Raw genomic sequence first — 114,079 nt, forward strand, 5'->3', positions numbered from 1 at the left:
CCGCGACGGGGATCACGGTCACCGGCCTGTCCGACCAGCACACGTGGCTGCGCACCGAGCCCGGTGCCCGACTGGAGGTCGGCGACTGGGTCGGCATGGGGCTCTCGCACCCGTGCACCAGCTTCGACAAGTGGCAGCTGATCCCGCTGGTCGAGGCGGACGGCACGGTCACCGACTACATCCGCACCTTCTTCTGATCCCCGATGCATCCTGATCTCCCATCAGTTCCGATCTCGACCATCAGTTCCGACCTCGATCAGCAACTCTGGTCTCGATCAGCAGCTCCGATCTCGATCAGTCATTTGATCCACAGACAGGCGATCCCATGGACCTGGTCATCCGCGACGCGTACGTCCTCGACGGCACCGGCGCCCCCGGACGCCGCGCCGACGTGGCCGTCTCCGGGGGCCGGATCGCCGCGGTCCATCCCGAGCGCGCGCCCGGACCACGCCCCTCCGGCCGTCGCGTCCTCGACGCCGAGGGGCTCGCCCTCTCCCCCGGCTTCATCGACATGCACGCGCACAGCGATCTGGCGCTGCTGCGCGACCCCGATCACAGCGCCAAGGCGGCGCAGGGCGTCACGCTCGAAGTCCTCGGCCAGGACGGCCTGTCGTACGCCCCGGCCGACGACCGGACGCTCGCCGAGGTGCGCCGCGCCATCGCCGGCTGGAACGGGGGCGGGCCCGAGGACGAGGGCGTCGACTTCGACTGGCGCACGGTCGGCGAGTACCTGGACCGCCTGGACCGCGGCTTCGACGGCCGGGGCATCGCCGTCAACGCCGCCTACCTGATCCCGCAGGGCACGGTCCGGATGTACGCGATGGGCTGGGAGGACCGCCCGCCCACCGGCGCCGAACTGGACCGGATGCGGGAACTCGTCGCCCGGGGCATGGCGGACGGTGCGGTCGGCATGTCCTCCGGCCTGACCTACACCCCCGGCATGTACGCCGACGACGCCGAACTCACCGAACTGTGCCGGGTGGTGGCCCGGTACGGCGGCTACTACTGCCCCCACCACCGCTCGTACGGCGCGGGCGCGCTGGCCGCGTACGAGGAAATGGTGCGGCTCACCCGGAACGCGGGCTGCGCCCTCCATCTCGCCCACGCCACCATGAACTTCGGCGTGAACGAGGGCCGGGCCCCGGAGCTGCTGGCCCTGCTGGACGAGGCGCTGGACGCGGGCGCCGACATCTCCCTCGACAGCTACCCGTACACCCCCGGCAGCACCACCCTCGTCGCGATGCTGCCGAGCTGGGCGAGCGAGGGCGGACCCGATGCGGTGCTGGCCCGCCTCGGGGACGGCGCGACCTCCGACCGGATGCGGCACGCCATGGAGGTGGTGGGCTCGGACGGATGCCACGGCGTGCCGATCGAGTGGGACACGATCGAGATCTCGGGCGTCACCGCACCCGCCCTCGCCGGATACGTCGGGCGCACGGTGGCCGAGGCGGCCCGGCTGCGCGGCGAGGCCCCCTGGGCGACCGCCCGTCGGCTGCTCGTCGAGGACCGGCTCGGCACCACGATCCTCCAGCACGTGGGCCACGAGGAGAACGTCCGGCGGATCATGCGGCACCGGGTGCACACCGGAGGCAGCGACGGCATCCTCCAAGGCGACAAGCCGCACCCCCGCGCCTATGGCACGTTTCCGCATTATCTCGGCCGCTATGTAAGGGAGTTGGGGATCCTCTCGCTGGAGGAGTGCGTCGCCCACCTCACTTCCCGCCCCGCGCGGCGGCTGCGCCTGGCCGACCGGGGGTACGTCCGCGAGGGCTATCGCGCCGACCTGGTCCTGTTCGATCCGGCGACGGTGGCGGCCGGTTCGACGTTCGAGGCGCCGCGCACGCTGCCGACCGGCATCCCGCACGTACTGATCGACGGCCGCTTCGTCATCGAGGACGGCCGCCGCACCCAGGTCCTGGCAGGCCGCTCCGTGCGGGGCGCGGGGCGGGTGTCACCGCAGGGCACAGACTGACCCACGCGGCCCGGGACAGGGGTCACAAGGGCACATGCCACCCCGCACGCGGCCCGGCAACGGGGGTCACAGCGCACGGCCTGACCCGCACGCGGCCCAGTACGGGTGTCACCGAGCACGGTCCGCCCCGCACGCGGTCGGGGGCGGGTGGGGCGGTACGTCGGCCGGTCCACGGCGGGCGGTCCACGGCGGCCGGTCCCGCACGGAATGCGGAACGCCCGTGCGGAACGCGGGTGAGGGCTCGCGGGGGTCGGCCCGCCTCCGCGCGACCGGGGCCGGGGTCGCGACCAGGTCCGGGATCGAGGCCAAGGCCGGGTCCGGGATCGGGGCCAAGGCCGGGTCCGGGTCCGACCACGAGGCCCCACCGGTCCGCGCCCCTGCAGGGCCCGTTGCTCCTACGGCGCGTCCGCCGCCTCCGCTGCCCGTTCCCTCGCCCAGGCCAGGTCCTCCTCGGTCGGTGCGTCGTCCTGGGTCAGGTCCGCCCGCCAGTAGCCGCTGAACTCCACGGCGGTCCGGGGCAGCCCGCGTTCCTCGACCAGGTGGCGGCGCAGCGCCCGCACCGCCCCGGCCTCACCGGCCACCCAGGCGGCGCCGGACCCGGCGGGCAGCACGGCGGACCGTACCGCGCCCGTCAGCGTCTCGCCCCGGTCCCGGCACACCCAGTGGACGGACACCTCGCCCGGCGAGTCGAACACCTGCCGTTCCGCCTCGTCCGCGACCTCCGCGTACACCACCGCCCGCGCACCGGCCGGGAGGGACTCCAGCAGCGTCCCGATGGCCGGAAGCGCGGTCTCGTCACCGGCCAGCAGCAGCCAGTCGGCGACGGGCAGCGGCCGGGCGTACGCCGCCGACGGGCCGACCATGCCGAGCACGTCCCCGGGGCGGGCGTCCCGGCCCCAGCGGGCGGCGGGCCCGTCGTCGCCGTGGAGCACGAAGTCGACGGTCATCAGGCCGGCCGCCCGGTCGTGTCCGCGCACGGTGAAGCTCCGCATGAGCGGCCGTTCGGCCTCGGGGATCGCGAGGTACGCCTCGTACCACCGCATGCCGTGCGCGTCGTCGGCGTCCGGCTCCGGGAGCCGGGGCACGTCCTGCCCCTCCCTCGGGAAACACAGCTTCATCTGCTGGTCGGGGCGGTCCTCCAGGATTTCCCCCAGGTCCCGCGCGGACGCGTCCCCGGAGAAGGAGATGCGCGCCACCCGTGGGGTGAGCCGCTCCACGGCCACGACCCGTACATACGACACCGGCAACGCAGGCCCCATCACGGCACCGCCCCTCCTGATACTTTATGCCATAAGGAATTGAAATCGCCTCGGCGAAATTACTTTATGGCGTAAGGAGTTGCAAGTGGCGGTCTATGCCGGACAGGGCGACGCCCGGCGTTCGATGTCCCTGCTGTGGCGCGCCGAGCGGCCGGAGCAGCCGCGCCGCACGCCCGGTCCGGGCCCCCGGCCGGGGCTGAGCGTGGACGCGATCGTGACCGCCGCGATCGCCGTCGCCGACGAGGAGGGCATGGCCGCGCTCTCGATGCGCGCGGTGGGCGAACGGCTGGGCCGTACGGCGATGGCGCTGTACACATACGTCCCCGGCAAGGGCGAGCTGCTGGACCTGATGTACGACGCGGTCCACGCCGAACTCTCCGGGGAATACGGGGAGTTCGAGGGCTACGGGGAGCACGGGACACGCGGGGCGTGCGGGACACACAGGGCGTGCGGGGCACGCGGAGGGAGCGGGGAGTCCGGGCGGCACGAGCGGTGCGGTGCGGCACACGGGGAGCGCTCGGACGCCGGCGACTGGCGCGCGGGGCTGACCGCATGGGCGCGGGACATGCTCGAATTCCACCTGCGCCACCCCTGGGTGCTCCAGATCTCCCAGGCCCGCCCGGTTCTCGGTCCGCACGAGTACGCGGCACTGGACACCCTCGTACGCCTGCTGAACGGGACGGGGCTCGAAGCCGGTCCGGTGCGGCGGCTGGTGGGCACGCTGACCCACTTCGTGCGCGGGTGCGCCGGGACGGTCGCCGAGGCGCGGCAGGCCGCGGCGGTGACGGGTGAGTCGGACGAGGAGTGGTGGTTCACCCGCTCGACGTTGCTGAGCGAGGTGGCGCCCGACTTCGCGGATCGCTATCCGAGCCTGAGCGCGATGGAACGCGACAGCGCCCCGCAGCCGCCGCCCGCCGTGGACGAGGACGAGGACACGAGGAGGGGCGAGGGGAAGGAGGGCGGGAACGAGGGCGACGAGGAGGCGATGCCGTTTCTGGAGCGCGAGGCACGGAAGACGTTCGCCCTCGGCCTCGGTGTGCTGCTCGACGGGATCGAGGCGGCGATCCGGCGCACGGACGCCCCCCGGGACCGCGCCGGTTGAGACCGCGCCGAGACCGCACGGCCCGAGAACACGTGGTCCGAAGCCGCATGGCGTGAGACCGCACACCCGGAGACCCGACGCATGGCGTCGCCGTGGCCGCCCGTTCGGGGCGGGCGGCCACGGCGACGGAGGAGATCACCGGCTCACAGCTCCGGCAGAGCCATGGCTCCCGCCGGAACCACGGCTCGGGCAGGGCTCAGGACTTGCGCACGAATCAGGCCGCGAGGCCGCGGACAGGACCCACGGCTTGGACAGAACTCACGGCTTGGGCAGCGCGCATCCGGGCCGGTTGAGGTCGAACTGGTTGCCCGGGCCGATGCACGGGACGATGCCGTAGGTCTGCTGGGCGTAGTTGATTCCCCGACGCACGGTCACATTGCCGCTCTCGTCCACCTCGCACGGGTTGTTGTCCGTGCATCGCTGGCCGCTCTCGTTGCCGGTGTTGTTGACGGCGACGACCTTGCCGGTGACGTTGTCGATCACCGGAGAACCGGACGTGCCTCCGATGGTCTGGCAGGCGGAGGTGTAGCGGACCGAGTCCTTCCAGGTCCACTGCCCTTCCTTGAGGCGGTAGACGAACCCGTCCACGTTGCAGGAGTACGTGCGCTTCCAGTAGCCGGAGACGACCGTGATCGCGGTGCCCTGGACGGGGCGCGCGGTGTTGAGCTCCAGCGCCTTGATGCCGTAGCTGCTCTCGATCTGCGCGTAGGTGCTGGTGAGCTGGTACACCGAGACGTCGGTGTCGGTCATCGTCCCGTACGCGATCTTGCTGGCCCGCAGCGTGGCAACACCGTTGCCGGAGGCGTTCAACAGGGTGAAGCTGCGGCTGGACGACCGGTTGAGCAGCACCTGACCCGGTCCGGGGAAGCCCGTCTCCAGGCAGTGCCCGTTGGAGAGCACCAGCGCGGGGTCGGAGGGCTGGGAGGTGGGCGTGCGGACGACGGAACCGGAACAGTTGCTGAGCGCCACGGTCCCGGCGAAGTTGACCGCCTTGGGCGTGACCTTCGTCTTGACCGTACCGGCCGCGGCCGAGTCCTGACCGGTGGCCGCGACGGCGGGTGCGGTCCCCGCTCCGAGGAGCAGAACGGCGAAGAGCGCACCGATGAGAGGTTTCTTCATGTGGGGGTCCCCTCCAGTGACATGCGCGGGACCCCGACGGCCCCGGCTACCGAAGTTCCTTCGGTTTGACATGCGCATGCTTGCGTACGGAGGGGGACCTCAACAAGGGGCGGATTCCGGGCACCCGTCTCCCGGGCTCACCCCGGGTCGCGCCGGGGCCGCCCAGGCGCCCGCCCACGCGGGCCCGGCGCCGGCCGGCACAGCCTCCGCACCGACCGGCGCCGACAGACGTCGGACGTCAGACCGTGGTGCGCTCCTCCGGAGCCCGGGTTTCGACGCGGACTCGGAGCCGACTCGACCGCCGATCGAGGCGACCGCCCCACACGCTCCATGGCCTGATCGGGCGGCGCGCCGCATGGCCTGATTTAGCCCCTCCGGCACCCCGAACTCCGCCGCCTACGCATGGTCGCGCCCGGACCCGCGGCCCCGTTCCGCGCCCCCGCGCCCGGCACCCCCTACCCCGCCCCCGCCCCACCCCGCCCCCGCGCGCGCAACCCCGCTCCCGGGCACGGGGCCGCCCGCCCGGGACATCCGTGGTGCGCCGCACACCCACGTGGCACATCTCACCCGTCCGTCTGTGTCACGTCCCCGTTCCGGCCCATTCCAAGCCCCGCGCCCGTTCCCGACCCGTGATCCAACGGTCCAGGGGCGGGGAGCACATGGCTATGGAAGACGCGGTGGCGGCAACCGGATGACCCCGGCGGGGCGCGCGTCGGCGGAAGCCCCGCGGCCCGGTATGCACGGCCGTAAGCTCCGGGACATGCAGGTCATCCAGTCCACGAAGCTCGCCAACGTCTGCTACGAAATCCGGGGCCCCGTGCTGGAGGAGGCGATGCGGCTGGAGGCGGCCGGTCATCGCATCCTCAAGCTGAACACCGGCAACCCCGCCGCGTTCGGGTTCGAGTGCCCGCCCGAGATCCTTGAGGACATGCTGCGCAACCTCTCCGGGGCGCATGGCTACGGCGACGCGAAGGGACTGCTGTCCGCGCGGCGGGCAGTGGTGCAGCACTACCAGACCAAGGGCGTCGACCTCGACGTCGAGGACGTCTACCTGGGCAACGGCGCCTCCGAGCTGATCCAGATGTCGATGCAGGCATTGCTCGACGACGGGGACGAGGTGTTGGTCCCCGCTCCCGACTACCCGCTGTGGACAGCATCGGTCTCGCTGGCGGGCGGCACGGCGGTGCACTACCGGTGCGACGAGCAGGCCGACTGGATGCCGGACCTCGCCGACATCGAGCGGAAGATCACCGACCGCACCAAGGCGCTCGTGATCATCAACCCCAACAATCCGACCGGCGCGGTCTACGACGAGACGATGCTGCGCGGACTCACGGAGATCGCCCGGCGGCACAATCTGATCGTCTGTTCCGACGAGATCTACGACCGGATCCTGTACGACGGCGCCGTCCACATCCCCACCGCGACGATCGCCCCCGACCTGCTGGTGCTCACCTTCAACGGACTCTCCAAGAACTACCGGGTGGCCGGATACCGGTCGGGCTGGCTGGCGGTCTGCGGCCCGAAGGCCCACGCCGCCTCGTACATCGAGGGGCTGACGATCCTCGCCAACATGCGACTCTGCGCCAACATGCCGTCCCAGTACGCCGTGGCCACGGCCCTCGGCGGACGACAGTCGATCGACGATCTGGTGCTGCCGGGCGGGCGGATGCGGGAGCAACGGGACATCGCCTACGACCTGCTGACCCGGATTCCGGGCGTGACGTGCGTGAAACCGAAGGGGGCGCTGTACCTCTTCCCGCGCCTCGACCCCAAGGTCTTCAAGATCAAGGACGACCGGCAGATGGTGCTCGACCTGCTGCGAGCCGAGAAGATCATGGTCGTGCACGGCACCGGGTTCAACTGGCCGGAGCCCGATCACTTCCGCGTGGTGACGCTGCCCCCGGCCGAGGAGCTGACGGACGCGGTGACCAGGATCGCCCACTTCCTGGACGGGTACGGCCAGCCGTAGGAGATCCGGCCCCAGCAGATGCGGGCAACAGGGATCGACCACAGACAACTTTAGACGAGTTCTAATGTAGGATGACTCCACGGCAATTCCAGGAGGCCATCCATGTACGAACCGATCCGCACCCCGTCGGTCCACACACAGGCCGACCACGCCGGCGACTTCCCCCGCCGCTCCCGCGAGGAGGAGCTGGACATCCAGCTCGCCGGACACCTGGCGGCGCTGCTCGCGGTCACCGACGAGCTGGGGCTGGACACGGCGGGCGACCTCATCGCCGAGCAGGTGGCTCGGCTGCGCGGCACACCGCCGACCCGGCACGCCGGTCGGAGCGGCGCGCCCGCACCCGCCCTCCACCGTCGCGCGCACGCCCTCGCGGGCCGGGCGCTGGTGGTGGCCGCGTCGCGCGCCGACACGGTCGTCGCGATCCTCGCGGCCGAGCGCATGGACGCCCACGCGGCGGCGACGCCCGCAGGCCGGACGACCACCCCGTCCCCCGCCCCGTCACGACTGGTCGGCGCCCGATGACGGCCCCGGTCCACGGGCCGCCGAGGCTCGTGGACCGGGTGTCTTCCAAACGATCGCACCGGTGACGGGGCCACGGGTCACCGGTCACCGGTCACCGGACATGAATCACCCGCCCTCCGTTCACGTACCGGGCACACCCGAGCGGCTCTACGCGCACGGGGCCCGTCCGATGGCGGCGCGGCCCCGACGGCAGCCGGACGGAGGCGTGGTGCAAGGCGCCGCGGACCGACACGGTCACGCGAAGGGGCCGTGAGCGGCCGCGGCGGCGCCGGCCCGGGTACGCACGCCTCCCCGCCCGCACGGACGGGCACACGGCCGCGCCCGGACCCGAACGCGGCCCCGCACTCGGCCGGGGTCGGGCACCACCGGGGCCCCGACACGACCGGCCCCCGACATGACCGCGGCCCGCGAATGGCCTGGACCCGTACCCCCGAACGCCGTTGTACGGGGGTACGGGCCGGAAAGAGAGGCCCCCGGAACCGTGAGGGGATTCCGGGGGCCGTGCCGCGGCGGGCCGTCGGCCCCACAGGTCAGGGCGGATGTCCAAAGACCCGGCCACGGGGCGTGCGGGGGCGCACCCGTGCGGGGTGCGCCCGTGGTGTCACCGCGGGACCCGCCCGGGGTGACACCACGTCACCGGCTCAGCCCAGGCGCTGGACCAGGGCGCGGTACTCGTCCCACAGCTCCTTCGGGGCGTGGTCGCCGAAGGTGTTGAGGTGCTCGGGGACCAGGCCCGCCTCCTCGCGCCAGACGCCCTTGTCGACCGTGAGCAGGAAGTCCAGGTCGGCGTCGGAGAGGTCGAGGCCCTCGGTGTCCAGGGCGTCCTTGGTGGGCAGGACCCCGATCGGCGTCTCGACGCCCTCGGCCTTGCCGTCCAGACGCTCGACGATCCACTTCAGGACGCGGCTGTTCTCGCCGAAGCCGGGCCACACGAACTTGCCCGCGTCGTTCTTGCGGAACCAGTTCACGTAGTAGATCTTCGGGAGCTTCGACTGGTCCGGCTTGTCCGCGCCGACCTTCAGCCAGTGGGCCATGTAGTCGCCCATGTTGTAGCCACAGAACGGCAGCATGGCGAACGGGTCGCGACGCAGCTCACCGACCTTGCCCTCGGCGGCGGCGGTCTTCTCGGAGGCCACGTTGGCTCCGAGGAAGACGCCGTGCTGCCAGTTGAAGGACTCGGTGACCAGCGGCACGGCCGAGGCGCGGCGGCCACCGAAGAGGATCGCGGAGATCGGCACGCCCTGCGGGTCCTCCCACTCGGGCGCGATGATCGGGCACTGCCCGGCCGGGACGGTGAAGCGGGCGTTGGGGTGGGCGGCGGGGGTGTCGGACGCGGGCGTCCAGTCATTGCCCCGCCAGTCGGTGAGGTGGGCCGGAGCGGCCTCCGTCATGCCCTCCCACCAGACGTCCCCGTCGTCGGTGAGCGCGACGTTGGTGAAGACCGAGTTCCCCCACATGGTCTTCATGGCGTTGGCGTTGGTGTGCTCGCCGGTGCCGGGCGCGACGCCGAAGAAACCGGCCTCGGGGTTGATGGCGTAGAGGCGGCCGTCCTCGCCGAACCGCATCCAGGCGATGTCGTCGCCGATGGTCTCGACGGTCCAGCCGGGGATGGTGGGCTCCAGCATGGCGAGGTTGGTCTTGCCGCAGGCGGACGGGAACGCGGCGGCGACGTACCTCGCCTCGCCCTGCGGCGGGGTGAGCTTGAGGATCAGCATGTGCTCGGCGAGCCAGCCCTCGTCACGCGCCATGACGGACGCGATGCGCAGTGCGTAGCACTTCTTGCCGAGCAGGGCGTTGCCGCCGTAGCCGGAGCCGTACGACCAGATCTCGCGGTCCTCGGGGAAGTGCGAGATGTACTTGGTGGTGTTGCACGGCCAGGGGACGTCCTCCTGGCCCTCCTCCAGGGGCGCGCCCACGGTGTGCACGGCCTTGACGAAGAAGCCGTCGCTGCCCAGCTCGTCGAGGACGGCCTGACCCATGCGCGTCATGGTGCGCATGGAGACGGCGACGTACGCGGAGTCGGTGATCTCGACGCCGATCGCGGAGAGCGGGGAGCCGAGGGGGCCCATGCAGAAGGGCACGACGTACATGGTGCGTCCACGCATGGAGCCGCGGAAGACACCGTTCTCACCGGTGAAGATCTCCCGCATCTCGGCGGGGGCCTTCCAGTGGTTCGTCGGACCGGCGTCCTCCTCCTTCTCGGAGCAGATGAACGTGCGGTCCTCGACGCGGGCGACGTCGCTGGGGTCGGACGCGGCGTAGTACGAGTTCGGACGCTTGGACTCGTCGAGTTTCTTGAACGTCCCCTTGGACACGAGCTCCCCGCACAGGCGCTCGTACTCGGCCTCGGAGCCGTCGCACCAGACCACCCGGTCCGGTTCGGTGATGGCAGCGATCTCATTCACCCAGGTGGTGAGGGCCTGATGGTTGGTGGGGGCAGTGGGGGGAGCCGCGATGTCGCGCGCCACGATCGCTCCTTGTCGAGGGTATGTGCTGTTAGGCCCCGTGGGGGCTGCGACCCGGACGCTTCCACCCCTTGGGATCCCGTTGGCGCTCATCCGGTGCCGACCTCACTCATTTGATCATCCGACCCTTGCGCCCATATGTCCAGGGGGCCGCACACGTGAGCATTGCCACTCCCGCCTGTTACCTACGGTCCCGTAGGTACGATGCGGGAATGATTGCCGCCACAGCCGAGCCCGAGCCGGCCGGACCGGACACAGCCGCACCCGAGGCCGTTTCGACGGTCCCGACCGCCCCGACCGTCCCGCTGAAGCCACGGCTGCGCGGTTGGCTGCACGCCGGTATGTTCCCCGCCGTGGTCATCGCGGGAATCACGCTGATCGCACTGACCGACAGCGCCCGGGGCCGCATCGCCTGTGCCGTGTACACGCTCACCGCGTGCCTGCTGTTCGGGGTGAGCGCGCTCTACCACCGCGGCACCTGGGGACCGCGCGGCGAAGCGGTGCTCCGCCGCCTCGACCACGCCAACATCTTCCTGATCATCGCGGGCACCTACACCCCGTTGACCCTGCTCCTGCTGCCCGACGCGAAGGGGACCCCGCTGCTGTGGGCGGTGTGGGCGGCGGCCACCGCGGGCATCGTCTTCCGGGTGTTCTGGGTCGGCGCCCCGCGCTGGCTCTACACGCCCTGCTACATAGCCATGGGCTGGGCCGCGGTGTTCTTCCTCCCGGACTTCCTGCGCACGGGCGGGATCGCGGTGCTGGTGCTGGTCGTCGTCGGCGGACTGCTCTACAGCGCCGGAGGGGTCATCTACGGCATCAAGCGGCCGAATCCGTCCCCGCGCTGGTTCGGCTTCCACGAGGTGTTCCACTCGCTGACCCTGGCGGCCTTCATCGTGCACTACGTCGGCATCTCGCTGGTGGCCTACAACCACGCCTGACGCCGCCCGAACGGCTCCCGCTCCTGCTCGCCCTCGTTCCGCCCGTTCTGCCCGTCCCGCTCCCGCTCCATCCTGCCCTCCGGCCCCGCTCCGCCCCTCCGCCCTCCATCGCTCCTCGCTGCACCCCTCCGTCGTCTTCCGCTCTCCGTCGTCTTCCGCTCTCCGTCTTCCGTTTTCCGTCAGCGCCCATCCCGTGGCCGTGGCTTCGAAGCCGCGGCCACTCCTGCTCCATGGCCCTGGACCCGCCCATGGCCGACAATGACGACCATGGCCGTCACCTCCCGTACCCCTTCCGTTTTCGTATCCGGGGTTCCTTCACAGCTGGGTCTGCGCGAGCGGAAGAAGCTCAGGACCCGCATGGCGATCCGCCGGGCCGCGCACCGGCTGATCGCCGAACAGGGGTACGAAGCGACGACGATCGAGCAGATCGCCGAGGCGGCCGAGGTGTCACCGAGCACCGTGTGCCGCTACTTCGGTACCAAGGAGGACATCGTCCTCACCGACGCGTACGACCCGGCCCTGGAGGCCGGGTTGCGCAGGCGGCCGACCGGTGAACCGCCTCTGGAGTCGCTGCGGTACGTCCTGACCCGGACGCTGCCGACGTTCCTCGTGAGCGACGAGGAGGAGGTGCGGCAGCGCACACGGCTGCTGGTGGAGGTCCCCGCCGTCCGGGCGCGGATGACGGAGACCATGTCGGACACGGCCAGGATGCTGGCTCGGGTGCTCGCCGAGCGCAGCGGGCGCGACGCCGACGACCTGGCGGTCCGGGTGTTCGTCGCGGCAGTGCTGGGCGCGCTGCGCGAGGTGACCCTGTACTGGGGCGAACACGGCCAGAAGGACGACCTCACGGACCTCATCGACCGGGCGCTGGACACGCTCGAAGGCGGTATGACGCTGTAGTCGACCACCGCCGCGAGCCGGGCTCCGGGAACGGCGTCCGCGGATCCGGGCGGCCCGCAGGCGGAGCGGGACAACGCTCGGAAGAGCTCTCAGGGGTGGCGGGGGCTCGCCTCCCTCGGTCCGGCTCCCAGACGACGGGCCAGCTCCTCCGGGTCCGTCGTCGGGGCGTCGCACACGAAGTGCCGGCACACATATGCCGTCGGCGCGCCGCCCTCCATCGGCCGGTCCGCCAGCAGCGGAAACTCGGCCCCGCCCGTCTCCCCGGCCGCCACCACCGCACCGGGCGCCCGGCCCAGCAGCGCCGTACGGTGCAGTTCGCCGCCGACCGGACCGGCGACCGCCACCTCGCGCGGCCCGTCGAGCAGCGCCTCGGCGACGGCGAGCCCCCAGCCGATGAAGCGCGGCACCCGCGGGCCCAGCGTCCTCACCACGCCCAACGCCTCCTCCGCGGTGCTGCGATGGGTCTCCGAACCGGTGTGCGCGGCGTACGAGAGGAGCGCGCCGGCCGCCGCCGTCCAGCCCGACGGGGCCGCGTTGTCGGTGGGGTCCTGCGGACGGCGGATCAGCTGCTCGGCGTCGTCCGCCGTGTCGTACAGTTGCCCGCCCTCACCGGTGAAGTGCCGGAGCACGGTGTCGAGCAGGAGACCGGCGAACTCCAGCCAGACGCCCTCGCCGGTCACCGAGGCCAGCGCGAGGAAGCCCTCCGCGACATCGCCGTAGTCCTCCAGCACCCCGGCGTGCCCGCCGGGCCGGCCGTCCTTCGAGGTGCGGGCCAGCCGGGCGGTGTCCCCCATGTGGACGCGGACCAGCAGATCCGCCGCCTCGGTGGCGCGTTCGACGAGGTCGGGCCGGTCGAAGTAGGCCCCCGTCTCGGCGAGCGCGGCAATCGCCAGGCCGTTCCACGCGGCGACCACCTTGTCGTCCCGCCCGGGGCGCGGGCGCTCCTCGCGGGCCGCCAGCAGCAGGGCCCGCACCCGGTCGGCCCGGCCCGTGTCCGCCTCGGGGCCCGTACCGGCCAGCCGCAGGACGGAGGCGCCCGCCTCGAAGGTGCCCTCCTCCGTCACGTCGAAGCAGGCGGCGGCGAACTCCGCGTCCCGCTCGCCGAGGACCTCGCGCAACTGCTCCGGCGTCCACACGTAGTACGCGCCCTCGATGTGCCGGCCACCGATGTCGGCGCCGCCCGTGATCTCGGCGCTGTCCGCGTCCAGCGCGGAGGCGAAACCACCCTCGGCGGTGCGCAGTTCACGCACCATGAAGTCGGCGGTCTCCACGGCGACCCGGCGCGCCTCGGCCGAACCCGTCGTCCGCCACAGATGCGTGTACGCCCGGCAGAGCAGCGCGTTGTCGTACAGCATCTTCTCGAAGTGCGGTACCAGAGGCCCCCCGGGCCGCTGACGCAGTACGTAGCGGTGGAAGCCGCCGCCGACCTGGTCGAAGAGGCTCGACCGGGCCATCGCCCCGCACAGCCCCTCGGCCATGTCGAGGGCCCCCTGGGACTCGGTCCGGGCGTGGTGCCGGAGCAGGAACTCGACGACCATGCTCGGCGGGAACTTCGTGTCCCCGGCGAACCATCCGGATGCCGGATCGTACGAGCGGGTGAGTTCGAGCAGCGCCTGGGCGAGTTCCGCCTCACCTGGCGGCCCGGCCTGCACATGGTCGAGCTGCCGCCCGGCCAGGTCTCGCGTGATCTTCAGCGCCACCTCGGCCACCTCGCCGGGCCGCTCGGCCCAAGCCGCCCGCACCCCCTCCAGCACCTGCTTGAACGACGGCATCCCGTGCCGCGACTCGGGCGGGAAGTACGTGCCGAAATAGAACGGCCGGCCCTCGGAGGTCATGAAGACCGACATCGGCCATCCGCCCTGGCCGGTCGCCGCCTGAAGCGCCTCCATGTAGACGGCGTCGACGTCGGGCCGCTCCTCCCGGTCCACCTTCACGGACACGAAGTGCGCGTTCATGAAGGCCGCCGTCTCCTCGTCCTCGAAGCTCTCGTGGGCGAGCACATGGCACCAGTGGCAGGAGCTGTAGCCGACGCTCAGGAACACGGGCACGCCGCGCCTGCGTGCCTCCTCGAAGGCGGCGGGCTCCCACGGCCACCAGTCGACGGGATTGTCCGCGTGCTGGAGGAGGTACGGGGACGTGGCGTGCGCGAGTCGGTTGGCCATGGACCCATCCTCGCGTACCCGGCCGGACGGCGCGCCCACGCCGCGGGGTGCCCGGTGAGGCTTGTCCGACCCGCCATTCGACGCGGCACTCGTCCGGCCCAGTGCCGGAAGAGGAAGGGGACGGCCCACCACCGGGAACGGCACCCGGCGGGCCCACCGCCAGGAGCGGCACTCGTCCGGCCCACCACGCGGAACGGCGCTCGTCCGGCCCCACCCGGAACGGCGCTCAGCCGGCCCAGCGCCCGGAGAGGAAGGTGACGGCGACGACGGTCATCAGGGGGGCGGCAATGGCGAGATAGGCGGTCTTGACCTGGGGTCGCCGCAGGCTCCACCCGGCGAGGCCGGCCCACAGGGGCCACCACAGGAGGCTCGCGCGGGGAATGGAGGTGTACCAGTAGGAGGTGCCCAGCGCCCACAGGCTCAGCCCGATGTACGCGCCCTCCGCCCAGCGCCCGCGCCACAGCAGCACTCCGCACAGGACGACCCCGATCAGCATGGTGAGCAGCTCGGCCTGGCTCATCAGGGCGTACCCGGTGGCCTGGGAGTGGCCGAAGGCGGCGTGCCAGGTGTTCGCCCAGGCTTCCCAGGGGGCGTGGAAATCGCGGTACCAGCCGCGTTCCTCGGCGTGCTTCCAGGCCATCCAGTCACCGGTGTGCGCGTGCAGGTACCAGCTGTACAGCAGCGGCGGCAGGGCGGGCAGGAACAACCAGGGGAGGCGGCGCCAGTGGGCGGCGGTGCGGGCGGTGACCAGGAAGTGGACGGCGAGGGCCGCGGCGAGGAAGAGCCCGCTGACCCGGACGCTGGTGGCCAGGGCCGTCAGCAGGGCCGCGAGCGGCCAGTTGAGGCGCTGGGCGGCGAGCCAGGCGGGCAGGGCCAGGGCCAGGAAGAGCGCCTCGGTGTAGCCGGCGGCCAGGAAGACCGCGCACGGGGAGAGCAGGAAGAACAGCGCCGCGCGGGGACCGGCCTCGTCCTGCGGCAGGTACAGCCGGGCGATCCGGGCGAGGGCCAGGACGGCGACGCCCCCGGCGACGAAGGAGATCAGGGCGCCGGCCGCGGGCCAGCTCGGGACGACCGTGTGGACGGCGCGCAGCAGGAAGGGGAAGCCGGGGAAGAACGCCTCCCGGTTGTCCCACTCGGATATCCAGGGCCCCTGCCCGTCCGGGAAGTACCCCTCCTGGGCTATGTGCAGGTAGTGCCACCAGTCCCAGCGCTGCCACGAGGAGAAGAACGAACCCGCGTGGCGGCTCTGCCCGTCCTCGGCGAACAGCCAGCGGGTGCAGTACGCGACGGTCCAGATGCCCACCCGGGTCAGCAGGTACAGCCACAGCACCTCGCGGTCAGCGGGCGCGATCCGCCGCAGCGGCCGGAGCAGCCGGCCCGAAAGGCCCGTGTCCGGTGCCGCGGCACCGGCTGACGTCGTCGAGGCGGCTCCGCTCCGGGCGGACCCCCCGTGCTCGTGCTGCCGGCAGGGAGTGGGAAGGGTCACTGCGAGGTCTCCGGGGTCGGGGTGGGGCGGGCCGGACGGGGACGGTTCGGGTGCTGCGGGGTTCGGGGGCTGTGGACGGGCCGGACGGCGCGGGCGGGCACCGCCCCGCAGGCGGGCGGGAGGGGTCGACGACGGGCAGGAGAGGGACAGGAGACGCGCGGCCGGGAAGGAGTGAAGCGACGAAGGCGTGACGTGGCGATGGGCGCAGTCGGCGATGCGCCGCGCCACGGAGGCACAAAAGCGGTGCGACGCGGTGCGAAGACGCGGGACGGCTCCCCGGACGGTACCGGCCGGGAAGCTCCGAACCGTTTCGCCCGCCACCGGCCCGCCTCCGGTCGGCGGCGGGCCGGCCGAACACGTGAAGGCGTTCACGGTCGTGCGCAGGCACCGCGGTCGTACGGAGCCGTCCACGACCGCGCGGTCACGCCGAACCACCGGAACGACGTGGCCGGAGCGCCTCGGCCCGGGACGGCACGGTACGACCGGCAGAACGGACCGGCGTGGCTCCGGCGCGAGACCCGGGCGCGAGCCCGGGCATGTCGCCGCGCCCGCCGTGCCGGAAGGTTCCGGCACGGCGGGCGCGGTGAGGGCATGACGGCACCGGCGGGCGGCGCTCCGCGCCCGCCTCCGCCCGCCTCCGCCCGCCTCCGCTCTCGCTCCTGCTTCCGCGCCTGTTCGCGCTTTCGCTTGCGCCGTCGGCGCTACTTCCGCTTCGCGGTGCCCGCCGCCGCGCCGGCATCGGCCGTTGCTGCGGGGTCCGGGGCCTCCTCGAAGTCGACCCTGGCCATGTGCCGGTGCATGGACTTCATCAGCATCCAGACGCCGACGGCGAGCGCCGCGAAGACGAGGAAGCCGAGGACGCCGGGGGTCACCTTGTTCTTGTCGAACGAGTCGGCGAGCGGAACGAGATCGGTCAGTACCTGAGTCGCGCACATATCAGGCATTGTCGCGGATGCCCGCGAAGAGGTCGCTCTCGGGGATGGAAGTGTCGACGAGGGACTTCGCCAGCTCGTACTCCTCGGTCGGCCAAACCTCCTTCTGGATCTCCATCGGAACGCGGAACCAGCCGCCGTCGGGGTCGATCTGCGTCGCGTGAGCGAGCAGCGCCTTGTCCCGGATCTCGAAGAAGTCCGCGCACGGGATGTGCGTGGTGAGGGTGCGCTCCTCGCGTTCGAACTCCTTCCAGCGCTTGAGCCAGTCGCCGTACGGGGACTCCAGGCCACGGGCGAGCAGGGCCTCGTGGAGCGCCACCGTGCGCGGCCGGTTGAAGCCCTGGTTGTAGTAGAGCTTCAGCGGCTGCCAGGCCGGGCCGAACTCCGACTCCGGGAAGGTCTCGGTATCCGTCGCGCCCTCGAACGCGATCATCGAGATCTTGTGGGTCATGATGTGGTCGGGGTGCGGGTAGCCGCCGTTCTCGTCGTACGTCGTGACGACGTGCGGCCGGAACGCGCGGATGCTGCGGACGAGGCGCCCGGCGGCCTTCTCCTCGTCCTCCAACGCGAAACAGCCCTCGGGCAGCGGCGGCAGCGGGTCGCCCTCGGGCAGCCCCGAGTCGACGAAGCCGAGCCACTCCTGCTCGACACCGAGGATCTCCCGGGCCTCGTCCATTTCCTTCCGGCGCACCTCGTGGATGTGCTCCTCGATGTACGCGTCGCCCTGCAGCTTCGGATTGAGGATGGAGCCGCGCTCGCCTCCCGTGCAGGTCACCACCAGCACGTCCACCCCCTCGGACACATACTTGGCCATTGTTGCCGCGCCCTTGCTCGATTCGTCGTCGGGGTGGGCGTGAACGGCCATCAAACGCAGCTGCTCAGTCAATCTCGGTCCTCAGTGATCGGTCGCGATCCGGTCGCGATTACACGGTGTCATCAACGTCGACGTGCTGTGTCGTCCCCGCAGGCGTGGGCGCGGGGTAGTGGTCAGGCGTCGGGTCCGGGGCTTCTATAGTGACCGAACCGGGGGGCGGAAAATTCCTCGGTCCCCGGCACGGGAGGAACGATCATGACCGCGGTGCGCGACGCGCTTCCGGAGAACCGCTACGGCCGCTCCGCGGACGAGCGTGCCGACCGCAGGCTCAGGATCACCGGTGCGGTGCTCGGCGTCGCCTTCCTCGGGTTGATCGGCTGGTACGGCTACGACTACGTCTCCGGACAGCAGATCAGCGCCGAGATGATCAAGCGCCAGGTCGTCTCCGACGAGCGGGTCGACGTGCACCTGGAGGTCCGCAAGAACGCGGACGCCAAGGGCTACTGCACTCTCCGCGCCCAGCACGAGGACGGCAGCGACGTGGCCCGCAAGGACTTCCGCTTCGACGACCGCGCGGACCGCGTGGACCGCATCGTGTCACTGCGTACGACCGCGAGGGCGACCAGCGTCGAACTACTGGGCTGTACCGCCGACGACGGACCGGCCGGCTGACGCCGGATCCCGGTCCCGGGCCCCCGTCCGGCGTACGGTCCGCCGCGGCGCCCCCGCGGACCAGGACGGCGAACTGACTCGCCACTCAGCGACACCCGGCCGCTCAGACAGTCGCTGACCTGCACAAACGTGTGCCTGGTGATTTACCTTCTCCCCCTTTTCCCGGTGAATTGTTAGGCTCGTGGTTTCGCCCACCCGTAGAGGCACATGCTTACGGGTAGGGCGATGCTTTGTATTCCCAGCACCGACGAGGAGCACCCTGTGACCCAGACCAGCGATAACGTCACCTGGCTCACTCAGGAGGCGTACAACCAGCTCAAGGCCGAGCTGGAGTACCTCTCTGGTCCCGCGCGCACGGAAATCTCCGTAAAGATCGCGGCGGCCCGTGAGGAGGGTGACCTCCGGGAGAACGGCGGGTACCACGCGGCCAAGGAGGAGCAGGGCAAGATGGAGTTGCGGGTGCGCCAGCTCACCCAGCTCCTGGAGCACGCGAAGGTCGGCGAGGCACCCGCCGACGACGGCGTGGTCGAGCCCGGCATGGTGGTCACCATCGCGTTCGACGGCGACCCGGACGACACCGTGACCTTCCTGCTCGCCTCCCGCGAATACGCGAGCGCGGACATCGAGACGTACTCCCCGCAGTCACCACTCGGCATCGGCGTCAACGGCATGCGCAAGGGTGACGTGGCCGAGTACGAGCTGCCGAACGGCAAGATGGCACGCGTGAAGATCCTTGAAGCGAGGCCCTACGACGGCTGACCCAAGGCATCGACGACGCGGGCTGCCGCCGACCCTCACGGGCGGCGGCACCCGCGCGTCCACGCGACCTCGCACCCCGCACACGGCTCCGCCGTGCCGAGCGATGTGCCGAACGCTCGACCGGCACGCGCAACGTTCGGGCTGTGCTCGGCCCTGCCGCGCACGGATTCTGCGAGGGGCACACGGCCCGGCCCGCGTCTTTGTGCGTCCCACGGAGATGCGGGCCCGCCGCCCCGAGGTCCCACAACCCCGAGATCCCACCGACGTGCGGTCTCAGCTCATCACCCGATAGCCCGCCTCACGCAGCGCCGACGAGACCTCCTCGCAGTGCTCCGGCCCCTTCGTCTCCAGTTGCAGCTCCACCTCGACCTCGGTCAGCCCGAGCCTGGGGTCGGTGCGGACGTGACCGATGTCCAGCACGTTGGCATCGGCAGCCGACAGCACACCGAGCAGCGTGGCCAGCGCTCCGGGCCGATCGGACAGCCGCAGCCGAAGACTCAGGTAGCGCCCTGCCGCCACCATGCCGTGGGTCAGCACGCGCTGCATCAGCAACGGGTCCACGTTGCCGCCCGACAACAGGGCCACGACCGGCCCGCGAAACGACTTGGGATCGCTCAGCAGTGCCGCGACCGGGCTCGCGCCCGCCGGTTCCACCACCAGCTTCGCCCGCTCCAGGCAGAGCAGCAGCGCACTGGACAGCTCGTCCTCGGAGACCGTGCGGATCTCGTCGACCAGCTCCCGGACGATCCCGAACGGCACATCGCCGGGCCGCCCCACCTTGATGCCGTCCGCCATCGTGTTCAGCGCGGCGATCGACACCGGGTGCCCCGCGGCCAGCGACGGCGGGTAGCCGGCCGCGCCCGCCGCCTGCACGCCCACGATCCGCACATCGGGTCGTAGTGCCTTCACCGCCAGCGCGATGCCCGCGACGAGCCCACCGCCGCCGACTCCGACGACGATCGTGCGCACCTCGGGGCACTGTTCAAGGATCTCCAGGCCCACCGTGCCCTGTCCGGCGATGATGTCGGGGTGGTCGAAGGGGTGGATGAAGACCGCGCCGGTCTCCCGCGCGTACTCCCTCGCGGCGTCCAGCGCCTCGTCGACGACATGGCCGTGCAACCGGACCTCGGCCCCGTACTGGCGGGTGGCGGCGACCTTCGGCAGGGGTGCCCCGGCCGGCATGAAGACCGTCGACCGCACGCCGAGCAGCGAGGACGCCAGCGCGACGCCCTGCGCGTGGTTCCCGGCGCTCGCGGCGACCACCCCGGCCGCCCGCTCCACCGGGGACAGGCCGGCGATCCGTACGTACGCGCCGCGCAGCTTGAACGAACCCGTCCGCTGGAGGTTCTCGCACTTGAAGTGGACCGGCGCGCCGACGAGGCCCGTCAGATGGCGGCTGCCCTCCATGGGGGTCACCCTGGCCACGCCGGAGAGCATCTTCTGCGCCCCGCGGACGTCGTCGAGGATGAGCGGGGGATGCTGGCCGGGCACGCGGAAGTCCATACGGCAAGTCTCGCAGCCCGACGTACCGTCGTGCGCCGCCCGGGATCCCGTCCTGAGTCGGTGTCCACGGGTTTGTGCAGCACTGGTACGCGTTGCCCCGGGGCCGCGTACTCTGTCCCCCACCCATCCGACACCGTACGAAGAGAGCTCCCGGCCATGCCCCCTCAGGACATGACGACAGCCGCGTCTCCTTCCGGGGGCGCGGCCCCCGGACCCGCGGAATCCGAGCACGTCCTGGACGTGCTCCAGCACCAGGTCGCGGTGTTCGCCCGCCGTGCCGAGCAGACCCGCCTCGGCGGCGTCGGTCAGGTCCGCAACTCCATGGACCGGGCCGCCTATCTGCTGCTCAACCGGCTGGACCGGGAGGGGCCGATGGGCGTCAAGGCCCTGGCCGCGGGCATGGGGATCGACTCGTCCACCGTGACCCGGCAGGTCGCGCCGCTCGTCGACACCGGCCTCGTCAAGCGCACCTCTCACCCGGAGGACGGCCGCGCCGTCGTGCTCCAGCTGTCCCCGCGCGGCCAGGAACGGCTGAACGAGGTCCGCAGCTCCCGGCGCGAACTCATGACGCAGGTCACGGAGAGCTGGACGGCCGTGGAACGCGAGACGTTCTGCGCGCTGCTGACCCGGTTCAACACGGCGCTGGCCGCCCGGCAGGCCACGCACCAGGCACCCTCGGCGGACTGATCCGCGCCCGGTCGGCCGCGTCCGGCGGACGACCGGGCGGACACCGGGCACCGGGCGCCGCAGGCGTCCCGTGACACCCCGGCCACGGCCGCGACCGTCACGGGACGCTTCGACCGGGCGCCCCCGCCGAACCGGCCGGTCGCCCGAACCACGCCGGTCGGCGGAACCGGCGTCGCTCGGCCGAACCGGCTTCGGGCGGCCGAACCGGCTTCGCGCGGCCGAACCGCGTCCGTCAGCCGAGCGCCTGTGTCAGATCGGCGATCAGGTCGTCGGCGGACTCGATGCCGACGGAGAGCCGGACGAGGTCGGACGGGACCTCCAGCGGGGAGCCCGCCGCCGAGGCGTGCGTCATCCGGCCCGGGTGCTCCACCAGGGACTCGACGCCGCCCAGCGACTCACCGAGGGTGAACACCTCGGCCCGGTTGCAGACCTGGACCGCCGCCTCCTCGCCGCCCGCGACCCGGAACGACACCATGCCGCCGAACGCCTTCATCTGCTTCGCGGCGACCTCGTGCCCCGCGTGCTCGGGCAGGCCCGGGTAGAGGACCTGGGTGACCTTGGGGTGGCGGGTCAGCAGATCGGCGATCTTCACCGCGTTCTCGCTGTGCCGGTCCATGCGGACCGCCAGCGTCTTGATGCCCCGCAGCACCAGCCACGCGTCGAACGGCCCGGCCACCGCACCCATCGCGTTCTGGTGGTACGCCAACTCCTCGGCCAGACCGGGGTCGTTGACGATCAGCGCGCCGCCGACGACGTCCGAGTGCCCGCCCATGTACTTGGTGGTGGAGTGCACCACCACGTCGGCCCCCAGAGCGAGGGGCTGCTGGAGGTACGGGCTGGCGAAGGTGTTGTCGACGACCAGCCGCACCCCCGCCGAACGGGCCACGTCGGCGACCGCGGCGATGTCGGTGATGCCGAGGAGCGGATTGGACGGGGTCTCCACCCAGATCGCCTTGGTGCGCGGGGTGATCGCGTCCCGTACCGCCGACACGTCCGAGGTGTCGGCGACCGAGAACTCCACGCCCCACCGCGAGACGACCTTCGCGAACAGCCGGAACGTTCCGCCGTAGGCGTCGTTCGGGATGACCACGTGATCGCCGGGGGTGAGCAGGGTGCGGAGCAGGCAGTCCTCGGCGGCGAGGCCGGAGGCGAAGGCCAGACCCCGACGGCCACCCTCCAGGGCCGCGAGGTTCTCCTCCAGGGCGGTACGGGTCGGGTTGGCGCTGCGGCTGTACTCGTAGCCGCCGCGCAACCCGCCCACGCCGTCCTGCTTGTACGTGGATACCTGGTAGATGGGCGGGACGACGGCGCCGGTGAGGGGGTCGGCGGTGTTACCCGCGTGGATCGCGAGAGTTTCGAAGCTGTGCTGGTCGCTCATGGGGCCCGAGCGTAGTTCGTCGCGAGGTCTCCCACCCCGCTTCCCGGCCGTCCGGTGACAATGGGGTCATGGAGATTCTCTGGTTCCTGATCGCAATGTGCATGCTCACCGCGGTCATCGGCCCGTTCCTGCTGCGCCGTCGCGGCGGAATCCGCCAGGTCGCACCCGGTTCGCCGGACGCCGCCGACCCGGACGCCTACGGCTTCGCGCGCCAGGAGGAGCTGGACATCCGGCTGCCGGGACCGGACCAGGATCTTCTCGACGTACTCGAGGTGGTGCAGCGTTCCCAGGACTGGCGTGCGGCCTCGCAGTTGCTGGCCGGTACGCCCAAGGAGAGCGAGCTGCGCTGGCAGCGGGTGCAGGCCTTCGCGGGTGCGGCAGCGCTGGAGCTGGCGGCGCAGCCGGGCGTCGGCGGCGCGTGGCTGCGCACGTGGCGGGCCGAGGCGCCGAAGGACGCGGGGGGCGCGGCGGTGCACGCCGAGTTCCTGGTGCAGCAGGCATGGCGTTCGTCGACCGCCGGAACCGACGACTTCCGGATCATCCTGGAGGAGGCCCGCACGGTCTGCGGCGAGGCGGCGCTGTTGGCGCCCGGCGACCCCGTCCCGTACCTCGTCGAACTGGCCGTCGCGCGCGGACTCGGCTACTCCCACGAGGAGTTCGACCAGTTGTGGGCGAAGGTGATCGACCGCGCCCCGACCCACATGGGCGCGTACCTGGCCGCGCTGCACTACTGGTGCGAGAAGTGGCACGGCTCCCGCGAGGAGGCCGACCGCTTCGCCACCTCGGCCGCCGCCCGCGCCGCGCACGGCTCGCTGCTGGCGGCGCTGCCGCTGTTCGCGGTGTACGAGCACCTGCCCGAGGTCAATCTCGTGCAGGGCTTCTACCGGAGCGCGGTGGTGACCAAGGCGGTGGAGGGCGCCCTGTTCGCGGTGCACTCGGCGCGCCCCGACGACCCGATGCTCGCCCATGTGCGCCACCTGCTGGTCTTCTTCCTGGTCCGGATGGAGCGCTGGTCGGAGGCGATGAACCAGATCATCCGCGTCGACGGCCACGTGGGCGCGCTGCCGTGGACCCAGAACCCCGACCCGGCCGCCGCGTACACGGTCCACCGCGCGCTGGCGGTCGCGGGTTACGAGGCGAACGGCGGGAACCCGGCGACGCTGCCGCGCTAGGGCGCCGCCGCACGACGACCAGTCGCCGCACGACCACCATCCGTGTACCGCCCGTGTACGAGGCACGAGGAGGGCGCCGGAATCCCCGGCGTCCTCCTCGCGTTATGCACACGTACCCGCTGCCAGGAGGAGCCCCCGCATGTTTCTGTATCGCCGCAACCCGCAGCTCCCCACCCCCGAGGAGGCCCTGAAGGGCCGCCCCGAGCCCGCGTTCGCCGTCCCGGACCGCCACACGGTCCTCGGCAACCCGCTGCTGGGCCCGTACCCGGAGGGCCTGGAGGTCGCGGACTTCGGACTGGGCTGCTTCTGGGGTGCCGAGCGCACGTTCTGGCAGGCGGAGGGCGTCTGGACGACGCTCGTCGGCTACCAGGGCGGCTACACGCAGAACCCCACGTACGAGGAAGCCTGCTCGGGCCTGACCGGCCACACCGAGGCCGTCCGCGTCGTCTTCGACCCGAAGACCGTCTCGTACGCCGAACTGCTGAAGCTGTTCTGGGAATCCCACGACCCGACGCAGGGCTTCCGCCAGGGCAATGACGTCGGTACGCAGTACCGCTCGGCGGTCTACACCCACTCCCCCGAGCAGGCGGCTGCCGCCGAGTCCTCCCGCGAGGCGTACCAGAAGGTGCTCACCGGTGCCGGCTACGGCGGGATCACCACCGAGATCCTCCCGGCCGAGGACCGCACGTTCTGGCCCGCCGAGGCGTACCACCAGCAGTACCTGGACAAGAACCCGGCGGGCTACTGCGGCATCGGCGGAACGGGGGTCTCCTGCCCGGTGGGAATCGCTCCGGCACCTGAGGCCACGGAGCGGTAGGCCGTCAAGCCCGCCCGGCGCCCAACCGGCCGTGCCGCCGGCGCCCACCACACGCGACCCCACGGCCGGTCCCGCGCAGCGTCCGGGCGATCCTGCTTGCTCAACGACGCGTCGGCCTTTGCTCCGCTCCTCGCCGCGCGAGCAACACAGCAACCGGACTTGCGGGCTCCCCCATGAACCACCGCGAGTACGTGCGGCGCCCACCGCCCCTTGCACCATGAGTCCACCAAGCCGTTCGACGGCGAGGACTCGGCCCGGTCATCGCGACGTGACGCCTACCCGTCCGGTGGCCTCCGTGGGGTCGTCCGGTTCCGGGTCGGTGGCCAGGCGGGCGTGCAGGTGCTCGTCGTGGTACGCCCCGTCACCGAAGCGATGTGAGTCGCGCAGGGTGCCTTCGGGGAGGTAGCCGCAGCGCTCGGCCACCCGGCAGGATGCCTCGTTGCCGACGGCGTGGGCGATCTCGATCCGTCGGGCATCGGCTGTCCGGAAGCCCCAGCTCGTGACCGCCTTCGTCGCTCGTGTGGCGACTCCCCGTCCGCGGGCGGCCGGCAGGGTCCAGTAGCCGATCATCGCCAGGCCGTCCGCGCGGTCCACCCAGCGCAGGGTGACGCTGCCCAGCAGGGCGCCATCGGTAGCGGTCACCGCGGCGAAGGAGGCGCCGGCGCCGCGGTCCCAGCCGCCGTCACGAGCTTCCAGCCAGGCCGAGGCATCGCCGCGGTCGGCTGTCGCAAGAGGGTTCCAGAGGGCGATCAGCGGGTCGGCCGCGGCGGCGATCAAGCCGTCCAGCATCGTCTCCGACTCGGCGGCCTCCCGACCCCATGGGTGTAGCAACACATCCCCCAGGTCGAGCGTAGTGCGGACGAAGGTCCGACGGTCGGCGGGGTCCTGGGAGACGGGCGGGCGCGCGGAGGTGCTCATGGCGCCCTTCCTACCCGGTCGTCAGTCCTGTCGCCACCCCTTTCCTGCCGTCACAGATCGGGCCGACCCTGGTGGGAACGTGCTCCAACGGCCGTCGGCCCCACATCTCGTGAGCATTCATGCCGGATAGGGACGGTATGCGCTGCGGGGATGCGCTGACCGAGGCCACGTCGTCGGACACCGGCCGCCCGGAGGCCATCGGCCCGGTTCGTCGCCGACACCGGGCGCTTGGTGACCCGGCGGAGTCGTTCCACGGAAGCAGCCGCATTCGAAAATCACTGGTCGGAACGGGCCCGTCGGACCCACCCTTGTGCTCCATGGAAGAACCGCAACGCAGGATCCGCGCGCTGTACACGACGTCCACAATCACCGCCTATCAGGCATACTCCCCCGAGATCGGCGTGCCCGCTGTTCGCCAGGGCCGCTTCCCCGCCGCGTGGAAGCGGGACCGCATGACGTGGATCAAACCGTCGTTCCTGTGGATGATGTACCGCTGCGGCTGGGGCACGAAAGCGGGGCAGGAGACCGTTGTCGCCGTCGAGATCACCCGCGATGGCTTCGAGTGGGCGCTGCGGAACGCGTGCCTGTCGAGTTACGCCCGTGGACTGCACTCCGACCGCAACGCCTGGCAAAGCCAGTTGAAGCGTGCCCCGGCCCGCGTCCAGTGGGACCCCGAGCGCGATCTGCGCCTCCAGCCGCGGCCCTACCGCTCGCTGCAACTCGGGCTCTCCGGTGAGGCCGTACGGCGATACGCGGACGAGTGGGTGGTCTCCGTCAATGACGTGACCCCGCTCGCCCACGAGATCCACGCACTCGTGAAGAGCGGCGATCTGGACTCCGCGGCCCGACTGCTGCCCGAGGAGCGGCCGTATCCGGCCGAAGACGAACTCATGGCGCACCTGCGCTCGTGACCGGACGCACGCGCCGAACGGCCGACTGCCGCGCATGGGGCACATGCCGGCACGGGCTCGCCGGGACGGGGCAGGCCTCATATGCCGCGGGGTGGTCCGTGACGCACCTGTGTCCGCTCGTCCGCGGACATGGGCAGGTCCTCCAGTTGGACGGGGCCGGGATAGAACGCCGAGCTGTTGGGGCCGGCCATGTCCTCGCCGACGAGGTAGCGGTAGAGCCATTCGGCGAAGGACATCTTGTGTGCGGACCAGTAGCCGTCACCGTCGTAGGTGATCAGCCTCGCCTCCCGTTCTTCGTGTCCGGGCAGGAGGAAGAGGTACTCCCCACGGTCGGTGGAGGTGAGCGGCATCAGGCCCTCAGGAACCCGGAACACCGGTTCCGTCAGGCCGGCCAGTTCTCCGGGGACTTCGTCCCCGTCGAGATCGAGGGCGTCCCGGCCGACCTCGTTGAAGGCGCGCGCCGTGTCCTGAATCCACTCGCCGAGGTTCCATCGCCGAGTCGCCGGATGCGACAGGTACAGGTGCCCGTTGATCTGGATGGGGGCGTAGGCGTCGACGATCTCCTTGTAGTCGGCCGGGAGGACCAGACCGAGATCGGCCTCCAACCGGTGCCATGCGGCGAGATCGCTGTAACGATTTTCGGGCGGGCCGATCATGCTGATCACGGCGCGGCAATAGTCGGTCATGGCACCTCGGTTGTCGCGCTACGCAGCGCACGTGAGTCGTCGGAGGAATCCCAGCATGGTCCATCACCCGGGGCGGGGGCGCGCCGGGGAGCCCGCCGGATTCTCATTTCCCACCGGTACCGGCGCCATGCGAGGCTCGTCCGATGACTGGATCCCCGGCCGACTCCGTCAGCGCACTCGCCCTGCTGCGTTGGCAGTTCGACCTGACATGGTCCTTGTTCGAGTACCACCTGGAGCGGCTCGAACCCGACGACTTCCTGTGGGAGCCCGCCGCGGACTGCTGGACGGTCCACCGTGCCGACGACGGAACGTGGACGGCGGACTGGGCAAAGACCGAGCCCGATCCCGTTCCCGTGCCGACCATCGGCTGGCTGAGCTGGCACATCGGCTGGTGGTGGAGCGTGACCGTGGACCACGCGCAGGGCAGGACGCCGCGAGAGCGGGCGGACATCGCCTGGCCCGGTGCGGGGAAGCCGACCGTCGAATGGCTGCGCGGCCTGCGGAAGGACTGGCTGGAAGCGCTGGACCGCCTCACCGCTGACGACCTGGCGGCCGTCGCCCCGTTCCCGTGGCCGAACGATCCTCGGCACACCGTCGCCCACATGGTCGCCTGGGTGAACACCGAACTGATGAAGAACGTCGCCGAGATCGGCCAGCTCCGCCTCCAGCGGGCCGCCGGCCGGGTACCGCGCCCGAGCGGCGATCCGGACTCCGGCCGGTCGGCCTAGACGTAATCGGTCCACAGGGAGATCAGCGGCAACCCGATGCTTCCTCCGGCGCACCTCCCGAGGCAGCGGTACAGCACGGCACGCCGCCCTCCCCCTCGGCCGGCGCCGCCGGAGCCGGCGCCCCGCCGCCTCCGGCGAAGCTCGCGAGCCGTGGGGCCCGTGGGCCCGTCGGCCCGTCGGCCCGCCCCTGGGCAACTCCCGGCCCGGTCCGCCCCACCACGGGGGTACGCCGGGCCGGTGACGCAGGCCCGTGGAGGCAACGCCCCCGGAAGGATCAGATGAGACCCTGCGCCAGCATCGCGTCCGCGACCAGCTCGAAGCCGGCGATGTTGGCGCCGACCACGTAGTTGCCGGGGCTGCCGTAGCGCTCGGCGGTCTCGTAGCAGGAGGCGTGGATGTGGCGCATGATCTCCCCGAGACGCTCCTCGGTGTGGGCGAAGGTCCACGAGTCGCGCGAGGCGTTCTGCTGCATCTCCAGGGCGCTGGTCGCCACACCGCCCGCATTCGCGGCCTTGCCGGGGGCGAAGGCGACGCCCGCCTCCTGGAAGACGCGCACGGCCCCCGGCGTGGTGGGCATGTTGGCGCCCTCGGCGACCGCCTTCACGCCGTTGCGCACGAGGGCGAGGGCGTCGGCCTCGTGCAGCTCGTTCTGGGTGGCGCAGGGCAGGGCCACGTCGCAGGGGACATTCCAGACTCCGCCGCCGGGGACGTACGTGACGTGCTCGCCACGGCGCGCGGCGTACTCGGAGACCCGGCCCCGTCCGCTCTCCTTGATCTCCTTGAGCAGGGCGAGGTCGATGCCCTTCTCGTCGACGACGTAGCCGTCGGAGTCCGAGCAGGTGACAACGGTCGCGCCGAGCCGCTGGGCCTTCTCGATGGCGTAGATCGCGACATTGCCGGAGCCCGAGACGACGATGCGCTGACCGTCCAGGGACTCCCCGCGGCTGCGGAGCATCTCGGAGGTGAAGAGCACACAGCCGTAGCCGGTCGCCTCGGTGCGCGCCTGGGAGCCGCCCCAGCCGAGCCCCTTTCCGGTGAGGACGCCGGACTCATAGCGGTTGGTGATCCGCTTGTACTGGCCGAACAGGTAACCGATCTCACGGCCGCCGACACCGATGTCACCGGCGGGGACATCGGTGTACTCGCCGAGGTGGCGGTGGAGTTCGGTCATGAACGACTGACAGAACCGCATGATCTCGGAGTCGGAACGGCCCTTCGGGTCGAAGTCCGCGCCGCCCTTTCCGCCGCCGATGGGCATGCCGGTGAGCGCGTTCTTGAAGATCTGCTCGAAGCCGAGGAACTTCACGATGCCGAGGTTGACCGAGGGGTGGAAGCGCAGACCGCCCTTGTACGGGCCGAGCGAGCTGCTGAACTCGACGCGGAAGCCGCGGTTGACGTGGATGTCCCCGGAGTCGTCCTGCCACGGCACGCGGAAGATGAGCTGACGCTCCGGTTCGCAGACCCGCTCGATGATCCGGGCCTCCACGAACTCCGGCCGCTGCACGAGGACCGGACCGAGGGTCTCCAGGACCTCCCGCACCGCCTGGTGGAACTCCTCCTCGCCCTGGTTGCGGCGGAGGATCTCCGCGTAGAGCGGCTCGATGACACGGCTCTCGGCGGCGTGGGGGGTGACGGTGACAGGGGTGGTCTGCATCTGTTCAAGACCTTCCATGGGTACGGCGTCGCGCGCGAAGGTGCCCCGCCCCGGGGACACCAGCGGTCCCCCTCCCCATTGAGGGCGTCGCCCAGACATCGCACGCTCTGGCGGCTCACGAAGGCGACGTACAGAACCGTTGTGGCATACCGATTGTCCCAGCGCATCCGCCGACGTCCAGCACGGCATCCACATAGTGGGCCAACACCCTGTCGAAACCCATCCCCAAAACGGAATAAAAACGACATCTGGCTACGCTATCCGGCCATGTGTCGCACGCTGCGTGATCCCCGCGGCAGCCGGCTCAGGCATCCTTGCGGACGCGCAGCCTCCACAACCCCGCAGCGGACCCGAGCACGATCAGACCGGAGGTGATGCTCAGCACCATCTGCGTGCTCTCCTGCCGCAGGCCGACGTTCGCGAGGACATTGGCGGCGAGGGCGAGCGCGAGAACGGTCCAGAGCAGCGACTTCATGATGATTCCTCCGTGGTCGGTTACGGCCGGTGAGGTCTTCATCATCACCGGCCGTACGGGTGCGGCACGAGGGACCGTCCACCCGGAACGGAGGTGTAGCGGGCTCCACCATCGCGGGGCCGTACGGGGCCGTACGGGCTCGCACGGGCTCGCACGGCGGGGCCGTGCGGTGCGACCACGGTGCTGTTCGGACAGGTGCGCGACACCGGCGGCGGCGACGGCCGGCGGCACGCCATCGGCCACCCGCACGGTCCGGCCGGCTCGGTGGCGCGGACCGGAGCCCCACCGGGCCGCGCGCGCACCTCCCAGGCCGCGCGAACCTCCAGGGCCGCGCGCACCTCCCGGGCCGCGGCATCCGCTCCCCGTCAGGCACCCAGACGAGTCAGGCGGCGGCACCGCGGATCGGGAGGATCCGGGTGCCGCCGCCTCGGTACGCAGGGCTGCGGGGTTCGGTGCCGCGGGAGAGCGCGGAGGGGGAACGGGGGCGCGCGCCCGTCAGCGCGCGGATCCCGCCTTCCACTCCGCCCAGTTCATGTTCCAGCCGTTGAGACCGTTGTCGGCGGTGATGGTCTTGTCCGGGGAGTTCTTGACGATGACGAGGTCGCCCACGAGCGAGTTGTTGTAGAACCAGGCGCCGGGCTGGTTCGAGTCGCCCGCGCCCTTCACGTCGGCGAGGCCGACGCAGCCGTGGCTGGTGTTCACGCTGCCGAAGATCGACCGCCCGCCCCAGTAGTTGCCGTGGATGAAGGTGCCGGAGGTGGACAGCCGCATGGCGTGCGGGACGTCCTTGATGTCGTACTCACCGCCGAAGCCGACGGTGTCGCCGTTCATCCGGGTCTCCTTGTACTTCTCGGAGATCACCATCTGCCCGTTGTACGTGGGGTTGGCGGAGGAGCCGGCGGATATCGGGATGGTTTTGACCGTCTTGCCGTCCCGGGTGACGGTCATGGTGTGCGCGGCGACGTCGACCGTCGAGACCTGGTTGCGGCCGACCTTGAAGGTGACCGTCTTCTGCTGCACGCCGTAGACGCCGTCCGCGCCCTCGACGCCGTCCAGGTCCAGCTTCAGCGTGACGGTGGAGCCGCCCTGCCAGTAGTTCTCGGGGCGCAGGTCGAAGCGCTGCGAGCTGAACCAGTGGCCGGCGACCTCCTGACCGCTGCTGGACGTCACGGTGATACCGGCCTGGACGGCCTTCCGGTCCGTGATCGGCTTGTTGAAGTTGATCGACACCGGCATGCCGACGCCGACGGTGGAGCCGTCCTCGGGGGTGAAGTTGCCGATGAAGCTGTTGTCGGGCGACACGGTGGTGAAGGAGATGTTCTCGTGCGCCTCGCGGCCCTTGGAGTCCTTGGCCGTCGCGCTGACCTTGTACATGGTCGAACGTTCCAGCTGGGCGTCCGGCTGCCAGCTCTTGCCGTCGGCGGCGAGCGTGCCCTTGACCTCCTGACCGTCCGACGTGGCCAGGGTGACCTGGGTCAGCGTGCCCTTGGAGACGGTGACCTTGGCGGCATTGTTGATGCTCGCATTGGTCGCGCCGTTCTTCGGCGCGATGGATATCTGCGCCTCCGACGCGTCCTTGGCCGCCGCCTTGTCGACCTCGGCCGCCTGCGACTTCTTCGAGCTCTCCGCGCTGCCGTCCGCGGTGCCGCTGTCACAGGCCGTGAGTACCAGTACGCCGCCGAGCAGTGCGGACGCGACCGTGAGGGCCCTGCGCCGCTTGCTGTCCGTCATCACACGCTTCTCCATCGTTGCCGATTCCCCAAAAACCCCGAGCGGAGCCGCCGGTGACCGGCGAAACCCGTCAACACTCCAAGAACCCATGGAATGGGCCCTCCGTTCCACATCCCCGAAAGATGTGGGGAACAACACTGGTCGACGCGTCCCCGGGTGGCGGAGGTTCCCCGGCGCCGACCGTTGTTGCGAGACCGGTACACAGCCGTTGGGAACGGTCCCGTCGGGGCAACCGATCCCGTGCCGGAGGGCGATCGGCCCCGGGCACGGGAGCGGATCCGTCCCATGCCGGAAGGCGGCCCCGGTCCACCCGGAGGCGAGCCCGGTCCGCGGCGCGGCTCACGCCGTCGCGGTCCCCCTATTGTGCGGGACGCCGCGGGGCGGCCCCGCGCCGCAGCCCCCCTTCCTCCTCGCTCTCGGGCCCCGCGAGGGCGACATGATCTGTGATGTCCGACACCTCATCGGCCCGAGCCGAACGAACCGTGACCCACCGGCCCCGAACGGTGATCCGCCGGACCCAACGCCCGTGGGCGGAGTGCGGGGAAGGGCCCCACGACGCGACGGGGCAAACGTTGTCGGGAAGGGCACTAACATCGGTGCGCATGCCTGACTCACGGCTGCGACAAGGGAGTTCATCCGTGACCGTTGCCTGCCGCCCGCTTCTCACCGCCACCGCGGCGGGCGCGTTGCTGACCGCCTTGTGGTTCGTCCCGTCCGCCAACGCGACGGACGAGCGGGACGGCACGGTGAACAGATCCACGGCGGACGTGACGGACGCCACAGACCGAGCGGCGGACGCGCCGGCCGTCTCGATCGCGTCCGGTACATCGGTCACCTCGGTCGCGCCGGAGACCCCCGGCGCGGACGCCCCGGTCGCGTCGGACGCCCCCGATTCCCGCGGTCGACCGGCGGCCGCTGCCGTCCTGGGTGCCTCGTCGTCGGACACGAGGCTCGCCGACACCGGGAGCGGGGTCGACACCACCCCGTACCTGGTCGGCGGGACGGCGTTCCTGGGCGTCGGCGCGGCCTTCGTCGCCTATTCGGTCCGTCGCGCCGGCACTCCGTCGCTCTGACCTCCGGCACCACCGGCCACGGCGATCCCGAACGGCCGTGTCGCCACCCGGGATTGCCGCCGGCCGCACCGGGGCCGCTCGGGCCGTCCGGCCGGACGCCCTACGCGCCCGACCGTCCGCCCGATCACCGCGTGGCCGTCCTCCCGGCCCGCTCAGGCACCCGTCCGAGCGGGCGGGCCGTCCACCGGTCGTCTCAGGCCAGCGAACCGGTCACCGGCTCGACCGCCGCGACCAGCCCTCCCGTACGGACGAACGCGTCCGCGGCGGCCAGGTCCGGCGCCAGGAAGCGGTCCGGCCCCGGCCCTTCGACGCCCGCCGCGCGCAGTGCCTCGACGGCGGCCTGCGAGGCGGGCGCGGGGACGAGGCCCTCGGCGGCCCTGAGTTCGATGGCGCGGGTGGCCGCGTACAGCTCCACGGCGATGATCCGGGTGAGGTCGTCGACGGCGGTACGGAGCTTGCGCGCCGCCGACCAGCCCATGGAGACGTGGTCCTCCTGCATCGCGGAGGACGGGATCGAGTCGGCCGACGCGGGGACGGCGAGCCGCTTCATCTCGCTGACCAGGGCGGCCTGGGTGTACTGGGCGATCATCAGGCCCGAGTCCACGCCCGCGTCGTCGGCGAGGAACGGCGGCAGCCCGTGCGACCGGTTCTTGTCCAGCAGCCGGTCGGTACGGCGCTCGGCGATCGAACCGAGGTCGGCGGCGGCGATCGCCAGGAAGTCGAGGACGTACGCGACGGGCGCGCCGTGGAAGTTCCCGTTCGACTCGACCCGCCCGTCGGGGAGGACGACGGGGTTGTCGACGGCGGCGGCCAGTTCGCGGTCCGCGACCGTCGTGGCGTGGGCGAGGGTGTCGCGCCCGGCGCCGTTGACCTGGGGAGCGCAGCGCACCGAGTAGGCGTCCTGCACCCGCGGGGCGTCGTCCTGGTGATGTCCGGTCAGCCCGGATCCGGCGAGGACCCGCAGCATGTTGTCGGCGCTGGCGCCCTGGCCGGGGTGCGGCCGTATGGCGTGCAGTTCGGGGGCGAGCACCTTGTCCGTACCGAGCAGCGCCTCCAGGGAGAGGGCGGCGGTGATGTCGGCGCAGGTGTAGAGGTTCCGCAGGTCGGCGAGGGCCATGACGAGCATGCCAAGCATGCCGTCGGTGCCGTTGAGAAGGGCGAGGCCCTCCTTCTCGCGCAGTTCGACCGGGGTGATGCCGTGGGCGGCGAGCAGTTCGCCGGAGGGGCGCACGACGCCGTCGGGGCCCTCCGCCTCGCCCTCGCCCATCAGGGTCAGGGCGCAGTGGGACAGCGGAGCCAGGTCGCCGGAGCAGCCGAGCGAACCGTACTCGTGGACGACCGGGGTGATGCCCGCGTTGAGGACGTCGACCATGGTCTGCGCGACCTCGGGGCGTACGCCGGTGCGCCCCGAGGCGACCGTCTTGAGCCGCAGGAACATCAGGGCGCGGACCACCTCGCGCTCGACCCGCGGGCCCATGCCGGCGGCGTGCGAGCGGACGATGTTCCGCTGGAGCTGGGTGCGGAGCTCCTGGCCGATGTGCCGGGTGGCGAGTGCCCCGAACCCGGTGGAGACGCCGTAGACCGGCTCGGGCTTGGCCGCGAGCGCGTCCACGATCTCGCGGGCGGCGGCGAGCGCGGCCACGGCGTCCGCGGAGAGCTCGACGCGGGCGTTGCCGCGGGCCACGGCGATGACGTCCTCGGCCGTGGTCCCGGACGGTCCCACCACGACTGTGTGCATATCCATATTCAGCAGCGTACGGACTGAATCCCTTCATGTCACCAGTGGTCGGGCAGTCCGGTCCTTACCGGTCCGGTCCTTACCGGTCCGGTAAGGAGTCGACCTACCGCCGCCCCCGCGCACGCGGCCCACCGGCCCGGCGGTCAGCGATGGCTGCCCCGCAGATGCCGACGGTCGTGCGGGGACCGGGGCGGCGCGTCGGCCAGCCGCAGCACCTCGCCGTCGCGTCCCGCCACCACCGGGACCGTGGAGCGGGCCGCCTTCGCCCGGTACTGGGCCGCGTCCGCGAGCCGGAACAGCCGCCGCGCCGAGATCACCGGGCCGATCGGGTCACCGGTCGACGCGATCCCGCACGCCACCCCGTCCCCCAGCTCCAGTGCGGCGGCCCGCTCGCAGAGCTCGGTGGCGACCCGGGTCACCTCGTCGGACCCGGGACCGACCGCGAGGAGGCAGAACTCGTCGCCGCCGAGCCGCGCCGCGAGCACGCCCGGGAGCATGGCACCGCAACGGGACAGCACCGAACCGAAACGTTCCAGCAGGCGGTCGCCGACCGCGTGGCCGTGCGTGTCGTTGACCCGCTTCAGCCCGTTGAGATCGCAGACGACCAGGCTGACCACCGCACCGTCCACCCGGTGCCGCTCCACCGCCTCGTCGAGCCGCACGTCGACCGCACGCCGATTGGCCAGACCGGTCAGCGGATCGGTGAAGGCCAGCCTGCGGAGCTCCTCCAGCCGCTCGGACTGGGAGATGCCGGCGGCGATGACGGAAGCCAGCACGGAGGCGAAGTCCGCGTCCTCGCGCCCGAACGCCTCCGCCCCCGTCGGCCGGGCCACGTACAACTCGCCCCAGGCCCGCCCGTGCAGGACGATCGGCGCGACCACACAGGATCCGCGCCCGCGCCGCCGCAGGGCGACCACCCGCTGATGGCGGTACCCGTTCCCGCGTCCACCCGCACCCGGCGCACCGCCCACCGGGCCGCCGGCGGTCTCCACCCAGGCGTCGGGCTCACCCCCGGCGGCCCACCGCTCGTGCAGGAACTCGGTGATCTCGGGGAACCGGTGCACCGGGTACGCCTCGTCCTCGGGGAACTCCTCCTCCCCCTCGACCCGTTCGCCCGCGTTCACCAGCACACGCAGCCGACCACGCCCGCGCTCCCAGACGGAGAGCGCGGCGAACGTGCCGCCCAGCGCCTCGCACGCCCCCAGCGCGGCCGCTCGCCACGACCCCCGAGGGGTGTGTGCCGCCGCCATCGTCTGCGCAAGCGAAACCACGGCCCGCAGTCGTGCCTCTTCACCACCCATCACCACAGTTTATGTAGTTTTGTGGTGATTTGATTGGCTTGAGGGGACAAAAATATTCGCTGCGTGTCCCCTTGAACACTCAACGTTACTCCCCGGGCCAGTTCGGCTTGCGCTTTTCGTTGAACGCGGCCACCCCCTCGGCCCGGTCGCCCGAGAAGGCCACGGACCGCCATGCGGCGTCCTCGACCTCAAGGCCGGCGCGCAGATCGAGACCGTGCCCGAGCCGCAGCGCCCGCTTGGCGGCCCGCAGCCCCACCGGGGAGTTGGCGGCGATCCGCCCGCCGAGCGCGAGCGCCGCCTCGCGGTCCCGGCCCGCCTCCACCAGCTCGTCGACCAGACCGGTCTCGTGCGCCTCGGCCGCCTCCACCCGCCGGGCCGTGAAGACCAGTTCGGCCGCGCGCGCCGCGCCGATCCGCCGCGGCAGCAGCTGCGTACCGCCGCCGCCGGGAATGACGCCCACCGACACCTCGGGCAGGCCGACCACGGCCGTGCGGTCGGCGACGATCAGGTCGCAGGACAGGGCCAGTTCGAATCCGCCGCCGAGGGCGAAACCGTGCACCGCCGCGATCGTCGGCATCGGCAGTTCGAGCACCCCGGTGTAGGCGGCGCGGGCGGTGGGGCGCTGGCGCAGCAGTTCGGCGTCGGTGAAGGAGTTCCGCTCCTTCAGATCGGCGCCCACGCAGAAGGCCCGCTCATGGCTGGAGGTGAGGACGGTGACCCGTACGGCAGGGTCGGCGGCGAGCGCGGCGCAGGCCGCGGCGATCGAGCGGGCCATGTCCGTGGACACCGCGTTCATGGCCTTGGGCCGGTCGAGAACCAGCTCGGCGACGTGCTCCTGCCCCTCGTGGACCCGCACGGCGACGAACTCCCCGAACCGCTGCTCGGACATGACGGTCATGACTGCACCCCTCCGGTTAACGAACGTTACCGAAGGGATCCTATGGGGCGGCGACAACCGGGGCGGCGTCGGCAACGGCGCAGGGGGCGAGGCCGCACGATCCCCGGGGCGCGGATGGACGCGAGGGCCCGGGGAGGGAACACGAGGGCCCGGGTAGACGCGAGGGCTCGGGTGGACGCGAAGACCCGGGGGAACACGAAGGCTCGGGGAGCACGAGGGTCTGTGGCGGGGGACGGCGTCAGGACGTGCCGCGGCGGGCCAGCAACCAGGGCTCGACGACCCCGAGGCCGCGCACCGGCCGCTGCCACATCGGCTGCAGCCCGTAGCGGTACGTGGGCAGGGCCGTCGGCTCCAGGCCCTCCCGGCGCTCCCTCTCGGCCGCCGCCGCCTGCTCGGCCGCCTGTGCCTCGGAGGCCGGGGCGTCCCCGGTCCGGGTCAGCTCCTCCGCGAACGCGCCGTCCACCAGCACGGCGTTCTTCGGCGCTATGGAGGTCAGCCGGCTGGCGAGGTTCACCGTCGTGCCGAAGACATCGCCCATGCGGGTGGTGACGGTGCCGAAGGCGATGCCGACGCGCAGCGCGGGCATCGTCTCGTCGCGGCTCATGACCTCGATCAGGCGCAGCGCGATCTCGGCAGCGGTACCGGCGTCGTCGGCGCAGTAGAGGACCTCGTCGCCGAGCGTCTTGATGAGCCGGCCGCCGTGCGCGGCGACCAGGTCGGCCGCGGTGGTCTCGAACGCCTCGACCAGTTCGCCCAGTTCCTCCTCCTCCAGCCGCCGGGTCAGACGCGTGAAGCCGACGAGGTCGGCGAAGCCGACGGCCAGGCGCCGGTCGACCATCTCCTCGTCGTCGGCGGCCTGCACCACCCGGCCGGTGGCTGCGGCGAGCTGGCGCCGCCATACGTACACCAGGAACTCCTGGAGTTCCGGGAGGAGCAGTTCGACCAGCGGGTACGTGACCTCGGTGCGGGTCATGCCGGGCTCGGGCGGCTCGGTCAGACCTTCCAGGAACGAGTCGATCTGCCACTCCGCGAGCCGGGCGGTGGTCTGTCCGGTGGACCGGGCGACCTGGATCGCCATCGGTTCGCTGAGCAGCCCCGCCTCCACGAGACCGGCGAGGCGGCGCAGCGCCAGCACGTCGGCCTCCGTCAGCGCCCTGGCCTGCCCGATGTCGGCGAAGCCCATGGCCCGCCAGAACCGGGAGGCCAGATCCATCGAGACACCGGCGGTCCGGGCCGCCTGGAACGGCGTGTAGCGGCGGTCGGCGCCCAGGATGAGCTGTTCCAGCCGGATCGCGAGGGGGTCGTGGGTCGGTTCCGCCGTATGGTCGACTGCGTGATGCGGTGTCGGGTGGACCGAGGGTTCCGGCCGGGACTCGTCACCCGCGCCGGAGGTCGTGTCGTCGACGGTCACCAGCCGCCTCCTGCCCGTTCCCTGCGCACTTCCCTGCCGATCTGTCGGTGGATCGCCTCAACGATACGGCAGGTGTGCCGTGGCTCACGTCCGTGCGCCGTGCGCCGACACCCCCGGGGGTGACCAGGCGGTACGTCCCGGGGTGACCGCGCGGGGCGTACGGGGACGGCGCGGACGGGGGCTCCGGGGCGCCCGGGGATGCCCCCGCCGCGCCCCCTGCTACGTCCCCGGCCGGGGGTGGCCCGGCTCCCGGCCCGCCCCGGACGGTCTCCGTCGAGCGCCGGCCGGCCCGCACCCCGGCCCGTTCCGGCGGAACCGGTCGGGCCGCTCCGGGGCCGCGCGGCCGTCAGGTCAGCCCGCCCCCGGCCGCCCGCAGGTGCACGATGTCGCCTGCGGACAGGGGTTCGCTCAGGCCCTCGTCCGTGGCCAGGACCAGTCGGCCGTCGGCGTCGATCGCCGCGGCCTCTCCGGTGAGCGTGTGGCCGCCGGGCAGTTGGGCGCGCACCATCCGGCCGAGCGTCGCGCAGCCCGCCGCGTACGCCTCCTGGACCCCGCCGGCCGCCGCGTCGCCGCCGGCCTCCCGCCACCGGCCGTACCAGTGCTCCAGCGAGCGCAGCACGCCGCGCAGCAGGATCTCGCGATCGGTGGAGACCGCCCCGGCCAGGGCGAGCGAGGCGGCGGTGGGGGCGGGGAGCTCGGCGGCGCGCAGGGTGACGTTGATGCCGACGCCGACGACGACGCCGTCCCCGGCCCGCTCGGCGAGGATGCCGCCCGCCTTGCGTTCCTCCCCCGGCGAGGTCTCCCCCGGGCGGGGCCTGCCGGAGCCCCGGGGGACGGTCACGAGCAGGTCGTTGGGCCACTTCAGGGCGGTGTCGACGCCCGCCGTACGGGCCAGCCCGGTGGCCACGGCGACACCGGTGAGCAGCGGCAGCCATCCCCACCGGCCGACCGGGACGTCGCCGGGCTCCAGGTAGACGGAGAAGAACAGCCCCGAACGGGCCGGGGCCGTCCAGGTGCGGTCGAGCCGGCCGCGTCCCGCCGTCTGCTCCTCGGCGACCAGCACGGCACCCTCGGTGAGCCCCGACACCGCCCGCGCGGTCAGATCGGAGTTGGTGGACCCGGTGGACTCCACGACGTCGAGCGAGGTCCACAGGCTGTCCGGCCGCAGCAGCGCGCGGCGCAGCGCGGGGACGTTGAGGGGCGGCCGGTCCAGGTCGGACCAGCGGCTGTGAGGCGCATCCGAAGGTGTCATGCAAGCCAGACTAGGTGTGGTAAACGACGCACTGCCGACACGTATCCGCGCCGATACGCTACGGACCAGTAGGTGTTCCAGAACCTGACAGAACCTGATCAGCCGGTGTCCAGCACCTGACCGTGATCAGCACCAGAGCCGTCCCCGTGACCAGGCAGGGAGCCGCCACCCGATGTCCGAGCCGGAAGAGATCGACATCCACACCACCGCGGGCAAGATCGCGGACCTTCAGCGCCGTATCGACGAGGCGACGAACGCGGGCTCCACGCGTGCGGTCGAGAAGCAGCACGCCAAGGGCAAGTTGACCGCCCGGGAGCGGATCGGCCTGCTGCTCGACGAGGGTTCCTTCGTGGAACTCGACGAGTTCGCCCGGCACCGGTCGACGAACTTCGGCATCGAGAAGAACCGCCCCTACGGGGACGGCGTCGTCACCGGCTACGGCACGGTCGACGGCCGCCCCGTCTGCGTGTACTCACAGGACTTCACGATCTTCGGCGGCTCGCTCGGCGAGGTCTACGGCGAGAAGATCGTCAAGGTGATGGACTTCGCGCTGAAGACCGGCTGCCCGGTCATCGGCATCAACGACGGCGGTGGGGCGCGCATCCAGGAGGGGGTCGTCGCGCTCGGTCTGTTCGCCGAGATCTTCCGCCGCAATGTGCACGCCTCGGGTGTCGTCCCGCAGATCTCGCTGATCGTCGGACCGTGCGCGGGCGGCGCGGTCTACTCCCCCGCGATCACCGACTTCACCGTCATGGTCGACCAGACCTCGCACATGTTCATCACCGGCCCCGACGTCATCAAGACCGTCACCGGCGAGGACGTCGGCTTCGAGCAGCTCGGCGGCGCCCGCACCCACAACACCGTCTCCGGTGTGGCACACCACATGGCGGGCGACGAGAAGGACGCCATCGAGTACATCAAGTCGCTGCTGTCGTACCTCCCTTCGAACAATCTCTCCGAGCCGCCGTCCTTCCCGGAGGAGGCGGACCTCACCACCACCGACGAGGACCGCGAGCTCGACGCCCTCATCCCGGACTCGGCGAACCAGCCGTACGACATGCACAGCCCCATCGAGCATGTGCTGGACGACGGCGAATTCCTGGAGACCCAGGCCCTGTTCGCGCCGAACATCATCACCGGCTTCGGGCGGGTCGAGGGCTACCCGGTCGGCATCGTCGCCAACCAGCCGATGCAGTTCGCGGGCTGCCTCGACATCAACGCGAGCGAGAAGGCGGCCCGGTTCGTCCGCACCTGCGACGCCTTCAACGTGCCCGTGCTGACCTTCGTCGACGTCCCCGGCTTCCTGCCCGGCGTCGACCAGGAGTACGGCGGCATCATCCGCCGGGGCGCCAAGCTGATCTACGCCTACGCGGAGGCGACCGTCCCGCTGATCACCGTGATCACGCGGAAGGCGTTCGGCGGCGCGTACGACGTGATGGGCTCCAAGCATCTGGGCGCCGACGTCAACCTGGCCTGGCCGACCGCGCAGATCGCCGTCATGGGCGCGCAGGGCGCGGTGAACATCCTGCACCGCCGGACGCTCGCCGCTGTGACGGACCCCAAGCAGGAGGAGTCGCTCCGCGCCGAGCTGATCGCCGACTACGAGGACACGCTGCTCAACCCGTACGTGGCGGCCGAGCGCGGCTACGTCGACGCGGTGATCATGCCGTCCGACACCCGAGCCCACGTCGTGAAGGCGCTGCGCCAGCTGCGTACGAAGCGGGAGTCCCTGCCCCCGAAGAAGCACGGGAACATCCCCCTCTGACCCCCTCTCCCCCAACAACTCCCTCTCCGGAAAGGGTCCTTGCCATGATCAAGGTCATACGGGGCAACCCGACCCCCGAGGAGCTGGCCGCCGCCCTCACGGTGGTCCGGGCGCGCGCCGCGGCGTCGGCCGCGTCCGGCGTCTCCTCCGGCATGTCGGCGCTGCCCGGACAGTGGGCCGACCCGGGGCGCGTCGCCCGCCGGGCGCGCCATGTGCCGGGTCCGCGCGCCTGGGCCCGTACGTACTGGCCCGGGTGACACGCCGGTGCGGTGAACGCACACACTCGCGGACGCACGTTCGGATACCTCGGACGGGTGAACGCGCACGCGATCTGGCCCGTACGCACCACGGCGCCTGAGTACCCGTACTCAGGCGCCGTGCGCACGACCGCAGCAGGATCGGTCCATGCTCTGGTCCGACCCCGAGAACAAGCCGCCGAAGGAACTGCGCGACGCCCAGGACATGATCCGGCGCGCGGGACTGGTGCTCGCTCTCGCCATGGTCGTCGCGATGCTGGTGCTCGGCGCGCGCTGAGCCGGTCCGGATGGCCCGCGGCCCGTGCCACGGATCCGGCCGGAACGGGCCGACCTGCGAAGCGGACGCCACCCCGCCCCTCACTACGATGGCGCACATGACAGATCAGCGCCGTCTCGTGCTCGCCTCCGCCTCCCCCGCCCGCCTCGGTCTGCTGCGGCAGGCCGGATTCGCGCCCGAGGTGATCGTCAGCGGTGTGGACGAGGACGCGCTGAACGCCCCGACCCCGGCCGAACTGGCGCTGGTGCTCGCCGAGGCGAAGGCCGCCGCGGTGGCCGCCCTGCCCGAGACGGCCGGCGCCCTCGTCATCGGATGCGACTCGGTGCTCGAACTCGACGGCCAGGCGCTCGGCAAGCCCGCCGACGCCGAGGAGGCCACCGCCCGTTGGAAGTCCATGCGCGGCCGGGCCGGTGTACTGCGCACCGGCCACAGCGTGATCGACACCGCGACCGGGCGCACGGCCTCGGCGACCGCCTCCACGACCGTACGCTTCGGCGAGCCGACGGACGCCGAGATCGCCGCCTACGTGGCCTCCGGCGAACCGCTCCACGTGGCGGGCGCGTTCACCCTGGACGGCCGTTCGGCGCCGTTCGTCGACTCGATCGACGGCGACCACGGCAATGTCATCGGGCTCTCGCTGCCGCTGCTGCGACGGCTCCTGGACGAGCTGGGGATCTCCGTCACCGACCTGTGGGTCTGAGCCCCTCACGGTGCCCCGCGGGCCTGAGCCCCCTCGGTCAGACCGCCGCCCGGTCCCCCGGCCCGGACCCGTCCGCGGAGGCGCCGCCGTCCACGGCCCCGTCGGCGGCGAACGCCCCGGCGGCGACGGGCCGGACGGGCTCGGGGCCGTACGCCACCAGCGTCAGCACGATCAGACCGAGCACCACCATCAGGCACGCGAACGCGATCCAGCCGACCAGCCCCACCGCCAGCGCGCCCAGCACGCCATGGGCCACCGCGCAGACGACGAGGGCGATGCGGCCCCATCGGCCCGGGGCCCGGTCGCGCACCCCGGTCAGCAGGAGCACCAGCCCGCACAGCAGCAGACCGAGGCCGGACACTCCGCCCATGGCCCAGGCGCCGCCGGACATGGCGCCGGATTCGAGACCGCCCACGGACATGTCCTGGTTCTCCACGACCGTCGCGAGGACGCCGTTGACGAGCACGACGCCCACGGCCTCCACGAACAGCGCGAGCGCGGCCACGAACGCCACCGGTCTGCGCACCACGGCGGACACCCCCTGTTGCCTGTCGTACGGTTACCTTCAGTACGTGTGACAGCGCGGACCCTACTCATGGGTAACGCGTAGGACAAGACTTCGCACAGCGCGCTCCCCGTTCCCTCGGGCGCGCTCCCCCGCGTGTCCCGTGCGCACTCCACGCGCCCGGGGCTCGCGCTTCCGCCGTTCCCGCCTTCCGTGCGCCGGGCAAAGAATTCTTCGTCCATTAGTGGGGTCTCCACAAAGAAACACCGAACACGGCTGGTCGCATGAACAGAGACCCGGACCACACCTCGTGGCTACTGTGCGGTCATGAATCCCGGCGTACCGTGGTGCCACAAGGGATTTCGCGACTTGAGCGAGCCTCGAATCACACTCCGTGTGGGCAAGCTCACCATTGGGGATGGGTCGTTGCGCCGTGTCGGTAGTCCCTAAACTCAGCTTGTTTCAAGGAGGGAGCCATCGTGCGCAAGGTGCTCATCGCCAACCGTGGCGAAATCGCTGTCCGCGTAGCTCGGGCATGCCGGGATGCCGGGATCGGGAGCGTAGCCGTCTACGCCGACCCGGACCGCGACGCTCTGCACGTCCGCGCAGCCGACGAGGCGTTCGCCCTGGGCGGTGACACCCCCGCCACCAGCTACCTGGACATGACCAAGGTGCTCCAGGCCGCCAAGGACTCCGGGGCGGACGCGGTCCATCCGGGATACGGCTTTCTGTCGGAGAACGCCGAGTTCGCCCAGGCCGTCATCGACGCGGGCCTGACGTGGATCGGCCCCCCGCCGCACGCGATCCGGGACCTGGGTGACAAGGTCGCCGCCCGCCACATCGCGCAGCGCGCCGGCGCCCCCCTGGTGGCCGGTACGCCCGACCCGGTCGAGGGCTCCGCCGAGGTCGTGGCGTTCGCCGAGGAACACGGACTGCCGATCGCGATCAAGGCCGCCTTCGGCGGTGGCGGTCGCGGTCTGAAGGTGGCGCGCACGCTGGAGGAGATCCCGGAGCTGTACGACTCCGCGGTCCGCGAGGCCGTGGCCGCGTTCGGGCGCGGCGAGTGCTTCGTGGAGCGTTACCTCGACAAGCCGCGCCACGTCGAGACGCAGTGCCTGGCCGACCAGCACGGCAACGTCGTCGTGGTCTCCACCCGCGACTGCTCGCTCCAGCGCCGCCACCAGAAGCTGGTCGAGGAGGCGCCCGCGCCGTTCCTCTCCGAGGCGCAGAACGCCGAGCTGTACCAGGCCTCGAAGGCCATCCTGAAGGAGGCCGGCTACGTCGGCGCGGGCACCGTGGAGTTCCTGGTCGGCAACGACGGCACCATCTCCTTCCTGGAGGTCAACACCCGCCTCCAGGTGGAGCACCCGGTCACCGAGGAGGTCACCGGCCTCGACCTGGTGCGCGAGATGTTCCGCATCGCCGACGGCGAGGAGCTCGGCTACGACGACCCCGTCGTGCGCGGCCACTCCTTCGAGTTCCGGATCAACGGCGAGGACCCGGGCCGCAACTTCCTGCCCGCCCCGGGCACGGTGACCGTGTTCGCCCCGCCGAGCGGCCCCGGCGTCCGCCTGGACGCGGGCGTGGAGTCCGGCAGTGTGATCGGCCCGGCCTGGGACTCGCTGCTGGCGAAGCTGATCGTGACCGGCGCAACCCGTGAGCAGGCCCTCCAGCGGGCCGCCCGTGCGCTGGCCGAGTTCGACGTCGAGGGCATGGCCACCGCCATCCCGTTCCACCGCGCGGTCGTCGCCGACGCGGCGTTCGCCCCGGCCGACGGCACCCCGTTCAAGGTCCACACCCGGTGGATCGAGACCGAGTTCGTCAACGAGATCACGCCCTTCGCCGCCCCCGCCGAAGCGGAGGCGGAGGAGGAGACGGGCCGCGAGACCGTCGTCGTCGAGGTCGGCGGCAAGCGGCTGGAGGTCTCGCTGCCGTCGTCGCTGGGCATGAGCCTGGCCCGCACCGGTCTCGCGGCGGGCGCCAAGCCCAAGCGCCGCGCGGCCAAGAAGTCCGCCTCGGCGGCCTCCGGGGACACCCTGGCCTCCCCGATGCAGGGCACCATCGTCAAGATCGCCGTGGAGGAGGGCCAGCAGGTGCAGGAGGGCGACCTCGTCGTCGTCCTGGAGGCCATGAAGATGGAGCAGCCGCTGAACGCCCACCGCGCCGGCACCATCAAGGGACTCGCCACCGAGGTCGGCAGCTCCATCTCCTCCGGCGCCGTGATCTGCGAGATCAAGGACTGACGCCGGAAAGCCCCAGAGCGAGGACCGACGTCCGCGGGACGGGAATGCCGTCCGACCCGCATCCGCAGGAGCGTCCGGACGGCACCGGACGTTCCGCACCGGGCCCCCGCGCAGCCGCAAGGCATGCGCGGGGGTCCGGTCGTTGGCGCGAGGGCCCGGCCCGCGGGTCCGCGATGGCATCCTGGATGCCGGGGCGCATGAAGAGGGAGGACCTCGCGATGGTGATGAGCACGGTGGCGAGCAGGGCACGGACGCCGTCCCGGCCCATGCGTGCCGACGCGCGCCGCAACTACGACCGTCTGCTGCGCGAGGCCCGTACCGCCTTCTCCGAACACGGCACCGACGCGGCCCTGGAGGACATCGCACGCCGCGCGGGCGTGGGGATCGGCACGCTGTACCGCCACTTCCCGAATCGGCACGCGCTGATGAACGCCGTCTTCCAGGAGGCCCTGGCCGAGTTGATCAACCGTTCCCGCGAACTCGCGGCGGCGGAGCAGCCGTGCCGGGGCCTGGTGGAGTGGCTGGGCGCGATCATCACGCACGCGGGCGCGTACCGGGGGCTGGCGCAGGCGCTCATGTCCACGTCGCGCGACGAGACTTCGGCCCTCGCGCAGTGCAATGTGCCGCTGCGCGAGGCGGGGTCGGCACTGCTGGCGCGGGCCCAGGCGTCCGGAGCCGTACGGGCCGATGTGTCCATCGACGATCTGATGCAGCTGACGAACGCGATCGCGCTGGCGTCCGAGCAGTCGCCGGATGATCCCGAACTGGCGGACCGGTTGCTGATGCTGACCCTGCGCGGGTTGAAGGGGCCCGGCACGGAGGGAAGTTGAGCCCTGCGGGCGTGGGAGTCCGCCGCGCCTGACGAGCCCGGTGGCCGGGGCATGTGGGCGGGGCGTCGCCGGGCCGACGAGCCCTGTGGAGCCGGGCCTGCGGACCGGGTGCCGCCGGGCCGACGAGCCCGGAAGCCGATGCACGGTTGCGCCGGACGCGACGGCGCACCCGACGGGCGGCCTGCCGGACCCGACGGGGGTCTGCCGCACCCGACGGGGGCTGACGAGCCCCGCCCCTCCCGGGGGCGCTCGGCGGCAGCGGAGGCGTGGACGATGCCGGTCCACGGGCCCACCGGACGGCGCCCCGTCGGCCCACGGCCCAGGAGCTCCCGTACAGGCCCGTACGCGCCTCGCTCGGCCGTACCGCTCCCCGCCGCGCGTCCCGGTCCGGCCCGGCGGGTACCGACTCCTCGCGCGGGCCCCTACCGGCGTCTCAGGTCCGCCACCCTGGCCCGGTCCTGCTGCCCCTGCCCCGGCCCGGCGCCCTGCTCCGGCAGCACCGCGGCACCGCGCAGGGGCTGCCCACCCGGCTTCCCTGGGGCACCGCCGCGGGTACGGCGCTGACCGGGCAGCGGCATGTCGCGGCGCACCTGCCGCCCCGACGGGGAGGTCTCGGCCGAAGCCGGGCCGTTCCCCGCCCCGGCCACCGCGATCTGCACCCCCTGGTCCGCGAGGGCCTGGAGCTCGGTGGCGGCGCGGTCCTCGTGGGCGGGCGGCTCGTCCGTCACGAGACGGGTGATGAGGTCCGTCGGCACCGTCTGGAACATGGTGTCGGAACCGAGCTTGGTGTGGTCCGCCAGGACCACCACCTCCGCCGCGGCCTGCACCAGGGCCCGGTCCACGCTCGCCGAGAGCATGTTGGACGTGGAGAGGCCGCGTTCCGCGGTGAGCCCGCTCCCCGAGAGGAACGCCCGGGAGACCCGCAGCCCCTGGAGGGACTGCTCGGCCCCGCTGCCGACCAGGGCGTAGTTCGAACCGCGCAGCGTGCCGCCGGTCATCACCACCTCCACCCGGTTGGCATGGGCCAATGCCTGGGCGACCAGCAGGGAGTTGGTCACGACGGTCAGGCCGGGCACGCGCGCGAGCCTGCGGGCCAGCTCCTGCGTGGTCGTGCCGGCGCCCACGACGATGGCCTCGCCCTCTTCGACGAGTCCGGCGGCCACATCGGCGATGGCGGTCTTCTCCGCGGTGGCGAGATGGGATTTCTGCGGGAAGCCGGACTCCCGCGTGAACCCGCCCGGCAGTACCGCACCGCCGTGTCGGCGGTCGAGGAGTCCTTCCGCCTCCAACGCCCGCACGTCACGCCGTACGGTCACTTCGGAGGTCTGGACGACACGGGCGAGCTCACGGAGCGATACCGCCCCGTTGGCGCGCACCATTTCCAGGATCAGTTGGCGACGTTCTGCAGCGAACACGAAACTGACAGTAACGTGACCGCACGAGGGTTTTCAGCACTTTGCACCGAATAGCAGAAGTTGCACACGCAAGGGGTCGCCAAGTGGTATAAGCGGCCCTGTTGTTGTTCCGTACTGATCGTCCGACGGTCGCCCCATAGCCCCAATGGCCGGGATTCGCCGGTGGCCGCCGGGGTTCCCGTAGGCCCGGCGGCTCCTGTGCGGCGTCTTCACCCCATGGTCTAGGCGTGCTTGCGGGTGTGCAGCTGCCGGGCCACTTCCGCGATCGAACCCGACAGGGACGGGTACACGGTGAACGCGTTTGCGATCTGTTCCACCGTCAAATTGTTGTCGACCGCGATCGAGATCGGATGGATCAGTTCGCTGGCCCGAGGCGCGACGACACAGCCGCCGACCACGATGCCGGTGCCGGGGCGGCAGAAGATCTTGACGAAGCCGTCGCGGATGCCCTGCATCTTGGCGCGCGGGTTGCGCAGCAGCGGCAGCTTGACCGCCCGTGCGTCGATCGCCCCGGAGTCGACGTCGGCCTGGGTGTAGCCGACGGTGGCGATCTCCGGGTCGGTGAAGACGTTGGCGGACACCGTCTTCAGGTCCAGCGGGGCCACCGCGTCGCCGAGGAAGTGGTACATCGCGATCCGGCCCTGCATGGCGGCGACCGAGGCGAGGGCGAAGACGCCGGTGACGTCGCCGGCCGCGTAGACGCCGGGGGCGGTGGTGCGGGAGACCTTGTCGGTCCAGATGTGGCCGGACTCCGTGAGCTTGACCCCGGCTTCCTCCAGGCCCATCCCCGCGCTGTTCGGGATCGCGCCGACGGCCATCAGGCAGTGTGTGCCGGAGATGACCCGCCCGTCGGCCAGGGTGACCTCCACCCGGTCGCCCACGCGCTTGGCGGCCTGGGCGCGGGAGCGGGCCATGACGTTCATGCCGCGGCGCCGGAAGACGTCCTCCAGCACGGCGGCGGCGTCCGGGTCCTCGCCCGGCAGCACCCGGTCGCGGGAGGAGACCAGGGTGACGCGCGAGCCGAGCGCCTGGTACGCGCCCGCGAACTCGGCACCCGTGACACCGGAGCCGACCACGATGAGCTCCTCGGGGAGCTCGTCGAGGTCGTAGACCTGGGTCCAGTTCAGGATGCGCTCCCCGTCGGGCCGCGCGTCCGGTATCTCGCGGGGGTGGCCGCCGGTCGCGATCAGTACGGCGTCGGCGGCGAGCCGCTCCTCGGTGCCGTCGGCTGCGGTCACGACGACCGTGCGCGAGCCGTCGGTGGCCTGGAGGCCCTCCAGCCGGCCCCGGCCGCGCATCACGCGCGCCCCCGCCCTGGTGACGGAGGCGGTGATGTCGTGGGACTGGGCGAGGGCCAGCCGCTTGACGCGTCGGTTGACCTTGCCGAGGTCCACGCCGACCACCCGGGCCGACCGGTCGACGGGCGGGGTGTCGTCCGCGACGATGATGCCCAGTTCCTCGTACGAGGAGTCGAAGGTGGTCATCACCTCCGCCGTGGCGATCAGGGTCTTCGAAGGCACGCAGTCGGTGAGCACGGACGCGCCGCCGAGGCCGTCGCAGTCGACGACGGTCACCTCCGCACCGAGCTGGGCGCCCACGAGCGCCGCCTCGTAGCCGCCGGGTCCGCCGCCGATGATCACGATCCGGGTCACGAAAAGTCCGCCTCGCATGTGTCATCCCGCGGCCGTCCGCCACCCCGGCCGGGGGTCCGGGGGATCGCCCCGGGTGAATGCAGTACGTACTTCATTGTCCCGCACGCGCCAACGTGCTTCGCCCCGGGGCCCTCCATCCGTGCGTAGATCCGTACCGCCCCGGCGGCCACCGCGAGCGGCAGCCCGGGCGACCCCCGTAGGGGGTCTTCCGCCCGGGAACCGACGTTCCGGCCGCGACCTCCCGTACCCTCGACCACATGTCGCTCTACGCCGCGTACGCCGGCAACCTCGACGCGCGGCTGATGACACGCCGCGCACCGCATTCCCCGCTGCGCGGCACGGGCTGGCTCAGCGGCTGGCGGCTGACCTTCGGCGGGGAGCAGATGGGCTGGGAGGGCGCGCTCGCCACGGTGGTCGAGGCCCCCGGCTCCCAGGTCTTCGTGGCGCTGTACGACCTGGCGCCGATGGACGAGGACTCCATGGACCGCTGGGAGGGGGTCGGCCTCGACATCTACCGGCGGACGCGGGTGCGCGTGCACACCCTGGACGGCGAGGAGACCGCCTGGATGTACGTGCTGAACGGATACGAGGGCGGGCTGCCCTCCGCCCGCTACCTGGGCGAGATCGCGGACGCGGCGGAGTCGGCGGGCGCGCCGCACGACTACGTGATGGAACTGCGCAAGCGCCCCTGCTGACCAGCGCCCCTGCCGACGAGGGCCCCGGGCGGCGAACGGCCCCTGCCGGCGAGGGCCCCGGTCGGCGAACGGCCCCGCGCTCAAGCGCCCCGGCCGGTCCTCGGGCGCCTCGCGCCGACGGCCCCTGCCCGGGGAGCCGCGGCCCGGTCGGCGCGTCCGCCCTCCCGAGCCGCGCGGGCCACCCGCGTCCCGACCGCTGTACGCGTGTACGCGCTCCGGCGCCCACGCGTTCCGCGTCGCGCAGGCGTTCCGGCTTCCGCGCGTCCGGACCCGCATGCGCGTTCGGTCTCGTTTACGCATCCTGTCTCGCTTACACGTCCGAAATTCCCCTTCCCACCGGCAATTTTGTGTGATTGCACGAGAAAGCCCACGCAGTCTCTGCACATGGGCATCTACGCGCGTAGGGAATCAGCGGTTACGCTCATCCGCGTGAACGCATCAGTTATTCCGGACAACATCCAGGGCGACCCCCGGGCCGCCGCCGACGCCGCCGCCGCCCGACTGCGGGAGCTGACCGGTACCGAGACCCACGACGTCGCGCTCGTCATGGGGTCCGGCTGGGCTCCGGCGGGTGACGCCCTCGGCACTCCGGAGGCCGAGTTCCCGGTGACCGAGCTCCCCGGTTTCCCGGCTCCCGCCGTCGAAGGGCACGGCGGCACGATCCGTTCGTACCGGATCGGCGAGAAGCGCGCCCTGGTGTTCCTGGGCCGCACGCACTTCTACGAGGGTCGCGGTGTCGCCGCCGTCGCGCACGGGGTGCGCACCGCCGTCGCCGCGGGCTGCAAGACCGTCGTCCTGACCAATGGGTGCGGCGGGCTGCGCGAGGGCATGCGCCCCGGCCAGCCGGTCCTGATCAGCGACCACATCAACCTGACCGCCGCTTCCCCCATCGTCGGCGCCAACTTCGTCGATCTGACCGACCTGTACTCGCCGCGGCTGCGCGCGCTGTGCAAGGAGGTCGACGAGACCCTCGAAGAGGGGGTCTACGTGCAGTTCCCCGGCCCGCACTACGAGACGCCCGCCGAGATCGACATGGTTCGGGTCATGGGCGGCGACCTGGTCGGCATGTCCACCGTGCTGGAGGCGATCGCCGCACGGGAGGCGGGCGCCGAGGTGCTGGGCATCTCGTTGGTCACGAACCTGGCGGCCGGGCTGAGCGGCGAGCCGCTCAACCACGAGGAGGTGCTCCGGGCGGGACGGGAATCCGCCACGCGGATGGGCGCGCTGCTGGCCCAGGTGCTCGAACGGATCTGAGCCGGGCCCGAGGCACGTCGGCGCTCCCCCAACCCACCCCCAGAAAGGCGGACCCATGCAGCAGGACCTCATGTCCCGGGCCAGGACGTGGCTCGCGGAGGATCCCGACCCCGACACCCGTGACGAGCTGGCCGCGCTCGTCGACGCCGGGGACCTCGACGAGATCGCCGCGCGGTTCGCCGGAACGCTGCAGTTCGGTACGGCCGGACTGCGCGGTGAACTGGGGGCGGGGCCGATGCGGATGAACCGCGCCGTCGTCATCCGGGCCGCGGCCGGCCTCGCCGCGTACCTCAAGGCCGAGGGGCGCACGGACGGACTCGTCGTGATCGGGTACGACGCCCGTTACAAGTCCGCCGACTTCGCGCGCGACACCGCGGCCGTGATGACCGGCGCGGGCCTGCGCGCGGCCGTGCTCCCGCGCCCGCTGCCCACCCCCGTGCTCGCGTACGCCATCCGGCATCTGGGGGCCGTCGCGGGCGTCGAGGTGACCGCCAGCCACAACCCGCCGCGCGACAACGGCTACAAGGTCTACCTCGGCGACGGCTCGCAGATCGTCCCCCCGGCGGACGCCCGGATCGCCGCCGAGATCGCCGCGGTCGGCCCATTGGAGACCGTGCCGCGCCCCGACGGCGGCTGGGAGGTCCTCGGCGACGAGGTCCTGGACGCCTACCTGGCCCGTACGGACGCCGTGCTCGCCCCCGGATCCCCGCGTACCGCCCGGGTCGTGTACACGGCGATGCACGGGGTCGGCACGTCCGTGCTGACCGCCGCGTTCGCCCGCGCCGGGTTCCCGGAGCCGGTACTCGTCGCCGAACAGGCCGAGCCCGACCCGGCGTTCCCCACCGTCGGCTTCCCCAACCCGGAGGAGCCCGGTGCGATGGATCTCGCCTTCGCCACCGCGCGCCGGGCCGAACCCGATCTCGTCATCGCCAACGACCCGGACGCCGACCGCTGCGCCGTAGCCGTCCCGGACCCGGCGGCCGACGGCGGCTGGCGGATGCTGCGCGGCGACGAGGTCGGCGCACTGCTCGCCGCCCATCTGGTGGACCGGGGCGCGACGGGTGTGTTCGCCGAGTCGATCGTGTCGTCCTCGCTGCTCGGGAGGATCGCCGACGGGGCGGGCCTGGGGTACGAGGAGACGCTGACCGGTTTCAAGTGGATCGCCCGGGTGGGCGGACTGCGGTACGGGTACGAGGAGGCGCTCGGCTACTGCGTCGACCCGGCCGGCGTGCGCGACAAGGACGGCATCACGGCGGCGCTGCTCGTCGCCGAACTCGCCTCCGTGCTCAAGGAGCGGGGCCGTACGCTCCCGGATCTCCTCGACGATCTGGCGGTCGAACACGGACTGCACGCCACCGACCAGTTGTCGGTCCGGGTGCAGGACCTCTCGGTCATCGCCGATGCGATGTGGCGGCTGCGCGAGCATCCGCCCGCCTCGCTCGGCGGCCTCGACGTGGTCTCGGCCGAGGACCTGTCGCGGGGCAGCGCGCAGCTCCCGCCCACCGACGGGCTGCGCTACCGGCTCCGGGGCGCCCGGGTGATCGTCCGCCCCAGCGGCACCGAGCCGAAGCTGAAGTGCTACCTGGAGGTCGTGGTGCCGGTCGGTTCGGCGGACGGGCTGCCCGAGGCCCGCGCGGAAGGGGCCCGGCTGCTGGACGCGATCAAGCGGGACCTGGCGGCGGCGGCCGGTATCTGACGCCGGGGGCGACCGACTCCGGCCCGGGCCGGGATCCGGGCCGGGCCGGGATCCGGGCCGAGGTCCTACGGACGGCCGGAGCCCCGGGGTGTGGCACCGGACCAGAATCCCCGCGGCGGTCGGGCCCCGGCACGACGCCGGGCCCCGGCCGCGCCACTTCCTCGGACCGGACCGCTCCCCCGGCCGGGTCCCTCACCGCTCCTCCCGTCATGGCGCGTCCTGGCCGCCGGGGCGGGCGACGCCGACGCGCCGTCAAACTTCCCGAGGGCTGTCGCGTCGTCGTCGGGCACCCGCCCGGAGCGGCCGGACAGTCTCAGACACACCCGCAGTTGCTGCCGTACATGACGAACCAGGCGACCAGTCCCCCGACGACGGTGAACAGGACCACCCCCATCCGTCTCGCTCGCCCCGGTCCGGGGTGACGCCACACCGTGAACGCGGCGACGCCGCCGAACAGCAGCAGGGCCGCGGCCCCGAGCGCGAGTACGGGACTCACACTCCAGCCCCGGAGCAGAACTGCCCCGACTCCCAGCAGCAGAAGGCAGCTCAGCACCTGGAGGACGAGTTCGCCGACCGCCTCGTCGACGACCGCCTTGAGGAATCTCCCGACCCCCAGCCCGACGTCCTTGAGCCGGGTTCCGGCCCCTCGCGGGCTCCTGTGCTTCCGTCCGGACGGGTCCGTACCCGCGGCGGGCGCCGCCGTCCGGCCGCCCTGCTCCCCCTCCATGGCTCTCCCCCCAAGGCGCAAAAGCGTTACGGAGCATGCCTCACCGGGCACGTCCCGACAACGCGCGGGCGCCAACCGCTTGTCACATCCGGGGCTACCCGCCGTTCGACACGCCCGATATGACACGAATGATGAGCAAAAGTACGTTCAGTCACGGGCCGACCACTCGGTCGACCGCTCCCAGACAGGAGAAAGTGACATGGCCAGGCGTTCCACCATCATCACGGCCACCACCACCGTCGCCGTCGCCGCCGCAGCGGCGGCGGCCCTGGCGGCCAGCGGCACCGGTCTCCCCTCCACCGGCGCCGAGAAGCCCGAGACTCCCCCGGCCGCCCAAAAGGCGCCCGCCCCCGCTCCGGCCGCACCCGACAAGGCCGCCGCCGCGAAGGGCGACAAGGACGCCACCGGGGCGAACGGCGCCGAGAACAGGGGCGACGGACGGGGGAACGAGGGGGGAGGCGGCGGCGACCGGGCCCGGGGCGACGACGAGGGCGGAGGCCGTGACCGTGGCGACGACCGGGGCGACGACGAGGGCGGGGGCTACGGGAGGGGCGAGGACCGCGACGAGGGCCGGGGGCGCGGCAGAGGCGGGGACCGCGACGAGGAGCGGGGCGGTGGCGGACACGGCGGCGGGGGCCACGACCGGGGACGGCACCACGTGGGCCGCATCCACTTCAACGAGCGCACCTACCCGGCTTACCCCGATGGCTGCGTCACCGCCGCCAGCGGCCTCGGCTCCACGAGCTTCAACATCTTCAACGAGAGCCGGATGACCGTCGAGGTCTTCTCCGGGGCGACCTGCGACAACGGGGGCCCGATCGCCGTCGTCGGTCCCTACGGAGACACCTCGGGCGTGATCCCGCAGCGCGTCCAGGGAGGCGTGTCCGTGTTCAACGGCGTGGGCGCGAGCTTCCGGGTCATCAGACACGGTTACGGCGGCGGCTGGGACGAGTGGGACGACTGATCCGTCCCGCACACGACATGGGCCCGGACCGCCGGAATCGAGCCGGACCCCCTCCACACGAAGCCCACCCCCTCCGTTATTAGATAGACTGGTCTACCTAATAGCGGAGAGGGGCAGCATGTCCGACGCGAAGACCGCCGAGGCACGACCGGCACCCCGCAGGCGCGGGGCCGCGCGCGCACGGATCCTCGACGCCGCCGCCCGCCGGTTCTACGCCGACGGCGTGGCGGCGACGGGAATCGACACGATCACGGCCGAGGCCGGCGTGGCGAAGATGAGTCTCTACAACAACTTCGAGTCCAAGGCCGACCTGGTCCGCGCCTACCTCCAGGCCCGGCACGAGGAGTGGCTCGACCTCTACCGGCGGCGCCTGGCCGATGCGCAGGGCCCGCACGAGGCCGTCCTCGCCGTCTTCGACGCCTACGCCGACCACGCCCGGCTCGCCTATGAGCACGGGTTCCGTGGCTGCGGGCTGCTCAACGCCGCCGCCGAACTGCCTTCCGGCCACGAAGGCCGGACGGTGGTGCGCCGACACAAGGAAGAGGTGGAGGAGATCCTGGCCGGCCACCTCCGGGAACTGCTGCCCGGCCGGGAGGAGACGATCCGCGCCACGGCCGAGCATCTGGCATTCCTGCTCGAAGGCGCCATCGTGCGCGCGGGCCTCGAAGGGGACGGTGCGCGCGTGGAGCACGCCCGCGACCTGGCGGCGCGTCTGCTGGACGCCCTGTGACGCGCCCCGCCGGGCGTACCGCCGAAGCGCCGACCGGGACGGGAGCGGGCGTGCTCGCGGTGCTCGTGGCCTCGGTGCTGTGGGGCACCACCGGCACCGCGGCCACCTTCGCACCCCAGGTGGGGCCACTGGCGATCGGCGCCGCGGCGATGGGTCTGGGCGGGCTGCTCCAGGCGGCGGTGGCCGGGCGGAGCATCGGACGGGCCCGCACGGACCTCCGGGCGCGGTGGCGGACCGTGGTGGTCGGCGGGGCCGGGGTGGCGCTGTACCCGTTGGCGTTCTACACCTCCATGCGGCTCGCCGGTGTCGCGGTGGGCACGGTCGTCTCCATCGGCTCCGCCCCGCTGGCCTCCGCGCTGATCGAACGGATCGTCGACCGGCGGCGCCTGTCCCGGCGCTGGATGGCCGGTGCGGCGCTGGGGCTGGCCGGGACGGTGATGCTGTGCGCGGCCAAGGCGGTAGGGAGCGGTTCCGGCCCCGGCGCGGGGTCGGGCGTGCGGACCGTCGTCGGCGTGGGCCTCGGGCTGCTCGCGGGCGTGACGTACGCCGTGTACGCGTGGGCGGCGCACCGCCTCATCACGTGCGGCGTGCCGTCGCGCGCGGCCATGGGCTCGGTGTTCGGGCTGGGCGGGCTGATGCTCGTGCCCGTGCTGCTCGCCACCGGCGCCCCACTGGTCGCGTCCTGGGCGAACGCGGGTGTGGGCCTCTACATGGCGCTGGTACCGATGTTCACCGGGTACGTCCTGTTCGGCTTCGGTCTGGCCCGGGTCCCGGTCAGCACGGCGACCACCCTGTCCCTGTTGGAACCCGCCGTGGCGGCGGTGTTCGCGGTGCTGGTCGTGGGCGAGCACCTGCCCGCCCTCGGCTGGGCCGGGATCGTCCTCGTCATCGCCTGCCTCGGAGTGCTGACCGCCCCTTCGACGCATTCCGGGCGCCGCTCGGCCTGCGCCGGTGTGGCTTCCTCCCGGACGTCGACGGCGACGTGATACGCCGCCTCGTCGACCGGCGCGAGGCCCGTCACCGGGGGCCCGGACACCGTGCACTTCATCGGCGCCCGGGCAAAGAACGCATCTGACGGCGCCGGGCCCCGGCCCCGCTCACGGGGGGGCCGGCTTCGGCCCGGCTCAGCCGGTCGCGAGCAGCACGGCGAGCAGCACCGCGCCCACCACCGCCGGTGCGATCACCTCGTACGCCCACCGCACCGAGCCGGGGGCCCCAGGGGCCTCGGAGGAAACCTCCCTGTCCGCCTTGGCCCGCTCGGCGAGCTCCCGCAGCTCGGCCACGGTCCGGTCGGCCGTCGCCATCCGGGGCTTGGAGTCGCGGACATCGACGGTCGCCGACGTCCGTCCGGAGGGATCCGACGCCGAGTCCCGGGCCTGCTGCCGGGCCGCCTTCTTCCGCTGCCGCAACGACACCGGCACCGACCAGAGCTGGTACTTGGTCCCGTCCTCGGTGAACAGCTCGCTCGAATACCCGGCGCGCAGATCCGCGACCTCGGTCCACGGCAGAGTGATCGTCCGGAACGGGTTGCGGATCCGGATGCGCCGCTCGTTCACGAAGACGGCGGGCCGCAGGGAGAACGCGACGACGAGCGGTACCGCTGTGAGCAGCCCGGCCACCGTGAGCCAGGGAGTCCGGCCGTAGCCCCTGATCAGGGCGTCCCCGCCGAACCAGCACAGGAGCAGAAGCAGCAGGACACCGCCGGCGATCCCGGCGGACGACCGGAAGATCCGGTCGGCGTAGGTCGGCTCGGCGGGCGGTGTGGGGCTCGTCATGGGCCCGATTCTGCCTGACGCCCGCCGGAGGCGGTGGGGCGGCCGGGCCCCCACCACCGCGCAACCCCCTGCCGGAACCCGGCCCCACCACCACACAACCCCTGCCGGACCCCGGCCCCACCACCGCACACCCCTGGAGGAGCCCGCCCCCACCGCCGCGCGGAAGCCGGAGGACCTGACCCCCTGTACACGCCGCTACGCGCGTAGATATGCTCATCTGGTGACCATGCCCACCACAGCCCCCTCCCCCAGGCGCTCAACCGCGTTCGAGCAGGGAGGCACCCCGCTCTCCGACGCGACCGCGTCCGACAGTGCGCTGCGTCGCTTCCTGCACGGACTGCCCGGCGTCGACACCGTCGGCCTGGAAGCGCGCGCCGCGTCCCTCGGAACCCGTTCGATCAAGACGACGGCCAAGGCATACGCCATCGATCTGGCCATCTCGATGATCGACCTCACGACGCTGGAAGGCGCGGACACCCCGGGCAAGGTCCGGGCCCTCGCCGCCAAGGCCGTCCACCCCGACCCGACCGACCGCACCACCCCGCGCACCGCGGCGGTCTGCGTCTACCCCGACATGGTGGAGACCGCCGCCGCCGCGCTGGCCGGTTCCGGCGTGAACGTGGCGTCCGTGGCGACGGCCTTCCCCGCCGGGCGCGCCGCGCTCGACGTGAAGCTCGCGGACGTCCGCGAGGCCGTGGCCGCCGGGGCCGACGAGATCGACATGGTGATCGACCGGGGCGCGTTCCTCTCCGGCCGCTACCTCAAGGTGTACGAGGAGATCCTCGCCGTGAAGGCCGAGTGCGCGCGGGCCGACGGCCCCGACGCCCGGCTGAAGGTGATCTTCGAGACCGGCGAGCTGTCCACGTACGACAACATCCGCCGCGCCTCCTGGCTCGGCATGATGGCGGGCGCCGACTTCATCAAGACGTCGACCGGCAAGGTGGCGACCAACGCCACTCCCTCGAACACCCTGCTGATGCTGGAGGCGGTCCGCGACTTCCGGGAGCAGACCGGGGTGCAGGTTGGTGTGAAGCCCGCCGGCGGCATCCGCTCCTCCAAGGACGCGATCAAGTTCCTGGTGCTGGTGAACGAGACCGCGGGCGCGGACTGGCTGGACAACCACTGGTTCCGGTTCGGCGCCTCCAGCCTGCTGAACGATCTGCTGATGCAGCGTCAGAAGCTCAGCACCGGCCGTTACTCCGGCCCCGATTACGTGACGGTGGACTGATCCCCATGGCATCTACATCCTCATCCGCATCCGCGCCCGCGGTCACGCCCGCGTCCGCGTTCGCGTACGCGCCCGCTCCCGAGTCGCGGGCAGTCGTCGACATCGCGCCCTCGTACGGCCTGTTCATCGACGGCGAGTTCACCGAAGCGGCCGACGGCAGGGTCTTCAAGACGGTCTCGCCGAGCACCGAGGAGGTGCTCTCCGAGGTCGCGCGGGCCGGCTCCGAGGACGTCGACCGGGCCGTGAAGGCGGCCCGCAAGGCGTTCGAGAAGTGGTCGGCGCTGCCCGGTGCGGAGCGCGCCAAGTACCTCTTCCGGATCGCCCGGATCATCCAGGAGCGCAGCCGCGAGCTCGCCGTCCTCGAAACCCTCGACAACGGCAAGCCGATCAAGGAGACCCGGGACGCCGACCTGCCCCTGGTCGCGGCGCACTTCTTCTACTACGCGGGCTGGGCCGACAAGTTGGACCACGCCGGTTACGGCCCGGACCCCCGCCCGCTGGGCGTCGCGGGCCAGGTCATCCCGTGGAACTTCCCGCTGCTGATGCTGGCGTGGAAGATCGCCCCGGCGCTCGCCACCGGCAACACGGTCGTGCTGAAGCCCGCCGAGACGACCCCGCTGTCCGCGCTGTTCTTCGCGGACATCTGCCGCCAGGCGGGCCTGCCCAAGGGCGTCGTCAACATCCTCCCGGGGTACGGGGACGCGGGTGCCGCGCTCGTCGCCCACGAGGGCGTCGACAAGGTCGCGTTCACCGGTTCGACGGCGGTCGGCAAGGCCATCGCCCGCCAGGTCGCCGGTACGGACAAGAAGGTCACCCTCGAACTGGGCGGCAAGGGCGCCAACATCGTCTTCGACGACGCCCCGATCGACCAGGCCGTCGAGGGCATCGTCACCGGCATCTTCTTCAACCAGGGCCAGGTCTGCTGCGCGGGTTCGCGGCTGCTCGTCCAGGAGTCGGTCCAGGACGAAGTGCTGGACGCGCTCAAGCGACGGCTGTCCACGCTCCGGCTCGGTGACCCGCTGGACAAGAACACCGACATCGGCGCGATCAACTCCACCGAGCAGCTCGCCCGGATCACCGCGCTCGCCGACACGGGCGAGGCGGAGGGCGCCGAACGCTGGACGGCCCCCTGCGAACTCCCGGCCACCGGTTACTGGTTCGCGCCGACGCTGTTCACGAACGTCACCCAGGCGCACACCATCGCCCGCGACGAGATCTTCGGCCCGGTGCTGTCCGTGCTGACGTTCCGCACCCCCGACGAGGCGGTCGCCAAGGCGAACAACAGCCAGTACGGCCTGTCGGCGGGCATCTGGACGGAGAAGGGCTCCCGCATCCTCGCGGTGGCGAACAAGCTCCGGGCGGGCGTCGTCTGGGCCAACACGTTCAACAAGTTCGACCCGACCTCGCCGTTCGGCGGCTACAAGGAGTCGGGCTTCGGCCGCGAGGGCGGCCGTCACGGCCTGGAGGCGTACCTCGATGTCCGATAACCGTCCGAACCGCCTGAGCGTGTTCAAGACCTACAAGCTGTACGTCGGGGGCAAGTTCCCCCGCTCCGAGAGCGGCCGGGTGTACGAGGTGACGGCGAAGACATCAGCCGCTGACGCGGCGGGTAAGGGCACATGGCTGGCGAACGCCCCCCAGTCCTCCCGCAAGGACGCGCGCGACGCGGTCGTGGCCGCCCGCAAGGCGTTCGGCGGCTGGTCGGGCGCGACCGCGTACAACCGGGGCCAGGTCCTCTACCGCGTCGCGGAGATGCTGGAGGGCCGCCGGGACCAGTTCGTCCACGAAGTGGCGGACGCGGAGGGGCTGTCGAAGTCCAAGGCGGCGGCGGTCGTGGACGCGACGGTCGACCGCTGGGTCTGGTACGCGGGCTGGACCGACAAGATCGGCCAGGTCGTCGGCGGGGCGAACCCGGTCGCGGGCCCGTTCTTCAACCTGTCCACGCCCGAACCGACCGGGGTGGTCGCGGTCCTGGCGCCTCAGGAGTCCTCGTTCCTGGGTCTGGTCTCGGTGATCGCCCCGGTGATCGCGACCGGCAACACGGCGGTCGTCGTCGCCTCGGCGCGCGCCCCGCTGCCCGCCCTGTCGCTGGGCGAGGTACTGGCCACCTCCGACGTGCCGGGCGGCGTGGTGAACATCCTGTCCGGCAAGACCGCGGAGATCGCGACGCCGCTCGCCGCCCACCAGGACGTCAACGCCATCGACCTCACGGGGGCGGACCCGGCCCTGGCGAAGGAGCTGGAGATCGCGGCGGCGGACAACCTGAAGCGCGTGCTGCGTCCACAGCCTGTGGGCGAGGGCGGCGCCATCGACTGGACGGCCGCTCCGGGCACCCACCGGCTGACGGCCTTCCTGGAGACCAAGACGGTCTGGCACCCGACGGGCGCACTGGGCGTGTCGGGCTCCTCGTACTGAGCCGGATCCGGGCCCCGGCCGACCGGTCGGGGCCCGTCCCGGGCCTGCCACCACGGGCCCCGTCCTGCCCGGGACGGCGGCCGACACGGTCACGGGTTTCACCCTCCTGACACCGGGAAGATCATCCGGAAATACAGGAGGTTGTCACGATGTCGAGTCAGTTCGACGACCTGGCCCACATGTACGAGGAGTTCTCCGAGCTGCCGTTCCGTCGGCATCTGGAATTCCCGAGTGTCCTCTCCCTGATCGGCCCGGCCCCGGGCGCGCGCATCCTGGACCTGGGGTGCGGAAGCGGCGTCTACAGCCGTCGGCTGGCCGCGCTTCCCGGGGCCTCGGTCACCGGGCTCGACGAGTCCACCGGAATGATCGACTACGCCGTCCGCCGGGAGGAGCGGGAGCGGCTGGGGATCGACTATGTCGCGGGGACGTTGCCCGAGTCGGCCGAGGGCACATTCGATCTGGTCGTGGCCGTGTACGTGCCGCCGTACGCCACCCACTACGAGGAGCTCGTCGGTCTGTTCCGCGTGGCCTCCGACGCGCTGAAACCCGGCGGACGCTTCCTGACCCTGCCCCTGCACCCGGACTTCCACCCCGACCCGGACCACTACGCGCCGTACGGCTTCCGCCTGTACGCGGAAGGTCCGCGCGAGGACGGCGCCCCCGTCGGCCTCAATCTGCGCTTCGGCGGACACGACGCGCACGTCACCGCCCGCTGCTGGAGCATCCCGACGCTGGAACGGGCCCTTGCCGAGGCCGGTTTCACGGACATCGCATGGCGCGCGCACCGGCTGTCCGACGAGGCCGCGGACGATCCCGCGTTCTACCAGCCCTACCTGGACACGCCCCACGCCGCGATCATCGAAGCGGTCAAGAAGGCACCCACCCCCTGACTTCCGCGCGCATCCGCCCCGGCACTCCGGCAAGACGACGGCGGCCCGTTTCCCCGGATGTCGGGGGAAACGGGCCGCCGCCCGTACCGGTGCGCCCGCGCCGGCGTCAGCCGTTCAGGAGCTTCACCGCCTCGCTCACCGGCGGCAGGTCCTTCAGCGCGCCGCCGCTGGTCAGCGGATCGGTGACGACGCCCGTGGTGACCGGCTTGAAGTCGGCGATCTGGGTGCCGACGGTGTTGTTCAACGGGTCCGTTCCGGTGCCCGCCAGCGGGTCGAGCTGCAACTGTGTGACCGGCGTGATGCCGCTCCGGAGCGACTGCCCGACCGCCCCGGTCACCGCGCTGCCGGCCGCCTCGATGCCGGTGTCGGCACCCGTGGCGGGCACGAGGGGCAGCGGAGCCGCCTGGGCCGCCGCACCTCCCGCGCCCATCGCGGCGCCCACCGCGGTGATGGTCAGCCCCGCCCTCAACAGTGCGCGGCGCCGAGACTTCTCCAGTGCATGACGTGCCATGAGATCCCACCTGGTCGATATGGTCGAGTAATCAACTGAATGCGTAGCGTAGTTGAGATGGGATGCTCGATACCAACACGACGACCGGGTGATCCCCTGCGCGGGTCAATGCTTCACACTCATGTGCTGTGACTTCCCAACCGATCCCGACCCGTGTCGTGCTGCTCGCCGGTCCCTCCGGCTCCGGCAAGTCCCATCTCGCCGCCCGCTCGGACCTGCCGGTGCTGCGCCTGGACGACTTCTACAAGGAGGGCGACGACCCCACGCTGCCGCTCGTCCCGGGCAGTACGGACATCGACTGGGACTCCGCACGGTCCTGGGACGCCGACGCGGCGGTCGCGGCGATCACTCAGCTGTGCCGTACCGGGCACACGGAGGTCCCGGTGTACGACATCTCCACGAGCTCCTGCGTCGGCCACGAGACCCTCCACATCGACCGCACACCACTGTTCGTGGCCGAGGGGATCTTCGCGGCGGACATAGTCGGACGGTGCCAGGAACTGGGTGTACTCGCGGACGCACTGTGCCTGCGCGGCCGTCCGACGACGACATTCCGCCGTCGGCTGGTACGGGACCTGCGCGAGGGCCGCAAGTCGGTGCCGTTCCTGCTGCGGCGCGGCTGGCGGCTGATGCGGGCGGAACGGCGGATCGTGGCCCGTCAGACGGCCCTGGGCGCGCATCCGTGCGGCAAGAAGGAGGCGCTGGGGCGGCTGGCCGCAGCGGCGGCGGGCCGGTGCCGACGCGCACCGGTGGGGATGCCCGTTCCGGAGTAGGGCGGGCTCGCGGGGTGAGCCGGGGCGAATCGCCGCCGTCGCGCACTACTGCCCGGCCCGGGTGGCCACGGTGTGCACGGGCCCCGGGCCGGTCCAGCCCGGGTTCGTCAGGACCTCGCGGCTGTGCCGCAGCCGAAGGTCTTCGTCGCGGACTTCACGAACGGCTCGAAGTACGTGCTCCGCGCCGGAAGATCCGAGTGGCGCTTCCTCGCTTCCAAGTACTGCAGTCCTGAATCGACCGCCAGATAGAGATCGCCCTGAGCACAGGGCAGAACCATCCGTTGCGGATCGACGACATCGGCCTCCCGACCGTCCGGCGCCTCACCCTTTGTCGTGCCCGGCGACTTCTTCACAGCGGCGATGACCAGCGGATCCCGGGACGCCGTGTACGTCATGAACCCATATGCAACTTGCCCTTCAGTTCCGTGAACTGGGAGTGCGCGTCCGGTAGCAGCGAGGCGATCGCCTTCGCCTCGGCCTGGGCGGCCTTGTACTCGTTGAGCGTGACGTCGAACATCGCGTTGGCGGCGGTGGAGCTCAGACCGAGCCAGGTCTGCCCCATGGTGATGCCGTGGACGCCCCTGTCGTACTCCACCCCTGGCCGTCCTTGGCGGCGAGGGGGCGAACGTTGCCTGACGCGGCACTGGCAAGCGCCTTCTTCCGCACGGCGGCGCGGCGATGCGTGAAGGAGGGGACGCCGGGAGGGATGCGGGCCCGGCCGGACTGGGGAACGCGCAGTACCTCGCACCGCGCGCGAAGCCCCCCGCTGGCCGGCCGTCATCCTCGCGCCCGGCACACCTGCCGCGCACACACCAGCGGGGGCGGACAGGCCCCCCAGCCCGTCCGCCCCCGCGGCATTCCCCTGATTCCCCTGTTCCCCCGTACTCCGCCGCCTCCCCCGAAGCAGCGTCCCCCGTATCCCCCCGCCCTTCAGGCCACCAGCTCGCCGAAGGACTCCTCCCGGTCACGGCCGAAGCTGAGGACCTCGTCCTCGCGCAGCCGGCGGAGCGACCGCCAGATGCTGGACTTCACCGTGCCGACGCTGATGTCGAGTATCGACGCGATCTCCGGGTCGGTGCGGCCCTCGTAGTAACGCAGGACCAGCATCGTGCGCTGGAGTTCGGGCAGCCGGGCCAGCGCCTGCCAGAGCACGGTGCGCAGCTCCGTGCCGCGCATCGCGTCCGTGTCGCCGGGCGTCTCCGGCAGTTCCTCGGTCGGGTACTCGTTGAGCTTGCGCCTGCGCCAGGCGCTGATGTGCAGGTTGGTCATGGTGCGGCGCAGATAGCCGCCGACCGCCGCCTTGTCGGTGATCCGGTCCCACGCCCGGTACGTCGAGAAGAGGGCGCTCTGCAGCAGGTCCTCGGCCTCGAACCGGTCACCGGTCAGGTGGTAGGCGGTCGCGTACAGGGAGGCGCGGCGCTCCCGGACGTAGGCCGTGAACGCCGTGTCGGCGTCCTCGACCCGTGCCGGTGCCCTTTGCTCCCCCATGGCCTCCCCGTACGCGGTTTCCCCGTGTTCCCCCCTGCGGCTTCCCCCGTGTCCCCCGTGTCCCCCCACGGGCGCGTCGACCACCGCCATCCAGGGCCTGCGGCCCTGCTCGGCGGACGCGGACGACGACGTGTGCGCACGCCCGGCACCCCGGGCGTACCCCCGTGCTCCCCCGTGTTCCCGGCCCCGTTCGAGCAGGGCGGTCCCCGCTCCGGCACCGGACTTCTCGGCACTCCGGCCGACATCATGGAGACGCGTGACGACTGCGCTTGCGGTGATGCTGTGAGCTGTGTTCATCTTGCGCCCCCCTCGGTGGAGTCCCGCCGTTCCGTGTGCCAATGAGCTTGCCGGGGCAGTTTCATCACGCTGTCCCCCGACTGTCACAGCCCTGTCACAGGGCCTGTCGTCGCCGCGCGGCCCGCGCCACGGGTGTACGTGTGGGCGCCTGCGGTCGAACTGAGGCTCCACCATGGGTCAGAATGACCAGCGTGCCTTTCCTGTTGCTGATCGAGGACGACGATTCCATCCGCACGGCCCTCGAACTCTCGCTGTCACGCCAGGGCCACCGTGTGGCCACCGCGGCGACGGGAGAGGACGGCCTGAAGCTGCTGCGCGAGCAGCGGCCGGATCTGATCGTGCTGGACGTGATGCTGCCCGGCATCGACGGTTTCGAGGTGTGCCGGCGCATCCGGCGCACCGACCAGTTGCCGATCATCCTGCTGACGGCGCGCAGCGACGACATCGACGTGGTGGTCGGGCTGGAGTCCGGTGCCGACGACTACGTGGTCAAGCCGGTGCAGGGCCGGGTGCTCGACGCCCGTATCCGGGCGGTGCTGCGCCGCGGTGAGCGCGAGTCCACCGACTCCGCGGCCTTCGGGAACGTGGTGATCGACCGTTCCGCGATGACCGTGACGAAGAACGGCGAGGACCTCCAGCTCACGCCGACCGAGCTGCGGCTGCTGCTGGAGCTGAGCCGCCGGCCCGGCCAGGCGCTGTCGCGGCAGCAGCTGTTGCGGCTGGTCTGGGAGCACGACTACCTGGGCGACTCCCGGCTGGTGGACGCCTGTGTGCAGCGGCTGCGCGCCAAGGTGGAGGACGTGCCGTCGTCGCCGACCCTGATCCGCACCGTTCGGGGTGTGGGCTACCGGCTGGACGCGCCTCAGTGAGCGGTGTCGCCGAACGGAGCCTGCTCGCCGGGCTCCGCTGGACGAGCCTGCGCCTGCGCCTCGTCGTCGTGTTCGGGCTGGTGGCGCTGACCGCCGCGGTGTCCGCCTCGGGCATCGCGTACTGGCTGAACCGCGAGGCGGTGCTGACGCGTACCCAGGACGCCGCGCTCGGGGACTTCCGGCAGGAGATGCAGAACCGGGCGGCGGCGCTGCCGCTGCGGCCGACCAAGGACGATCTGCAGAACGCCGCCGTGCAGATGGCCAACAGCTCGCCGGGCTACAGCGTGCTGCTGGTCGACGAGCGCGACGTCGGCAAGCCGATCGTCGGCAACTCCGACCTGGACACCTTCACTCTGGACCATGTGCCGAGGGCGCTGCAGAAGGCGGTCATGGGGAAGCAACGGGTGGGGGCGGACGACTCGTACGAGTACCACCTGTTCTGGCAGCGGACCAGCATCCGCGGCACGCCGTACCTGGTGGGCGGTACGAGGATCACCGGTGGCGGCCCGACCGGTTACATGCTGAAGTCCCTGGACCAGGAGCGGCAGGACCTGAACTCCCTCGCCTGGTCGCTGGGGATCGCCACCGCGCTCGCCCTGATCGGTTCGGCCCTGCTGGCCCAGGCCGCGGCGACGACCGTGCTGCGGCCCGTGCAGCGGCTCGGCGACGCCGCGCGCAAGCTCGGCGAGGGCAAGCTCGACACCCGGCTCGTGGTGTCCGGCACCGACGAACTCGCAGACCTGTCCCGTACGTTCAACAGGACCGCCAGCTCCCTGGAGAAGCGGGTCGCGGACATGAGCGCCCGGGAGGAAGCCAGCCGGCGGTTCGTCGCCGACATGTCGCACGAACTGCGCACCCCGCTCACCGCGCTGACCGCCGTCACCGAGGTGCTGGAGGACGAGGCGGACAATCTCGACCCGATGATCGCCCCCGCCGTGAACCTGGTGGTGAGTGAGACCCGGCGCCTCCACGACCTGGTGGAGAACCTGATGGAGGTGACCCGCTTCGACGCGGGCACGGCCCGGCTGGTGCTCGACACGGTCGACGTCGCGGACCAGGTCACCGCCTGCATCGACGCCCGTGCCTGGCTGGACGCGGTGGATCTGGACGCCGAGCGCGGCAACATGGCCCGCCTCGATCCGCGCCGGCTCGACGTGATCCTGGCGAACCTGATCGGCAACGCGCTCAAGCACGGCGGCTCGCCGGTACGGGTCGCGGTGCGGACCGAGGGCGACGAACTCGTCATCGAGGTCCGCGACCACGGCCCCGGCATCCCCGAGGGCGTCCTGCCGCATGTCTTCGACCGCTTCTACAAGGCCAGCGCCTCGCGCCCGCGCTCGGAGGGCAGCGGTCTGGGCCTGTCGATCGCGATGGAGAACGCACACATCCACGGCGGTGACATCACGGCCGTGAACTCACCGGACGGCGACGGCGCGGTGTTCACATTGCGGCTGCCGCGCGACGCCGAATCGCTCACCCGTGCCCGGCCCGAGGAGGCCGAAGGCGCCGACGGTGAGCAGGACGCGAGCCGCCGGGAAGAGGCGGGCCGCCGGGACAGGGCAGGCCAGGACGAGGCGGGCCGACGGGACGACGGGAAGCGCCGGGACGAGGAGGACGACGCGACGTGATGGGCAGCAACCACCGGGCACGCCGGTCGGGGGCGGCGCTGGCCGGTGTCGCGCTCACGGCCGTGCTGGCCGCGGGCTGCGGGATCCGGACCACGTCCGTGCCGGTGGACGCCGGGGCGGCGCCGTCCCGCGTCCCGTGCTCGTTGCCCGCGGAGGACGTGAGCGCGCAGGCCCACCAGGGCATACCCGTGCAGATCTATCTGGTCTGCTCCTCGCAACTGGCCACGGTGGACCGCACCGTACGGACCGATGAGACGGCCGCCGACCGGATCCGGGTCGCACAGGTGCTCCTGGAGGAGCTGCAGCGAAGACCGTCCGCGGACGAGCGGCAGGCCGGATTCTCCACGGCCGTACCGGAGAAGCTGCGGATAGGCGCGGCACGCGTCGACGACCCCCGGGGCACGCTGAGACTCAATGACCAGCCGGAGGACCTGTCGGCCGAGGCGCTGGCACAGATCGTGTGCACGTACGCGGAGAGCACGACGCTCGCACCGGGCGGCACGGTGGTCCTGGGAGGCCCCGGGAAGTATCCGGCGCGCGGCTATCTCTGCACCTCGGAGACGAAGACCAGACCGCAGACGGCGGCGCTGCCGACCCGGACGGATCCGGGGCCGGACACGGACTCGGACTCGGAGACCGGCACGGGAACGGGCACGGAGATGGGGACGGGCGGCTGAACCGAGGCCGCACAGTCCCCTGCCGGGCAGGCGGAACCGATCCCGCCGCCCGGCGCGTCTAGGGGTGCGTGCGTCAAGGTTCGGACAGCCAAACTGTCATCCGTTTCCGCGCGGCCGGCATCCTTCTCCTCCTCGCGCATCTGCTGTTCGTCGGGTGGCTGACCCTGCGTCCGCTCGATGTGCCCTGGATGACCGCCTCGAATCTGCAACCGCTCGCCGGGATCAGAGCCGATCTCGCGCTCGGCCCGGTCGAGGCCACCCGCCGGATCGGCGGGGAACTGCTGCTGCTCGCCCCGCTCGGCGTCCTGCTGCCCATGGCCGGGGGGCGGCTGTTCGTCTCCCCGTGGGCCTCGATGGCCCGTACCGTCGCCGCCGCGGCGCTGATCTCGCTGGGCATCGCACTGGCGCAGACCGGGGTGCCGGGGCAGCGGGTCGACGTGGACTCGCTGCTGCTGAACACCGTCGGTGTGGCGCTCGCCCATCTGCTGGTCGTGCCCATGTGCCGGGCGCGGCTGCGCCGCAGGAAGCGGCGGAGGACCGGGCCCGCCCCCCGCCCGGCGGACGAGAAGGCTCAGGGCTCGACCCCGACGATTCCCAGGGTCGGGATAGCCCCGTAGAGCGACGCCCCGCCCCCGTGCGTCGGGCGACGATGAACCCATCGGGAGTACGACGGAGATGCTTCCCGGCAACGGTTCGCGAAGGAGCCCACCATGGCCGCACTTGCCCGCCCTCAAGACGGACGCATGCTCGGCGGAGTGTGCGCTGCGCTGGCACGGCGCTTCGGCACCTCCGCGGGGACCATGCGCGTGATCTTCCTGCTCTCCTGCCTGCTGCCGGGGCCGCAGTGCCTGCTCTACCTGGCTCTGTGGGTGCTGATCCCGTCCGAGAAGACGTCGGCCACCGCCTGGTGACCCCGGAGCGCAACCCCGCGGAAAGCCCCTGTGAACCGGCGACCCCGCGCGACGACTCCGTGGAATGACCCTGTGGACCGGCCCCGCGGGAACGGCTCTGTGGGCCGGCCCTGTGATGATCCCGCGACGACTCCGCGGAACGACCCCCGTGACCACGCCGCGGGAGGCTCCCGCGGAACGACCGCGCAGCGCGTACGACACGCCTGTGGGGCGGGCACTCCCTGGTCCGGGAGCCCGCCCCACAGGCGTGTGCCACATGCGTGCGTACGGGGTCAGCCGAGCGGGATCCCGTTGGCCGAAAGCCCTCCGGTCTTCGCGCCCGCGGGCAGGCCGCCGAGAAGGCCCTTGACCGGGTTGGTGGCATCGTCGACGAGCTTCTGCTGGCCGGTGCCGAGGAGCTTGGTGGCCGTGTCCTCGACCGGTCCGGGCTTGGTCACGGCGCCGAGTGCCGAGCCGGCGACCGGCAGAGCCGTGGCGGCGGCGTCCGCCGGAAGCACGGTGGCGGAGGCGGTACCCGCGGTGACGGCGGCAAAGGCGGCACCGAGAGCGGCGGCACCGAGCGTCCTGGCAGCAGACTGCATCATGTGGATTTCATCCTTGGGGAGGGGGGAGTGAGCGGCTCCGAAACGTAGTCAGCTCACCGCCCTCCCGCAAACATGCCCAAGATGAAAAAATCTGCTGAATTCCGCGTGCCCGCGTGTCCCGGCCGACTTCCGCGCGACGCTCATCAGCCCCTCGGGGCGGAAGAAGCGCTGGTCGCAGCGGTCTACCGGAAGAGCCACTCCGACTTGAGCTCGGCATAACCGGGCTTGATCACATCGTTGATCATCGCGAGACGTTCATCAAAAGGGATGAACGCAGACTTCATCGCGTTGACGGTGAACCACTGCATATCGTCGAGCGTGTATCCGAAAGCCTCGCTCAGCTTCTCGAATTCCTGGCTCATGCTCGTGCCGCTCATCAGCCGGTTGTCCGTGTTCACAGTCGTACGGAATTGCAGCTTCCGGAGCAGCCCGATGGGGTGCTCGGCGTACGAGGCGGCGGCCCCGGTCTGGATGTTGGAGGTCGGGCACATCTCCAGCGGGATACGCTTGTCCCGTACGTACGAGGCGAGGCGGCCCAGCTTCACGCCACCGTCCTCGGTGACCTCGATGTCGTCGATGATGCGGACGCCATGGCCCAGTCGGTCGGCACCGCACCACTGGATGGCCTGCCAGATCGACGGCAGGCCGAACGCCTCGCCCGCGTGGATGGTGAAGTGGTTGTTCTCGCGCTTGAGGTACTCGAACGCGTCGAGGTGCCGGGTGGGCGGGAAGCCCGCCTCGGCCCCCGCGATGTCGAAGCCGACGACGCCCTCGTCGCGGTAGCGGTTGGCGAGTTCGGCGATCTCCAGGGAGCGGGCGGCGTGCCGCATCGCGGTGAGGAGGGCGCCGACGCGGATGCGGTTGCCGTCGCGGCGGGCCCGTCGCTCACCTTCGCGGAAGCCCTCGTTGACCGCCTCGACGACCTCTTCGAGCGTCAGACCGGCCTCCAGGTGCTGCTCGGGGGCGTAGCGGACCTCGGCGTACACCACACCGTCCGCGGCCAGGTCCTCGGCGCATTCGGCGGCCACCCGGACCAGCGCGTCCCGGGTCTGCATGACGGCGCAGGTGTGCGCGAACGTCTCCAGGTAGCGCTCCAGCGACCCGGAGTCCGCCGCCTCGCGGAACCATGTGCCGAGCTTGTCGGGTTCGGTCTCGGGCAGTCCGTCGTATCCGTTCGCGAGGGCGAGATCGACGACCGTTCCCGGGCGCAGACCACCGTCGAGGTGATCGTGGAGAAGGACCTTGGGGGCACGCCGGATTTGATCCTGGTCGGGCACGTGCGGGGTAGGACTCATCATTTGGGCACTGTAGCTCCTACGCGCGTAGAATGTCGCCGGTCGATATGCAACAGTGACCGCGAATACGGGTGGAGTACACACGTCCTTCCGACACTGTTCTGCCATGGCACAGCGCGCACTCCCCCAACCTGCCGCGAGGCTGGGACGGGCCGTCGGAACGGCCGGAGCACCGACCGCGGTCAGCGGCGTGGTCCTGTTACTCCCGGACGGTGAACCCACCTCGCACCGCCGCCCCTCCCTCCTTTCGTACGCCCTCCAGCTACCCCTGGCCCGGAGGCTGGCCCGTGCCGGCCGGGCGGACGGCCTCGCCGTCCACCTCGTGCGCTACCGCTGCCGCGGCTGGAACACGACCGCCGCCCAGCTCGCCGCGGACGCCGAATGGGCGGCGGACGAGGTCGTACGCCGTTACGGCGACATCCCCGTCTGCCTCGCCGGCCACGGCATGGGCGGCCGGGCCGCCCTCCGGGCGGGTGGCCACACGGCGGTCAACTCCGTTCTGGCGATGTCTCCTTGGCTCCCCGAGAACTCCCCCGGCGAGCCGGATACGGAACCGGTCAAGCACCTGCTCGGCCGCCGGGTCCTGCTCGTCCACGGCACGAACGACGCCCGCATCGACCCCGAACTCTCCTTCCGCTTGGCCGAACGCGCCAAGAAGGCCAACCGCGACACCTGTCGCTTCGAGGTCCACTCCGACGGCCACGCCCTGCGCCAGCACCGTGCCGAAGTGGCCGCTCTGGTCACGGACTTCATCCGCGGCTCCCTCCTCGGCCACCCGTACGCCCGCCCCGTCACCGACGCCCTCGCGGCCCCACCGCCCCTGGGCCTGCGCATGCCACTGGCGGCGGGATTCGGGAGGTCGTTGCGGGGGTGAGCGGTGGCGTACGGGCGCGCGTGCGCAGGGACCAGCCGGACGGCACCGTCAACGCCGCCGATCCGACGGGACCATCCCCGCGTGCGCGGGGAGCAGTTCACGCCCTCGGCCTCGTACCCGAGCCACAGCGGACCATCCCCGCGTGCGCGGGGAGCAGGACTGGAGTAGCCGGTCGGGTGTTGGTCTGCTGGGACCATCCCCGCGTGCGCGGGGAGCAGAACTCTGTCTCCTCGGCCGCTTCGAGCCGCTCGGGACCATCCCCGCGTGCGCGGGGAGCAGTGCTTGCTAGCACTCCTGGTAGGAGTGGTCTGGGGACCATCCCCGCGTGCGCGGGGAGCAGGCAGGCGCCTTTGGGTGCGTTCGGTGCGGGCGGGGACCATCCCCGCGTGCGCGGGGAGCAGAGGGAGGGCTGCTTCGGCACGGATGATGTCCCGGGACCATCCCCGCGTGCGCGGGGAGCAGGTACGGCGTCGGCAGCAGGTGGGACCATCCCCGCGTGCGCGGGGAGCAGATGGAATCTCGGCATGCAAATGGACCCCTCCAAGGACCATCCCCGCGTGCGCGGGGAGCAGATGCTGGCCGCGCTGCGGGCCGCCACCCGGCGGGGACCATCCCCGCGTGCGCGGGGAGCAGAGGTGGGAGCCCAGCCCAGACCAGAAGGCGAGGGGACCATCCCCGCGTGCGCGGGGAGCAGAGTTCCTGACCTGCGGGTTTAGATGGCGGGATGGCTGTTTTTACTTACTTCCTTGAATCGCGACATTGCGACCAAAAACCCCATCTGGCGCACCGGGCCGTCACCCCTTCAGCCTGAACGAAGCTGCTGCCTGGCGAACTAGGCATGTGTCGTGGAGATTACTCGGTGGCCGCCGGTCTCCGACAGGGAAAAGCCCATGCGGAGCTGACTCCCGGGCCACCCTCCACACTGAAGGGCCGCCTCTCCGCTGGCTGACAGGTCCGGGACGATGCCTCATGCCCGACACCGGTCACGCCGCTAACGAGGCCATCCCACCAAAAGGCGCATTCCAGCTACTGCATCCGCAGCGCACCATCAGCCATGAGCAGACGTGTCTCTGCGAGGGCTTCACGCGCGGTTCAAGCGCTCCGGGGCACGGATCTGGTGGGCGGTTCCACGGCGTGCGGGCGTGGTCGCCGATGTGTTCTTTGCCGAGTTCGCGCAGGACATGCGCGGGTTCAGCGGGGGCGATTGCAGTACTTCGGGTTCTCTCCCGCTGTGTTCACGGGCTCTGCGGGCCCTGTCCAGCGATGCAGGGGCCGTCCGGCGGCGCAGGGCGTGGAGCTGAGCGGGCCCGTCATCGGGTGGGCAGTCGGCCGTGAGCGGCCCAGAGCCCTGGGAAGTCCCCACCGACGAAGGAAGCGATGCGGGAACTACGGCAGCTCGACGACCGTCACTCCCCGCAACTGGCGGTGGAGGCGGGAGGCGAGCATGCCGGGGAGACGGGGGCTGCTGTACGGGGAAAGCACGTCGTTCTCGGAGGTACGCCATCCGGAGTCGGCGAGTTGGTAGACGGTGCCCGAGACCCCGTAGAGCTGGGGCTTGCGTACGCGCAGTGCGGCGTACTCGGCATGGCGGAGGAACGGGCACTGGCGTAGGGACACCCGTGCGTGTTCGGCGCACAGGGGCGGCATGGAGGTGATGGACCTCTCGGGCCAGGTCCGGGGCGAGTCCGGGCGCCGCCAGTCGAGGAACAGCCAACCCTGCTCGTTCCAGTCGGCCGGTTCGGCGCAGACCTGGCACAGCAGGTTTTCCATGCACCGGCGTTGTCGGCAGGTGTTCATGGAGGCATACAGAGGGCGACCGTCCGAGGACTCCGACATGCGAACCCACAGGTTTCCGTGATGGTCCCGGTCGCCCGGACGAGGCTTCCGGTAGGCGAGTTGGGGCCCACGCGCGGCGAACCCAATCGTCAACTCTGATACCGCAACAGTCAGTTCGTCACTTCGCAGGGCAACGAAAGGGGTCAGTAGTGGCACGGCTTCCCTGGTCTTCTGTCGGTGCCCAGTGGTCAGTGGGCGGCGATTCTCTATCGGTGGGCGGCGGTCTTCTGTCTGCGGTCTGCATGGGGTGGAGGCCACCCAACTGCTGCCGCATCAAGGGCATGAGGACAGCCGGGCGGGGACGTGAGTGGCTACGCGCTGATCAGCGCGCCTGCCTCTCGGGTGAAATCCGGTATGAGCAAGGGTCGGGCCGTGAGCCCGTACCAGCACACCGCGTCCCGAACGACGAACTCGAACTCGCCTCCCGAGGCGAGCCGGTGAAGCGCATCGCCTTGGCACTCGTCGTCGGTGGCCCAGCCGCGTAACTCAGCCGGTGCGTCGGGTTCAGACGCGGGCACCGCTCGCAACGCCGTTCGGGGAACCCATGGGGTGCCGGGGTCCGGGTCCAGTCCGTTCGCGAGCCGCTCGGCCTGCCCCCGGAGCCATCGGAGGGCGAGCCGTGGGGATGCGACGAGCACTCCGCCGAGATGGACGGTCGTCCGCGCGTCACCCGCATACGTCTCGGCAAGGACCTGTGCTGTCACAGCAGTTCGCCACGGCTGCGCCGATTGACACGGACGATCTCGGCGCGCAGTCGCTCTATCGGTCCCGCGGGGCGGACGCGGGCGGGCTCGGCTTCCCACTCGGCGCCACCCCGCACCGGTCGCAACGACCAGTAAGGGCCAGCCGTTCCGCGAAACTCCCCCACTCGCTCACCGTGCGAGGTGTCCACCATGAGCGCGCCGAGGGCCGGGAGTTGCGGGGGCTCCTGTCCGCTGCCCGGGGAGCCGTTCTTCGTAGGCATGTGCCACTCCTCTCCGTAGTGGTACCACTACCGGGGTGTCTCAGCATCGGCCTACAGTGAGCTCGTATTCAACGTCTCGGAAACGGAGGGCACATTGGTAAACCGCAATGAGTTGAACCCTGAAGCAAGCCCGGAAGCGGCGTTCGGCGCTCGTTTACGCAAGTCACGGGAGGAACACGGTTGGAAGCAGGACGACCTCGGCGCACGGATCGGGTATTCCGGACGGCATGTCTCCGGGGTAGAAAATGGTCGCAAACCACCAACCCGCAGGTTTTCGCTCGCACTTGATGTCGCGTTCGGACTCGAAGGCACGGCCGACACATTCGAACGCGCGTGGCGCGAGATCCGCCACGGTGTGCTGCTGCAAGGGTTCCCTGAGTACGTTGGGCTTGAGGGACGGGCGGCGGAGATCAAGCTCTTTGAGTCGGGCCTGATCCCTGGCCCGCTTCAGACACGCGAATACGCGCAAGCCCTGGCTGAAAGCGCCGTTGAATTGGGCACGATCACACGTGAACAGGCGGACGAACGCGTCTCGTTCCTCATGGAGCGACAGGCCGCGCTGGTGCGGCCCTTGCCACCCTTGTTGGTCGCGGTGCTGGACGAAAGCTGTATCCACAGGCCCATCGGCGGCCCCGCAGTCATGGACGCGCAGTTGCAGCACCTGATCGACTTCGCCGCGCAGCCCAACACCATGCTTCAGCTTGCCCCTTACAGCCTCGGCGAGCGTCGCCCCTTCGATCGGCTGGTGAACCTGCTGACCCTTCAGGACCGATCCGTGGTCTCCTACGTCGAGTCGCAAACACAGGGGCATCTGGACCGCGAACTGCCGTCCGTGTTGCTGTTGGTGAGGGCCTACCATCAGTTGCAGGCCGTGTCTCTGTCGCAGACGGCTTCCGTGGATGTGATCCACCAGCTACGAAAGGGCACCCCGTGACGACCGACTCCACGACTCTGAGCTGGGTCAAATCCTCCTACAGCAACAACGGCGGTTCCTGCGTCGAGTGGGCCCCGCGCAGTGCGGCCACCACCGGCACGGTCCCCATTCGCGACTCGAAGGACCCGCACGGCCCGGCGCTGATCGTCCCTGCCCATGCGTTCACATCGTTCGTGGCGGGTATCAAGGCTGGAAAGTTTGGCACGGACTGACCACCCGGTCCCGTACGCACCGATATCGACCATGATGACAGCCCCGCCCACACCCACGTCGGGGCTTTGCTCACGCGGCGCGGCCGTACGTCCCGGCGCGGCCCGATCCGTGTCGTCAAACCCGCCTGCTGTGCGAGGCCCCTCCCGCGGCGAGCTGCCACGCCCCGGCTCGGCCCAACAGCAGACGCCCCCGCTCAGTCAGGCAGCAGGTGTCCCCGGCGCGACAGCAGGAAGCGTTTGAACGCCGCCACGGGCTGGGTGTCGGGGTGGCCGTCGAGCCAGGCGACCCCGATCTCACGGACCGCTCGCGGGGCCGTCACCGTCAGCTCGGCGACGCCGGGGCGGGCCACCGCGGGCGGGGGCAGCAGGGCCACGCCGAGGCCGGCGGCGACGAGCCCCCGCAGGGTCTCCGCCTCCTCGCCCTCGAAGGCGACCCGGGGCCTGAAGCCCGCCTGGGCGCACAGGTCGTCGGTGATCCGCCGCAGGCCGTAGCCCGGTTCGAGGGTGACGAACTTCTCGTCGGCGGCCTCCGCGAGGCGGATGCGGCGTCGGACGGCGAGGCGGTGGTCCTCGGGGACGACGAGGCGCAGCCGCTGTTCGTCGAGGCGGCGGGCGACCAGATCGGGGGCGTCCGGCACGGGTGAGGTCAGGCAGAGGTCGAGGCCGCCGGCCCTCAAGCGCTCGATCATCGCCTCGCCGTAGTTCTGGACGAGCTGGAAGCGCACGCCGGGGTGGTCGGCGCGGAAGGCGCGGAGCAGGGCGGGCACGGTCTCGGAGCCCATGGTGTGCAGGAAGCCGAAGGCGACCTTGCCGGTGGCCGGGTCGGCGTCGGCCCGTACCGAGTCGGCGGCCTTCTCGACCTCGGCCAGTGCCCGCTCGGTGGAGGCCAGAAAGGTGCGGCCGGCGGGGGTGAGGGAGACGGTACGGCCCTTGCGGGCGAACAGGGCGACCCCCAGGTCCTGTTCGAGCCTGACCATCGATCGCGAGAGCGTCGACTGCGGGACGCCCAACTCGTGTGCGGCGCGGGTGACGTGCTCGTGGCGGGCCACCGCCGCGAAGTGGGTGAGGCGTGGTGCGAGGACCGCCCGAATGTCTTCTTCGTAACTACTGGGTGACAGCCGAGGCCGTGAGCTGGGTTCATGCACCATGGGATCGATTATGCCCTTTTCATGCATTGGACGCATGAAGTGGAGCATCTTATCTTCGAAACATGCCTCCTGCCAGTACCGGGGCGGCCACGATCACCGTGGTCGCCTCGCCCCAGCCGTCCCCCGTCGCTGACGCCTCCAACAGCTCCGACAGCTCCGGCACCGCACAGACCGCCGACGCGGACTCCGATCCCGGTCCCGCGGGAAGCGGCTCCGCCGAAGCCGGTTCCACGGCTCGCGCAGAGGCCGGGCCCGCCGCGCCGGTCCGTCGCGAACCGAGCGGTCACCAATCGGGTCGTCACGAACGGGACCGTCACGAACCGGACCGTCTCGAACCCGGCCGCCCCGGCTACCGCCGGATGAGCTTCGCCCTCTTCGCCGCGGGTGTCGCGACCTTCGCGCTCCTCTACTCCACCCAGGCCCTGCTGCCCGCCGTCTCCGCCTCTCTGGGCGCCACGGCCGGGCAGGCCAGTTGGACGGTCTCCGCGGCGACGGGCGCGCTGGCGCTGTGCGTGCTGCCGCTGAGCGCGCTGTCCGAGCGGTTCGGACGGCGGCAGATGATGACCGCGTCGCTGGCGGTCGCCGTACTGGTCGGGTTGCTCGTGCCCTTCGCCCCCTCGCTGGGCTGGCTGGTGGCGCTGCGCGCCGTACAGGGCGCGGCGCTGGCCGGGCTGCCCGCCTCCGCGATGGCGTACCTGGCAGAGGAGGTGCGGCCCAAGGCGCTGGTGGCCGCGATCGGACTGTTCGTGGCGGGCAACAGCATCGGCGGCATGAGCGGACGCATCCTCACCGGCTGGATCGCGCAGCTATGGGGCTGGCGGGCGGCGGTCGGCGCGGTCGGGCTACTGGCCGCGGGCTGCGCGGTCGCGTTCCACTTCATGATCCCCAAGGCCCGGAACTTCACCCCGGGTTCGCTGAACCCGAAGGCCGTGGCGCGGACGGTGGCCGGGCATCTCGCCGATCCGCTGCTGCGCCGGCTGTTCGCGATCGGCGCGCTGTTCATGACGGTGTTCGGCGCGGTCTACACCGTGATCGGCTATCGGCTGGTCGCGGCGCCGTTCAACCTTCCGCAGGGAGTCGTCGGCTCGATCTTCCTGGTGTACCTCGTCGGCACGGTCTCCTCCGCCGCGGCCGGGAAGCTGGTCGCCCGGCTCGGCCGCCGGGGCGCGCTGTATCTGGCCGTCTCGACGACCGCCGCCGGACTGCTGCTCTCGCTGGCCGACACGGTGGCCCTGGTGCTCCTCGGTCTGGTGCTGATCACGGCGGGCTTCTTCGCCGGGCACGCGGTCGCCTCCTCGGCGGTGAGCCGCACGGCGACGACGGGGCGGGCGCAGGCGTCGGCGCTCTACCAGTCCGCGTACTACCTGGGTTCCAGCGCGGGCGGCACGCTCGGCGCGGTCGCCTTCCACGCCGGGGGCTGGGGCGGCACGGTGTCGCTGGGGCTGCTCGCGGTCCTCGGGGTCGTGTCGGTCACGTTGTACGGATCGCGGGCCGCGCGTGCCACGCGGACCCGGCCGATGGCGGTGGCCGCGGCGGCGCGAGGCTGACACGCCGGCCGTACGGCCCGTGCCGAGCCGCCGCGCGTCGGCACGTGGCGCTACGCGTCGGCACGTGGCGCTACGCGTCGGCACGTGGCGCTACGCGTCGGCACGTGGCGCTGCGCGTCGGCATGTGGCGCCGGTGCGGAGCCGGCCGGGCCGGAGCGATCCGATGCCGATACGGCGTCCTCCGCGTCGTCGCTGAACGGAGCGAGCGGCACGCGGAGTGCCGGAACGGGTGTGGCTCGGCCGTTTCCCATCCCTGTTGTCAGTGGGCTCCGATACCTTCCGAAGTGCCGAAGTGATCGGCGTCACGGCGCTACAGGGGTGGAGCGATGAGTGATCTGACGGTGACGGCAGGGGCGTCGGACGTCGACGGCCGGTTGGAGGGGTTCCGGGTCGAGCTGACCGGCTACTGCTACCGGATGCTCGGCTCGGCCTTCGAGGCGGAGGACGCCGTACAGGACACGATGGTGCGCGCCTGGCGCAGCTTCGAGAAGTTCGAGGGGCGTTCGTCACTGCGGTCGTGGTTGTACCGCATCGCCACCAACGTCTGCCTGGACATGCTGAACGCGGGAAAGAAGCGTGCCCGTCCGGTCGATCTGTCGGGCCCGACACCGCTCGCCGACGCGGCACTCAACCCGCTGCCGGAGAACACCTGGCTGGAGCCGATGCCGGACGGCCGCGTCCTGCCGTCGGTCGACGACCCGGCCGAGGCCGCGGTGACACGGGAGTCGGTGCGGCTCGCGTTCGTCGCGGCATTGCAGCATCTGCCGCCCAAGCAGCGGGCCGTGCTGATCCTGCGCGAGGTGCTGGCCTGGAGGGCGAGCGAGGTCGCCGAGCTGCTCGACACCTCGGTCGCCTCGGTGAACAGCGCCCTCCAGCGGGCGCGTGCCACCCTCTCGGAGCACGAGGGCAAGCCCGTGGACACCTCGAACCCGCTCGACGAGGAGCAGCGCAAGCTCCTCGAACGGTACGTCGCCGCCTTCGAGGGGTACGACATGGCGGCGCTGACCGCGCTGCTCCACGAGGACGCCGTGATGACCATGCCGCCGTTCGACCTCTGGCTCCGGGGGCACGCCGACATCACCGGCTTCATGCAGACCATCGGCGCCGGCTGCGCGAACTCCCGGCTGGTGGCGACGCGGGCGAACGGCTCCCCGGCGTTCGCGCACTACAAGCCGGATCCGGACGGGCCGGGATTCGTGCCGTGGGCGGTGCAGGTCATCGACGTCTCGGAGGGCTTCATCACCGGACTGCACTGCTTCCTGGACACACCCCGCTGGTTCCCGCTGTTCGGACTGCCGGACCGGCTCGCGGCCGACGGGGAGTGAGGCGCGGCATGCGGAACTCTGGAGCGCGGCCCGTTCAGGTCCGGTCTCCGCCGCTCCGGCCTCCGGTACCCCGTTCCGTCTCCACCACGTCGGCCAGCCCCACCAGATCGAGGAGGTCCCGGAGCCCCGATGGCGCGTTGCGCAGGCGCAGCCGTTTGCCTCCCGCTCGCCGGGCGACGAGTCCGAGTCGTGCCACGGCCTCGACCAGGGCCAGATCCACGTGTGCGACGCCGCCCACATCGCAGTCCACCCGGTCGTCCGGGACGCGCAGGGCTCCCCCGGAGTCGTACAGCAGCGACTCCAGTTCGGCGACGAGGACCGGGACCACGGCCGGTGTGACGCGGCCGGTGATGACAAGGACGTTCGGGGGTGCGGGTTCCACATCAGGCAGACCGGTCCGGTGGCCGAAACTCATCGTTCCCGCTTCCGGTGCGCACGTTCCCAGCTCTCGGGGCGCATAGCCGAGTTTCGCGGTCTCTCCTCCGCCGTCCTCCCGTCCCGCGCCCGTGTTCTTCTCCCCCGCCACCGATGAACTTTCGTCAACTCCGTTTATCTGTCGGCCCGCTGTGAACCTGTGCGACCCATTCCCCCTCTAGGTACATGACCGGTCTGTACCAGCGGTCCGCCGGATCGGCGGTTCGGCCCTTCGGCCGTCCGGCCCGTCCCGTCGGCACCGACTGACCAGTGGCCCTCGTGGGCCGCCTGATTCTCCAGGGGGAGAGTTGCGCGAACACGTGAGAAACGCGTGTGTTTCGACCATCGCCGCGGCCGCCGCCGTGGCCCTCGCGGCGGGTATGACCACCCCGGCCGCCGCCCAGCCCACGGCCGCCCGGCCGACGGGCACCGCCGCCGGGGCGGGGCACGAGCTGACGCTCATCACCGGCGACCGCGTCACCGTGGACGCCAAGGGCCGGGTGCGGGGCTTCCAGCCCGCCCCGGGGCGTGAACACATACCCGTGAAGCGGCAGATACACGACGGGCACACCCTGCTCGTCCCCGCCGACGCCCAACGGCTGATCAGCTCCGGCAAGCTGGACCGCCGGCTGTTCGACATCACCGAGCTGAACCGCGCGGAGGTCCGCAGGGCCCAGAAGTCGGGCCTGAAGCTGATCGTCTCCTACCGGGGAGCGCGGGCGTCGGACGCGAAGGCCGAGGTCCATGACGCGGGCGGCACCCGGGTCGGCCGGACCCTGACGTCGCTGAACGCCGAGTCGGTGACCACGCCGGTGGACGACGCCCAGGAGATCTGGCAGGCGCTCACCAGCAAGCCGTCACGCAGTGTCCAGCGCACCACGGCCGCGGGGATCGACCGCGTCTGGCTGGACGGCGTACGCAGGGCGAGCCTCGACAAGAGCGTCCCGCAGATCGGCACCCCGTCCGCCTGGAAGGCCGGTTACACCGGCAAGGGCGTCAAGATCGCCGTCCTGGACACCGGGGTGGACGCCACCCACCCGGACCTCAAGAACCAGGTCCTGGAGGCGAAGAACTTCTCCGACGCGTCCGACACCAAGGACCGGTACGGCCACGGCACCCACGTGGCGTCGATCGCCGCCGGTACGGGCGCCAAATCGGGCGGGAAGTTCAAGGGCGTGGCCCCGGAGGCCAAGCTGATCGCGGGCAAGGTGCTCGACGACGACGGCTACGGTGACGACTCCGGCATCCTGGCGGGCATGGAGTGGGCGGTCGCGCAGGGCGCCGACATCGTCAACCTGAGCCTCGGCGGCGACGACACCCCGGGCATCGACCCGCTCGAAGCGGCCGTCAACAAGCTCTCCGCCGACAAGGGCGTGCTGTTCGCCATCGCCGCGGGCAATGAGGGCGACGAGCCCGGTACGGTCGGCTCCCCGGGCAGTGCGGACGCCGCGCTGACCGTCGGCGCGGTCGACGACCGTGACCGGTTGGCCGAATTCTCCAGCCGCGGCCCGCGCGTCGGCGACGGCGCGATCAAGCCCGACGTCACCGCCCCCGGTGTGGACATCACGGCGGCCGCCGCACCCGGTTCCGTCATCGACAAGGAGGTCGGCCAGAGCCCGTCCGGCTACCTGACCATCTCCGGTACGTCGATGGCGACCCCGCACGTCGCGGGCGCCGCGGCGCTCCTCAAGCAGCAGCACCCGGACTGGAAGTACACGGAGCTCAAGGGGGCCCTCACGGCCTCGACGAAGCCGGGCGCGTACACCCCGTTCCAGCAGGGTTCGGGGCGGATCTCCGTCGACCGGGCGATCGCCCAGACCGTCGTCGCCGACCCGGTGTCGCTCAACTACGGCGTGCAGCAGTGGCCGCACACCGACGACACCCCGGTCACCAAGCAGATCACGTACCGCAACCTGGGGGCGACGGACGTCACCCTCGACCTCGCGGTCGACGGCACCGGCCCGCAGGGCAAGCCCGCCCCGGCCGGTTTCTTCACCCTCGGCGGTGACAAGGTGACCGTCCCCGCGGGCGGCAGCGCCGATGTGCCGCTGACCGTGGACACCCGGCTCGGCGGCAACGCCAACGGCAGCTACTCCGCGTACGTCGTCGCCACCGGCAGCGGGCAGACCGTCCGCACCGCCGCCGCGGTCGACCGCGAGGTCGAGTCGTACGACCTCACTCTCAAGGTCATCGGACGCGACGGCAAGCCCGCCGAGTTCTACGAGAACGACCTGGCCGGCCTCTCCGGCCCGGCGCGCGGCAGCTGGCTCCACCCGACGGGAGACGGCGGCACGGTCAAGCTCCGCGTGCCCAAGGGCGGTTACGCGCTCAACACGGCCATCTACACCGACCCCGAGGACAGCGCCAAGGGCACCGACTGGCTGACCCGGCCGAAGCTCGACATCGCCAAGAACACCAGCGTGACCCTCGACGCGCGCACGACGAAGCCGGTGGACTTCACCCTGCCCGCCACGGGCACGAAGGACCTCCTGGCCGCGCCCGAGATCCAGTTCGAGACCAAGGACATCGGCTACGGCTACGGCTGGTACCTGAACTCGTACCGGGGGCTGCGCACCGCGCACCTGGGCCCGAAGGTGACGGACGGCTCGCTCTACCAGCAGTGGATCGGCTCCTGGACCAAGGGGGCCGCGACCCGGTACGACATCGCGGTCGGCGGTCGGGTGACTCAGGCCGCGACCGGCTACAAGCGCACGTTCACCGCCGGTCAGATGGCCAAGATGAACATCGGAGTCGGCGCGTCCGTCAAGGGCAAGACCGGTGAGATCGGGGCATGGGGCCTGCTCCCCAATTCGTCCGGCGCCTGGGGTGCCTGGTCCGCGCACAAGCTGCCCGGTACCGTCACCGCCTATGTCTCCACCGCCGACAAGGTGAAGTGGTCCTTCGACCTCTTGCAGGAAGGCGGGACGGACGCCGACGGCTTCCCGGTCATCGACGCGGTGTACACCCTCGACGGCCTGCCGGCCCTCAAGCCCGGTGCCACGTACGCGAAGAAGATGAACACCGCCGTGTTCGGCCCGGCTCTCGGTACCGACCTGGGGATCTTCCGCGAAGGCAATGAACTCGTCGCGGACCTGGCGCTCTCGTCCGATGGAAGCGGCAACTACGGTGCCTCCACGTACTCCTCGGTCAAGACCGTGCTGTACCGCAACGGCAAGAAGCTCGTGCAGAACACGAATCCGCTGGAGGGCGAGCCCATCACCGTGCCGTCCGGCGCGGCCGACTACCGGCTGACGACCTCCGTGCGGCTCTCCCCCAAGGTGTCGGCCGTCTCCGGCCGGATCGACGCCAGTTGGTCCTTCCGGTCGAAGAAGACCGGCTACCAGACCGCGCTGCCGGCCTCCACGGTCCGCTTCACCCCCAACGTGACGCTGGACGGCAAGGTGACCGCGGGCAAGACCGCTTCCGTGCCGGTGAAGGTGCAGGGCGCCGCCGCCGGTAAGAACCTCAAGTCGCTGACGGTGTATGTCAGTTACGACGGCGGAAAGACCTGGAAGAAGTCCGCGGTCAAGTCGGGCAAGCTCTCCGTGAAGAACCCGGCCAAGGGGAAGTCCATCTCCTACAAGGCCAATGTCACGGACAAGAAGGGCAACAAGTCCTCGGTGACGATCTACCACGCCTACTTCGGCAAGTAGCGGGTTCCTCGGCACGCAAGGCAACGGCCCGTCCGGACGGATTCCTCCGCCCGGACGGGCCGTTCGCGTTCCCCGGACGGGAGTGGGGTCCCGCCCGGTGGTCCGGGGGCGATGCCCACGGACGACGTGCCGGGTGTCACGCGTGCGCGTCGCACGGCACCCGGCCGACGGCTCGCGTCACGCGATGCGCTCGCGCACCACCGGGGTCGGGGTGAAGTGCGTGCCCTCCGGGGCGATGTCGTACGCGGCGGGCAGGGCCTTCAGCGCGTACTCGAACTTCTCGGGCGTGTCGGTGTGCAGGGTCAGCAGGGGCTGCCCGGCCGTGACCGGGTCACCGGGCTTGGCGTGCAGTTCGACGCCCGCGCCCGCCTGCACCACGTCCTCCTTGCGGGCCCGGCCGGCCCCGAGCCGCCAGGCGGCCACGCCGATGTCGTACGCGTCGAGCCGGGTGAGCACGCCGGAGGCCGGGGCCGTGACCACGTGCCGCTCGCGGGCGACCGGGAGCGGGGCGTCCGGGTCGCCGCCCTGGGCGGAGATCATGCGGCGCCAGACGTCCATCGCGGAACCGTCGGCGAGGGCCTTCTCCGGGTCGGCGTCCCCCAGTCCGGCCGCGTCCAGCATCTCGCGGGCGAGGGCCAGGGTGAGCTCGACGACGTCCTTCGGGCCGCCGCCCGCCAGAACCTCGACGGACTCGCGCACTTCCAGCGCGTTGCCCGCGGTCAGGCCGAGCGGGGTGGCCATGTCGGTGAGCAGCGCGACCGTCCGCACACCGCTGTCGGTGCCCAGGGCGACCATGGTGGAGGCCAGTTCGCGGGCGTCCTCGATGGTCTTCATGAACGCGCCGGAGCCGACCTTGACGTCCAGGACGAGCGCGCCGGTGCCCTCGGCGATCTTCTTGGACATGATCGAGCTGGCGATCAGCGGGATGGCCTCGACGGTGCCGGTGACGTCGCGCAGCGCGTACAGCTTCTTGTCGGCGGGGGCCAGTCCGTCGCCGGCGGCGCAGATCACGGCGCCGGTGGTGTCCAGGACGCCGAGCATCTGCTCGTTCGAGAGGTGGGCGCGCCAGCCGGGGATGGACTCCAGCTTGTCGAGCGTGCCGCCGGTGTGGCCGAGGCCCCGGCCGCTGAGCTGCGGCACGGCGGCGCCGCAGGCGGCGACCAGCGGGGCCAGCGGCAGGGTGATCTTGTCGCCGACGCCGCCCGTGGAGTGCTTGTCGGTGGTGGGCCGGGAGAGCGAGGCGAAGTCCATCCGTTCTCCGGAGGCGATCATCGCGGCGGTCCAGCGGGCGATCTCGGCGCGGTTCATGCCGTTCAGCAGGATCGCCATGGCCAGCGCGGACATCTGCTCGTCGGCGACCTCGCCGCGGGTGTACGCGTCGATGACCCAGTCGATCTGCTCGGGGGTCAGCTCGCCCCGGTCGCGCTTGGTGCGGATGACGGAGATGGCGTCCATGTGCGGGAGTCCTTCCGGCCGGTACGTGCTGCGTGCGTGCTTTCGCGCGCAAGAGTCCCCTCTGACTCTACGCGCATAGAGGGCGGGGGTGGGCGCGGGCCTCCCGTGGCCCGCCACGGCTCTCCGGCAAACGGAGGGCCGTGGCGGGCCGGGGGCCGTTCGGCTACGGCCTCAGATGCTCCGGGCCGAACGCCTGCGGCAGCATCTCGTCGAGCGTGCGCAGGCCCTCCGGCGTCTCCAGGACCAGCTCCGGCCCGCCGAACTCGTAAAGGAGCTGCCTGCACCGGCCGCACGGCACCAGGACCTCGCCCGACCCGTCCACGCAGGTGAAGTGGGTCAGCCGGCCGCCACCGGTGGCGTGGAGCTGGGAGACCAGCCCGCACTCGGCACACAGCCCGAGCCCGTACGAGGCGTTCTCGACGTTGCAGCCGGACACGATCCGCCCGTCGTCGACGCGGGCCGCCGCCCCGACCGGGTACTGCGAGTACGGGACGTACGCACGCGTCATGGCGGACCGGGCGGCGCTCCGCAGCGCCGTCCAGTCGACCTCGGCGGGGGCGGTCACTTGCCTTGGCCCTTCTGGTAGATCAGCCCGTCCGCCTTCGGCATCCGCAATCGTTGTGCCGAGAGGGAGAGGACCAGGAGCGTGGTGACGTACGGGGCGGCGTCGACGAACTGGCTCGGGACCTGGTCGGTCAGCGCGTACCAGGTGAAGAGCAGCGCGGAGACGGCGGCCGAGACCACCGCGGCCACGTACTTCTTCCGGTACAGCTGCCAGAGCAGCACGACGACCAGCAGGATGGCGAGCAGCAGGAGCATCGCGTGCACGTTCTCGGCGCCGCCGCGCAGCTTGAGGCTGTCGGTGAAGCCGAAGAGACCGGCTCCCAGCGCCAGGCCGCCCGGCATCCAGTTGCCGAAGATCATCGCGGCGAGACCGATGTAGCCTCGGCCGCCCGTCTGGCCCTCCTGGTAGATGCCGGTGGAGACGATCGCGAGGAAGGCCCCGGCGAGTCCGGCCATGCCGCCCGAGACGATGACGGCGATGTACTTGTACTTGTAGACGTTGACGCCGAGCGACTCGGCGGCGACCGGGCTCTCACCGCAGGAACGCAGCCGCAGGCCGAACGACGTGCGCCACAGCACCCACCAGGTGCCGGGGACCAGCAGCAGGGCGACCACGGTCAGCCATGACAGGTTGGTGATCAGGCCGCCGACGATCCCGGCGATGTCGGAGAGCAGGAACCAGTGCTTCTGTTGGAGGTCGAACAGCCAGTCCGACAGCCCTGGAACGGTGATCCGGTCGATCGCGTCGATGCGCGGGGACTGCTTGGAGGAACCTCCCTCGGCCTGGGCGAAGGCGAAGTTGGAGAGGTAGCGGGTGAGGCCGACGGCGAGGATGTTGATGGCCACACCGGAGACGATGTGGTTCACGCCGAAGGTGACGGTGATGATCGCGTGGAGGAGCCCGCCGAGAGCCCCGCCGAGGATGCCGAAGAGCACCCCCACCCAGGGACCCCACTGGAAACCGGCCCAGGCACCGAACCAGGTGCCGAGGATCATCATGCCTTCGAGACCGATGTTGACGACGCCCGCGCGCTCGGCCCACAGGCCGCCGAGCCCGGCCAGCCCGATCGGGACGGCGAGTTCCAGGGCGCCCGCCACCTGGCCGACGGAGGTCACGTCGTTGGCGCCGCTGATCAGCCGGACCAGCGAGACCAGGGCCAGGGCGCCCGCGATGATCAGCAGGACGACGGGCAGGGAGAGCTTGCGGCGGCCGGCGCTCTTCTTCGGGGCGACGCTCGCGGCGGAGGCTTGGGTGGCGCTCACTGTGCGGCCTCCTTCTCGGTCGTGAGGGCATGCCCGGCGGCGAGTTCCTCGCCGACCTTCTGCTGCTGGCGGCGGGTTGCGTAACGGCGGACCAGCTCATAGCTGACGACGACCGAGATCACGATCAGGCCCTGCATGATCGTGGCTATCTCCTTCTCGTACCCGAACTGGTCGAGGGAGGAGGAGGTCTTGTCCAGGAAGGCGATCAGCAGGGCGCTGAAGGCGATGCCGAGCGGGTTGTTCCGGCCGAGCAGGGCGATGGTGATGCCCGTGAAGCCGATTCCGGTCGGGAAGTCGAGGCTGTAGGTGTGGGTGTCGCCGAGGAGCGTCGGCATGCCGGCGAGACCGGCCACCGCCCCGGAGATCAGCATCGAGGTGAGGACCATCCTCTTGGCGTCCACGCCGGATGCCTGCGCGGCGCTCTCGCTCTCGCCGGTGGCCCGCAGGTCGAAGCCGAACCGGGTGCGGTTCAGCACGAACCAGTAGACGACGCCGAGGGCCGCCGCGACGAAGGTGAAGCCGTAGATCTCGCCCGCCTCGTCGCCCAGGGACAGGCCGGGGAACCACCCGGACTCGGGGATGTCGCCCGTGGTCAGGTTGTTGGACCCGGCCGGCTGCACACCGAAGTTCTTCGGCAGGATCAGCCAGGCGATCAACGCGGTGGCGATGGAGTTGAGCATGATCGTCGAGACGACCTCGCTCACCCCACGGGTGGTCTTCAGGAAGCCCGCGATACCGGCCCAGAAGGCACCGACCAGCATGGCGACGACCACGATGAGCACGATGTGGACCGGCCCCGGCAGATCTACGGCGGCGCCCATCAGCGCGGCCGCCATCGCGGCGAGCCGGTACTGGCCGTCGACGCCGATGTTGAAGAGGTTCATCCGGAAGCCGACCGCGACCGCGAGGGCGGCGAGGTAGTACGTACCGGCCTGGTTGATGATCAGTACCTGTACGTCCGCGTACGTCGCCGAGTCGAACATCAGCTGGTACGGCTCGAACGGGTCCTTCCCCGAGGCGAGCAGCACCACCGTGGTGAGCGCGAAGGCGACGACCAGGGCGAGAACCGGGCCCGCGAAGCCCAGGACCAGCCGGTCCTTGTCGAATTTCTTCATCAGGACTCGTCCTCCGGTGCTGCCTTGAGATGACCGGTGGCGGCGCCGGTCATGGCCGAGCCAAGTTCCTCCGGGGTGATGGTGCCGGGATCGGCGTCGGCGACCAGCCGGCCGCGGTACATGACACGCAGGGTGTCGGACAGTCCGATCAGTTCGTCCAGGTCCGCCGAGATGAGCAGGACGGCGAGCCCTTCGCGGCGCGCCGCACGGATCTGGTCCCAGATCTGCGCCTGCGCCCCGACGTCCACGCCGCGGGTGGGATGCGCGGCGATCAGCAGCTTCGGGGCGTGGCTCATCTCGCGGCCGACGATCAGCTTCTGCTGGTTGCCGCCGGAGAGGGAGGCCGCGGTGACGTCGATGCCGGGGGTGCGGACGTCGTACTCGCGCACGATCCGCTCGGTGTCGGCGCGGGCCGCCTTGATGTCCAGCAGGCCGCCCCGGCTGTTGGGCTTCTCCGTGACGTGGCCGAGGATCCGGTTCTCCCAGAGCGGGGCCTCCAGCAGGAGGCCGTGGCGGTGGCGGTCCTCGGGGACGTAGCCGATGCCGCCCTCCCGCCGCTTGCGCGTGGGGGCGTGCGAGATGTCCTCGCCGTCGAGCGTGATCAGCCCGCGGTCGGGGTTCCGCATGCCGATCAGCGCCTCGATCAGCTCGGTCTGGCCGTTCCCCTCGACTCCGGCGATGCCCAGGACCTCGCCCTTGTGGATGGTGAGGTCGATGCCGGCCAGCACGTCGCGCGTCACTCCGTCCGGGTCGGTCGCGCTGAGCGCGAGGCCCTCGACCTGGAGCATCGGGACGTCCGTCACCGTGGACTCGCGGGTCTCGGGCGAGGGCAGCTCACTGCCCACCATCAGCTCGGCGAGCTGCTTGGTGGTCGTCGTGGCCGGGTCGGCGGTGCCGACCGTCGTGCCGCGGCGGATCACCGTGATGTCGTCGGCGACCGACAACACCTCGCCCAGCTTGTGCGAGATGAAGATGACGGTGAGGCCCTCGGCCTTCAGCTCGCGCAGGTTGTCGAAGAGCGCGTCGACCTCCTGCGGCACGAGGACGGCTGTCGGCTCGTCCAGGATGAGGATGCGTGCGCCCCGGTAGAGGACCTTGAGGATCTCCACGCGCTGGCGGTCGGCGACGCCGAGGTCCTCGACGCGGGCGTCGGGCCGGATGCCCAGACCGTACGCGTCCGAGATCTCCATGATCTTCTTGCGCGCGGCGGAGCCGATGCCGTACAGCTTCTCGCCGCCGAGGACCACGTTCTCCAGCACGGTGAAGTTGTCGGCGAGCATGAAGTGCTGGTGCACCATGCCGATGCCGCGGCCGATGGCGTCGGCGGGACTGCCGAACACGACCTCGTCGCCGTCGATCTCGATCGTCCCCTCGTCCGGCTTCTGCATGCCGTAGAGGATCTTCATCAGAGTGGACTTGCCGGCGCCGTTCTCACCGACGAGGGCGTGAACCGTACCCTTGCGGATGGTGATGTCGATGTCACGGTTGGCGACGACGCCCGGAAAGCGCTTGGTGATGCCGTGCAGTTCCACGGCGGGGGGACTACTGGACGCGGTGATGACGCACTCTCCTCGGCCGGACAGGAGCGGGGACATGGGGGGACAGGGGCGGGCTGAAGCTATCGCGGCAAAGGGTGGTCTACGCGCGTAGTGCTGCCGAATCGTGAGACTCCGACGTGCGGCGGAACCGAAAACCCGGTTCCTAGGCCCGTACGGAGCGAACCCGGGGCCCAGGCGAGGAGGACGAGGCCGGTGCGGAGGGAACATCGCACCGGCGGACCGTCCCCCTGGAGCGCCCGCGGACCCGGAGCGGCGATGGGGGCACCCGCTCCGGGCTCACGATGGACCGGTTGTACGGCAAAAGCCGTTACGGGGCGGTCTTGACGGTGATCTTGCCTTCGGTGATGGCCTTCTTCGCCTTCTCGACCGCGGCGATGACGTCGGCCATCTTCGTGAAGGCGGGGTTGGCGTCGGCCAGGCCGACGCCGTCCTTGTCCAGGCCGTAGCGGACCTCACCGGCCTGCGGCTTGCCGTCCTTGACCGACTGGATCAGGGCGAAGACGGAGTCCGCCACGTCCTTGGTGACCGAGGTCAGGATCTGGTCCTTGTACGCGGCCAGGCCCTTCTGGTTGTACTGGTCGGAGTCGACGCCGATGGCCCACTTGCCCGCCTTCGCGGTGGCCTCGATGGAGCCGGAACCGGCCAGACCGGCCGCGGAGTAGACGACGTCGGCCTTCTTGTCGAGCTGCCCCTGGGCGGCGGCCTTGCCGAGGTCGGGCTTGGAGAAGCCGTCAAAGTTCGGCGGCTGGGTCAGGTACTGCGACAGGACCTTGACCGACGGGTCGGTGTCCTTGACACCCTGCTCGAAGCCCGCCTCGAACTTCTTGATCAGCGGGGTCTCCACGCCGCCGATGAAGCCGACCGTCTTCGTCTTGGTCACCTTGGCGGCGGCGACGCCGGCGAGGTAGGAGCCCTGCTCCTCGTTGAACACCAGGTTGGCGATGTTGTCGCCGGTCACCGAGGCGTCGTCGATGATCCCAAAGGTGGTCTTCGGGAACTTCGGGGCGACCTTCTTGATCGCGGGGGCGTACGCGAAGCCGACGCCGATCACCGGGTTGTTGCCGGCGCGGGCCAGCGAGGTGAGGCGCTGCACCTTGTCCGCGTCGGACTCACCGTCGGACGGCTCCGCCTCGGTGCCCTTGAAACCGAGATCCTTCTCGGCCTTGGCCAGGCCGGCGTAGGCCGCGTCGTTGAACGACTGGTCGCCGCGGCCACCGACGTCGTACGCGATCGCGGTCTTCGCCTGCTTGGAGTCGGAACCGGCGTCCGACGAGGACTTGCCACCGCACGCGGAGGCGGTGAGCGCGAGGGTCGCGGTGACGGCACACGCAGCGGTGATCTTGGATACCCGGCGCAAGGGAAGGCTCCTTCAAACCTGACCGAAGCGCCTCTTCCGGCGCTGGTTTCGCCGCGATCGTAACGCGCGTAGATGTCAGATAAAGCCCCGTACGGAAGCCGTTATCGGATCGTCGCGAACGGGGGGCGACAAGGGGGTGACACCTTCGGTCACGGATGGTTGTCGTGCAGCAACGCGGAGGCAGTGAACAGCTCCACGGCGACCGCGATGGCCCGCTCGTCGGCGTCGAAATCGCCGCGATGCAGGTCGAGCCGGGCACTGTCGCCGGGGGTACGGACGCCGAGGCGGGCCATGGAGCCGGGGACGTGCTCCAGGTACCAGGAGAAGTCCTCGCCGCCGAGGCTCTGCTCGGTGCTCTCGATCGCGTCGGCGCCGCGGCGCGCGGTCATCGCGGCGGCGAGCAGATCGGTGACGGAGGCGTCGTTGACGACCGGCGGGACGCCCCGGACGTAGTTGATCACCGTCTTGGCACCGTACATCCCGGCGACCTCGTCCACCGCCGCGTGCACCAGGTCGGGCGCCTCGCGCCAGGCGGCCAGCTCCAGGCAGCGGACAGTGCCGGAGAGCTCGGCGTGCTGCGGGATCACGTTGCAGGCGTGGCCGACGCGCAGCCGCCCCCAGGTGACGGCGAGACCGGCGCGGGCGTCGACCCGGCGCGACAGCAGCGCGGGCACCTCGGTGGCGACCTTGGCGGCGGCGGTGACCAGGTCGGTGGTCAGATGCGGCCGGGCGGTGTGCCCGCCGGGGCCGTCGAGGCTGATCTCCAGCCGGTCGCAGGCGGAGGTGATCGCGCCGACCTTCAGCCCGATCCGCCCCACGTCCACCCTCGGGTCGCAGTGCACGGCGATGATCCGGCCGACGCCCTCCAGCGCCCCGGACGCGATGGTGTCGGGCGCCCCGCCCGGCAGCACCTCTTCGGCCGGCTGGAAGATCAACCGCACGGGGTTCGGGAGCAGCCCCTTCCGGTCGAGCTCGGCGAGCACGAGCCCGGCGCCGAGGACCGAGGTGGTGTGGACGTCGTGCCCGCAGGCGTGCGCCCGGTCGGGGACGGTGGAGCGGTACGGGACGCCGGACTTGGTGTCCGGGATCGGCAGGGCGTCGATGTCCGCGCGCAGGGCGAGCACGGGCCGGGTGGCGTCGCCCCGCGTGCCCACGTCGCACACGAGTCCGGTGCCGGTGGAGAGCACCCGGGGCCGCAGCCCGGCCCTCTCCAGCCGGGCCTTGATGGCCGCGGTGGTGCGGAACTCCTGGTTGCCCAGCTCGGGGTGCATGTGCAGATCGCGCCGGAACGCGATGAGCTCGGTGCGCAGGGGGTCGGACAGGGTGCCGGGGAGGGTGCCAGGGAGGGGGTCGCCGGAGGTCGTGGGAGCGTCGTCGGGCGCGCGGGACATCAAGTGGTTCACCTGGTGAAGGGTACGTCCATTCCCCCTTCAACTGACCATGAAACAAGAAAAGTTCAGCCACACAGACGAATAAATGACCGGGTCGCCGCGTGTGAGCTGACGACGAGTTGGGTAAACTCGCGCATTTCGATCGCCGGGCGTACGCGGGGCGCGGGACGGGCCCGTTCGGGTGAACGCGCCCCCTCCCCCCTCGCCCCTCACCCCTCGCCCCTCGCCCCTCACCCCTCACGCAACTCCCTCCGCCTCGGCTGCTTCCCGGTCGCCCTTCAGCCGTGGGCCTCGCCGCCGCCCCCGGCTCCCCATCAGCACCAACCGCCCCCGGCGCCCCTCTCCGCGCCGGGCAGCGCTCGCCGCACCGGCAGCAGCGCGAGCCCGAGGCACGCCCCACCCACTGGCAGTAGATCCAGACTCACCGCCACCAGCACCGTCCCGGCCAGCACCAGCGGAGGCGTCCACCCCGGCACCAGGTCCCGGCGGTAGAGGGCGAGCAGGGTGACCAGCCCCAGCAGCCCCATCCAGAACAGCATCGGCACCACCGTGTAGACCAGCGGCATCGCGCCGGGCACGCCCTGCACCCGCTCGAACAGTTCGCTCATGGCGCCCTCGTCCGCCGCGACGAACCCGACGACCAGATCGATCCCCGCCTGCACCACGACGGCCGCCGCCCCGACCAGCCCGGCCAGGGCCGCCACCCCCACAGCCACCCCTCTGCCGCCCCTCAGCCCTGCCGCCCGCCACAGCGCCAGGAACACCGGCACGAACGTCAACGCCCCTGCCAGGAACAGCAGATGCGCCACCGACCACCACACCCCGGGCCCGTAGTCGCCGAGCCCCCGCCCTACGAGCCGGACCATGCCGTATGCGGCCATCAGGGCCGGGCCGACGACCAGCGCCGCCCGAACAGAACCGACCTGACTACCTCTCAACTCCGTTAAGTTCATGAGAAGATGCTCGCTCAGGACGACCCCCTCCCACCATCAGGGACCGCCCCCAACGAACCCTGAGCGCGGGACCGCTTCCGGGCCGGGATGGCATAGCCCCCTCCCGTACGGGTACCGGGCAACCAGCGACGCAGCATGGCGACTTCGAAGCCCGGAATCACTGCGGCAGGAGCCGCCTGCCCGGAGCACCTTCGACAGCCGCCTCACGACCGGCCCGGCAACCGACCGACCAGGTGGGGCACGGCATGAGCAAGCGTTGAACCCACTTCAATGCGGCATCACACCATCCCGGAGCCACTCACGTTCTGACCGCCGCCCGCGCTCACGGTGTGATCGAGAACTGCCTGCCCAGGCAGTTCTCATTCTGGCCGACCGCACCTACCAAGGCACCGGCGCTGTCGTCTGCGCCCTTCCGATCTGCGGGTATGGAGGATGCAACAGGGTCAGCCACGGAGAGACACAACCAAAAAGGCCGCTAGCAGCGCTATCCCGAACCAACAGACCGAACGGAAGAAAACACCCCATCCCGAAATCCCAAAATTACACCCTCGGGAACCGTCGACCCGTCGAAGAGAATGGGGTTCCGACCAGAAGTAGGCCAGCATTCCGGACCCGATACAGGTAGCGGCCAACCAATATCCGACACTGGGCGCGCGCCCCTCTTTCCGGGTGACCATCACACCTACACCTACAACAAAAGCAGCCAAGACCATCCACTTGAGCCAGATGACCTCGATAAAGCGCCAGTAGAGTACAGGAACCACGAGCGAGACACCCCCCAGGCCGACTAGCGGATCCCTCGCATCCAACACCAGATCCACCCCATCATCCCTGAAGTGCCCCCGAAGGACCCGACTGAAGGCTTCGGCGCTGTCCCGGCCTTCCGGCAGGGAATCGAACCGATATGTATACTCTTTACTCCGCATGAATCCGTCCCCCCAGCGGGCCTGCGCCTCCATCGGGGACAGATAAATGACGTGAACCGATGAAATCCCGCCTTTTCGAGCGTCCTGCAGAAGTTCCGCCATTCCGGCAGCCTTTGGAAATACATTAGACGCCGCACTCAGGGAACCCATCAGGATCACCAAAATCCCAACCACCCGAAGCGTCCAGCTCACAACTGGACGCTCAAGGATGCACAAGCCTCCGCAGATTACCCTCACCCGTCGATTCATCAGCCTACCGTCACAGTCCAGTAATAAGCCTGATGCAAGGTACCCATACTCTTACCTTGACCTATATCAGGAAAAAGGTGAGTCAATGATTCGAGACCAGTCTCGTTGTACGCAGCGAAGGCGACAGTGAAGGATCTCTCACGCTTATCGACGTTGATCACCTGGTGAACTTGATCATAAGACCCCATGAAAGCCTCAGGAATCCCGGATCCCCCTTTCCCGTCGGTGTACATACCGTAGAGATCCTTGAAGAAATTCGTCTTGGGGTCACGATAAGAAGACCTGCCTCCCAGCGTTGACGGGTCAATATCGTATCCCGCACCAGAAATCTTCTCCTGCAGCCCTTCAAGAAGATCCCGGCTGTGCTTATTCCCGGCCAGTTGCTGCGTGATCAAGCTTCCCGCACCGAACGTCCGAACACCTCCCTTTCCATTTATCCACTCGTTCAGTAGATCGTTCCAAGTTTCTGCGGAACCTATTCCCATTGCATCCGCACAGCCTGCGGCAACACCTGAGGAAACCATCGCCCCTTCGGCGCACGGTCTGTGGTCGCCAGTAACGATCTGCACATACTTCTCTACCTCCCGCACTAGGCTTCCGTAAAGCCCTCCCTTCCACTTTGCCTTGAGCGCCTGGATAGCTTTCTGGCAGGGACTGTCACAACCGCTCCCGACAATCGTGGAACCAGCGCGGTTGCTACTGCCTCCGCCCCCGCGGTTGCTACTGCCTCCGCTGCTATGAGCGCCTCCGGACCTTCCAGGGGTAGGGCTCGGCGGACCGGCGGGGCCACCGTCGCGCCTGGGTTCGCTGTGGCCCGTGCCGTCGTCGATCCACAGTCCGGTGGGGTCGGAATGCGTGACGGGGTTGTTGTTGGAATAGGTGTAGCCGTTCATCTGCTGGGGGTCGGCCAGGTCCATGAGCCGGTCGACGGAGATGAAGCGGCCCAGTTCGGGGTCGTATTCGCGGGCTCCCAGGTGGGTGAGGCCCGTGGACTCGGTGTCATCGGTGCCGCCGACGAAGCCCCTGGTTCCGGGCCAGGACACGGGGGTCTGTCCGCGTATCGCGCCGAAGGGAAGCGTCCGGCGCTGGGTCAGCACCAAATCCTCGCCCTGGACGGCCAGTTCACCGGTGCCATGGTGGTCGGCGATGACGAAGGAGTGGGTCCCGTCGTCCGCGCGGATGGCCATATGGCCTCCGCCGAGGTCGACGTAGCGGGTGGCCTTGGCCTTGTCGGCTCCGGTGGGGAGCGTGACCTCAGTCCTGCCCAGGTAGAGCGTCGTCTCTGTGCTGGTGCGGCTGATGAGGCGGTTGCCCGCAGTGTCGTAGAGGTAGCTGGTGGTCTTGCCGTCCTCGGTCGCCGAGGCGAGGTGGCCCTCGGCGTCCCAGGTCAGGCTCTGACCGGGGCGGCTGGTGGTGTTGCCGGTCGCGTCGTAGGCGTAGTCGTCGACCGTGGTGCCCGACGGTGCCTGTGTGGTGACGGACGTGAGGGAGTGAGCCTTCGGCCCGCCCGGATCTGGGTAGCTGTAGGTGCGCTTGATGTCCTTGGTCGCGTCACCGAAGGTGTCGTGCCGGGTCTCGGTGACTCGGTTGCCGGACTTGTCGTACGAGAAGCTCTGCCAGTACGGGGCGGGACCGCCGATCCGGTCACCGGAAGGAGCCGTCGCGCAGGTGGTGGTGGGCTGCGTCCATGCCTCAGTGACACGGCCCAGGTAGTCGTTGATGAAGCACTGGTTGTCGGTGCCGCCGCGTGAGACGTCCGTCATCGACCGGACGTTACCGAACTCGTCGTAGCCGTAGGTGACATGGCGGTCGACGCCGGGCTGTTCCATGCGGTCGACGCGTGAGGTCGCGAGCCGCTGAGTGCCCCACTCGTACGTGTTGGTGACCTGGGTCTTCCTGCCGCCGTTCAGGCCCATCGAGTACTGCAGGGGTTTGCCGGTCAGGCTGTAGGAAACGCTGGATGTCATCCCGTCGCCGAGAACCGACATCAGCCGGAGCGTTTCCTTGTCGTAGCTGTAGGTGGTCAAGCCTCCCGGTAGCGAGCCGGCTGCGGAAGAGTTGACGCCGGCCGTCAGCCCCGAGGGCAGATAGGTCGTGATCTCCTGGTACGTGCCCTGCAAGGCGCCCTCGGCAGCCGGGATGACGACGGCGGTCCTCGTGGGGCGGTAGAGCCGGTCGTACGCGGTGACCTTGGAGATGTAGGCCTGGCCGTCGACGTAGCGCGTGGATTCGGCGAGTTGCCCCTTCGCACCGGTGAGGGTGTCGTACACCTGCTTGGTGCGCAGCGTGCCCGTCGCCGATCCCTCGCGCACCTCGGTCTGTCGGCCCAGGCCGTCGTAGAGGTAGGCCAGACCGGGGATGTCGGTCCGCGCGCCCTTGACGAAGGTCAACTGCCCTCGGTCGTCGTAGGTGTTCTCGGTGGTGCCCTTGTCCGGGTCGGTGGCGCTGGTCTGCCGGCCGAGCTGGTCGTATGTGTAGCTCCAGCTGCTGCCTGCGGGGTCGGTGACCTTCTGCAGCTCGCCGCGTGGCGTGTACCGGTAGGTGGTGGTGTCGAAGGCGGCGTTCTCCGAGCGGGTGTGGTGCTGCCGCAGTTCGGCGGTGTTGCCGCGAGCGTCGGTGAGGGTGGTCGTCGCGGTGCCGCCGTCGGGAGGTATGACGGTGGTGCGGTCGCCGCCGTAGATGGTCCGGGTGGTGTTGAGGACTGTTCCGCCGTCCCCGTTGCCCGCGATCTGCTTGGTCTCGACGGTCCGGTTCAGGCCGTCGAAGGCGGTCCGGGTCTGAGTCTCCACGGACAGGGCGTCGTCCGGCTCGAAGAGCTGGGTGCTCGGCCTGCCGGTCGTGTAGTACGGCGCGAACGCCTTGTTGGCGAGCCCACGTTCGTCGTAGAAGACGTCCGTGAGGATGCTGCCGCTGTCCGGGCCCGGGGCCTGGGTCTGCCGTTCACGCTGCAATCCGTCGTAGAGCGTGTACGACGTGATCTGTCCGCCGTTGTTGTTCAGGGTCTTGGTGGCGACGGCGAGCGTCGTGTCGGTGACCGTGTAGACGAACTCCTGGCTGGGAACCTGGGTGTTGCGCCGGTCCGGCAGCCACACCTTGGTGGACCGCCCCAGGGCGTCGTATGCCAGCTCGGTGACGTTGCTGTTGGTGTCGGTCTCCTTCACCGCGACACCGCGCAGCGGATGGAGGTCGGTGACGGTCGTCTGCGCCGAGGCCGCGTTACCGGCGGTGGCGGGAGGCGTGGTCACCTTGACCTGGGTGGGCAGTCCTGTGGCCGGCGTGTACGTCGTGGTCGTCTTCCGTCCGTCGTCACGGGCGGTGCGGACGGGCGTGCCGGTCCCGGTGACGGTGACGTCCGCCACCAGGTCCGTGGTCATCAGCTGACGGCCGTAGTCGTCGTAGGTGGCGCCGGACTCCAGATAGGCGGCCTTGGTGCCGTCGTGGCTCTTCAGCCTGGCGATCGCGGAGACATCGCCCTTCGTGGGGGCGGCTCCGTACGCGCCCCCGTCGTACGCGGTCCGTGTGTCCGAGAGAACGTCCTTGGACCGGTCGGTCGTGGCGTCGCATGCCTTCGTGACCGTTTCCACCCGGGCGGGGAGGTCGAGGATGCGGGCGCCGGTGGCCTCCGGGTAGGTGGTGCGGATGCACTGGTCGTCGGCCGTGGTGGCGTCGTCACCGAAGTCGTCGACCTGGATGACCCGGCCTGCGACGGTGTCGTGCTTGACCGCCGTCGACGTGGTGCGCCACTTGGTGCCGACGCCGTCGTCGAGGGAGACCCACTCCTTGGTGCCGGAGGTGCCGACGAAGTTGGCCGTGACCGTGCCCCAGTCGCGAACCTTCTTGGCGGTCTCGTGGTGCCACGGCCTGTTGACCGACTTGCTCAGGGCCTTGCCGCCCGGCTTGTCGTACGTGACGGTCTTGTAGCCGTAGCCCGCGGTGGACTCGTGGTCGGTGATCGGGTCGCCTTCGCCTGTGGCAAGCGCGACCGAGACGGCCTTCGTGCCACCGGAGGTGTTCTTCCGGTCGCCGTCCATACCGCGCAGGAAGTAGTGGTCCTGCTGCGTCTTCATGGCGGCGTCGCCGCCCTGACCACCGGTCCGGACCTGGACCTGGCCGTAGCCCCGCCACTGGGACCAGGTCTTTTCCTTCTCCTTGGTCAGACCGTCGTCGTCATCGAAGTGCCAGGCCGCGTTGCCCCGGTAGTCGTACCGCGTGACCTGGTCGGGTGCTCCGCCGATATGGTCCGTCACCGTGACGGAGGTGGTCACGTACTTGTTGAACCAGTGCTGTGTGGCGGGGTCGGAGTCGCTGCCGCCGATGTACTGGGGGAAACAGCGCGTGGTATTGGTCTCGGGCGTCGGCAGCGCGTTCCAGTCGCACGTCGGATCCGAGTAGTTGGCGGTGATCTGGGCGCCGTACTCGTCCGCGACGGAGAACAGACGCGACTTGATGAACGGGGCGAAGCCGTCGCCGGTCCGGTCCAGGCGGTTCGCCATCTGCTCGTAGGCGAACGTCGTCTTCGGCAGCGTGACGGTCGGCGTCGCCGACACACCTGTGTGCTCAATGCTGTCCAGCAGCAGCTGGTAGTCGGCGTCGGCCATGCCCCAGCGGTGGTCGAACTTCCAGGAGTCGACCTTGCCGTAGGTACCGTCGGACTGGAGTACCTGGGTCGTGATGCCGGTCAGCCGCTTGCGTGTCCAGAAGGAGGGGGACAGCCTGCCGTTGTCACAGCTGGTGCCGGCCTTGCAGTTCAGGTCCCAGGGCGTGTCGTACCAGTAGAAGGACTTGGAGTCGATGGTGTCCGCAGCGCAGGTGACACCGGACTCCGGCAGGCACCGCTCGGCGTTGTCGAAGACGACCTGGGCCAGCGGCTGCGTCGCGTACAGGTCGTTCGACTTCTGTCCGTAGTCGATGCGCTTCAGGTAGCCGCCGCGGGTGTACGGGGTGTCGTCCGCCGCCTTCAGGTTCCGGCCGTAGGAGTTGCTCTCCTTGCCGTAGCGGTAGCTGATCGTGTTGCCGTGGGTGTCGACGACGTAGTCGAGGTTCCACCGCCATGCCTGCTGGCACCAGGAGTCCGCGAACGTCGCGGCGTGGCACTTCTCACCGGAGTCGTTGCCGTACACCGGCAGCGTCCAGGTGGAGTCCGTGGTGTCCTTGCCCGAGCTCCAGCCCGGCAGCCGGTTGTAGCCGAAGTAGTACCGGGTGCCGTTCGGGGCCGTCAGCTCCCAGTACTCGCCGTCGTTGTCCCCATTGCCGCGGTCGACGGACTCCAGGCGCTTGATCCGGGTGCCGTCGTCCTTCTTCAGCTTGAACTCGTCCTTACCTGCGGCGGGGACGAGTTCACCGCCGGAGCCGTTGAACGAGATGAAGGCGTTGTCGTAGGCCCAGCACATGTCGCCAGGCTTGTTCCCGTCGGCGTTCTTCACGCCGTCGTCCGCGCAGGGTTTGTAGCGGCGCTCGATGAACCCCGGCCACAGGTCGAAGCCGTCACCGACCCAGGAACCCTGGTTGTTCGTCCCGCCGGTCCGGCCGTCGATGGCCGCGGAGGAGTACGAGAGGCCGATGCTCGGCTGCAGGTCTCCGGGGACCGCGGGCGTCGGGATGCCGTACGACCAGGTGAAGCTGCCGGTGCTGAGATTGGTCTGCCAGGTGGAGGAGGGGGCGAGTGGTGTGGCCTTGTAGTCCCCCTTGTCCCCTTCGGCCTCGGCCGTCGCGGCCAGCACCGTCGGACCTCCGGCCCGGAGGCTCACCGACTCGGCGGTCAGTGTGTGCTCCTCCGTGTCGTTGGTGGCGTCGACGGGTCTGGCGGACCGGCAACGCTCCTCATCGGGGGTCGTGAGGGCGCAGGCCGGCAGTTCGACGAGGTGGATGCGGGAGGCGTAGGAACCGCCGTACAGCTCCGCGAAGTCGCCGTAGTCGAAGGTCAGCGCGATGTCTGCGCTGTTCGGCCCGGAAGTCGGGAGCTTCGGGTCCAGGGTGAACAAGGCGCCGTTCACCCCGGCCCGCTCAGCCTTCTCGGCGCCGAAGAGACGCAAGGTCACGCTGCTCGGTGTGGAGGCGGTTGGGGCGGTGTCGCGGCTCTTGGCCGTCTTCGTCGGAGCCGCGTCCTGGGCCCTGCCGATCCCGATCGGCTGGCCCTTCGGGCCGGCGAAGCGCTTCATGCCCTTCGCGCCGGGCTCGGGCACGGCGATCGATATCGCCTCCACGGGCTGGGGCAGCCGCGCCTTCGGGGCTCTCGACGGAACCTTGGGTCCTGGGGTCCGGGTACGCGGCTTGGCGGTGACGCCCTTGCTTCCCGCAACGGGCTTCTCCGCGGTCGGCAGTTCGGGCAGATCGGTGGACGCCGCCGTCGAGGCCGGGACGGCAGCGGTCTGGAGCAGAGTGGCAACCATCACGGCGGAGATCGCCAACGACGTCCGTCGGAACGCTCTGCTTCTGAGGGTGAATCCTGTCGTGCGTCTCATACGTGGTGTGTCCATCACTGTCGGGCGCCGCATGCCGACTGAGGGGCGCGACGCAGAACTGAAAGGGCACGCTCTGGTGGGTACGCGGGCGCACGGGGCGCCACTCCGATCGGTGGCCCGGAGCGGCGCCACCGATCGGCAACGTCAGTCGGTGGAGGGCACTTCGGTGGGGATGTCGATGAACGACTGGGCGAGCCGGCCGATCTGGTCCTCGTTCAACGTCCCCTGGAATGCCCAGACGTCGTCGATCGACCCGGCGAAGTACTCGCCCGTGGTGTCCGCCATGGCGCGGCCCACCAGCATGTTCTGGCCCGCCTTGAAGGTCAGTACGTCGTCCGCCCAGGCCACGAGGTCCTGGCAGGCGTCGTCGTCCGGCTTGCCGTCCCCGTCGTTGTCGCCGCAGGCCACTTCCTGGAGCACGCCGTTGACGTAGAGGCGGGCCTCCTTGGCGAAGCCGTCGTAGACCACCGCGAGATGGTTCCAGTCGCGGACGTCGAAGAACTCCGTACTGCCGGTCTGCTTGACCGCGGCCCCCGAGCTGTCCGCGTCGGGGAGCGTCAGCTCCCAGCGGCCCAGTCCGGAGACATCAGCGGGATCAGGCTGGAAGCGGACATCGAACGCACTGCGGGTGGCTCCTGAGGTGCTGACCACGGACATCGAGTGGTCCGGCTGGGCAGCCGCCTGCGCCCACGCCGTCACCGTGAAGCTGGCGCTCGTATCGACCGGCACGGACGGGATCTCTCCGTAGGCGTCGACGCCATTGAGCTGAAGACCATTGAAGTCGACCGTTCCCGGTCCGAGTTCCGCGCCCCCGTGCACGGTCATCGGCTGGTTCTCGCCGCTGGCATCCGGAGTGGTCGCGGGCTGGCCCGTGGTCTTCTCCTCGAAGTTCCAGCGTCCCTTCAGCACCGGGCTCCGGCGGAAGAGTTGCTGTACCTCTTCGGCGGACACCGGCCGGTCGAAGAAGCGGACGTCGTCGATCTGACCGGGGAAGAACGAATCCAGTTGGCCGTCGTACGAACCGGCGCCGATCTGCACGGCACCGCCCGCGTACCACGTCGTGGCGGCGTCGGCCCGCCCGGCTTCGACACCGTTGACGTACAGGACCAGTTGGCGCCTCACGGTGTCGAACACACCGACCAGATGCGCCCATTCACCGCCTCGGGCCGTCGTGCCCTGCGGCTGCATAGCGCGGATCAGACCGGAATCCGATGTATCCGAGAGGTACTGGTTGAAGACCCAACGGTCGTACGCGCTGGAGTAGTACAGCTCGAAGCCCGGTTTGTGAACGCTTGTCTGCGTCGCAATGATCGCGGCATGATCCGGCTTGGTCTTCGGAAGCTTCGCCCATGCCGATACGGTGAAACTGCGCTGGTTGTTGAGATGTGGCGCACCGGCGACGGCGTAGTCGTCCGTACCGTCGAGTGTGAGCGCCTTGCCGCTCACCCCGGGCCGGCCGGTGACAGCGCCTCCCTTGAGAACCGCAGGGTGGACGTCCGCCCGGCCCGTGATCGTCGTGGCGTCGGCCGGCTCGTCCATGGGGAACACCGCACGGGCGGGTCGGCCGGAGCCTATCGGCTGCTTGTTGTAGAGGCTGGTCACCTCCGCCTGCGAGATCGGCTTGTCGTAGATCCGCAGTTCGTCAATGGCGCCGGGGAAGAACGACTCGCTCCGGCCGCTGTACAGGCCGGCACCGATCCGCAGTCCTCGTCGGGCGTCCCAGGGCGTGCTGTACGACGTCGTGCCGACCAGTACCCCCTGGACGTAGAGCTTCAACTCCTTCGACGCCGAGCTGTAGGTGCCGACCAGATGCGTCCACTGCCCGGCGGTCACACCGCCGGGGGCGTCCGCCATGGCACGGACGGGCACGGCCGTCGCCGAGTCGGATGTGTACTGGTTGAAGACCCAACGGTCGTACGCCTGGGAGTAGTACAGCTCGAAACCAGGGCTGTGGTTGCCGGGCTGCGCGGCGATGATCGCCGCCGTGTCCGGCATCCTCGACAGTTCCGCCCACGCGGACACCGAGAAGCCCGTCTCGGTGGCGACCGTGGGAATGTCGGTCTCCGCGTAGTCGTCGACACCGTCGAACAAGACGGCCGTCCCGATGACACCGGGCACGCCTGGCACGGCACCGCCGTGCAGGGTGGCGACCCGGGCACCGGCCGTGCCGTTCGCCTCGGTCGCACCGGCTGCCTCGTCCATGCTCCAGGCGGCCTTTTCCGGTTGCCCCGCCTTGACCCGGTACTGATACGTACGGATCTCACTGCCGTTACCGGCAGCGTCGAACGCCTGGGCGGTGAGGAAGTTCAGCCCCGGCTCGGCCGGAAGGATCTGAGCGGTTCTTGCCGCGCCCCCCGAAGTGGTCACGGTGTTCTTCGACGAGGGGTCGCTGTTGATCCCGTACCAGTACTTCGTCACATCGTTCTCGGACGCCTTTATCTCAAAAGCACCGTACTTTCCGACCCCGTCGAACCAGGGATCCTCCGGGTTTCCGGGATCGGAAGCCGGATAGTCCCTCGACGTGACAGCGGGAGCCTTCGGGACCGAGGTGTCATAGGTGAAGTAGCAGCCGGTGGGGTCGCCCGCGTGCGACCACGGAGAGTACTGAGCCCCGTCGTACGAGCGGACATACCAGGAGATCTGCTTGTTCGGCGGTATCGAGGTCGGAAGGCTGATCGCGAAACTCGATCCGGAGGGCTTCGACGACGTCCGCGCCGGACTCCACCGGGCGATGTTCCCCTTGCCGTCCCCGGCGTCCCAGGAAGCCTGGAACTGCACCGAAACATTGTCCTTGTCGGGGTCCGTCACATTGTTGGCGCGGATCGTACCCAAGGTGCGGACCTTGGCCGCGTTCGCCGGACGCTTGCACGTCCCGCCGTACTCCATCGACAGTTGCGACATCTTCACCTGTGCCGGCGGACGGTTGTACTTCACCCGCAGGAACGCCTTGTCCGAGAAACGCTTCCAGCTGTACCCGTCGGTCTCACTGGCCGCTCGGAGTCCGAAGGTCATGGTGGCCCATTTACCGTTCGCGGCTTCCTGCACGGCGGCCTTCACGTCGAATTCCGCGTCCTTCGCCGCGCAGCCCTCATAGCCGTAGGCGAAGGACGCCGACCTCAGCTCCTTGATCCAGAAGCCCGCCGCGTTCTGCGAGTTCCACGTCGTGGACGCGGAGATGTCCTTGGTGCGCCACAACTGGACGCTGCGCGCTGCGCACGAGGCCGACCAGGTGTTCTGCACCACGAACTCCGCCGAGAGGATCGACTTGCCCGCGAACGTTGATGTGGGGATCCGGTAGAAGAGCCGTTTTGTGTCATTGGGGGCGCAATAGCTCCAGTTGCAGTACCCCATGCCGGCCGTGGACTCCCCGTTGAACTTCCATTGCGGCGAAGAGGCCCAGTACTTCGACGCCATCGTCCACGCGGAGGCCCGCGGCTGATACCACTGCGGGTCGATGAAAACGGGGTACTCGGTGTCGTCGCCCTTCAACAGGTCGACATCCGGCGTCAGTACCAGTTCCTCGCCGTCTGCCGCGACCTTCACGTCGACCGGGGCGAGCCGACCGGACTCGGTCGGCGCCGGCTTCTCTCCCGGGGCCGTCGTACCGGCCACCTGCCCGGAAGGAGCCGAACGGGACGGCGGGACGGCGCCTTCGAGACCTTCCGGTCCCGGAGAACTCGAATCCCACATCATCGGCTTCGGCGCCTCGAACACAGCTCCCTGCGCACCGTGGTCGACCGCCTGGAGTCCCCCATCGGCCGTCTCGTTCACGTCCATGCCACGGGTCTGGAGCTTGAAGCGCAGTTCGGCAAGGTCCTCGCTCGCGGCGGCCAGTGCGGACTTCACCACCAGCAGCTGGGTGAATCCGTCCTCCTGGGCCTCCATCCGGAGGTCCACATCAGGAAGGACTTCGCTGTACGTGGCGACCGGACCGTCCAATTGCGGCGCGGGCAGAGTTCCCGGCCAGGACAGGGCCAGTTCGCGGCCCGCCTTCGTCATGCGCACCAGCGGGTCGGTACCGCCTCGGGAGAATTCCAGGCCGACCGTGCTCACCTTCGGCGCGACACGGCCGCCTTCGGACGGTGCCAGGTCGGTGTCGATGGGCTTCCATTCCCCTTGGACCCGGGCTCTCACCGGCCGCAGGTACTCCCGGGCCTCCAGATTTCCGTCGGGCGTCGCGAAGACATCGCGGCTTTCACCCCGCAGCGAGAGCACTTCAACCGGCTGGTCGGTATGTTTTGCAGCGGCCTGGGCGGCTTCGATGCTCGATTCGGCACCGGGTTCGGACTGCTCCGCAGGCGCGGGCGTTGGTGACGCGGGCTCCACCGCCGCCGCTTGAGGCGGCGGCGCCCCCATCACGGCGACGCTCACCGCGACGGCCGCAACTCCCGTCCCACTACGACGACACAGACGTCTCCACATAGCCCCCACCCAGGCCCCGCGAACATGAAGATTCCCTGAAAAGTGGAATCCTTCGGGACTCTATGTAGTGGCCATGTGAATGGCCAGGGGGATCTTTCACCCCACCCTCCACAAACAGGGCGCGCGGTATGTGGCGTGGGCCACAGGGCGTTGGCCGGGCCGAAGCCCCTCCCCTCGGGCGTCCGCGCGAAGTCGGGTGTGGACGACCGTGGAGGGGAAGCTCAGCCCTGGGGGCACTCCCACATCGGCGTCACCGCCGGTCTCCAACCCCACGTCCGACGCCGCGTGGCGATACTTTGCGACGGCTGACACGCCATCCGTCAGTGGTGCGCACGACGGTGTCGTCGTAGGAAACGGAACCACGGGAGCCGTCCGGTGGGCGCGGTTACGCCTCCCCGACCGCCGTCGCCCGCCAGGGGGCGAGGCGTTGGACGTCGCGGGCGGTGGCCGTCACCCCGGACAGGAAGCCCTGGGCGCGAGGGGATGCCGTGTCGCGGAGCCATTCCGGGGCTATGTCGCAGACCGCGACCCTGGCCTCCGTACCCGCCAGGGCGAGCGGCAGGGTGTGGACGACGGTGGAGGGGAAGCTCAGGACGGTGCGGCCGATCGGGCCGCGGCGGGCTATGAGTTCGAGCGGAAGGTCGGGGCGGACGATCTCCAGTCCGGTGGCGGCTTCCAGGGCGTGGAGCTTCTCGGCGGACTCGCGGCGGTGGGCGAAGTAGCGGGTGGCCTGATGGGTGCGGGCCAGGGTGGTGACGGCCTCCAGATAGCGGTCCTGGTCGACCACGCCGGTCTCGACGAGGGAGGTGCCGACCAGGTCCGCGCCCTTGGTGAGCCGGGGCGGGCCGAAGCGGGCGCGGGTCCAGGCGAAGGTGTTGGGGGTGACGGTGACACCGGGCGGGGCCTCGACCGGCATCGCCGTGAAGACCTCGACCGTACGGTTCGCGGAGGGGATGAAGCGGCTGCGCGCGCGAGCCGTGACCGGGGCCAGGACCAGCTCGCGCGGGCCCGTGCTGCCCTTGCGGTGCCAGCGCACCAGGCGTTCGCCGCGCGCGAGCTGGGCGACGAACTCCATGGTGGCCGTGCCGTCGTCGACCACCGTCAGGCGGCGGGCGCGGACCATGGTCAGCAGGAGCTGGACGTAGCGGGAGAACGGGTCGCCTATGACGATCCGGTCCGCGTCGCGCAGCAGTCCGGCGAGTGCACGCAGAGTCTTCAGGGGCGCGCTCGCGCCGCCGCGCGCCTCCTGCCATCGGACGTTGACGCCCTCGTCGCGGGCCAGCTCCGCCATCCGGCGCAGCTGACCGCGCGACATCGGGTCGACCGGGGGGAGGACGACGACCGTGACGTCCGCGAGGACGTGGTCGTCGCCTCCCTCTGTGTAGGCCCACTCCAGGACGTTCAGGAGCTGGACCGGGCTCTCGACGAAGGCGAGGTTCACCGGTCGGCCCGTCAGACCGCGACCGGCTCGGCCGCCTGGGCGGCCTCGTTCTCGGTGACGACGCCCGCGACCCGGCGGAGCTTCTTCATCGGGCCGAGCTCGGACTCGTACACCTTCTTGACCCCGTCGCCGAGCGACGCCTCAATGGTGCGGATGTCGCGCACCAGGCGGCTGAGGCCCTGCGGCTCGACGGAGGCGGCCTGGTCGGAGCCCCACATGGCGCGGTCGAGGGTGATGTGGCGCTCGACGAACGCGGCGCCGAGGGCGACGGCGGCGAGGGTCGTCTGAAGGCCGGTCTCGTGGCCGCTGTAGCCGATCGGGACGTTGGGGTACTCCTGCTGGAGGGTGTTGATGACCCGCAGGTTCAGCTCCTCGGCCTTGGCCGGGTAGGTGGAGGTGGCGTGGCAGAGCAGGATGTTCTCCGAGCCCAGGACCTCGACCGCGTGCCGGATCTGCTTCGGGGTGGACATGCCGGTGGAGAGGATGATGGTGCGGCCGGTGGCCCGCAGGGCGCGCAGCAGCTCGTCGTCGGTGAGGGAGGCCGAGGCCACCTTGTGGGCGGGCACGTCGAACTTCTCCAGGAAGGCGACGGCCTCGGTGTCCCACGGGGAGGCGAACCAGTCGATGCCGCGCCGGGCGCAGTGCTCGGAGATGGCCCGGTACTCGTCCTCGCCGAACTCGACGCGGTGGCGGTAGTCGATGTACGTCATCCGGCCCCAGGGGGTGTCGCGCTCGATGTCCCACTGGTCGCGCGGGGTGCAGATCTCCGGGGTGCGCTTCTGGAACTTGACGGCGTCGCAGCCGGCGTCGGCGGCCACGTCGATCAGGGCGAGGGCGTTGTCCAGGTCGCCGTTGTGGTTGATGCCGATCTCACCGGTGACGTAGACGGGGCGACCGGGGCCCGCGGTACGGGTGCCGAGGGTGCGCAGACGGGAGGTGCTCATGAGATGTGTTCCTTAACTCGGGGTTGTCGCGGGTGAATCGGGGATGTCGCGGGTTTGGGGCCCCGCGTCACTCGGCGGACCGGGTGAGGGTGTGAGGTGTGGGAGCGGGCGGGGTGAGGGCGGGGCCCAGCAACCAGGCCGCGATCTCGCGGATCGCGCCGAAGCCGCCCGGCGTGGTGGTGACGGCACGCGCCGCGGCGCGCACCGAGTCATGGGCGTCGGCGACGGCGACGGGCCAGCCGGCGAGTGCGAAGCACGGCAGGTCGTTGACGTCGTTGCCCACGTAGAGGACACGTTCGGGGGCGATGGACTGTTCGTCGCACCACTGCTTGAGGGCCAGGTCCTTGCGGTCGATGCCGTGCAGGACCGGGATGCGGAGTTTGTGGGCGCGGGCCGCGACGACCGGGTTCTGTTCCGTGGAGAGGATCAGCAGGGGTACGCCGGCCTTGCGCAGGGCGGCGATGCCCAGGCCGTCGCCGCGGTGGACGGCGACGATCTCGCGTCCGTCGGCGTCGATGAGGACCCGGTCGTCGGTCTGGGTGCCGTCGAAGTCGAGGACGACCGCGTCGACGTCGGCGAGGACGGGCAGCGACGAGGGGTCCAGCAGCGGCGCGAGGGCGCGGGCGCGGGCCAGATCGTGCGGGTCGTCGATCTCCAGGACCCGCGCGGGGTCGGTGCGCACGAGGGCGGTGTGGCCGAAGAAGCGGTGGCGGTGGGCGCGGAAGCCGGTGGCGTCCATGGCGTACGCGGCACCGGTCTCCAGCAGGTCCTCGGGGCGGTCCTGACGCATCTGGCGCACGGATTTGTCGTGGTTGACGCCGTGGTTCTCCTCCTCCAGGACGCTGCCGTCGCGCCAGAGGAAGCCGTGGAAGGGGGCGACCGTGACCGCCGTGTCGGCTCCCTCGCGGGCGACCGCGGCGGCCACGCCGTCGATGTCCTCCCGCACGATGAAGGGGCTGGTGCACTGGACCAGCAGGACCGCGTCGACCGTCCGTTCGCCCGTCGCCTCGTACGCGTCCAGGGCGTGCAGCACGGCGTCCTCGCTGCTCGCCTTGTCCCCCGCGATGGCCGCGGGGCGCCGCACGACGTGCAGCCGTTCCGGGGTGCCGGAGGTGTCGCCGGCCGCGCGGGCGGCGTCCGCGATGGCCTCGTCGTCGGTGGTCACGACGACGTCCGTGACCTCGCGGGAGGCCAGGCAGGCGCGTACCGCGCGGGCGACCAGCGGTACCCCTCCGACCTGGGCGAGGTTCTTGCCCGGGACGCCCTTGGATCCGCCGCGGGCGGGGATCACGGCGAGCACGGTGGGGGTCGGTGACATCTCTGCTCCTGAAGGGGTGGACACGGTGGGCTCGGCGGCACCGGGTGCGGCGCAGGCACCGACGGCGGCGGGCCCTCGGGGCGTGCGCCCGGGAGCGCCGACCGCGGTGCTGGCGGACCCGGTGACGCCGGTGGCGCGGACCGTGGTGGTGGCGGGCCCGTTGGCCCGGGGAGCGGCCGTCACAGCTCGCCCATCCGTCGGATGACCGGGGCGACCCGCTGGACGCCCTGCCGGTACGCGCCGCGCGCCGCCTCCCGTACCGCCTCGCGGACCGCGCCGCGCAGTCCGCCGGTCTCGCGCGGCCGCTCCGCGCCCGGCAACGATCCGCCGTCGGGGCCCAGGTGGTGGCGGGCGAGGAGGCCGGGGAGGTAGCCGGGGGCGGTGGTGGGTGTGTAGTACGGGGCGATCTCGGGCAGCCGGCCGACGGTCAGCAGGTCCTCCACGCGGGCGCGGGCGGTGTCGTAGGCGGTGGCGTACGTGCCGTCGGCCGCGACCCCCTGGCCGGCCAGCCATCCTGCGTCGGGCTCCGGGCGGTGGCCGCCGTCGAGCTGGTCCCAGGAGGCGAGCAGTCCGGAGCCGATGAAGTGGTGGTTGCCGAGCGCCTCGCGGACGCCGAGGTCGGTGAGGACCGCGGTCGGGATGCGCCGGTGCAGGGACTCCAGCGCGGCCGTCGAGGAGACCGTGACCAGCAGGTCGGCACCGTCCAGGACCTCGCCCATGTGCCCGTACACCAGGCGGAGGTTGGGCGGCGGGCCGCCGGGGATCCGCTCCGCGAGCCGCTGGTACGGGAGTTCCTCGATGTGTGTGGTGTGCTCGCCGGGCTTGGAGCGCAGCTTCAGCAGCACCTCGCGGTCCGGGTGCAGCCGGGCGTGCTCGACGAGCCGGCGCAGCAGGTACGTGCGCTCGGCGCGGGACGCGGGCACGGAGGGCTGCGCGGCGAAGACGACCGTCTCGCGGTTCTCCTTCGGGCGGTACGGCTCGCCGCCGAGGAACGGCAGGGCGGCCTCCGTGACGGCCGAGGCGTCGGCGCCGACTCCCTCGTACACCGCGCGGAAACGCTCCGCGTCGTGGCGGGAGTTGGCGAGCACGACGTCCGCGCCGTGCCGCAGCAGCAGCCCGTCGGCCAGCTTTTCGTAGACGACGCCGACGTAGCCGGTGACGACGACCGGCCGGGTCGGCAGCCGGAGCGCGGCCAGGCCGTGCAGCATCGCCTGGACGGCTCCCCCGACGAGGGCGAGGACGACCACGTCGTACCCCTCGTCCCGTACCCCGTGCAGGAACTCGACGGCCGACACCTCGCGCACCCGGTCGGAGGCGATACCGACGTCGCCGACCTCGGCGAGCTGGCGCGGGGTCGGGGTGGCCCGGCCTCGCAGCAGCAGTCCGCTGATCTCTGCGCGCTGCGCCGGACCGCCGAGGCCGCCGGTGGTGAGGCGGCGCGCGGTGAGCGCACCCCATTTCCACCTGGTGTCGGAGTCTGCGAGCACGGCTACCCGGAGGGCGGTCGTCTTATCGGTACGTGGAGCCACGCCCCAGAACTTAGGAAGGCATTTCGATTCGCGGCCCAACGGAGCAGCAACAGATGGTTAACAGAAAACCGACGATTGACCAATCAATCCGGAGTTCGGCTCGGCAACCCGCGTATTCACGCCGGTTCACCATGTTCACATGCGCCGTTCACCTGCTGTCCTTTTCCGGGACAGGGTAAATGCCGAACCCGCCCTTAACGTGACCGGGTGGTTACGCTCTCCGTCATCGTGCCGTTCTACAACGTGCAGACATACGCCCTCGACACCCTCGGAAGCCTGCGTGCCAACGCACGCGAGGACTTCGAGTTCATCCTCGTCGACGATGCCTCGACCGACGGGACCGCGGACATCCTGCGCCGCGCGCGGGACGAGATCCCGGGGGTGGTACTGCGACGGCACGAGCAGAACCAGGGGCTGGCGACCGCCCGCAACACCGGCCTGGACGCGTCACGCGGCCGGTACGTCACGTTCCTCGACGGGGACGACTGGCTGGCTCCCGGGCACTGCGCCGGTCTGGTCGCCGCGATGGACCGTCTGGGCTGCGATTTCATCCGGACCGACCATGTGCAGTGCACCGCCAGGTCACGCACCGTGCGCCGGGTGCCCTACGGCCTGCGCGACGTGCCGGCGCATCCCCGCGACGCGATCCTCCCGGTCACCCGCACCACCTCCGTCGACTACCCGTACGCCTGGGCCGGCGCCTACCACCGCCGCCTGGTCGACCGCGGGCTGCTCCACTTCACGGACGGACTGCGCACCGCCGAGGACCGCCCGTGGATCTGGCGGCTGCACCGGGAGGCGGAGTCCTTCGCCGTGGTCGGCCTGCTCGGTGTGTTCTACCGGCGCGGGGTCGCCTCCTCCCTGACCCAGATCGGCGACCTCCGGCAGCTCGATTTCATCCGCGCGTTCGATCAAGTCCTTGAGGAGACGGCGCGGGATCCCGAGGCCGATACATTGCTGCCGAAAGCGGTGCGCACCTATTGCGCGCTCATCTCCCACCATCTGGCGACCATGTCCAAATTCGAGCCGGCCGTGGCCCGCAGACTCCTCGACATGAGTTCGGCCGCTTTGCACCGCATGCCGCAGGACATTCTGAAGGAGACGTTCGACTCCATGGACACCGACAGGTCCGCCCGGCTGCGGCGGCTGCGGCGTCGGCCTCTCACGGGGGCGGGCGCCGCGGCATGACCACTCAGATCCTCTGCGCGTCCACCCTCTACGGCGCGGCCACCCTGGCCGCGGCCGTCGACGCGGGCCTGATCCGGCCCGCGGACCGGCGCATCCTGCTGATCAGCAACAACGCCGCCGTCCCCGAGGTCGCACCGGCACTCGACGCGATGCCGGGCTTCGAGGCGCTCCGGGGCCGGTTCGACGAGGTCCGCTCCTGGAACGCGGCGATCGAGCCGTTCCACCCGTCGGGCTGGTCGCCACGGACCGCGGACCTACCGCTCTGGGAACGCCATCTGCGCAGGCTCTGGGAACTCGGTGACGACGACGTCGAGTTCGCCGTCGAGTCCATCCAGGTCGATCCGGCTCTCGCCCTCACCGGAATCTTCGTCGGCGCACCCGTGGACGTGTACGCGGACGGGCTGATGAGTTACGGGCCCACCCGGATCAAGCTCGACCCACTGCTCGGCACGCGCGTGCGACGGCTTCTCCACCTCGACCTGGTCCCCGGTCTGAAGCCCCTGCTGCTCACGGAGTTCGACGTCGAGGCGAAGATCGTCCCGGGTGATTCCTTCCGCCGGGTCCTCGGGGAGGTCGGGACGGCCTCGCCCCCGCCCGACTGCCCGTACCGCAGTCCGGCGCTCCTCCTCGGCCAGTACCTCTCGTCACTGAACATCCTCACGGCCGAGGAGGAAGAGGAGCTCCACCTGCGGATGCTGCGCGGTGCCGTGGGGCGCGGGCACCGGCAGATCGTCTTCAAGCCCCACCCGACGGCGCCCGCACGCTGGTCCCGTCTGCTGGAGTCCGAGGCCGGACGGCTCGGCGTGGAACTGACCGTGCTGGACGCTCCGGTGCTCGCGGAGACGCTGTACGAGCGGCTCCGGCCGGCCCTCGTCGTGGGCTGTTTCTCGACCGCGCTCTTCACCGCTCGCGCGTTCTACGGTCTGGACACCGCTCGTACGGGTACCGGAACGCTGCTGGAGCGGCTGACCCCGTACCGCAACAGCAATCGTGTGCCGGCGGTTCTCGCCCACACCCTGCTGCCGGAACTCGAAACGGGACGCATCCGGACCCCCGGTGACCCCGGCCGGCTCGTGGCCACGCTCGGGTTCACGATGCAGCCGCGCATCCACCCGTGTCTGAGGCCGACCGCCACCGCATACCTGGCGGACGGCGCCACACCGGACGAACGGCAGCTCTTCCCCCGTCGCACGCTGACGGTGCTCGGGCTCCCCGGCGGTCTGCCCGGCAGACTCGCGTCCCTCCCCCGCAACCCGGCCCTGCGGCGGGTAGCGCGCAGGGCACGCCGCCTCGGGCGGACCGTGCTGCGCTGACGCCTGCTGCCTGTGGTCGCTCCCCGTCCGGGCCTCGGCCGAGCGGGTCCGTCGGGCCCCGGACAGGGGCGGCGGCCTCGTACGGTTCCCGGCCCCGTCCGGGTCCCGGCGTGATCGGTGGGACGGGGCGGCGACGGTGCCCAGCCCGCGAGCGCGGTCCTCGCCCTCGTCGGCCGGGGCGGGCGGGCGGCCCGCCCCGGGCGGCCGTCAGACGCGCAGGGTGTTGCGGGTGCGCCGCACCGTACGCCGCAGCCGGGCCGCGGCGCCCTGGGCGCTGCCGCCGGGCAGGGAGAGTTTGCCGAGCCGACGGCGCTTGAAGTAGTGCCGGGTGCTGCCGTCCAGCCGTTCCCGCAGCCAGTTCTCCGCCTCGCCGCGCAGTTCCGGATGGAGACCCGACTGCATGCAGTAGCCGACCGTGCGGACCAGCGGGCCCAGGGTCGCGGGTGCGCTGTCGGGCAGCGGGGAAACGTCACCGCCGCCGTGGCCCTCCAGATCGGGCACCAGGTGGTCGACGATGGTCAGCGGAACGCGGTTGCTGTTCTCGTAGGGTGCGACGCGCTCCAGCACCAGGCCCGTGCCGACCCGGGCGACCGGAATCCCGTAGTGCACCGCGGCCGTGAGCATGGCGGTCGAGAAGCAGCCGACGACCAGCGAGGGCGCGCACCTCTCGAAGAGGGTCTCCGCCAGCAGCGGCGTGTCCGTCGTGACCAGCCGCACTCCGGTCTCGGCCGCGGCCCTGTCCAGGGCGTCGGAGTAGCGGGCGGGGGCGGTGGGATGGGGCTTGAAGAGGACGGAGGTGTGGCCCGCGCGGGCGGCCCCGCGCAGCATCCGGATGTGCAGGTCCTCCTCCTCGTCGACGGTGAGGATGTCGAGGGCGGCGAGGTACTGGCCCAGGAGCACGGCGGTGGGGGCCTGCGCCACCGCTTCGGTGAGCGCCGGGTCGCCGTCCGCCGAGTCGGCGATCTCGCCCAGGACCTTGCGGAAGGCGTCCGCGGGGACGAGTTCGGGCGCCACGTCGAATTCGGACAGGAGCAGGGGCCGGAGGCCGGGAACCAGGTCGAGGTGGAGCACGCGCTGGACGCGGCAGCCGATCGACTGGGGCAGCCTGGTGCGGGTCGGCCCGTAGCTCATGAGGCCGTCCGCGTACACGTGCAGGGTGCTCTCGGAGAAGATCGCCGCGAGCGCGCGGGCGGGGTCCACCTGGATGGATTCCAGGACCAGTTCGACGGGTTCCTCGCCCAGTCCCCAGGCGAGCCGGAGGGCGCG

At 70.9% G+C, this 114,079-nt stretch carries 95 protein-coding genes, 1 pseudogene and 1 CRISPR repeat array (2 of these 97 cut by a window edge); of the genes and pseudogenes, 45 read left to right on the forward strand and 51 right to left on the reverse strand.

Features of this window, described 5'->3' with window-relative positions:
* Window positions 1–197 carry the 3' portion of an alanine racemase gene (locus ACIHCL_RS24280; protein ID WP_399864696.1) on the forward strand. It extends 1,177 nt beyond the left edge of the window, so the window shows 197 of its 1,374 coding nt (coding positions 1,178–1,374); its start codon lies off the left edge, out of view; the stop codon is at window positions 195–197.
* A gap of 128 nt (window positions 198–325) precedes the next feature.
* Window positions 326–1,972 (forward strand): amidohydrolase family protein, encoded by a 1,647-nt coding sequence (locus ACIHCL_RS24285; RefSeq protein ID WP_399864697.1) that lies wholly within the window; start codon window positions 326–328, stop codon window positions 1,970–1,972.
* A gap of 395 nt (window positions 1,973–2,367) precedes the next feature.
* Here ACIHCL_RS24285 and ACIHCL_RS24290 read toward each other — a convergent pair whose 3' ends face one another.
* Window positions 2,368–3,231, reverse strand: a complete 864-nt coding sequence (locus ACIHCL_RS24290; RefSeq protein ID WP_399864699.1) for a siderophore-interacting protein — start codon at window positions 3,229–3,231, stop codon at window positions 2,368–2,370.
* Window positions 3,232–3,316: 85 nt separating this feature from the next.
* Between ACIHCL_RS24290 and ACIHCL_RS24295 the strand changes: the two genes are divergently transcribed.
* Window positions 3,317–4,333, forward strand: a complete 1,017-nt coding sequence (locus ACIHCL_RS24295; protein ID WP_399864700.1) for a TetR/AcrR family transcriptional regulator C-terminal domain-containing protein — start codon at window positions 3,317–3,319, stop codon at window positions 4,331–4,333.
* A gap of 258 nt (window positions 4,334–4,591) precedes the next feature.
* Here the strand turns inward: ACIHCL_RS24295 and ACIHCL_RS24300 are convergent, their stop codons facing one another.
* Entirely contained in the window at window positions 4,592–5,452 is an 861-nt protein-coding gene (locus ACIHCL_RS24300; protein ID WP_399864702.1) for a serine protease, read from the reverse strand.
* A 760-nt stretch (window positions 5,453–6,212) separates the two neighbouring features.
* Between ACIHCL_RS24300 and ACIHCL_RS24305 the strand changes: the two genes are divergently transcribed.
* On the forward strand, window positions 6,213–7,424 hold the full coding sequence (locus tag ACIHCL_RS24305; RefSeq protein ID WP_399864703.1) for a pyridoxal phosphate-dependent aminotransferase: 1,212 nt from the start codon (window positions 6,213–6,215) through the stop codon (window positions 7,422–7,424).
* 102 nt (window positions 7,425–7,526) lie between these two features.
* Entirely contained in the window at window positions 7,527–7,946 is a 420-nt protein-coding gene (locus ACIHCL_RS24310) for a hypothetical protein (protein WP_399864705.1), read from the forward strand.
* 641 nt (window positions 7,947–8,587) lie between these two features.
* Here ACIHCL_RS24310 and ACIHCL_RS24315 read toward each other — a convergent pair.
* A complete protein-coding gene (locus tag ACIHCL_RS24315; protein ID WP_399864707.1) occupies window positions 8,588–10,414 on the reverse strand; it encodes a phosphoenolpyruvate carboxykinase (GTP) in 1,827 nt (608 codons plus the stop codon).
* A gap of 209 nt (window positions 10,415–10,623) precedes the next feature.
* Between ACIHCL_RS24315 and ACIHCL_RS24320 the strand changes: the two genes are divergently transcribed.
* Window positions 10,624–11,349 (forward strand): hemolysin III family protein, encoded by a 726-nt coding sequence (locus tag ACIHCL_RS24320; protein ID WP_399864708.1) that lies wholly within the window; start codon window positions 10,624–10,626, stop codon window positions 11,347–11,349.
* A 267-nt stretch (window positions 11,350–11,616) separates the two neighbouring features.
* Window positions 11,617–12,249 carry a TetR/AcrR family transcriptional regulator gene (locus ACIHCL_RS24325; protein ID WP_399864709.1) on the forward strand — a complete coding sequence of 211 codons (633 nt, stop codon included), beginning with the start codon at window positions 11,617–11,619 and terminating at the stop codon, window positions 12,247–12,249.
* Window positions 12,250–12,338: 89 nt separating this feature from the next.
* Here the strand turns inward: ACIHCL_RS24325 and ACIHCL_RS24330 are convergent, their stop codons facing one another.
* The 4 genes from ACIHCL_RS24330 to mca form a co-directional block, all read right to left on the reverse strand.
* Window positions 12,339–14,411, reverse strand: coding sequence for a thioredoxin domain-containing protein (locus tag ACIHCL_RS24330; RefSeq protein WP_399864711.1), 2,073 nt, complete (start codon window positions 14,409–14,411; stop codon window positions 12,339–12,341).
* A 226-nt stretch (window positions 14,412–14,637) separates the two neighbouring features.
* Entirely contained in the window at window positions 14,638–15,897 is a 1,260-nt protein-coding gene (locus tag ACIHCL_RS24335; RefSeq protein WP_399864712.1) for a mannosyltransferase family protein, read from the reverse strand.
* A gap of 701 nt (window positions 15,898–16,598) precedes the next feature.
* The gene (locus tag ACIHCL_RS24340; RefSeq protein ID WP_399864713.1) at window positions 16,599–16,832 is read right to left on the reverse strand and encodes a hypothetical protein; all 234 of its coding nucleotides are present in this window, start codon (window positions 16,830–16,832) and stop codon (window positions 16,599–16,601) included.
* Window position 16,833: 1 nt separating this feature from the next.
* Complete coding sequence (mca, locus tag ACIHCL_RS24345) at window positions 16,834–17,715, reverse strand: mycothiol conjugate amidase Mca (RefSeq protein WP_399864715.1); 882 nt, start codon at window positions 17,713–17,715, stop codon at window positions 16,834–16,836.
* A 183-nt stretch (window positions 17,716–17,898) separates the two neighbouring features.
* On the opposite strand from mca, the gene ACIHCL_RS24350 reads away from it, so the two are divergent.
* Window positions 17,899–18,315, forward strand: a complete 417-nt coding sequence (locus tag ACIHCL_RS24350; RefSeq protein ID WP_399864716.1) for a DUF4307 domain-containing protein — start codon at window positions 17,899–17,901, stop codon at window positions 18,313–18,315.
* 261 nt (window positions 18,316–18,576) lie between these two features.
* On the forward strand, window positions 18,577–19,074 hold the full coding sequence (greA, locus tag ACIHCL_RS24355) for a transcription elongation factor GreA (RefSeq protein WP_399864718.1): 498 nt from the start codon (window positions 18,577–18,579) through the stop codon (window positions 19,072–19,074).
* A 273-nt stretch (window positions 19,075–19,347) separates the two neighbouring features.
* Here the strand turns inward: greA and ilvA are convergent, their stop codons facing one another.
* Entirely contained in the window at window positions 19,348–20,577 is a 1,230-nt protein-coding gene (gene ilvA / locus ACIHCL_RS24360; protein WP_399864720.1) for a threonine ammonia-lyase, read from the reverse strand.
* Between the two features lie 156 nt (window positions 20,578–20,733).
* Here ilvA and ACIHCL_RS24365 point away from each other — a divergent pair, with 156 nt between their 5' ends.
* Window positions 20,734–21,264 (forward strand): MarR family winged helix-turn-helix transcriptional regulator, encoded by a 531-nt coding sequence (locus ACIHCL_RS24365; RefSeq protein ID WP_399864722.1) that lies wholly within the window; start codon window positions 20,734–20,736, stop codon window positions 21,262–21,264.
* Window positions 21,265–21,496: 232 nt separating this feature from the next.
* Here the strand turns inward: ACIHCL_RS24365 and ACIHCL_RS24370 are convergent, their stop codons facing one another.
* Window positions 21,497–22,642: a cystathionine gamma-synthase gene (locus ACIHCL_RS24370; RefSeq protein WP_399864723.1), complete on the reverse strand. Its 1,146-nt coding sequence runs from the start codon at window positions 22,640–22,642 to the stop codon at window positions 21,497–21,499.
* Between the two features lie 68 nt (window positions 22,643–22,710).
* On the opposite strand from ACIHCL_RS24370, the gene ACIHCL_RS24375 reads away from it, so the two are divergent.
* Together ACIHCL_RS24375 and msrA are read left to right on the forward strand one after the other, a co-directional pair.
* Window positions 22,711–23,814: a hypothetical protein gene (locus tag ACIHCL_RS24375; protein WP_399864725.1), complete on the forward strand. Its 1,104-nt coding sequence runs from the start codon at window positions 22,711–22,713 to the stop codon at window positions 23,812–23,814.
* A 139-nt stretch (window positions 23,815–23,953) separates the two neighbouring features.
* Window positions 23,954–24,631, forward strand: a complete 678-nt coding sequence (msrA, locus tag ACIHCL_RS24380; protein WP_399864726.1) for a peptide-methionine (S)-S-oxide reductase MsrA — start codon at window positions 23,954–23,956, stop codon at window positions 24,629–24,631.
* Between the two features lie 258 nt (window positions 24,632–24,889).
* Here the strand turns inward: msrA and ACIHCL_RS24385 are convergent, their stop codons facing one another.
* Window positions 24,890–25,549 carry a GNAT family N-acetyltransferase gene (locus tag ACIHCL_RS24385; protein WP_399864728.1) on the reverse strand — a complete coding sequence of 220 codons (660 nt, stop codon included), beginning with the start codon at window positions 25,547–25,549 and terminating at the stop codon, window positions 24,890–24,892.
* 317 nt (window positions 25,550–25,866) lie between these two features.
* Between ACIHCL_RS24385 and ACIHCL_RS24390 the strand changes: the two genes are divergently transcribed.
* On the forward strand, window positions 25,867–26,460 hold the full coding sequence (locus ACIHCL_RS24390) for a DUF4291 domain-containing protein (protein ID WP_399864729.1): 594 nt from the start codon (window positions 25,867–25,869) through the stop codon (window positions 26,458–26,460).
* Window positions 26,461–26,537: 77 nt separating this feature from the next.
* Here ACIHCL_RS24390 and ACIHCL_RS24395 read toward each other — a convergent pair whose 3' ends face one another.
* The gene (locus ACIHCL_RS24395; protein WP_399864730.1) at window positions 26,538–27,146 is read right to left on the reverse strand and encodes an SMI1/KNR4 family protein; all 609 of its coding nucleotides are present in this window, start codon (window positions 27,144–27,146) and stop codon (window positions 26,538–26,540) included.
* A 143-nt stretch (window positions 27,147–27,289) separates the two neighbouring features.
* Between ACIHCL_RS24395 and ACIHCL_RS24400 the strand changes: the two genes are divergently transcribed.
* A complete protein-coding gene (locus ACIHCL_RS24400; protein ID WP_399864731.1) occupies window positions 27,290–27,874 on the forward strand; it encodes a DinB family protein in 585 nt (194 codons plus the stop codon).
* A 274-nt stretch (window positions 27,875–28,148) separates the two neighbouring features.
* Here ACIHCL_RS24400 and gdhA read toward each other — a convergent pair whose 3' ends face one another.
* The 3 genes from gdhA to ACIHCL_RS24415 all read right to left on the reverse strand — a co-directional run bounded on the left by gdhA (window position 28,149) and on the right by ACIHCL_RS24415 (window position 31,749).
* Window positions 28,149–29,528, reverse strand: a complete 1,380-nt coding sequence (gene gdhA, locus ACIHCL_RS24405) for an NADP-specific glutamate dehydrogenase (protein ID WP_399864732.1) — start codon at window positions 29,526–29,528, stop codon at window positions 28,149–28,151.
* A 304-nt stretch (window positions 29,529–29,832) separates the two neighbouring features.
* Window positions 29,833–30,003: a hypothetical protein gene (locus ACIHCL_RS24410; protein WP_399864733.1), complete on the reverse strand. Its 171-nt coding sequence runs from the start codon at window positions 30,001–30,003 to the stop codon at window positions 29,833–29,835.
* Between the two features lie 495 nt (window positions 30,004–30,498).
* Window positions 30,499–31,749 (reverse strand): Ig-like domain-containing protein, encoded by a 1,251-nt coding sequence (locus ACIHCL_RS24415; RefSeq protein ID WP_399864735.1) that lies wholly within the window; start codon window positions 31,747–31,749, stop codon window positions 30,499–30,501.
* Between the two features lie 623 nt (window positions 31,750–32,372).
* On the opposite strand from ACIHCL_RS24415, the gene ACIHCL_RS24420 reads away from it, so the two are divergent.
* Window positions 32,373–32,807: a hypothetical protein gene (locus tag ACIHCL_RS24420; protein ID WP_399864737.1), complete on the forward strand. Its 435-nt coding sequence runs from the start codon at window positions 32,373–32,375 to the stop codon at window positions 32,805–32,807.
* Window positions 32,808–33,000: 193 nt separating this feature from the next.
* Here the strand turns inward: ACIHCL_RS24420 and hutH are convergent, their stop codons facing one another.
* From hutH to ACIHCL_RS24445, 5 genes are all read right to left on the reverse strand, one after another.
* A complete protein-coding gene (gene hutH / locus ACIHCL_RS24425) occupies window positions 33,001–34,551 on the reverse strand; it encodes a histidine ammonia-lyase (RefSeq protein WP_399864739.1) in 1,551 nt (516 codons plus the stop codon).
* 137 nt (window positions 34,552–34,688) lie between these two features.
* The gene (locus ACIHCL_RS24430; protein ID WP_399864741.1) at window positions 34,689–35,846 is read right to left on the reverse strand and encodes a diguanylate cyclase domain-containing protein; all 1,158 of its coding nucleotides are present in this window, start codon (window positions 35,844–35,846) and stop codon (window positions 34,689–34,691) included.
* A gap of 85 nt (window positions 35,847–35,931) precedes the next feature.
* Entirely contained in the window at window positions 35,932–36,744 is an 813-nt protein-coding gene (locus ACIHCL_RS24435) for an enoyl-CoA hydratase/isomerase family protein (protein ID WP_399864743.1), read from the reverse strand.
* Between the two features lie 238 nt (window positions 36,745–36,982).
* Complete coding sequence (locus ACIHCL_RS24440) at window positions 36,983–38,155, reverse strand: adenylate/guanylate cyclase domain-containing protein (RefSeq protein WP_399864745.1); 1,173 nt, start codon at window positions 38,153–38,155, stop codon at window positions 36,983–36,985.
* A gap of 346 nt (window positions 38,156–38,501) precedes the next feature.
* Window positions 38,502–39,407 (reverse strand): biotin--[acetyl-CoA-carboxylase] ligase, encoded by a 906-nt coding sequence (locus ACIHCL_RS24445; RefSeq protein WP_399864746.1) that lies wholly within the window; start codon window positions 39,405–39,407, stop codon window positions 38,502–38,504.
* A 172-nt stretch (window positions 39,408–39,579) separates the two neighbouring features.
* On the opposite strand from ACIHCL_RS24445, the gene ACIHCL_RS24450 reads away from it, so the two are divergent.
* From ACIHCL_RS24450 to ACIHCL_RS24465, 4 genes are all read left to right on the forward strand, one after another.
* Window positions 39,580–41,172 (forward strand): acyl-CoA carboxylase subunit beta, encoded by a 1,593-nt coding sequence (locus tag ACIHCL_RS24450; RefSeq protein WP_399864748.1) that lies wholly within the window; start codon window positions 39,580–39,582, stop codon window positions 41,170–41,172.
* A gap of 44 nt (window positions 41,173–41,216) precedes the next feature.
* Window positions 41,217–41,429: an acyl-CoA carboxylase subunit epsilon gene (locus ACIHCL_RS24455; protein ID WP_399864750.1), complete on the forward strand. Its 213-nt coding sequence runs from the start codon at window positions 41,217–41,219 to the stop codon at window positions 41,427–41,429.
* Window positions 41,430–41,577: 148 nt separating this feature from the next.
* Entirely contained in the window at window positions 41,578–41,706 is a 129-nt protein-coding gene (gene mmpB / locus ACIHCL_RS24460) for a morphogenic membrane protein MmpB (protein WP_399864751.1), read from the forward strand.
* Between the two features lie 88 nt (window positions 41,707–41,794).
* Window positions 41,795–42,406: a Maf family protein gene (locus tag ACIHCL_RS24465; protein WP_399864753.1), complete on the forward strand. Its 612-nt coding sequence runs from the start codon at window positions 41,795–41,797 to the stop codon at window positions 42,404–42,406.
* A 37-nt stretch (window positions 42,407–42,443) separates the two neighbouring features.
* On the opposite strand, the gene ACIHCL_RS24470 is transcribed toward ACIHCL_RS24465, so the two are convergent.
* Window positions 42,444–42,944: a hypothetical protein gene (locus tag ACIHCL_RS24470; RefSeq protein ID WP_399864755.1), complete on the reverse strand. Its 501-nt coding sequence runs from the start codon at window positions 42,942–42,944 to the stop codon at window positions 42,444–42,446.
* Between the two features lie 446 nt (window positions 42,945–43,390).
* Here ACIHCL_RS24470 and ACIHCL_RS24475 point away from each other — a divergent pair, with 446 nt between their 5' ends.
* Complete coding sequence (locus tag ACIHCL_RS24475; protein WP_399864756.1) at window positions 43,391–45,154, forward strand: acetyl/propionyl/methylcrotonyl-CoA carboxylase subunit alpha; 1,764 nt, start codon at window positions 43,391–43,393, stop codon at window positions 45,152–45,154.
* A 218-nt stretch (window positions 45,155–45,372) separates the two neighbouring features.
* Window positions 45,373–45,984 (forward strand): TetR/AcrR family transcriptional regulator, encoded by a 612-nt coding sequence (locus tag ACIHCL_RS24480; protein WP_399864857.1) that lies wholly within the window; start codon window positions 45,373–45,375, stop codon window positions 45,982–45,984.
* Window positions 45,985–46,406: 422 nt separating this feature from the next.
* On the opposite strand, the gene ACIHCL_RS24485 is transcribed toward ACIHCL_RS24480, so the two are convergent.
* Both ACIHCL_RS24485 and ACIHCL_RS24490 read right to left on the reverse strand, forming a co-directional pair.
* Window positions 46,407–47,399, reverse strand: coding sequence for a DeoR/GlpR family DNA-binding transcription regulator (locus tag ACIHCL_RS24485; protein ID WP_399864758.1), 993 nt, complete (start codon window positions 47,397–47,399; stop codon window positions 46,407–46,409).
* A 221-nt stretch (window positions 47,400–47,620) separates the two neighbouring features.
* Window positions 47,621–49,069, reverse strand: a complete 1,449-nt coding sequence (locus tag ACIHCL_RS24490; RefSeq protein ID WP_399864759.1) for an NAD(P)H-quinone dehydrogenase — start codon at window positions 49,067–49,069, stop codon at window positions 47,621–47,623.
* Window positions 49,070–49,308: 239 nt separating this feature from the next.
* On the opposite strand from ACIHCL_RS24490, the gene ACIHCL_RS24495 reads away from it, so the two are divergent.
* The 3 genes from ACIHCL_RS24495 (at window position 49,309) to ACIHCL_RS24505 (ending at window position 52,696) form a co-directional block, all read left to right on the forward strand.
* Window positions 49,309–49,746, forward strand: coding sequence for a gamma-glutamylcyclotransferase (locus ACIHCL_RS24495; RefSeq protein ID WP_399864760.1), 438 nt, complete (start codon window positions 49,309–49,311; stop codon window positions 49,744–49,746).
* 429 nt (window positions 49,747–50,175) lie between these two features.
* Window positions 50,176–51,000, forward strand: a complete 825-nt coding sequence (locus ACIHCL_RS24500) for a purine-nucleoside phosphorylase (RefSeq protein WP_399864761.1) — start codon at window positions 50,176–50,178, stop codon at window positions 50,998–51,000.
* Window positions 51,001–51,055: 55 nt separating this feature from the next.
* Complete coding sequence (locus ACIHCL_RS24505; protein WP_399864762.1) at window positions 51,056–52,696, forward strand: phospho-sugar mutase; 1,641 nt, start codon at window positions 51,056–51,058, stop codon at window positions 52,694–52,696.
* A 313-nt stretch (window positions 52,697–53,009) separates the two neighbouring features.
* Here ACIHCL_RS24505 and ACIHCL_RS24510 read toward each other — a convergent pair whose 3' ends face one another.
* A complete protein-coding gene (locus tag ACIHCL_RS24510; protein WP_399864764.1) occupies window positions 53,010–53,423 on the reverse strand; it encodes a hypothetical protein in 414 nt (137 codons plus the stop codon).
* Between the two features lie 199 nt (window positions 53,424–53,622).
* On the opposite strand from ACIHCL_RS24510, the gene ACIHCL_RS24515 reads away from it, so the two are divergent.
* The 3 genes from ACIHCL_RS24515 (at window position 53,623) to ACIHCL_RS24525 (ending at window position 56,103) form a co-directional block, all read left to right on the forward strand.
* Entirely contained in the window at window positions 53,623–54,387 is a 765-nt protein-coding gene (locus tag ACIHCL_RS24515; protein WP_399864765.1) for a hypothetical protein, read from the forward strand.
* A gap of 118 nt (window positions 54,388–54,505) precedes the next feature.
* Window positions 54,506–55,117, forward strand: a complete 612-nt coding sequence (locus ACIHCL_RS24520; RefSeq protein WP_399864766.1) for a TetR/AcrR family transcriptional regulator — start codon at window positions 54,506–54,508, stop codon at window positions 55,115–55,117.
* A complete protein-coding gene (locus ACIHCL_RS24525; protein WP_399864768.1) occupies window positions 55,114–56,103 on the forward strand; it encodes a DMT family transporter in 990 nt (329 codons plus the stop codon). The genes ACIHCL_RS24520 and ACIHCL_RS24525 overlap by 4 nt, the downstream gene beginning before the upstream one ends.
* Window positions 56,104–56,241: 138 nt before the next feature.
* Here ACIHCL_RS24525 and ACIHCL_RS24530 read toward each other — a convergent pair whose 3' ends face one another.
* Window positions 56,242–56,892 (reverse strand): PH domain-containing protein, encoded by a 651-nt coding sequence (locus ACIHCL_RS24530; protein ID WP_399864770.1) that lies wholly within the window; start codon window positions 56,890–56,892, stop codon window positions 56,242–56,244.
* Window positions 56,893–57,118: 226 nt separating this feature from the next.
* On the opposite strand from ACIHCL_RS24530, the gene deoC reads away from it, so the two are divergent.
* The 4 genes from deoC to ACIHCL_RS24550 all read left to right on the forward strand — a co-directional run bounded on the left by deoC (window position 57,119) and on the right by ACIHCL_RS24550 (window position 61,425).
* Window positions 57,119–58,120 carry a deoxyribose-phosphate aldolase gene (gene deoC / locus ACIHCL_RS24535; RefSeq protein ID WP_399864858.1) on the forward strand — a complete coding sequence of 334 codons (1,002 nt, stop codon included), beginning with the start codon at window positions 57,119–57,121 and terminating at the stop codon, window positions 58,118–58,120.
* Between the two features lie 5 nt (window positions 58,121–58,125).
* The gene (locus ACIHCL_RS24540) at window positions 58,126–59,607 is read left to right on the forward strand and encodes an aldehyde dehydrogenase family protein (protein WP_399864772.1); all 1,482 of its coding nucleotides are present in this window, start codon (window positions 58,126–58,128) and stop codon (window positions 59,605–59,607) included.
* On the forward strand, window positions 59,597–60,535 hold the full coding sequence (locus ACIHCL_RS24545; protein ID WP_399864773.1) for an aldehyde dehydrogenase family protein: 939 nt from the start codon (window positions 59,597–59,599) through the stop codon (window positions 60,533–60,535). The genes ACIHCL_RS24540 and ACIHCL_RS24545 overlap by 11 nt, the downstream gene beginning before the upstream one ends.
* A 149-nt stretch (window positions 60,536–60,684) precedes the next feature.
* Window positions 60,685–61,425 carry a class I SAM-dependent methyltransferase gene (locus ACIHCL_RS24550; RefSeq protein WP_399864775.1) on the forward strand — a complete coding sequence of 247 codons (741 nt, stop codon included), beginning with the start codon at window positions 60,685–60,687 and terminating at the stop codon, window positions 61,423–61,425.
* A gap of 106 nt (window positions 61,426–61,531) precedes the next feature.
* Here the strand turns inward: ACIHCL_RS24550 and ACIHCL_RS24555 are convergent, their stop codons facing one another.
* Window positions 61,532–61,936 carry a hypothetical protein gene (locus ACIHCL_RS24555; protein ID WP_399864776.1) on the reverse strand — a complete coding sequence of 135 codons (405 nt, stop codon included), beginning with the start codon at window positions 61,934–61,936 and terminating at the stop codon, window positions 61,532–61,534.
* A gap of 128 nt (window positions 61,937–62,064) precedes the next feature.
* Between ACIHCL_RS24555 and ACIHCL_RS24560 the strand changes: the two genes are divergently transcribed.
* Window positions 62,065–62,709 (forward strand): uridine kinase, encoded by a 645-nt coding sequence (locus ACIHCL_RS24560; RefSeq protein WP_399864778.1) that lies wholly within the window; start codon window positions 62,065–62,067, stop codon window positions 62,707–62,709.
* A gap of 107 nt (window positions 62,710–62,816) precedes the next feature.
* Here the strand turns inward: ACIHCL_RS24560 and ACIHCL_RS24565 are convergent, their stop codons facing one another.
* From ACIHCL_RS24565 to ACIHCL_RS24575, 3 genes and pseudogenes are all read right to left on the reverse strand, one after another.
* A complete protein-coding gene (locus ACIHCL_RS24565; RefSeq protein WP_399864780.1) occupies window positions 62,817–63,104 on the reverse strand; it encodes a hypothetical protein in 288 nt (95 codons plus the stop codon).
* Between the two features lie 11 nt (window positions 63,105–63,115).
* Window positions 63,116–63,298: pseudogene (locus tag ACIHCL_RS24570) on the reverse strand (hypothetical protein); the annotation flags it as partial.
* 341 nt (window positions 63,299–63,639) lie between these two features.
* Entirely contained in the window at window positions 63,640–64,494 is an 855-nt protein-coding gene (locus ACIHCL_RS24575; protein WP_399864782.1) for a SigE family RNA polymerase sigma factor, read from the reverse strand.
* A gap of 191 nt (window positions 64,495–64,685) precedes the next feature.
* On the opposite strand from ACIHCL_RS24575, the gene afsQ1 reads away from it, so the two are divergent.
* The 5 genes from afsQ1 (at window position 64,686) to ACIHCL_RS24600 (ending at window position 68,579) form a co-directional block, all read left to right on the forward strand.
* Window positions 64,686–65,363 carry a two-component system response regulator AfsQ1 gene (gene afsQ1, locus ACIHCL_RS24580; RefSeq protein ID WP_399864859.1) on the forward strand — a complete coding sequence of 226 codons (678 nt, stop codon included), beginning with the start codon at window positions 64,686–64,688 and terminating at the stop codon, window positions 65,361–65,363.
* A complete protein-coding gene (locus ACIHCL_RS24585) occupies window positions 65,360–66,991 on the forward strand; it encodes an ATP-binding protein (protein WP_399864783.1) in 1,632 nt (543 codons plus the stop codon). Before afsQ1 ends, ACIHCL_RS24585 begins: the two co-directional genes overlap by 4 nt.
* Complete coding sequence (locus tag ACIHCL_RS24590; protein ID WP_399864784.1) at window positions 66,991–67,668, forward strand: GerMN domain-containing protein; 678 nt, start codon at window positions 66,991–66,993, stop codon at window positions 67,666–67,668. Before ACIHCL_RS24585 ends, ACIHCL_RS24590 begins: the two co-directional genes overlap by 1 nt.
* A 68-nt stretch (window positions 67,669–67,736) precedes the next feature.
* Complete coding sequence (locus tag ACIHCL_RS24595; RefSeq protein ID WP_399864785.1) at window positions 67,737–68,285, forward strand: VanZ family protein; 549 nt, start codon at window positions 67,737–67,739, stop codon at window positions 68,283–68,285.
* A gap of 93 nt (window positions 68,286–68,378) precedes the next feature.
* A complete protein-coding gene (locus ACIHCL_RS24600) occupies window positions 68,379–68,579 on the forward strand; it encodes a PspC domain-containing protein (RefSeq protein ID WP_399864786.1) in 201 nt (66 codons plus the stop codon).
* 272 nt (window positions 68,580–68,851) lie between these two features.
* On the opposite strand, the gene ACIHCL_RS24605 is transcribed toward ACIHCL_RS24600, so the two are convergent.
* On the reverse strand, window positions 68,852–69,163 hold the full coding sequence (locus ACIHCL_RS24605; protein ID WP_399864788.1) for a hypothetical protein: 312 nt from the start codon (window positions 69,161–69,163) through the stop codon (window positions 68,852–68,854).
* Between the two features lie 182 nt (window positions 69,164–69,345).
* The gene (locus ACIHCL_RS24610) at window positions 69,346–70,461 is read right to left on the reverse strand and encodes an adenosine deaminase (RefSeq protein ID WP_399864789.1); all 1,116 of its coding nucleotides are present in this window, start codon (window positions 70,459–70,461) and stop codon (window positions 69,346–69,348) included.
* 103 nt (window positions 70,462–70,564) lie between these two features.
* Here ACIHCL_RS24610 and ACIHCL_RS24615 point away from each other — a divergent pair, with 103 nt between their 5' ends.
* On the forward strand, window positions 70,565–71,332 hold the full coding sequence (locus ACIHCL_RS24615) for an alpha/beta hydrolase family protein (protein WP_399864791.1): 768 nt from the start codon (window positions 70,565–70,567) through the stop codon (window positions 71,330–71,332).
* Window positions 71,333–71,399: 67 nt separating this feature from the next.
* Window positions 71,400–72,026: direct repeats of the CRISPR family, unit length 29 nt; unit sequence GGGACCATCCCCGCGTGCGCGGGGAGCAG.
* A gap of 692 nt (window positions 72,027–72,718) precedes the next feature.
* Here the strand turns inward: ACIHCL_RS24615 and ACIHCL_RS24620 are convergent.
* The 3 genes from ACIHCL_RS24620 to ACIHCL_RS24630 form a co-directional block, all read right to left on the reverse strand.
* Window positions 72,719–73,102 carry a hypothetical protein gene (locus tag ACIHCL_RS24620; RefSeq protein WP_399864793.1) on the reverse strand — a complete coding sequence of 128 codons (384 nt, stop codon included), beginning with the start codon at window positions 73,100–73,102 and terminating at the stop codon, window positions 72,719–72,721.
* Between the two features lie 377 nt (window positions 73,103–73,479).
* Window positions 73,480–73,872 carry a hypothetical protein gene (locus tag ACIHCL_RS24625; RefSeq protein WP_399864795.1) on the reverse strand — a complete coding sequence of 131 codons (393 nt, stop codon included), beginning with the start codon at window positions 73,870–73,872 and terminating at the stop codon, window positions 73,480–73,482.
* Window positions 73,869–74,132: a hypothetical protein gene (locus tag ACIHCL_RS24630; RefSeq protein WP_399864796.1), complete on the reverse strand. Its 264-nt coding sequence runs from the start codon at window positions 74,130–74,132 to the stop codon at window positions 73,869–73,871. Before ACIHCL_RS24630 ends, ACIHCL_RS24625 begins: the two co-directional genes overlap by 4 nt.
* Window positions 74,133–74,226: 94 nt before the next feature.
* Between ACIHCL_RS24630 and ACIHCL_RS24635 the strand changes: the two genes are divergently transcribed.
* Both ACIHCL_RS24635 and ACIHCL_RS24640 read left to right on the forward strand, forming a co-directional pair.
* On the forward strand, window positions 74,227–75,066 hold the full coding sequence (locus ACIHCL_RS24635) for a helix-turn-helix domain-containing protein (RefSeq protein WP_399864797.1): 840 nt from the start codon (window positions 74,227–74,229) through the stop codon (window positions 75,064–75,066).
* The gene (locus ACIHCL_RS24640; RefSeq protein ID WP_399864799.1) at window positions 75,063–75,278 is read left to right on the forward strand and encodes a DUF397 domain-containing protein; all 216 of its coding nucleotides are present in this window, start codon (window positions 75,063–75,065) and stop codon (window positions 75,276–75,278) included. The genes ACIHCL_RS24635 and ACIHCL_RS24640 overlap by 4 nt, the downstream gene beginning before the upstream one ends.
* Window positions 75,279–75,472: 194 nt before the next feature.
* Here the strand turns inward: ACIHCL_RS24640 and ACIHCL_RS24645 are convergent, their stop codons facing one another.
* Window positions 75,473–76,426 (reverse strand): LysR family transcriptional regulator, encoded by a 954-nt coding sequence (locus tag ACIHCL_RS24645; RefSeq protein WP_399864800.1) that lies wholly within the window; start codon window positions 76,424–76,426, stop codon window positions 75,473–75,475.
* Between the two features lie 62 nt (window positions 76,427–76,488).
* On the opposite strand from ACIHCL_RS24645, the gene ACIHCL_RS24650 reads away from it, so the two are divergent.
* Both ACIHCL_RS24650 and ACIHCL_RS24655 read left to right on the forward strand, forming a co-directional pair.
* Window positions 76,489–77,973, forward strand: coding sequence for an MFS transporter (locus ACIHCL_RS24650; protein WP_399864802.1), 1,485 nt, complete (start codon window positions 76,489–76,491; stop codon window positions 77,971–77,973).
* Between the two features lie 326 nt (window positions 77,974–78,299).
* Window positions 78,300–79,298 carry a sigma-70 family RNA polymerase sigma factor gene (locus tag ACIHCL_RS24655; protein ID WP_399864803.1) on the forward strand — a complete coding sequence of 333 codons (999 nt, stop codon included), beginning with the start codon at window positions 78,300–78,302 and terminating at the stop codon, window positions 79,296–79,298.
* Window positions 79,299–79,332: 34 nt separating this feature from the next.
* On the opposite strand, the gene ACIHCL_RS24660 is transcribed toward ACIHCL_RS24655, so the two are convergent.
* Window positions 79,333–79,824: an STAS domain-containing protein gene (locus ACIHCL_RS24660; RefSeq protein ID WP_399864804.1), complete on the reverse strand. Its 492-nt coding sequence runs from the start codon at window positions 79,822–79,824 to the stop codon at window positions 79,333–79,335.
* Between the two features lie 268 nt (window positions 79,825–80,092).
* Between ACIHCL_RS24660 and ACIHCL_RS24665 the strand changes: the two genes are divergently transcribed.
* A complete protein-coding gene (locus ACIHCL_RS24665) occupies window positions 80,093–83,365 on the forward strand; it encodes a S8 family peptidase (RefSeq protein WP_399864861.1) in 3,273 nt (1,090 codons plus the stop codon).
* A gap of 177 nt (window positions 83,366–83,542) precedes the next feature.
* Here ACIHCL_RS24665 and ACIHCL_RS24670 read toward each other — a convergent pair whose 3' ends face one another.
* From ACIHCL_RS24670 to ACIHCL_RS24740, 15 genes are all read right to left on the reverse strand, one after another.
* Entirely contained in the window at window positions 83,543–84,820 is a 1,278-nt protein-coding gene (locus tag ACIHCL_RS24670; protein WP_399864806.1) for a thymidine phosphorylase, read from the reverse strand.
* Window positions 84,821–84,983: 163 nt separating this feature from the next.
* Complete coding sequence (locus ACIHCL_RS24675) at window positions 84,984–85,385, reverse strand: cytidine deaminase (protein ID WP_399864807.1); 402 nt, start codon at window positions 85,383–85,385, stop codon at window positions 84,984–84,986.
* Window positions 85,382–86,647, reverse strand: coding sequence for an ABC transporter permease (locus ACIHCL_RS24680; protein WP_399864808.1), 1,266 nt, complete (start codon window positions 86,645–86,647; stop codon window positions 85,382–85,384). Before ACIHCL_RS24680 ends, ACIHCL_RS24675 begins: the two co-directional genes overlap by 4 nt.
* The gene (locus ACIHCL_RS24685; protein WP_399864809.1) at window positions 86,644–87,762 is read right to left on the reverse strand and encodes an ABC transporter permease; all 1,119 of its coding nucleotides are present in this window, start codon (window positions 87,760–87,762) and stop codon (window positions 86,644–86,646) included. Before ACIHCL_RS24685 ends, ACIHCL_RS24680 begins: the two co-directional genes overlap by 4 nt.
* Window positions 87,762–89,357, reverse strand: coding sequence for an ABC transporter ATP-binding protein (locus ACIHCL_RS24690; RefSeq protein WP_399864810.1), 1,596 nt, complete (start codon window positions 89,355–89,357; stop codon window positions 87,762–87,764). Before ACIHCL_RS24690 ends, ACIHCL_RS24685 begins: the two co-directional genes overlap by 1 nt.
* Before the next feature lie 271 nt (window positions 89,358–89,628).
* Window positions 89,629–90,678 carry a BMP family protein gene (locus ACIHCL_RS24695; protein ID WP_399864811.1) on the reverse strand — a complete coding sequence of 350 codons (1,050 nt, stop codon included), beginning with the start codon at window positions 90,676–90,678 and terminating at the stop codon, window positions 89,629–89,631.
* Between the two features lie 149 nt (window positions 90,679–90,827).
* Window positions 90,828–92,069: an amidohydrolase gene (locus tag ACIHCL_RS24700; protein WP_399864863.1), complete on the reverse strand. Its 1,242-nt coding sequence runs from the start codon at window positions 92,067–92,069 to the stop codon at window positions 90,828–90,830.
* Window positions 92,070–92,383: 314 nt separating this feature from the next.
* The gene (locus ACIHCL_RS24705) at window positions 92,384–93,022 is read right to left on the reverse strand and encodes a hypothetical protein (protein WP_399864813.1); all 639 of its coding nucleotides are present in this window, start codon (window positions 93,020–93,022) and stop codon (window positions 92,384–92,386) included.
* 443 nt (window positions 93,023–93,465) lie between these two features.
* The gene (locus ACIHCL_RS24710) at window positions 93,466–94,140 is read right to left on the reverse strand and encodes a hypothetical protein (RefSeq protein WP_399864815.1); all 675 of its coding nucleotides are present in this window, start codon (window positions 94,138–94,140) and stop codon (window positions 93,466–93,468) included.
* Window positions 94,141–94,196: 56 nt separating this feature from the next.
* Window positions 94,197–100,586 (reverse strand): RHS repeat-associated core domain-containing protein, encoded by a 6,390-nt coding sequence (locus ACIHCL_RS24715; protein ID WP_399864816.1) that lies wholly within the window; start codon window positions 100,584–100,586, stop codon window positions 94,197–94,199.
* 216 nt (window positions 100,587–100,802) lie between these two features.
* Window positions 100,803–105,014, reverse strand: coding sequence for a LamG-like jellyroll fold domain-containing protein (locus tag ACIHCL_RS24720; protein WP_399864864.1), 4,212 nt, complete (start codon window positions 105,012–105,014; stop codon window positions 100,803–100,805).
* 451 nt (window positions 105,015–105,465) lie between these two features.
* Window positions 105,466–106,521: a hypothetical protein gene (locus ACIHCL_RS24725; RefSeq protein ID WP_399864818.1), complete on the reverse strand. Its 1,056-nt coding sequence runs from the start codon at window positions 106,519–106,521 to the stop codon at window positions 105,466–105,468.
* Window positions 106,522–106,532: 11 nt separating this feature from the next.
* Window positions 106,533–107,465: an N-acetylneuraminate synthase family protein gene (locus ACIHCL_RS24730; protein WP_399864820.1), complete on the reverse strand. Its 933-nt coding sequence runs from the start codon at window positions 107,463–107,465 to the stop codon at window positions 106,533–106,535.
* Between the two features lie 67 nt (window positions 107,466–107,532).
* Window positions 107,533–108,783 carry a cytidylyltransferase domain-containing protein gene (locus ACIHCL_RS24735; protein WP_399864822.1) on the reverse strand — a complete coding sequence of 417 codons (1,251 nt, stop codon included), beginning with the start codon at window positions 108,781–108,783 and terminating at the stop codon, window positions 107,533–107,535.
* Between the two features lie 179 nt (window positions 108,784–108,962).
* Window positions 108,963–110,312, reverse strand: coding sequence for a DUF6716 putative glycosyltransferase (locus ACIHCL_RS24740; RefSeq protein WP_399864823.1), 1,350 nt, complete (start codon window positions 110,310–110,312; stop codon window positions 108,963–108,965).
* A 207-nt stretch (window positions 110,313–110,519) separates the two neighbouring features.
* Here ACIHCL_RS24740 and ACIHCL_RS24745 point away from each other — a divergent pair, with 207 nt between their 5' ends.
* Both ACIHCL_RS24745 and ACIHCL_RS24750 read left to right on the forward strand, forming a co-directional pair.
* Entirely contained in the window at window positions 110,520–111,500 is a 981-nt protein-coding gene (locus ACIHCL_RS24745; protein ID WP_399864824.1) for a glycosyltransferase family 2 protein, read from the forward strand.
* Window positions 111,497–112,813, forward strand: coding sequence for a polysialyltransferase family glycosyltransferase (locus tag ACIHCL_RS24750; protein WP_399864825.1), 1,317 nt, complete (start codon window positions 111,497–111,499; stop codon window positions 112,811–112,813). The genes ACIHCL_RS24745 and ACIHCL_RS24750 overlap by 4 nt, the downstream gene beginning before the upstream one ends.
* A gap of 207 nt (window positions 112,814–113,020) precedes the next feature.
* Here ACIHCL_RS24750 and ACIHCL_RS24755 read toward each other — a convergent pair whose 3' ends face one another.
* Window positions 113,021–114,079: the 3' portion of a polysialyltransferase family glycosyltransferase gene (locus tag ACIHCL_RS24755; protein ID WP_399864826.1), read on the reverse strand. The gene runs 285 nt beyond the window's last position; the window shows 1,059 of its 1,344 coding nt (coding positions 286–1,344); its start codon lies beyond the right edge, outside the window; its stop codon occupies window positions 113,021–113,023.

Origin of the sequence: Streptomyces sp. NPDC052042, assembly GCF_044548345.1 — a bacterium.
In the GTDB taxonomy this organism is placed as follows: domain Bacteria; phylum Actinomycetota; class Actinomycetes; order Streptomycetales; family Streptomycetaceae; genus Streptomyces.

What these genes read in the sequence shown, in the direction of transcription:
- ACIHCL_RS24670 (WP_399864806.1), bottom strand. Translation starts at nt 84,820, where the DNA reads ATGGACGCCATCTCCGTCATCCGCACCAAGCGCGACCGGGGCGAGCTG.
- ACIHCL_RS24715 (WP_399864816.1), bottom strand. Translation starts at nt 100,586, where the DNA reads ATGGTTGCCACTCTGCTCCAGACCGCTGCCGTCCCGGCCTCGACGGCG.
- ACIHCL_RS24620 (WP_399864793.1), bottom strand. Translation starts at nt 73,102, where the DNA reads ATGGAAAACCTGCTGTGCCAGGTCTGCGCCGAACCGGCCGACTGGAAC.
- ACIHCL_RS24610 (WP_399864789.1), bottom strand. Translation starts at nt 70,461, where the DNA reads ATGATGAGTCCTACCCCGCACGTGCCCGACCAGGATCAAATCCGGCGT.
- ACIHCL_RS24530 (WP_399864770.1), bottom strand. Translation starts at nt 56,892, where the DNA reads ATGACGAGCCCCACACCGCCCGCCGAGCCGACCTACGCCGACCGGATC.
- ACIHCL_RS24330 (WP_399864711.1), bottom strand. Translation starts at nt 14,411, where the DNA reads ATGGCCAACCGACTCGCGCACGCCACGTCCCCGTACCTCCTCCAGCAC.
- ACIHCL_RS24565 (WP_399864780.1), bottom strand. Translation starts at nt 63,104, where the DNA reads ATGACGTACACGGCGTCCCGGGATCCGCTGGTCATCGCCGCTGTGAAG.
- ACIHCL_RS24545 (WP_399864773.1), top strand. Translation starts at nt 59,597, where the DNA reads ATGTCCGATAACCGTCCGAACCGCCTGAGCGTGTTCAAGACCTACAAG.
- ACIHCL_RS24665 (WP_399864861.1), top strand. Translation starts at nt 80,093, where the DNA reads ATGACCACCCCGGCCGCCGCCCAGCCCACGGCCGCCCGGCCGACGGGC.
- ACIHCL_RS24385 (WP_399864728.1), bottom strand. Translation starts at nt 25,549, where the DNA reads ATGAGCACCTCCGCGCGCCCGCCCGTCTCCCAGGACCCCGCCGACCGT.
- ACIHCL_RS24350 (WP_399864716.1), top strand. Translation starts at nt 17,899, where the DNA reads ATGACCGCGGTGCGCGACGCGCTTCCGGAGAACCGCTACGGCCGCTCC.
- ACIHCL_RS24455 (WP_399864750.1), top strand. Translation starts at nt 41,217, where the DNA reads ATGATCAAGGTCATACGGGGCAACCCGACCCCCGAGGAGCTGGCCGCC.
- ACIHCL_RS24600 (WP_399864786.1), top strand. Translation starts at nt 68,379, where the DNA reads ATGGCCGCACTTGCCCGCCCTCAAGACGGACGCATGCTCGGCGGAGTG.
- ACIHCL_RS24375 (WP_399864725.1), top strand. Translation starts at nt 22,711, where the DNA reads ATGGAGATTCTCTGGTTCCTGATCGCAATGTGCATGCTCACCGCGGTC.
- ACIHCL_RS24630 (WP_399864796.1), bottom strand. Translation starts at nt 74,132, where the DNA reads ATGCCTACGAAGAACGGCTCCCCGGGCAGCGGACAGGAGCCCCCGCAA.
- ACIHCL_RS24465 (WP_399864753.1), top strand. Translation starts at nt 41,795, where the DNA reads ATGGCGCACATGACAGATCAGCGCCGTCTCGTGCTCGCCTCCGCCTCC.
- ACIHCL_RS24305 (WP_399864703.1), top strand. Translation starts at nt 6,213, where the DNA reads ATGCAGGTCATCCAGTCCACGAAGCTCGCCAACGTCTGCTACGAAATC.
- ACIHCL_RS24320 (WP_399864708.1), top strand. Translation starts at nt 10,624, where the DNA reads ATGATTGCCGCCACAGCCGAGCCCGAGCCGGCCGGACCGGACACAGCC.
- deoC (WP_399864858.1), top strand. Translation starts at nt 57,119, where the DNA reads ATGCCCACCACAGCCCCCTCCCCCAGGCGCTCAACCGCGTTCGAGCAG.
- ACIHCL_RS24685 (WP_399864809.1), bottom strand. Translation starts at nt 87,762, where the DNA reads ATGAAGAAATTCGACAAGGACCGGCTGGTCCTGGGCTTCGCGGGCCCG.
- ACIHCL_RS24430 (WP_399864741.1), bottom strand. Translation starts at nt 35,846, where the DNA reads ATGGGTGGTGAAGAGGCACGACTGCGGGCCGTGGTTTCGCTTGCGCAG.
- ACIHCL_RS24655 (WP_399864803.1), top strand. Translation starts at nt 78,300, where the DNA reads ATGAGTGATCTGACGGTGACGGCAGGGGCGTCGGACGTCGACGGCCGG.
- ACIHCL_RS24490 (WP_399864759.1), bottom strand. Translation starts at nt 49,069, where the DNA reads ATGCGAGGCGGACTTTTCGTGACCCGGATCGTGATCATCGGCGGCGGA.
- ACIHCL_RS24705 (WP_399864813.1), bottom strand. Translation starts at nt 93,022, where the DNA reads ATGAACTTAACGGAGTTGAGAGGTAGTCAGGTCGGTTCTGTTCGGGCG.
- ACIHCL_RS24750 (WP_399864825.1), top strand. Translation starts at nt 111,497, where the DNA reads ATGACCACTCAGATCCTCTGCGCGTCCACCCTCTACGGCGCGGCCACC.
- ACIHCL_RS24575 (WP_399864782.1), bottom strand. Translation starts at nt 64,494, where the DNA reads ATGAACACAGCTCACAGCATCACCGCAAGCGCAGTCGTCACGCGTCTC.
- ACIHCL_RS24285 (WP_399864697.1), top strand. Translation starts at nt 326, where the DNA reads ATGGACCTGGTCATCCGCGACGCGTACGTCCTCGACGGCACCGGCGCC.
- ACIHCL_RS24730 (WP_399864820.1), bottom strand. Translation starts at nt 107,465, where the DNA reads ATGAGCACCTCCCGTCTGCGCACCCTCGGCACCCGTACCGCGGGCCCC.
- ACIHCL_RS24480 (WP_399864857.1), top strand. Translation starts at nt 45,373, where the DNA reads ATGGTGATGAGCACGGTGGCGAGCAGGGCACGGACGCCGTCCCGGCCC.
- msrA (WP_399864726.1), top strand. Translation starts at nt 23,954, where the DNA reads ATGTTTCTGTATCGCCGCAACCCGCAGCTCCCCACCCCCGAGGAGGCC.
- ACIHCL_RS24700 (WP_399864863.1), bottom strand. Translation starts at nt 92,069, where the DNA reads ATGTCCCGCGCGCCCGACGACGCTCCCACGACCTCCGGCGACCCCCTC.
- ACIHCL_RS24515 (WP_399864765.1), top strand. Translation starts at nt 53,623, where the DNA reads ATGGCCAGGCGTTCCACCATCATCACGGCCACCACCACCGTCGCCGTC.
- ACIHCL_RS24370 (WP_399864723.1), bottom strand. Translation starts at nt 22,642, where the DNA reads ATGAGCGACCAGCACAGCTTCGAAACTCTCGCGATCCACGCGGGTAAC.
- ACIHCL_RS24390 (WP_399864729.1), top strand. Translation starts at nt 25,867, where the DNA reads ATGGAAGAACCGCAACGCAGGATCCGCGCGCTGTACACGACGTCCACA.
- ACIHCL_RS24365 (WP_399864722.1), top strand. Translation starts at nt 20,734, where the DNA reads ATGCCCCCTCAGGACATGACGACAGCCGCGTCTCCTTCCGGGGGCGCG.
- ACIHCL_RS24555 (WP_399864776.1), bottom strand. Translation starts at nt 61,936, where the DNA reads ATGGCACGTCATGCACTGGAGAAGTCTCGGCGCCGCGCACTGTTGAGG.
- hutH (WP_399864739.1), bottom strand. Translation starts at nt 34,551, where the DNA reads ATGGATATGCACACAGTCGTGGTGGGACCGTCCGGGACCACGGCCGAG.
- ACIHCL_RS24720 (WP_399864864.1), bottom strand. Translation starts at nt 105,014, where the DNA reads ATGGGGGCGCCGCCGCCTCAAGCGGCGGCGGTGGAGCCCGCGTCACCA.
- ACIHCL_RS24495 (WP_399864760.1), top strand. Translation starts at nt 49,309, where the DNA reads ATGTCGCTCTACGCCGCGTACGCCGGCAACCTCGACGCGCGGCTGATG.
- ACIHCL_RS24290 (WP_399864699.1), bottom strand. Translation starts at nt 3,231, where the DNA reads ATGGGGCCTGCGTTGCCGGTGTCGTATGTACGGGTCGTGGCCGTGGAG.
- ACIHCL_RS24605 (WP_399864788.1), bottom strand. Translation starts at nt 69,163, where the DNA reads ATGATGCAGTCTGCTGCCAGGACGCTCGGTGCCGCCGCTCTCGGTGCC.
- ACIHCL_RS24735 (WP_399864822.1), bottom strand. Translation starts at nt 108,783, where the DNA reads ATGTCACCGACCCCCACCGTGCTCGCCGTGATCCCCGCCCGCGGCGGA.
- ACIHCL_RS24435 (WP_399864743.1), bottom strand. Translation starts at nt 36,744, where the DNA reads ATGACCGTCATGTCCGAGCAGCGGTTCGGGGAGTTCGTCGCCGTGCGG.
- ACIHCL_RS24310 (WP_399864705.1), top strand. Translation starts at nt 7,527, where the DNA reads ATGTACGAACCGATCCGCACCCCGTCGGTCCACACACAGGCCGACCAC.
- gdhA (WP_399864732.1), bottom strand. Translation starts at nt 29,528, where the DNA reads ATGCAGACCACCCCTGTCACCGTCACCCCCCACGCCGCCGAGAGCCGT.
- ACIHCL_RS24325 (WP_399864709.1), top strand. Translation starts at nt 11,617, where the DNA reads ATGGCCGTCACCTCCCGTACCCCTTCCGTTTTCGTATCCGGGGTTCCT.
- ACIHCL_RS24650 (WP_399864802.1), top strand. Translation starts at nt 76,489, where the DNA reads ATGCCTCCTGCCAGTACCGGGGCGGCCACGATCACCGTGGTCGCCTCG.
- ACIHCL_RS24645 (WP_399864800.1), bottom strand. Translation starts at nt 76,426, where the DNA reads ATGGTGCATGAACCCAGCTCACGGCCTCGGCTGTCACCCAGTAGTTAC.
- ACIHCL_RS24550 (WP_399864775.1), top strand. Translation starts at nt 60,685, where the DNA reads ATGTCGAGTCAGTTCGACGACCTGGCCCACATGTACGAGGAGTTCTCC.
- ACIHCL_RS24340 (WP_399864713.1), bottom strand. Translation starts at nt 16,832, where the DNA reads ATGTGCGCGACTCAGGTACTGACCGATCTCGTTCCGCTCGCCGACTCG.
- ACIHCL_RS24540 (WP_399864772.1), top strand. Translation starts at nt 58,126, where the DNA reads ATGGCATCTACATCCTCATCCGCATCCGCGCCCGCGGTCACGCCCGCG.
- mmpB (WP_399864751.1), top strand. Translation starts at nt 41,578, where the DNA reads ATGCTCTGGTCCGACCCCGAGAACAAGCCGCCGAAGGAACTGCGCGAC.
- ACIHCL_RS24300 (WP_399864702.1), bottom strand. Translation starts at nt 5,452, where the DNA reads ATGAAGAAACCTCTCATCGGTGCGCTCTTCGCCGTTCTGCTCCTCGGA.
- ACIHCL_RS24505 (WP_399864762.1), top strand. Translation starts at nt 51,056, where the DNA reads ATGCAGCAGGACCTCATGTCCCGGGCCAGGACGTGGCTCGCGGAGGAT.
- ACIHCL_RS24400 (WP_399864731.1), top strand. Translation starts at nt 27,290, where the DNA reads ATGACTGGATCCCCGGCCGACTCCGTCAGCGCACTCGCCCTGCTGCGT.
- ACIHCL_RS24415 (WP_399864735.1), bottom strand. Translation starts at nt 31,749, where the DNA reads ATGGAGAAGCGTGTGATGACGGACAGCAAGCGGCGCAGGGCCCTCACG.
- ACIHCL_RS24520 (WP_399864766.1), top strand. Translation starts at nt 54,506, where the DNA reads ATGTCCGACGCGAAGACCGCCGAGGCACGACCGGCACCCCGCAGGCGC.
- ACIHCL_RS24395 (WP_399864730.1), bottom strand. Translation starts at nt 27,146, where the DNA reads ATGACCGACTATTGCCGCGCCGTGATCAGCATGATCGGCCCGCCCGAA.
- ACIHCL_RS24690 (WP_399864810.1), bottom strand. Translation starts at nt 89,357, where the DNA reads ATGTCCCCGCTCCTGTCCGGCCGAGGAGAGTGCGTCATCACCGCGTCC.
- ACIHCL_RS24615 (WP_399864791.1), top strand. Translation starts at nt 70,565, where the DNA reads ATGGCACAGCGCGCACTCCCCCAACCTGCCGCGAGGCTGGGACGGGCC.
- ilvA (WP_399864720.1), bottom strand. Translation starts at nt 20,577, where the DNA reads ATGGACTTCCGCGTGCCCGGCCAGCATCCCCCGCTCATCCTCGACGAC.
- ACIHCL_RS24450 (WP_399864748.1), top strand. Translation starts at nt 39,580, where the DNA reads ATGTCCGAGCCGGAAGAGATCGACATCCACACCACCGCGGGCAAGATC.
- ACIHCL_RS24445 (WP_399864746.1), bottom strand. Translation starts at nt 39,407, where the DNA reads ATGACACCTTCGGATGCGCCTCACAGCCGCTGGTCCGACCTGGACCGG.
- ACIHCL_RS24590 (WP_399864784.1), top strand. Translation starts at nt 66,991, where the DNA reads ATGGGCAGCAACCACCGGGCACGCCGGTCGGGGGCGGCGCTGGCCGGT.
- ACIHCL_RS24510 (WP_399864764.1), bottom strand. Translation starts at nt 53,423, where the DNA reads ATGGAGGGGGAGCAGGGCGGCCGGACGGCGGCGCCCGCCGCGGGTACG.
- ACIHCL_RS24410 (WP_399864733.1), bottom strand. Translation starts at nt 30,003, where the DNA reads ATGAAGTCGCTGCTCTGGACCGTTCTCGCGCTCGCCCTCGCCGCCAAT.